The organism is Aeribacillus sp. FSL k6-2211 (genome assembly GCF_037966125.1).
Lineage (GTDB): Bacteria > Bacillota > Bacilli > Bacillales > Aeribacillaceae > Aeribacillus > Aeribacillus composti.
The window spans coordinates 2925549-3040891 of record NZ_CP150190.1; the positions used below are offsets into that span (position 1 = coordinate 2925549).

Genomic DNA, 115343 nt, shown 5'->3' on the forward strand with positions numbered 1-115343 from the left:
AATCGTTTTGAGCGCACGAACGTACGCGCCGCTCGATATAGTTCCTTTTGTTCCGATCACACCAATATGGCCTGAGCGTGTAGCATTTATGGCAGCTCTTGCCCCTGGTTGAATTACACCAATCACAGGGATATCAAGTTGTTCTTGAATTTCTTTTAATACAACTGCTGTTGCAGTATTACAAGCAATGACAAGCATTTTGATATGAAAGTTTGAAATTAAATAGTTGGTCAGCTCCCATGTAAATTGTCGAATTTCCATTTTCGGCCTCGGGCCGTACGGACATCGGGCGGTATCACCCAAATAAATTAATTCTTCTTTTGGAAGCTGCCTCATCAACTCTTTAACAACAGTTAATCCACCAACACCTGAATCAATAACTCCAATTGGTCTATTCAAAAAATCGCCTCTATTCTTTCATTTCTTGTTGCAATTTTGCTAATAGCTTTTCCAATTGAACAATTTCTTGATCCGAGAAGTTTTTCAAAACTTCTCTTAAATATTCTTGCCGCTTCGCTAATGCAGCCTCGATAACGCGTTGTCCATTTTCAAGCAATTGAATCCTGACTAATCGACGATCCTTTTCGTCTTTCACCCTTTTAACAAGGTTGTTTTTTTCCATTCGATCCATTAAATCCGTGATCGTGCTGCATGCAAGATACATTTTATTTGAAAGTTCTCCAATTGTCATGTTTCCTGATTCATTCAATAACAGAAGCGCGTCAAATTGCGGAGGAGTAATCGAGTAGTTGCTTAAAATATCACGGCCCTTCTTTTTTAAAATCGCAGCTATGCAGCGGAGGGATTTTTCTATTTCTTCAACAGTATTGAAAACGTACGTCATAACGGGGAACCCTTTCTTTCAAGATTAACAAATAAGATCAAATCTATTTTCCATTTTTTTATGTAAAATTTCAAGCATAGCTGTATTTTTCCAAAATGTGGAAAGACGAATTTTTTCAAAAAGTCACAAGCCTTTTTAAGAGGCCAATGATTCATAGAAAAAGAGTAAAACAAACTCTTTCCTTATCAATCTAAAAAAGGCAGCCGACGGCGAAGTTCCACTAAGGCTGCCTCTTCTGTTTAAAGCTTTAGTTCTCCCATACGAAGAAGTTCTACGACTGCTTGTGAGCGCCCTTTCACACCTAATTTTTGCATAGCATTTGAAATATGGTTCCGCACCGTCTTTTCGCTTATGAAAAGTTCACTGGCTATTTCTCTTGTAGTCTTATCTTGCACTAATAACTCAAATACTTCTCTCTCTCTCTTTGTTAGCAGCGGCTTTGGCTGAAAATCCTTCTCATTCAAGTATTGTAACCCTCCTTGCAGATGAGAGCCAGTCGACAGGATGGATTTAAAAATTGTCACCATATAGTATGATCGCAAAAAGATGACCGTGACAAGATTCATAAAAGAAAGGTGCATTTTAGGCGAAAAGAAGCTTTTTTACGTTAAAGGGACTCGTTTGAAGGAGGAAATGTTCGAGAAAGATTCAACCGTTTCTAAAATTAGGAACACCTTGACATAGCAAGGTGTTCCTTTTTCACAATATACATCAGCTGTCAATATAGTCGCTTCCGAACATTTTACGAAATGCATGGACAGTTGTTTCTCTATTTAATGCCGCAATCGATGTTGTAAGCGGAATTCCTTTTGGACACGATTGAACGCAGTTTTGGGAATTTCCGCAGTTCGCAAGTCCGCCGTCGCCCATGATGGCTTCCAAGCGTTCTGATTTATGCATCGCGCCTGTCGGATGAGCGTTAAACAAACGCACTTGTGATAATGGCGCTGGACCGATGAAGTTCGATTTGCTGTTTACGTTTGGACAAGCTTCAAGACATACGCCGCACGTCATACATTTTGAAAGCTCATATGCCCATTGGCGTTTTTTCTCAGGCATTCTTGGTCCTGGTCCTAAGTCATACGTACCGTCAATTGGTATCCATGCTTTTACTTTTTTCAAAGAGTCGAACATGCGGCTGCGGTCTACTTGAAGATCGCGAATAACCGGGAATGTGCGCATCGGCTCGAGACGAATAGGCTGTTCCAGCTGATCAATCAGCGCTGTACATGATTGACGCGGTTTCCCGTTAATGACCATTGAACAAGCACCGCATACTTCCTCTAAACAGTTCATATCCCATGTTACTGGCGTTGTTTTTTCTCCTTTGGCATTAACAGGGTTACGGCGAATTTCCATTAAGGCCGAAATAACGTTCATATTCGGACGATATGGCACTTCAAATTCTTCTTGATATGGTTCTGTGTCTGGTCGATCCTGTCTGGTGATAATAAACCGCACTGTTTTTTCACTCATTGTTTACTCCCCCTTTTCTCCCAGCTTTTTTAATGTTTCTTCGTATAGTCACGCACACGAGGCTTAATGAGTGATACATCAACATCTTCATAGTGGAACTTAGGAGCTTCCTTCAGGCCGGCAAACGTTGCCATAGTTGTTTTGAGCCACTCTTCATCATTTCGTTCTGGAAATTCTGGTTTATAGTGAGCACCTCGGCTTTCATTACGGTTATAAGCTCCAAGCGTAATAACCCGAGCCAACACAAGCATGTTTCTCAACTGGCGAGTAAAGCTTGCGCCTTGGTTGCTCCATTTCGCAGTATCGTTAATATTAATTCTTTCCCAACGTTCCATAAGCTCTTGAATTTTTTCATCTGTTTTTAGAAGTTTATCATTGTAGCGCACGACTGTAACATTATCCGTCATCCATTCACCAAGCTCTTTATGAAGAACGTAAGCATTTTCGTTTCCATCCATTTTCAGGATTTCGTCCCATTTGCTTTGTTCTTCTTTTACGCGTGCATCATATAATGTGGATGGTAAATCGTCAGCTGATTTTTCCAATCCATTCATATATTCAACAGCTTTTGGTCCTGCAACCATACCACCGTAAATTGCAGAAAGCAATGAGTTTGCTCCAAGCCGGTTCGCACCATGCTGAGAGTAATCGCATTCACCAGCTGCAAACAAACCAGGGATGTTTGTCATTTGATCGTAATCGATCCATAGACCTCCCATAGAATAATGGACGGCAGGGAAAATTTTCATCGGCACTTTTCTTGGATCTTCACCCATGAATTTTTCATAAATTTCGATAATACCGCCTAGTTTAATATCAAGCTCTTTTGGATCTTTATGAGAAAGATCAAGATATACCATGTTTTCGCCATTAATGCCTAATTTCAAGTCTACACATACATGGAATATTTCTCTCGTTGCAATATCACGAGGAACAAGGTTTCCATATGCCGGATATTTTTCTTCAAGGAAATACCATGGTTTTCCGTCTTTATATGTCCAAATTCTTCCGCCTTCGCCGCGTGCAGACTCGCTCATTAATCGAAGCTTGTCATCTCCAGGGATGGCTGTCGGATGAATTTGTATAAATTCCCCGTTTGCATAATAAGCTCCTTGCTGATAAACGATAGAAGCAGCCGATCCCGTATTAATCACAGAGTTTGTTGATTTACCAAAGATAATTCCAGGTCCTCCTGTCGCCATTATTACGGCATTCGAACGGAAAGCTTGAATCTCCATTGATTTTAAATCTTGAGCAACGATGCCGCGGCAGCGTCCTTCATCATCTTGTATGATTCCTAAAAACTCCCAGCCTTCATATTTCGTCACAAGACCTGCTACTTCGTGACGTCGAACTTGCTCGTCCAATGCATATAAAAGCTGTTGTCCAGTTGTTGCTCCGGCAAACGCTGTCCGGTGATGCTGTGTTCCTCCAAAACGACGGAAATCCAACAATCCTTCTGGTGTACGGTTAAACATAACACCCATGCGATCTAAAAGGTTAATAATTCCCGGTGCTGCTTCACACATCGCTTTAACCGGTGGCTGGTTAGCCAAAAAGTCTCCGCCATAAATCGTATCATCAAAATGGATCCACGGAGAGTCTCCTTCTCCTTTTGTATTTACCGCCCCGTTGATCCCTCCTTGAGCACATACTGAATGGGAACGTTTTACAGGTACTAACGAGAATAAGTCAACAGACACCCCGGCTTCCGCAGCCTTTATAGTTGCCATTAAGCCAGCCAAGCCGCCGCCGACAACAATTAATTTTCCTTTACTCATTTTTTCGCCCACTCCCTTGAACGCAATTTAGTTAGATTAGACAAACGCAAAAATGGCACGAAGACCTACGATTGAAAGCAACACAAAAATACCTATTGTCACATAAGTTGAGACTAGCTGAGATTTTGGAGTAACCGTAATTCCCCAGCTGACTGCAAAAGACCATAGACCGTTGGAAAAATGGAAAATCGCTGAAAGAACGCCTACTATGTAAAGCACTAAACTAACAGGATTGCTTAAAATGGATTCCATCATATCAAAATTAACTTCAGCCCCAAACATCGCGGCAATACGAGTTTCCCATACATGCCATGCAATAAAAACAAGGGTAATAATACCAGTTACACGTTGAAGCAGGAACATCCAATTGCGGAAATAGCCAAAGCGACCTACATTGCTTTTTGCTGTGAAAGCAATATAAATCCCATAAATGGCGTGGTATAACAGAGGAAGGAAAATAACGAAAATTTCCAGAAAATAGCGGAATGGTAAATTTTCCATAAAATGCGCTGCGTTGTTAAATGCTTCTTCGCCCCTTGTGGCGAAATGGTTGACAGTCAGGTGTTGAATTAAAAATACGCCAATCGGTACAACACCTAAAAGTGAATGTAGTCTGCGGTTTGCAAATTCTCTGTTACCAGACATATGCGTTTACCCCCTAATCTTAATAAATTAAAAGATTTCTTAAAATCTCCTGCTCCCCCTGCTTGGCATGTAAAAATCCGCCGACAAAATATGACGAAATCTTAAAATAATAGGACAAATTCATTGTACTCCCATAAAGTAGTACCGTCAAGAAAACGTCTACAAAGTATTATTCAGTAAAATCATTTTTTCTGATCGGAAAATAGAATATTTCCCGTATCCGAAATTGATTTTATAAACTCTTTCATCTTATGTGAAAGCTGATATAATATAATTGTTCGCTAGAAAGAGGGGAAACGATTGAAAGAGCTGTCATATCACGATCAATTAAAAGAATTAGAAGAAATAACCTTACATCCTTTTAGCGTTTTGCTGCTTCGCGACTATTTACTTCCTGAACTTCTAGGAAAAGAGCATCATTCCATTTTGTATTGGGCAGGCAAACAGCTAGCTCGAAAAATTCAATTATCTACGTTAGAAGAACTTATATCTTTTTTTTCATCAGCCGGATGGGGCGATCTTCATATTATTCGACAGAAAAAAAACGAAATGGAATTTGAATTAACAGGCCAATTGATCGAAAAAAGGATGAAGCTTTTCAAAGATTTATCCTTCCAACTAGAAGCAGGATTTATCGCGCAGCAAATCGAATGTATGAACGGTGTCGTCACAGAAGCGTATGAACAGATAAACAAACGCTTAAACAAAGTTATTTTCATTGTAAAATGGGATGAAAAAGATAAAATTTAACAGAATGAAAGGGCAGTAGGAGGATTTAAAAGCTTCCTCCTATTTGTTTTATTACATCGCTATTCGCTGAAATATTGTAAAATGTTTTGTGCTGTTTTTTCAGGCATTCCTGCCTGTTTTAGCTCTTCAAGCGATGCCTTTTTAATATTTTCAACGGAACCGAACGATTTTAACAGTTGTTTTTTACGCTTAGGTCCTATGCCGGGGATTTCATCTAATACAGACTTAAACGTATTCTTTTGGCGGACTTGTCGATGAAACGTAATGGCAAAGCGGTGCACTTCATCTTGAATGCGCTGAAGCAAATAAAATTCTTGGCTGCTTCTTGACAATTGAACAGCAGCTTCCCGGTTGCCGAGAAGCAAATCGCTCGTTTTGTGCTTGTCATCTTTCACAAGCCCGGCAACAGGAACGTCAAGTCCCAGTTCGTTTTCTAATACATCCATAGCTGCTTGTACCTGTCCTTTTCCTCCATCAACAATAATAAGGTCCGGCAACGGCAGCTCCTCCTTCAGCACTCTAGTATATCGCCTGCGAATTACTTCCCTCATCGATTCATAATCATCAGGCCCGCTGACTGTTTTTATTTTAAACTTTCGATACTCTTTTCTCGCAGGTTTTCCATCTATGAAAACAACCATAGCCGAAACAGCGTCCGCGCCTTGAATATTGGAATTGTCAAAAGCTTCAATCCGATGTGGTGTAGGAATATTCAACTGCTTTCCTAAATTTTCAATTGCTTTGATCGTCCTTTCTTCATCTCGTTCAATGAGTGAAAACTTCTCTTTTAACGAAATTTTTGCATTTTGATAAGCTAGCTGTACGAGATCTTTCTTTTTTCCTTTCTTTGGTTTGCTGACCTGTACTTGTACTAAAGCTCGAACCATTTCCTCATTGACATCTTCCGGAATGACTATTTCTTTCGGAAGAAAATGGTCGTTCTTTGCGTAAAATTGACCAATAAATGTTAAAAATTCCTCCTCTGGCTCTTGGTACAGAGGGAAAATGGACACATCCCGTTCTATCAGTTTTCCTTGCCTGATAAAAAATACTTGGACGCACATCCATCCTTTATCGTAATAATAAGCAAATACATCGCGATCAATAAAATCATTGAGAACCATTTTTTGCTTTTCCATTGTTGCTTCGATATGCGCGATTTGGTCCCGATATTCTTTTGCCCTTTCAAATTCAAGATTTTCTGCACATTTCAGCATTTTTTCTGTTAATTCTTTTTTGATCTCCTTATATCCGCCATTTAAAAAACGGATGATGCTTTCCACCATTTGTTTGTTCGTTTCTTCGGAAACTTCGTGAACACAAGGCGCAAGACACTGGCCCATATGATAATAGATGCAAACCCGGTCTGGAAGCGAATTGCATTTTCTCAAAGGATACATGCGGTCAAGCAGCTTTTTTGTCTCTCTCGCAGCTTGGACGTTTGCATACGGTCCAAAGTATTTTCCCTTATCTTTTTTTACTTTTCGTGTGACGATCAGCCGCGGATGGCGCTCGGAAGTAATTTTAATATACGGATAGCTTTTATCATCTTTTAGATTGACATTGTATTTCGGTTCATGTTTTTTAATTAAATTCATTTCTAATAGAAGCGCCTCAATATTCGAGGATGTTACGATATATTCAAAATCGGCAATTTCTTGAACGAGTCTTAACGTTTTTCCGTCATGTGATCCAGTAAAGTAGGAACGAACCCGGTTTTTCAATACTTTTGCCTTTCCAACATAAATGACGGTTCCGTTTTTGTCCTTCATTAAATAACAGCCAGGCTTATTCGGAAGAAGCGAAAGTTTTTCTTTTAAATGCTCATACATCGGTAAAACACTCCAACTTATTCTAATCTGTGCTGGATTTATTCAGCCGTTTTCATTTAAAAGCAAGAAGGCGCTCCAAAAGGTAACTTTCGTGAGCGCCTCTTTTTATATTTTATATTACAAATGTTTGTTAAGCAATTGCGCTAAAGCTTCTTTCGGCTGGTAACCGATCGCTTTATCCACTGCTTCACCATTTTTAAAGACGATTAACGTCGGAATGCTCATGACTCCGTATTGACCGGCAGTTTCTTGATTTTCATCCACGTTAAGCTTAACAATTTTTACTTTGTCACCAAGTTCTTGATCCAATTCTTCAAGGACTGGGGCAATCATTTTACATGGACCGCACCAAGGCGCCCAGAAATCTGCCAATACTACACCCTCGCTTGTTTCTTGGGAAAAATTCTGGTCAGTAACGTTTACAATTGCCATCTTAATTCCTCCTAATTCACTTTTTCTATGTGAAGTATACCATGTTCTTTCGCTTGAAGCGAATGTTTTGATCTGCAACTATTTTTTCATATTTTTTGTATTTTATGTACGTCGTGACCCGTCTCCACTTATACTAGGAGGAATGGATTTGTTCAAAAAAATACGAGTCCATTCAGGACACGTTAAGAGGAATGGATTTTTAATTTTTTAAATTCTTCCGTAAGCATTGGCACAACTTCAAATAAATCTCCGACAATACCGTAGTCTGCGACGTTGAAAATGTTCGCTTCCGGATCTTTATTGATTGCAACAATTACTTTAGAATTCGACATTCCCGCTAAATGCTGAATGGCTCCAGAAATTCCGCAGGCAATATATAAATCCGGTGTAACGACTTTTCCCGTTTGTCCGATTTGCAGCGAGTAGTCACAATAGTTTGCATCACAGGCACCGCGTGACGCCCCTACTGCTCCTCCGAGCACAGATGCCAATTCTTTTAGCGGTTCAAACCCTTCTGCACTTTTTACCCCTCTCCCTCCGGCAACGATCACCTTTGCTTCAGATAAGTCAACGCCTTCCGCTGCATTTTGGACAACCTCACGCACGATCGTGCGCAGATCTTTTATTTCTACCGATATGGAAGCAACTTCTCCGCTCCTTGATTCATTTTTTTCGAGAGGTGGAATATTGTTCGGACGAACGGTCGCAAAAATAATCCCATCCGTAATGATTTTTTTCTCAAAAGCTTTTCCTGAATAGATCGGTCTTGTGAAAACAACGTTACCGCCCACTATTTCTACAGCGGTAGCATCAGAAATAAGACCTGCGTTTAATTTAGCCGCTATTTTTGGAGATAAATCTTTGCCTAATGCCGTATGTCCGAAAATAATAGCGTCAGGCTTTTCACTGTCAATGATCGCCATGACAGCTTGTGAATACCCGTCCGGACTATAATATTTCAATTTTTCATCTTCCACGATGACAACCCTATCCGCTCCATAATAAATCATGTCATTTGCAAGCGTTCTAACGTTCTCTCCAATTAATCCGGCGACCACCTCTCCGCCTTCGGATATTATCTTGCCGGCTGCAAGCGCTTCAAATGATACGTTCCTTAAAAATTGATCCCTTATTTCTCCCAATACGAACACTTTTCGAGCCATTTTTTCATCCCCCTGCTATATTCGTCTCCACTAAATAACTTTTGCTTCTGATCTCAATAAAGAAACAAGTTCCTTCACTTGATCCTGCAGTTCCCCTTGCAATATTTTTCCTGCTTCTTTTTTAGGCGGCAAATAAATTTCTAACGTTTTTGTTTTCGGCATGACATCTTCTTCTTCAAGATCTAAATCATCGAGCTCCAACTCTTCAAGCGGTTTTTTCTTTGCCTTCATAATTCCCGGCAAAGACGGGTATCTCGGTTCGTTTAAACCTTGTTGGGCAGTTACTAAAAGAGGGAGTGTTGTTTCAATGATTTCCGAATCCCCTTCAACATCTCTCACAATTTTCACGTTTTTTCCATCTATTTCAATATTTGTGATCGTTGTGACATACGGAATGTCAAGAAGCTCCGCCAAACGGGGGCCTACTTGGCCAGATCCTCCGTCAATGGCAACGTTTCCAGCTAATATAATGTCCGCTTCTTTATCCTTCAAAAATTCATATAGAATTTTTGCTGTTGTAAATTGATCTCCATCTTCCAAATCTTCCTCAATATTTATTAAGACAGCTTTATCGCATCCCATCGCAAGAGCCGTTCTCAGCTCTTTTTCGCTTTCTTCTGATCCTACTGTAACAACAGTTACTTCTCCGCCATGAGCCTCCTTAAGCTGCAGCGCTTCTTCAATGGCATATTCATCATAAGGGTTTATGATGAATTCTGCATCATCCTCGGAGATTGATCCATTTTCAATTAAAATTTTTTCTTCTGTGTCAAAAGTTCTTTTCATAAGGACAAAAATATTCACCTTTCCCATCCCCTTTTTAAAAATTGATCATTCTCTTTTTATGAATGATTGCTTTTAAATCCGTTGATTAACAGCTCAGGAATTTTTTCTGCAATTGTGAGGAGATCGTATTTTTGATCTTTCATTACCCACGTTGTCGCCGTTTCGTCCATCGTCCCAAAAATCATTTGTCTTGCCAGCCTTAAATCCAAATCTTGTCGAAACTCTCCCGTTTTTTTTCCGAATTCGATCACTTCGTCTATTACTTTCAAATATTCTTTAAAAATTTCATTTATGCGCCGGCGCAATTCTTTGTTTACTTGCCGCAATTCCAATTGAAGAACCACTGCCAAATTCCGATCATGAACTAGCATTTGAAAATGCTTTTCGATCAGCGCAAACAATTTTTCTGCAGCAGTCTGCTTTGCATCAATGCTTTTTTTCACTTCAGCGATATGATTCATCAATCTTTCTCGAAAAAGGGAGATTAAAATATCCTCCTTGTTTTTAAAATACAAATAAATCGTTCCATCTGCTACGCCCGCCTGTTTGGCAATTTTCGAAACCTGAGCGGAATGATAGCCGTTCTCCGCAATGACGACAATAGCTGCATCAATGATTTGTTTATATTTTGCCTTTTTTTCTTTCAACGTGTATCTTCCCTTCAAAATGAATGAATGATCATTCATTTATATGATATTTAGATTAAGCCTTTTTGTCAAGCATTGAGGGAAGTTTTTATTCTCGTTCAAAACCGATAGATGTCCGTTTTATATTTTTCTTTCTTCCTCTACTAGTTTTCTTCTTAAAATTTTTCCTACTGCTGTTTTCGGAAGCTCGTCGCGAAATTCGTATTTTTTCGGCACTTTATACGGGGCAAGATGTTTTCGGGCGAATTGGTCAAGCTCTTGCTCCGTAAGCTGTGCTCCTCCCTTTGGTACAACATAAGCTTTCACGGTCTCGCCTCTGTAAGGATCCGGAACACCTGCAACGACAACCTCTTTAACCTTTTCATTAGCATACAACACTTCTTCTATCTCGCGGGGATAAATATTGTACCCGCCAGCAATAATCATATCTTTTTTACGATCGACAATATAAAAGAATCCGTCTTCATCCATATAGCCGATATCTCCTGTAAAAAGCCATCCGTCTTTGAAAACCGCTTCCGTTTCCTCTCGGTTGTTCCAGTAGCCTTTCATCACCTGCGGTCCTTTTACAATAAGCTCGCCGAATTCGTTGACATCTGCAAATCCTTCTTTTTCAGCCGAATAAATGGCTGCATGCGTATTGGGCCAAGGGATGCCAATGCTTCCCTTTTTCTTGACATCTGAATAAAATAAGTTTGCATGCGTAACGGGAGAAGCTTCCGAGAGTCCATATCCTTCAACAAGCTTCCCGCCTGTTTCTTTTTCAAAGCGCTCCTGAATTTCTACCGGAAGAGGAGCCGAACCGCTGATACAATATTTAACCGAGGACAAGTCGTATTTTCGCAAATCTTTATGATTTAAAAGAGCGACATAAATCGTTGGCACTCCTGGAAAAAGCGTTGGCTTTTCTTTTTCAATCGCTTTCAAAATTTCGGTTGAATCAAATTTGGGGATTAAAATCATTTTAAAACCTTCCATGATCGATAAATTCATTACAGTCGTCATGCCATATACGTGAAAAAAAGGCAAAACTCCTAGTATGGACTCTTCTCCTTTCCTGCATTTATACATCCAGGCAGCACACATTTTCGTATTGGAAATTAAGTTTTCATGCGTCAACATCACCCCTTTAGGCGTCCCTGTCGTCCCTCCTGTATATTGCAAAAGGGCAATATCTTCTTTCGGATCAATATTTACTGTCAATTCTTTAGCAGGCGATGTTTTTAAGATCTCTGTCCATACATGAACACCATTTGCTGCGTTTACCTTTATTAAAAGATTTTGCTCCTTCTTTTGAATGAGCGGGTATAGAAGATTTTTTGGGAAAGGCAAATACTCTTGGATCTTTGTTATTATGATATGTTTGATATTTGTGAGAGATTTCAATTTCGAGGCTTTTGGATAGAAAAGATCTAATGTAATGAGATGTGTAGCACTGCTGTCATTCAACTGGTACTCCAGCTCTGATTCTGTATAAAGAGGGTTCAATTGAACGACTATTCCGCCTGCCTCCAGAACTGCATAATAAGCAATAACTGCCTGTGGACAATTTGGAAGCATAATCGCTGCCCGATCCCCTTTTTCAAACCCTGTTTGCTCCAAATAATTAGCCAATTGAAGCATCTGTTCGTATAGCTTGCGGTACGTAATGTTCTTTCCAAGAAATGAAACGGCTGTATGATTCGGAAACTGATTAGCCGTATCTTGAAAATATTTGGAAAGCGGCTTATTCTCCCAAGAGATATTATGCGGAATTTCCGAGGGATAAAAATTGAGCCAAGGTTTTTGACATTCCATTTATCTCCTCTCCTTTGAAAAATAATGATGATTTTATTTCATTATATCAAAATAAAATTCAGAAATATAATTATTTTTAGAATTTTAAATAGGAAAAAGCGGAGACCTTTTCTTTTCTCCGCTTTTTCAAGCAAAAAACACCATATAAATAATACCGATCGCAATAAACAGACCGCACAAACCAAATAAAATTTTAGCCAGCGTTTCCATGTTCCCCTCTCCTAATTTGTAATTCCTGCTCCGATTACAAAGGACAAGCCTATGGATATGACCATTGAGATAAAGCCAACTGCACGGTTATCCTTTTGAATTTCATCATCAATATTAAATTTAGGAGTCAGAAATTCAAAAATAAAATATCCGATTAAGAGCAAGGCAAATCCGTAAAAGCCCCAGCCAATCATTTCAAAAAGACCGTCATGCTGTTCAATTGAGAATCGGAAAACGTTTGAAATCCCGAAAATTTTGCCGCCTGTTGCCATTGCAACAGCCACATTGCCTTTTTGGATTTCTTCCCAGTTTTTATATTTCGTCACCAATTCAAAAATGACTAAAAATAAAACCCCGCACAATATGACAACACTATAATTAGCAGCAGTTTGAACATATACGTTTTCCCAAAACAGATTCATGTTTACTCTCCTTAAAGAAAAGTTTATTTGAACTCCACAATCGTAACACCTGTTCCGCCTTCATTTGCTTCACCGAAACGGACGTTTTTAACAGCGCGGTGGTTTTGCAAAAATTCCCGCACCCCTTTTCTTAAAGCGCCCGTCCCTTTGCCATGAATAATGTGCGCCCGCGGATATCCTGCGAGAAGACAATCGTCAATATATTTTTCAAGACGGATGAGCGCATCTTCATATCGCTCTCCCCGCAAATCAAGTTCTAATGAAACATGAAAATCCTTCCCTTTTACTGTTGCGAGCGTTTTTTCTCCCTCTTGTTTCGGGCTGCCAATATATTCAAGATCTTCTTCTTTTACTTTCATTTTCAATATTCCAATTTGTACAAGCCATTCACTTTCATTTGCTTTTTCAAGCAGATGTCCTTTTTGATTTAAGTTGATCACTTTTACCTCATCGCCGGGGCGCAGCTGCTTTTTGCTTTTTTGTTTTTCAGATTTTTGTTCAGTATTTATAAATTCAGGCGCTGCATATTCAAGCCGCTTTTTTGCTTCTATTAATTCATGCTCTTTAATAGCTGAACTGTGCTCTTTTTGCATGTTTTTCAATTTTTGAATAATCTGATCTGCTTCTTTTTGCGCTTCTTCCAGCCTTTTTTTCACCATTTCCTCAGCTTCTTGATATAGGCGGTCTTTCTGCTTATTAAATTCAATGATTTGTTCTTGTAGTTCTTTATGAAGTTTTTCTGCTTCTTTCAGCGTTTTTTCAGCTTCCATCCAATCCTCTTCAGCACGTTTTTTGCTTTCCTCAAGGGAGGCAATCATTGCATCCGTTTTGGATCTGTCAGCGCTCATGAACGATTTGGCGCGCTCAATAATTTCTTTGCTCAATCCAAGCCTTTTTGATATTTCAAACGCATTACTTCGGCCAGGTACACCGATCAACAATTTATACGTCGGCGATAATGTGTCGACATCAAACTCAACGCTTGCATTGATCACGCCCTTACGGTTAAATCCGTATGCTTTCAATTCGGGATAGTGGGTGGTTGCAACAACTTGCGCTCCTCTGTTTAAAGCTTCATCCAAAATTGCAATGGCTAGAGCAGCACCTTCTCCAGGATCTGTACCTGCCCCAAGTTCATCAAGTAGTACGAGTGAGCGATCATTAAGTTCCTGTAAAATTTTGACGATGTTCACCATATGAGAAGAAAATGTACTCAAATTTTGTTCAATTGACTGTTCATCCCCAATATCTGCGTAAACTGCCTCAAATACCGGCATTGTAGATCCTTCTTCAGCAGGGATTTGCAGACCTGATTGCGCCATTAGTGCGAGCAGTCCAATTGTCTTCAGCGTCACCGTCTTACCGCCGGTGTTTGGACCGGTAATGACAATCGATTGAAAATCTTCCCCAAGTTCAATTGTATTTGGCACAACGGTTTCAGGGTCAATAAGAGGATGGCGGGCTTTATATAGCTTCATAATGCCACGATCATTTATATTTGGCTTTGTAGCCTTTAATTTTTTAGCATACAATGCCTTGGCAAACATAAAATCGATTTCACCCATTACAGTGATATTATGAATGATTCCCTTGCTTATGTCAGCAACCATTTTCGACAATTCCGTTAAGATCCGTTCAATTTCGCGCCTTTCCTTAATCCGCGCTTCATTTAAAGAGTTGTTCGCTTCTACGATAGCCTGCGGCTCAATAAACAGAGTTGCTCCTGAGGAAGATTGATCATGGACGATTCCTCCGTAAACTCCTCTATATTCTTGTTTGACAGGAATGCAATAGCGGTCATTTCGAATCGTAATAATGGCATCCGAAAGATTTTTTTGTGCAGATGGGGAGCGAATGATCGATTCCAGCTTTTCGCGAATACGAGCCTCCAGTGTACGGATTTGACCTCTTATCGCTTTTAATTTATCGCTCGCATCATCAACAATTTCCCCGTCATCGCGTATGCAACGTTGAATTTCTTTTTCTTCTTTTAAATAAATTCCGATTTCGCTGACCAATTGTTCTAAATGAGGAAGTGAAACCTCCTCTTCTTGAGTCAACTTTTCAATAAATTGCTTCATTTGTCTTGAAGCATATAACACGGCAGAAACAGCCACAAGCTCTTGCGGACCTAAAGTTCCGCCTATTTGCGCACGCTTTACGCTCGGCCGTATGTCGCTTAATCCTCCGAAAGGGGCAGAGCCTTTCAATCGGAGCACTGTTAGTGCTTCATCTGTCTGCTCCTGCCTCTTCAGTACTTCGTTGATGTCTCCTGATGGCATAAGCTTTAACGCTTTCTCTTTTCCTAAAGAAGAAGAAGCATGCTCTTTCAGCTGTTCCCTTATTTTATTAAATTCCAAAACATGTAACACTCGTTCCTGCAACTTCTCAAAACCTCCTGACAGTTGAATGGTCAGTCTTTCCTTTTTAAAAATTGCTTTAATTGTTCTACATCCCACGTATTCACAACGTCATCCGGCTGAATGAAAGCTTTCCGCGCATACGCAACCCCTATCTCCATATGTTCTAGCATGTTTATGCTGTGGGCATCTGTATTAATCACAACCTTTACACCGTATTCCTTCGCTTTCTTCAAATGTTCTACACATAAGTCAAGCCTGTTCGGATTTGCGTTCAATTCTAAAATAGTATCTGTTTCCTTTGCAAGTTCTAAAAGCATTTCTATATCAACATCGTATCCTTCTCTTCGCCCAATTAACCTTCCAGTCGGATGAGCGATAATATCAACATGGTTATTATATAGGGCTGCTTTCAGCCTTTTCATAATTACACTCTGCGGCTGGGAAAAGTTCGAATGGATCGATGCAATAACTATATCTAGCTCTTTTAGACAATCGTCGTCATAATCAAGTGTACCGTCCGGCAAAATATCCATCTCGATTCCTCTGAAAATCGTAAAATCAGAATATTGTTCATTCAACATGTCAATTTCTTCTTTTTGTTCTTTCAGCTGCTCAGGAGTCAAGCCGTTGGCTACTTTTAAAAATTGCGAGTGATCTGTAATCGCGATGTACTTGTAGCCTTTTCTTTTAGCAGCCTCAGCCATTTCCTTGATTGAATGAGCGCCGTCGCTCCATGTTGAATGCATATGGAGATCTCCCTTTATTTCCTCGAGCGAAATAAGATTTCCTTTGTATTTTTCCACTTCCTCCCCATCTTCCCGAACCTCTGGCGGAATGTAGGGAAGCTGAAAGTGTGCATACAGCTCTTTTTCTGACTCAAATGTGAGCACTTCTCCGGTTTCTATTATTTCTACGCCGTATTCGCTTATTTTTTCTCCTCTTTCCTTCGCTAGCTGGCGCATTTTTACATTATGCTCTTTTGAGCCTGTAAAATGGTGCAAAGCCGAAATGAATTCCTTTGGGTGCACGATGCGAAAATCGACCTGAACCTTGACATCAAACTTGAGTTCAATCGATATTTTCGTATCGCCTTTCGCAATGATTTCAGTTATATTCGGCATTGTTAAAATGTAATCTCGCACAGCTTCTTTATTTTCCGCCGCAATAATAAAGTCAAGGTCTTTTATCGTTTCTTTCATTCTTCTTAAGCTTCCTGCGCGAGAAAAGCGAACTATTCCGTTTTTCTGTCCTTTTTCTAAAAATTTCTCTATTTTTTCTGCAATCGGCAGCATATAAGCAAGAGGCAGTCGGCCCGGTTTTTTATTCATTTCATCGATCGCAGCCAATATTTTTTCTTCCGTTACTTTTCCAAAACCTTGTAAACTTTGCACTTTATGTTCTTCACAAGCTTTTTTTAAAGAATCGATGTCCACAACACCTAAATCCTTGTACAATTTTGCAATCTTCTTTCCGCCCAGCCCTGGCAATTGAAGAAGAGGGATTAACCCTTCAGGAACTTCCTTTTGCAAGGTTTGCAGCGTTTTTGACTCGCCGGTTTTTATGAATTCTTCGATGACTGCACTCGTTCCTTTCCCAATCCCACTGATTAAAGTAAAATCGTGGATGTCTGATAGGCTTCTCGCATCCCTTTCAAGGGCATTGGCAGCTTTATAAAACGCGGAGATTTTAAAAGGGTTTTCGCCTTTTAACTCCATATATACCGCAATTTTCTTTAACAGGCTGACAACATCCTTTTTGTGAACCGTCATGTTTTACGTCACCTCTTGAATCTTAAACAATATAAAAATCACCTGCTATTGAACTATTTAATAGAAACAGAGAAGGACGATGGGGGTCTAAATAAAGATGTTTCCATCGTCCCTTTACGTCTAGCTTCCTTTACCGAAATAGCCGATCCAAAGATCGTGAATTTTATCAGATAAGACAGGGGTATGATTGACAATTAAATCAGCCAGCAGCGATTTATCGATAAGATTTTGAATTTGCTCGGCTGGAATGAGCGCTGCCAAAAAAAGCAGAATGAATAAAATGAGGTAAGTTTCCGCAAAACCTAAAACCGCACCCAGCAAGCGGTTGATTTGCTTAAGTATTGGAAGCATCGCAACAAAATCAAACATAGATCCGATGATGTGAAGCGCTATTTTTGATCCGATAAACAAAAGCACGAATGCAACTCCGCGATAGTAAGCTTCCTCCAAATGGCCCCCTGTCAATATAGATAGAGCAGCATTTGAATCTCCTATATTTGGATACGGTACCCATAATTCCAGTTTAGGAGCAAGATCGTCAAAATATGTTCTGGCAATTATGAAAGACACTATAACACTTGATAAATAAACTACTTGGAGAATAAATCCCCTTTTAAGGCCAGTGAGCAATCCGAATACTAAGAAAAATAAAATGATCAAGTCAAGCATTTTAAATTTCAATCCTTTTCTTGAAGTTGCTTTTCTAGTTCTTCAAATTTCTCCTTTAATTTGAGATAATCATGAACAGCATTAACCGCAGTTAGTACTGCCAGCTTGTTTAAATCTAGAGATGGGTTTTTTTGACTGATTTCCCGCATTTTTTCGTCAACAATTGAAGCGACAAGCTTCATATGATTTACGCTCTCATTTCCAACAATCGAATACTGCTGTCCATATATATAAACAGTCGCTTTATTTTTAGGTTGATCAGACAAAGCGAATCCTCCATCCTCTATGAAAAAATATCGCAAAATGATTCAAAATCCTAATCATAATCATAACATGTTTGTCGAAAAGATGGAAAGAAGAACAAAAGAAAGGGTACAATAATATAGCATCCATTTTAGGAAAGCGAGGCGTTTTTTATTGTCCAATATCGTCATAAAAGTTGATCATGGGGGAATTCAAACTTTGAAAGATTTTTATAATCCTTTCATTATAGACAGAACCCCTCCAGGTGCCGTCTTTTCTGCCAAATTGACAAACTGTACGATCACTGCTTACAAGTCGGGAAAAGTGCTTTTTCAAGGATCTGCCGCTCAGCAGGAAGCAAACAGATGGGAAAAAACAGCAAAAACAGCCCCTTCTCAAACAGAGAATGAGCTTCAACAGCTTCAACAGATGTCAGTCATCGGCTCTGATGAAGCAGGAACGGGGGATTATTTTGGACCGATCACGGTTGCTGCAGTATTTGTCCCTAAAGAAAAAAGAAAACTGGTTCAGCAGCTTGGAGTAAAAGATTCAAAGGCTTTGACAGACAAACAAGTTTTTTCAATCGCCAACACTTTAATAGAGAAAGTTCCGTACAGCCTCTTAATTTTGCGCAATGAAAAATACAATCAATTGCAAAAATCTGGAATGAACCAAGGGAAATTGAAAGCTATCCTTCATAATCAAGCGATCCATCATTTACTCAAGAAAATTTCTCCTGATAAACCAGAAGCTGTGTTGATCGATCAGTTTGCAGAGCCGAATGTTTACTTTCAATATCTTAAAGACCGGGATGTTCCGTTTAAAGACATAATCATCTTTAAACCGAAGGCGGAGCATATACACATATCTGTCGCTGCAGCATCCATTATCGCAAGATATGCTTTTTTAAAAGAATTAAACAGCTTATCCAACGCAGCCGGATTTTATTTGCCAAAAGGAGCCAGCCATACTGTTGATGAAGCTGCTGCCAAATTAATAAAGGAAAAAGGGAAAAACACACTTGGCAAAATGGCAAAGCTTCATTTTGCCAACACCGAAAAAGCTTTGAATCTATTGAATTGAAATGACGAATCCGGAAATCTTATTTTCTGAGGTTAGCAGGACCAATTTATGATTTCAATAAAAATGAAGGTGCTATCTGCACCTTCATTTGTTAGCTGGAATTATTTTAGGGATTTATCGTCCTGCGTTAGCTGCGAAGAACTGCTGAAAATTTTTCCTCTACCGCCTTAATTACTTTTTCATGAGCTTTTGCTGCTTCCTCATCCGTCAATGTTCGTTCAGGATCGTAGTAGCGGAGTGAAAATGCGATCGATTTTTTCCCTGCTCCCAAACGTTCTCCTTCATACACATCGAAAATGGAAATCTCTTTTAACAGTTTTCCGCCCGCTTCCCGGATCGTTTCTTGAAGCTCGCCAGCATGCACATGCTGATCAACGACTAAGGCGATATCCCTTGTAATGGATGGGAACCTTGGAATCGGCGTATATATGACTGGCTTAGCTTCATATTGAATGAGATCGGCTAGCTTCAGCTCAAAAACATATGTTTCATCTAAATCATACTCTTTTTCAACTTCCGGATTTAATTCGCCGACAAATCCGATGAATGATCCGTTTAAATAAATATCTGCCGTTCTGCCGGGATGCAGCCCTTCACGTTTTGCCTGTTTATACTCAATTTCATCCAACAGTCCAAGCAGATCAAATAAACCGTCTAAAATTCCTTTCACAACATAAAAATCAACTTTTGTTTTTTCCCCTTGCCATGGGTGATAAACGTAGTGACCCGTCATGACGCCTGATAAACGTTCTTTTTCCAAAGGCTTTTCTAAAGCATCGTCCGAAATGAAAACAGAACCAATTTCATAAAGATGAATATCATCGATTTGCCGCGCTTTATTATATTTTACGGACTCAAGCAAATGAGGAAGCAGGCTTAAACGCAAAACACTCCGCTCTTCACTCATCGGCAATGCTAATTGAGTAAAGCTTGACGTCTCCAGCGTAAATTGTCCCGCCTTTTCTTTGCTCGTTAACGAATATGTGATCGCTTGATAAAGCCCGGCGCCTTCCAAAAATCTTCGCACTTTTCTTCTTTTCAATTGATAGTCTGTTAATGCTCCGGATGTTGAAGATCCTGCAGGCAATGTTGACGGAATATAGTCATATCCGTAAAGGCGGGCTACTTCTTCAATTAAATCTTCTTCAATCGCAATATCGCCTCTTCTTGTCGGAACGGTTACTGTAAAAAGACCGTTTTCTTCAACGGTTTCAAATTGCAAGCGGTCAAAAATTTCTTTTATTTCATCTACTGCAATGTTTGTCCCTAAAACGTTGTTAATTTTCTCAGCGGAAATGGTGATCACTTTTTTCTCGATTGAAAAATCATGAAATTCTGCTTCACCTTCTAAAACAGTTCCGGAGGCGTATTTTGCGATCAATTGTGCTGCCCGCTCTGCTGCAGCTTTTACCCTGTTCGGGTCAACCCCCTTTTCAAATCTCAAGCTCGCTTCACTTCTAAGTCCGAAATCCTTCGACGCTTTTCGGACAACACTGCCTTTAAAATAGGCGGCCTCAAGCAAAACGGTCGTCGTATCGTCTCTTACTTCAGAATCGGCCCCTCCCATTACACCAGCTAATGCAACAGGTACTTTGCCATTTGTGATCACAAGGTGATCGCTTGTAAGCTTTCGTTCTTGATCATCAAGGGTCACGATCGTCTCTCCGTCATGTGCGCGGCGAACGAGTATTTCCTTTGATCCGAACCGGTCATAGTCAAACGCATGAAGCGGCTGGCCGTATTCTAATAAACAATAGTTTGTAATATCGACGACGTTGTTATGCGGTCTGATTCCGGCTTTTATTAAGCGCATTTGCATCCATAAAGGGGAAGGGGCAATTTTGACATTTTTAATAATTTTGGCTACATAGAATGGATTATCTTCTTTTGCTTCAACATTCACAGTAATATAATCAGTTGCTTTTTCTTCGGCAGCCTCATAATGAACTTCCGGCTTTCGAACCTCTTTCTTTAAAATTGCTGCAACTTCATAGGCAACACCGATCATGCTTAAACAGTCAGAACGGTTTGGTGTAAGACCTAATTCAAGTACATAATCGTCCATAAACAGCTGTTCAATCGCATTTTTTCCAACTTCAGCATCACTAGGGAAAACAAAAATGCCGTCAGAAAACTCTTTTGGGACAAGCTTTCCTTCAATGCCCAGCTCTTGCAAAGAACAAATCATACCGTTAGATTCTTCACCGCGCAGCTTTGCCCGTTTAATTTTGAAATTGCCCGGCAAAACCGCACCAACTTTGGCTACCGGCACTTTTTGCCCTTTTTCAACGTTTTGGGCGCCGCATATAATTTGCACTGGTTCTCCTTCTCCGATGTCAACTAAACATTTGCTTAATTTTTCTGCATTTGGATGCTGTTCTTTTTCAAGCACCTGTCCAACTACAACATCTTTTATTCCTTCATTAACAGCTTGAACATTTTCAACTTCAATGCCGCTCTTCGTTATTTTTTCAGCCAGCTCCTCAGGGGAAATGTCTAGATCGACATATTCAGAGAGCCATTTGTATGAAACGAACATGAGAAAACCTCCTTTTAAGCTTGTTTAAACTGTTTCAAAAAACGCACATCGTTTGTATAAAAATGACGAATATCATCAATTCCATATTTCAACATGGCAATCCGTTCCGGTCCCATTCCAAATGCAAAACCACGGTATTTTTTCGAATCGAATCCCGCCATTTCCAAAACGTTTGGATGAACCATCCCTGCTCCTAAAATTTCAATCCAGCCTGTTCCTTTGCATACATGACAGCCTTTCATGGAGCATTTAAAACAGGATACATCGACTTCCACCGACGGTTCAGTAAACGGGAAAAAGCTCGGACGCAGACGAATTTGCCTGTCTTCACCGAACAGTTTTTTCGCAAACACTTCGAGCGTTCCTTTTAAATCGCTCATGCGAATGTTTTCATCCACAACGAGCCCTTCAATTTGCGTAAATTGATGGGAGTGCGTTGCATCATCTGTATCACGTCTGTATACTTTCCCTGGACAAATGATTTTTACAGGACCTTTCCCTTTATATTTTTCTAACGTTCTCGCCTGAACTGGAGATGTGTGTGTGCGCAGCAAAATTTCATCAGTTATGTAAAAGGAATCTTGCATATCCCTTGCCGGATGGCCTTTCGGCAAATTGAGCGCTTCAAAATTGTAATAATCTGTTTCAACTTCTGGACCTTCCTCTACTGTGTATCCCATGCCGATAAACAAATCTTCAATTTCTTCAATGACCGCTTGGAGAGGATGATGGTTTCCTGTTCGAACCGGTCTGCCTGGAAGGGTAACGTCAATCGTTTCTTGCTGTAATTTTTTCTCGATTTCTGCTTTTTCGAGTTGTTCTTGCTTACTTGTTATTTCCCCGGCAATCACTTCCCGAATTTCATTTGCTAACGCACCTATTTTCGGCCGTTCTTCTTTCGAAAGCTTTCCCATTCCGCGAAGAACTTCGGTAATCGGTCCTTTTTTTCCAAGATATTGAACGCGAATATTTTGCAATTGTTTTAAATCCGTTGCTTCCCGTACCTTTTGCAACGCTTCATCGCGAAGCTTTGTTAATTCTTCCTGCATGTAAATTCCTCCTTTTTTAAAATAAATAAAAAAACCCATCCCAAAAAAGGGACGAGTTGAATTTCGCGGTACCACCCTTATTAACAAAGAAAGAATCTTTGTTCACTTCATTATCATAACGGCACAGCCGGAGCGCCTTTACATGCTTCCGCATGGTCCTGGCGTCAACTCTGGAGGTGAATTCGTTTGCCTCTACCATAAAAATGCTTCCAGTCTACGGCATTTTCTCCCTAAATGGCGACCTGCAAACTACTCTTCTCCGTCATCGTTATTCCTTTATTCAATTGCTTTTAATTATAAAAAAAAGAAATTAAAGGCGCAACACTATTTGCGAAGATGGTACATGAAAATAGCTGAAGCAACGGCAACATTTAATGACTCCGCTTTTCCATAAATCGGAATGTGTAAATTTTGATCCGTCATATCCAGCAGCTCTTTTGAGACCCCATTTCCCTCATTTCCTACAAGGAGGGCAAATGTTTCAGATGGAGGGATCTCTTTATAGAAAACAGCATTTTTTGTTGAAGTTCCAAATACAGGAATTTTCTCTTCCTTCAATTTGTTTATAATCTGTTTTAATGACGAATTGACCACAGGCAAATGAAAAATTGATCCTTGTGTCGCCCGGATCGTTTTACTATTGTACAAATCAACCGTCCCGTCACCTAAAATCACAACATCCATTCCAGCCGCATCTGCAGTACGAATGATCGTACCGAGATTTCCTGGGTCTTGAACCGCATCTATTAACAGCCATTTTTTGGCGTTCAAATCGATTTCCCACCTAAGCTGCTTACAAACAGCCATGACACCTTGCGGGGAATCCGTTTCAGACAGAAGCGAAAACACCTCTTTGGAAACAATCGTTGTCGGAATAGTACCTTCGAAAAAATGATTTGGCAGCTTCGCTCCGTCTAAAACAATTAACTCTTGAACAATTGATTTGTATTTGAGAGCTTCCTCGATTAAATGCAAGCCTTCAATTAAAAACAGCCCGCGCTCTTCCCGTTTTTTTCTTGATTGCAGCTTTTTCCATTCTTTTACTCTTTCATTTTTAGTTGACGCAATCCGTTTCAATGATGGTGTCTCCTTCAACTGATAGTTCATTTCATATACATATTATAGAAAACAAAAGAAAAAATAAAGAAGAATGAAGAAAAACGAGGTGAAGGATATGAATTTTGATTTGCGCAATGCAGTCATTGCCAACATATCGCAAAATTCAAAAGACGAGCTGAGAGAAACGATCGTTGATGCCATCAATAGCAAGGAAGAAAAAATGCTTCCAGGGTTAGGCGTGTTATTTGAAATTATCTGGAACCATTCAAGTCAGCGTGATCAGCAGGAAATGGTTGAAACACTTGAACAAGGATTAAAAGAGACTGGAGCTGGGAAATAACCAGCTCCTGCTTTTTAGTTGTACGTAATGTTTTCAACCGTTTTTTTGTCGAGGCGTTTAATGACTTCTGTCAATAATTGAACCGTATGTTCAAAGTCTTCGCGATGAATCATCGCAGCGTGTGTATGAATGTAGCGCGTTGCAATCGTAATGGAAAGCGTTGGAACACCATTTCCTGTTAAATGAATCGATCCGGAGTCTGTACCGCCACCCGGCATAGCATCATACTGATATGGAATGCCGCATTCTTCAGCGACCCCTACGACAAAATCGCGAAGCCCTTTATGGGAGACCATAGAAGCATCATATAAAATAATTTGCGGACCTTTCCCCATTTTTCCCATCGCTTCTTTTTCGGAAATGCCTGGAGTGTCGCCGGCTATTCCGACGTCTACGCCGAAAGCAATATCAGGCTCAATATAATGGGCTGATGTGCGGGCTCCTCTTAATCCTACTTCCTCCTGAACGGTTCCTACACCGTAAACGACGTTCGGATGGTTTACCCCTTTCAGCTTTTTCAAAACTTCGATCGCTATTGCACAACCGATGCGGTTATCCCAAGCTTTCGCCAAAAGGATTTTATCATTTTTCATAACGGTGAACTCAAAATAAGGCACAATTTGGTCGCCGGGACGAACACCAAATTCCATCGCTTCTTCTCGGCTGCTGGCGCCAATATCAATAAACATGTCTTTGATCTCTACAGGCTTTTTTCGTGCTTCTGCCGGCAAAATATGCGGCGGCTTGGAACCGATGATGCCGGTCACATCTCCTTTTTGGGTGACAATCGTCACTCTTTGTGCGAGCATAACTTGATTCCACCAGCCACCAACAGGCTGAAAGCGAATGAACCCTTTATCATCAATTTGCGTAACCATAAAGCCGACCTCATCAAGATGGCCCGCGATCATAATTTTGGGTCCGCCTGATTCTCCTTCTTTTTTGGCAATTAAACTGCCGAGTCCATCCGTTTGGATATCATCCGCATAATCTTTTATGTACCCTCTCATTACTTCTCTGACTTCCCGTTCATTGCCGGCGATGCCTTTCGCGTCTGTTAAATCTTTTAACATTTTCAATGTTTCATCCCATTTCTCCACACTGAAACCTCCTTTAATTTATATTCTTCATTTTTCCCAAACGGAATTGTTAATATCCTTGATTTTGTCTAGCATGATTGACTTCATTTTTCGCCATGTATGCTGAAATAATATCTTCCTCTGAAAAGCCCAGCGCAGAGCCGAGTGTAACATAGTCGTTAAATAAATCGATATACGCTTGGACAGACAAATATTCACTGAATTTTGCCGTTTTTTGATAAACGTTTAAAAAAAGATCGGTCAGGCTTTTATCGATTTTTCTTGCTTTCATTTCCGGCAGTTTTTCAATATACAATTCATGGCCGATCGACAATAAAAAATGAAGGCCGTCTACATACTCTTCCAAAATAACCTCTCTGTCGGAAGGCGGCTTAACGCTCCAAAATTTAAAGCAGCGCGTTTCATTAGCCAATTCGCCAATTTCGACAAGCAAGGCTAAAACTTTTCTCTCGATCAGCCTTTCTTCCTCCAAACCGTGTTTCTTTTCAATTTTTTCATCCAATTCTTTTTGCATTTTATATAACTGTTCAAAATCCATTTTCTCAACCCCTAAAATATATCTAAAAAAATTATAGCAAATGTGATCATTAATGAAACCCCTTCAATTCCTTTTTCGTAATGTATATGTATGAATATGACCTTCGGGGAGGTTTAAAGTAAATGATTGTCATCCTTCTTCGTCTTTTCATAATTGCTGCGATTATTTTCCTAATTTATTCATTCATTAAATATTTATTGAACCCGAAGCGAAAGTTAGAATTGGCTCATGAGCAAAAAAAATTTTTCTTTCTTGATGATAAAGAAAATGTCCACAAAAATTTTTTGTTAACGCATAAAGGAGTTTTATTTGAAGGGGAAAAATATTTAGGCACGACTGAAACTTCTTTTGAAGTTATCTCCGTTTTTATTTGGACATCTACTCCAAATAAGTTAAGGGGGTTTACAAAAGAAGATTTTCAATTTATAGAATCGAAAATAAAAGAAGCATATCCTTACGCCAAAATCGACTGGAAAAGTCCAATTAAAGAGTTTTTGAATCGGAACGAATCGGAATTCCCGACACTATCTTAAGACAGTAAAAAAGAATGAGCAGCTTGACATTCTCGTTCAAAATTGACAGTGTTAAAAGACTATGCGGTCCATGACTGGACGATCATGGTGTCGCTTTTTTGATCAATCTATGCAATATTTCTGATTTAAAAAGAAAATAAGCATTCTGAAGGCAGTTCCCATTGCGGGAGCTGCTGTTAGCTTCCATTTCTATTTTTATCCCATTACCTTTTCTCTTCCTCTATGAAATTTTGTAAAACAGCTCGGTAATTGATTATAATTTTTCGAAGTCTCCTTTTTAATTGGGTTTGGTCACTTTCATTATAAAACAGAGTGCTTCGTAAATGCTTTTTTCATTTTGATGATATTCTTGATCCCAACATTTAGTATAGAACCTAAATTTTTTGCATCGGCCTAAAAAACCCTTGAACTTTTGACTTTTTTCACTGTTGAGAAACGTAAAGCCATAATCGTTTACCTTTTCAGCCATATAAAAATCCCCTCCAAATAGAAGTGCAGCATCCGCGAGTCATTGCGCAGATTTTTTACACGTCTACTTAAAGGGGATCAATAATGTGCTGTTCAATTATGTCCAGCCCAAAGGGCAATGTACGTTTATAGGTGGCTTGCTTTTTCGATTACTTATTTAATTCAGCTTTAGCTGTTTCGGCGAGTTGTGCAAATCCTTTTTCATCATTTACTGCTAAGTCAGCAAGCATTTTTCTGTTTACTTCAATGCCAGCAAGCTTTAAACCGTGCATGAACCGGTTGTAGGAAAGACCGTGAATGCGCGCAGCAGCATTGATTCTCGTAATCCAAAGCTTACGGAAATCGCGTTTTCTTTGGCGACGGTCACGGTATGCATACATTAAAGATTTCATTACTTGCTGGTTAGCAACTTTATATAAACGATGCTTCGAACCGTAATAACCTTTTGCAAGCTTAATAATTTTTTTGCGGCGTCTGCGTGTCACTGTACCGCCTTTAACACGTGCCATAATGCATTCCCTCCTAAAAAATCGAAGTTAAAAATTATTTTATATTGTCAAGCATTTGATGAATACGTTTAAAGTCACCTTTGCTTACTAATGCTGGTTTGCGAAGTTTGCGTTTTTGCTTTTGAGTTTTGTTAGCGAATAAATGACTAGTAAATGCATGAGACCGTTTCAAATTTCCGTTCCCAGTTTTTTTAAATCTTTTCGCAGAGCCGCGATGAGTTTTCATTTTAGGCATAAAAGGATCCTCCTTCTATTTCTTTTCGTTTTTCGGTGCTAGCACTAGAAACATGCTGCGCCCATCCATTTTCGGCTTCGTTTCAACAGAACTGATGTCAGCGCATGCTTCAGAAAATCTTTCTAGAACTCGTTGGCCGATTTCTTTATGGGTAATCGCTCTTCCTTTAAAGCGGATCGATGCTTTCACCTTGTCACCCTTCTCCAAAAATTTCCGAGCATTGCGAAGCTTTGTATTAAAGTCATGCTCTTCAATTGTTGGGCTTAGGCGGACTTCCTTCACATTAATAACTTTCTGCTTTTTACGCGCCTCTTTTTCTTTCTTTTGCTGCTCGAAGCGGTATTTTCCGTAATCCATGATGCGAGCAACCGGCGGTTTTGCATTCGGAGCAACAAGAACGAGATCCAAATTGGCATTTGCGGCAATATCAAGCGCTTCTTGCCGTGATTTAATGCCTAACTGATTACCGTTTTGATCGACCAGTCGAACTTCACGAGCGCGGATGCCCTCGTTTACTAACATGTCTTTGCTAATAATGAGCCACCTCCAAGATTTTATAAACAAAGTGCACGTTCGCCTTGACAGAGCTTATACATTCGTTTATGCAAATAAAAAACGCGTAGACGCACACTGCACCCACACGTTGAATACACGAACTTTTTGTCCAATGTATAAACCTGTCAACAGCAACAATGTGCGTCAATCAGGTGAGAAGCGGGTGCTTCTGCTTGTTCTCCTTGACTATAATATTCTACCATGGCAAAGCAGCTTTGTCAAAACAACATTTCTTCAAAAACGATACCATTTTAAACTATTCAAACAGAAAATGCAAGAGTCTATTTGAATGAACATACATAAATCGGAATGGAGTGGACATGATAATCAATATTTCATATAACTATTGGAGTGATCGAAATGGATGCAAACCGCGTAAAACAAATTTTATCCTCGCCCGCTGATATTGAAGTTCTCTATAACGGAGCTTCCGTTTGGATTGATCAGCTAAATGAAGATGGAAAAACAGCAACCGTTCATGTAAGAGGTCCGTTTAAAGAACGTACGGTTGTAGATATTTCTGAGCTTGAAGAAAAATAATTCCTCCATTGTTTTAAACATTATTGATATAAAATAGCTCCCAATGCTCCGGTAAAAGAACCGTTTGATAAAAATATGCTTTGCAGACCTGTCATGGAATCAAAGCTTTGGATGATTTGTTGTAAAGGAGGGTTTTGCGAAATTGCAGCTCCAACATAGACACACGTGTCCACTTGATGAAGCTCGGCACATTGCTTTGCCAAAAGAACGATCGTTTCACCAATCAATTGAAATAACGTTGCAAAAGCATCTTTTTTCCGGGCTCTCGATAAATCCGGATTGCCAAAATTAGCAGCGGTTACATCTCCTAAAATTGGAGGAGCCTCTTCTCCATACAAATCTTTTACCAACAAATCAACATGGCTTCGATCACCTTTTTTCGCCAAATCAACGATTTGATAAAAATTGCTCTCCTGCAAAATGAGCCGGCTTAAACCGGAAATAACACCGCCGCCGATACCGCTTCCAAGCAAACGCTCATACCGCTCGCCCTTCATAAGGAAAAAAGATGTTCCAGTTCCGATGCTGACGATTAAAAAATCGCTCTTTGGCTCCTTTCCTTCTTCTACTAAAAGCTCTCTTGTTCCTATACAAACTGAATCAAATTCTGGAATAAAGGTCACATCAGCGCCGGTCAATTTTTCTTTTACTTTTGCAGCTCTGCCTCCTGTTATTCTATAGCGGGCAGCCGGCTTCAATCTCTTCATCCAAGAAAGAGCTTGATCCATTTCATCAATTGGAAACCATTTATACCGATATCGCCCATGTTCAACATAAGCAATTTTTAATAAACTTCCCCCTGCATCAATTCCTACTATTTCCATCCGTACACCCCTCGCTTATGTTTCAAAAAAAGGGGCTGTCCGATAAGTCCCTAAAATGAAGCAAGTGGAGAAAAACAATTCGTTTCTCTCCACTTGCTTTTATATTTTTTCGATTTTTATCTGAAAGTAGCTGGCGGATGCCGGCTACTTTCAGGAAGTTGTGGGCTAATGCCACAATCCCAAACTCAACATGTACCTTGTCGAGGCCCCGCAAAGAAAATCTGCGGAACGACCGATTGCCCTTGATGTGACCGAACACACTTTCTGCCTCGACTTTGCGTCGAGCGTAGATAGCGGCTTTCTCTTCACATTCAAGGGCTGTTTTGGCCTTTGCTTTCATTTCTTCGAAGATGGGATTCCAGTGAACTTGTCGGTTGCCTTTCGCTTTTGTGCATTTCGCTTTCAATGGGCAATCGGTACAATCTTCACATTCGTATATTTTGAAGCTTTGTTCATAGCCAGATGGATTCTTTTTGTTTTGGTATTTTTTAAACGTTACTCTCCTTCCATTCGGGCAAATAAAACAATCATCCTCTTCACAATAGGTCCAGTTTTTGGCATTTTTAATGTCTTTTTTGTATGTACGTGTTTGTTCTTTTACATAGCTCCCATAAGGAATTAGAAACTCAAACCGGGGCTCTTTCTCATCACCAACTGCATATACATAGTTTTCTTCACTACCATAGCCTGCATCCGCAATAACTGTTTGGGGCATCGGTAATGAACTGGAGGCTAGCTTCTCCATATGTGGGATAAAGCAACGTGTATCGGAAGATAAACTGATTCTCTGTCCCCATTTGCACGTTGTATCCGGGCTTGAGCTGACCGTTTTTCATATGGTCTTCTTTCATGCGCATGAAGGTTGCGTCTTTGTCTGTTTTCGAGTAGCTGTTACGGTCACCGAACATTTCCTTTTGTTCTTTGTATCTTGCCATTCGGGGCAGGAAATCTTCACGAATTTGTTTCACCGATTTCTTTAATTGACTGCGTTTTTTTCGCTTCTCTTTCCGAATGGATGTATCGGTCTCCTTTTCGATTTCTTCCGTTAGCGTTTCAACTTTTTCTTCTATTTCTTTTGCGATTTCCTCCAGGTTTTGTTCGGTGATCTCTGTATGTTGATCGCTTTCCTTTTGCCCTGTTCCGGCTTCTAATTGGGTTAATTCATGAATGTGCTTTAGTGTTTCTTGGATTTTTTCTTTTAATTTCTCTTCGAATTTCAAAGTGGATTTTTTCCACACAAAAGAATACTTATTGGCATTGGCTTCGATCTTAGTGCCATCCAAAAAGTAGTTTTCCATCGTGATGTAATGTTCTTTTATCAATTTGAGAATCATGACTTCAAAGAGCTCATCCATGAAAGCTTTCATCCGTTCCCCTCGGAACTCATTAATGGTGCGAAAATCTGGTTGTTGCATCGCTGAAAGCCACATGGCAGGAATATTTTCTTTAACGAGTTTTTCGATTCCTCGGCAGGAATAAACCTTTTGAGAATAAGCATACAGAATGATTTTCAGCATCATTTTGGGATGATAGGAACTTCTGCCGCCGCCTTTATAATGAGAAAACAATTGTTTATCTGGTATCGCCTCCACCATTTCGTCCACGACACGTGCCACGTGATGTTCGGGTATAAGAGATTCAATATCATAAATCATTTGAACTTGACGGTTGTCATATGGTTTGAAAGTAGGGGCTAAATTTCTTTTGGCAGGAGTTTTTTCTTCTTTTCCATCTAGAGGAAGTGTCATTTGTGTGTTATAATTTTCACGAGTAATCATTTGATTGCTCATAAAAAATCGTCCTTTCTGTAATGTTGTGTGGTAACTTCATTTTACTAGAAAGGACGATTTTTTTGTGCATTTTTTTTAAAAGTGAAAAATGAGGGGCTCCAAAAAGTCAGTTACCCTGACTTTTTGGACAGCCCCTTATTTTCTCCCTTCTTTTCCAACAGATACAGCAAATGTCTCCAGCGGCATGGATTCTGATTTTTGTTCTCCATACTTTCTGACATTGACCGTCTCATTTTCTGCTTCTTGATCACCGACAACGACCATGTACGGGATTTTTTGCATTTGTGCCTCACGAATTTTATAGCCGATTTTTTCATCCCGAATATCGACTTCAACACGCAAGCCTTCTTGCTGAAGACGCTGTTCTACTGTTTTGGCATAATCAAGATGCACTTCCGGCGAAACAGGGATGACTTTGACTTGCACAGGTGCAAGCCAAGTTGGGAAGGCGCCTTTATATTCCTCAATTAAGAAGGCAACAAACCGTTCCATCGTTGAAACAACTCCGCGGTGAATAACAACTGGCCGATGATGTTTGCCGTCTTCGCCAACATATGTTAAATCAAGCCGTTCCGGAAGGAGAAAATCTAGCTGAACAGTCGATAATGTTTCATCTTTTCCTAAAGCCGTCCGCACTTGTACATCCAATTTCGGTCCGTAAAATGCCGCTTCACCTTCCGCTTCATAATAATCCAGCCCGAGTTCGTCCATTGCGGCTTTCAGCATCGACTGGGCCTTTTCCCACATTTCATCATCATCATAATATTTTTCTTTATCCTCAGGATCGCGGTAAGATAATCGGAACGAATAATCTTTTATACCAAAATCCTCGTATACCTCTTCAATAAGGCGGACAACTCGGATGAATTCGTCTTTAATTTGATCCGGCCGCACGAAAATATGCGCATCGTTCAACGTCATCCCGCGAACACGCTGCAGCCCTGTCAATGCCCCTGACATTTCGTATCTGTGCATTGTTCCAAGTTCTGCAATGCGGATCGGCAATTCCCGATAGCTGTGAATTTCATTTTTGTAAATCATCATATGATGCGGGCAGTTCATCGGACGCAATACAAGCTCTTCGTTATCCATCTTCATTGGCGGAAACATATCATCTTGATAATGGTCCCAATGGCCGGAAGCTTTATAAAGATCGACGCTGCCGAGAACAGGTGTGTATACATGCTGGTATCCGAGTTTAATTTCTTTATCAACAATATAGCGTTCGATAATCCGGCGGATAGTTGCACCTTTTGGCAGCCAAAGCGGCAAGCCTTGTCCAACCTTTTGAGAAGTGGTAAACAGGTTTAATTCTTTTCCAAGCTTGCGATGATCCCGCTCTTTCGCTTCTTCAAGCATGCGGAGATGTTCTTTAAGCTCTTCTTTTGTAAAAAATGCTGTACCGTATATGCGTTGAAGCATTTTGTTTTTGCTGTCTCCACGCCAGTAGGCGCCGGCTACGCTGAGCAATTTAAATTCCTTTATTTTTCCGGTAGAAGGAACGTGGACTCCTCGGCATAGATCGAAAAATTCTCCTTGCTCATATATGGAAATGATTTCGCCTTCCGGAATATCATCGATAAGCTCAAGCTTTAAATGGTCGCCGATTTCCTCATACATTTTTTTTGCTTCATCGCGGCTTACTTCTTTACGAATAACCGGCAAATTTTCGCCGACAATTTTTTTCATTTCTTTTTCGATTTTAGGCAAATCTTCGTGTGAGATCGTTTCATCCATATCGATATCATAATAAAAACCGTTTTCAATGACGGGCCCAACTCCCAATTTTACATTTGGGTAAAGCCGTTTAATCGCTTGCGCCATTAAATGTGCTGTACTATGTCGTAAAATTTCTAACGCTTCTTTTGTATCAGGCGTCAAAATTTCAATCTGGCCGTCTTGTTCAATCGGGGTTTTTAAGTCAATAAGCTTTCCATTTATTTTACCTGCAATGGCTTTTTTCTTTAATCCAGGGCTGATGGATGCAGCGATTTCTTCCGTTGTTGTTCCGTACGGAAATTCTTTTACAGAACCGTCTGGAAAAGTAATTTTAATGGCTTCTTTCATCTTCTTTCCTCCTTTGTTTTTTCTTGCAAAAATAAACACCCGTCCCTAAAAGAAGGGACGAGTGTTGTATGTAAAACCCGTGGTTCCACCCTAGTTCCCGCTCAAAACTTTGCGCGGCTCATTTTGATAACGGAGCAATCCGCCAGCTATTACTTGGCAAAAGCCGTTCACAGCTGAAGTTTAGAGGTGGTAAGAGCATTACACGAGTTAGGAAGGTTTCAGCCTGTGCCTTCCCTCTCTTTGAACTGTGATAATACTCCCGTGTCCTCATCATAACCTTTTCGTGATGAATGATTTCAACCGTATTATAGACTGATTCGCCACCAAAAATCAAGGAGTACTGAAAGAAACTTATCGTTTTTGAAAGCTAGCCCTTGAAAAAAATCGAACCCGTTCCTGAAAGATGTTTTGGATCGTTTGAATCATTGCTTCCTCCTGTTGATCGGAGTATATATAAATTTCTAAAGGAGCAATGGATACAAGCGGGGCCAGCAAATGGGAATCAATATACATCGGGTGGCGATAAATAAATTCCCGATCAATCCACTTTTTCAATTCCAGCTCTTTTATTTCGATGAACTTTTCATTAAACACTTGAAAGGAAGTATCATGCAAAATATGAATCGTTGATAATTTCGGTTTTTTATTGAGAACATATTCCCGCAAGCTTTGAATAAAATTTTGGTATTCCTGCTCCATTTTATACTCTTCAATGGAGAGACCGACATATTCCGAAAGTCTTGATAAATAATCAGACAAGCGGAATTGAATAAATGATTCTATAGAAAAAGATTGGTTTGGCCGAAGGAAATTCGTTAAAGCAGAAATAATTAAGTTTTCTCTCGGCTCAAAATGTTTGATCATTGGAATTTCCGCCCGCTCTCCTTCCAAGATCGATTGAGCAATATGTAAAATTTGCTGTTTTTCATCTTCATCCTCAAAATAAAATTGTTTTTCAATTATAAAAAGAAGGAGACGGGGCTCTTTCACATTTAGAAAAAAGTCAACAAATGATGGTACGAGCACATCAGATATAAATGTTTCCCAATCATCTGTTTCACATGTTAATACTGTGCCGTTCAGCAAGGCTGCTTGGAAATCAAAGTTTTCCTTCTCTGTATTAAGCAATTGATGCAGATAAGAAGCTTCTTTTTCCGTTTGAAAAGTTATTTCCAGCAAAAAAAGATCCCCCCCTTTATATAGCAAGTCCTGTTTCTATATATATGGGGGGATGGCATTATTTAGAAGTGTTTGCTGTCCAGCGGTTATTCTTGTCTGCGATTTTTTCCTTTCAATTCCACGGGAATGGCCAAAAAACGAATCCTTTCCATAATTCTTTTTGCCTTTAGCTGTTCTATTTCGCCTTTTTGTGAATAAGTCAGGTGGTGTTCCAATTCGCTAAAATTAAAGTTGGATGTAAAAAAGGTCGGTAAATTTTCAAGCATGCGGAATTGGAGAATCGAGCCTAAAATGTCGTCTCTCATCCAGCTCGACATCGATTCAGCACCAATATCATCAAGCATTAATACCGGAATTTTTTTAACCGCATCAATCTTTTCATTCAGTGAATGATCTTGAAGAGCGCTTTTTAACTCCCTGACAAACTCCGGAACATATACAAGCATGGAAGGAACGCCTTTTTCCGCCAGCTCATTCGCGATCGCTCCAAGAATAAATGTCTTTCCCACGCCGAAGGAACCGTATAAATACAATCCTTTTAACCGATCATTTTGACCGTATTGCTCAACAAAATCTTGCACGAGAGACACTGCCTTCAGACGGTTTGGTTCGTTTAAATCAATATCCTCTAGGTGTGCATTGAGGATTTCCTTTGGTACATACATGCATTTAATGAGCGATTCTTGTTTTTTTCGAGCATCATATGCTTCTTTTCTCGGGCATTTATCATATTTCAGGTCGATTGTTTTTCTTTCAATAATTAATGTAGGGTGATATCCTTTTAAAATATTTTTGCACTCATCTAAATTTCGGCATTCACGGCAAAACTTGCTCTGCGTTACAAATTCATACAGTTTGCCTAAGCTGCGGTCAATCATATGTTCATCGATTTGATTTTTATGCTTTTCTAAAAATAACCTGACATCTTTGTCCGATTTTATTTGCTGTTTCAAGTTCAAATACGTTTCCCGAAACCCTTTGCTGTTCATGAATTGTTTTAAATGATTTTGCAGGGATTCCATCTTCCTCCCTCCTTTCACCTAGTCCTTCTGTTTATTTTTATATTTTTTAATCCGCTCCTGTAGCTTTTGTTTTTCTTTTTCAAACGCTTCCGGATCGATGTTTTCTACCTGTTGATTTTCGTTTTCCAAAAGCCATGAAGGGAGTTTTTCTTTTCGAACGATTTTTTTGCTGACAGTCTTCTTATCCTTTGTTTCCGCCCAAGTTAAATATTTCTTATGTTCTTTTTTCGCCACATCCACTGCATCCTTCACAGTTTTAATTCCTAATCGAGCCCAGTGGCTGGCAATTTTCTCAACATACGCTCTTGACAATCTCATATTTGTTTTTAGCAGGACATAATAAATTAAAACGTTGACAACTCCGGGAAGCAGCTTTTGCTGAAACATGACATCTTCAATAATTTTCAAATCCGCTGCGGACGGTTCAATACCGCCTGAAATATCTTTTAGAAACTGTCTTGGAGAGATGGATTCAAGCTGTCGAATTAATTCCTTATCTTTTGACTGTTCAATTTCTTCGTCTTTCACCCGCTGATTCAAAGGCTGAAGCCTATCAACAAGCTCTGGAAGACGGTTGCCGTGATTCAGCTTATACCAATCCCTCGCCCATTTTCGCAGCTCGTCTAAATTAATTTGCTCATCATGATCCAAAGAACGGATGACCAGATTTTTCATTTCAATTGGATCAATTCCATAAACATATGCTAATTTCTCAACAGCTTCCTTAACCGCAGGCGTGATCGCTTTTTTGGGCACAATATGCTCTGATAAACCGGCATAAAACAATTGAAAATCAAAGGACTGGTTTTGAATCGAAATCGGTTCTCCAGGCGCATGATCAAAAAGCTCCTGATCGTTTTCCTCGGGTTCCATTGCAATATTGGCTGAAAGCTCAGATGGGTGGATCGATTGGTATACTTCATGAAATGATCTTGTCACATCTTTGGCGTTGCTATCAACCGATTTATCGGAAAAATAGCTTTTCAATCTTTGGTACACCGTTTTTCCAACTCTGTTATATAAATATATGTTCAACATTCCATCATAAAAAAATTGTTTGGGGGAAAGAGGTCGTTGAAGTTCATAAATATATTTTTTCGGTTCGCTTTCATCGACAAGGTATGTTTTTAAAAGACCTATTCCTTCTAATTTCAAACGGTCATGATAAATTTCATTTAATGGGGATTGAGTAACAGCCATTAAAAAATGGTGGGTCGATTCCGTCCCCCAAAGACGGTTTTGTTCAAGCTCGCTCCAAAGCGTCATGTATAAGTTTAACGTTCTTGGCCCGATTAAGGGCTGGTACAGTAATGTAAGAACTTTTCGGTCAAATTCATGAATCAAACTGCTCGTACATTTCACAACGTAGCGATCAACAGGCAGCAGCTCTTTCCAGTGATGATGTCCAATCATTTTTTCAAAACCTTCCCAAATAGCATGTCATAATCTCGCAGCTCTTTTATGAACGTTCTTTTTTGATCAGTTCTTTCAATTCCTCAATAAAGACATTTATATCTTTAAATTGCCTGTAAACAGAAGCAAATCGAACGTATGCGACTTCATCAATTTCGGCTAGTCTGTCCATCACCATTTCGCCGATCGTTTCGCTTGATATTTCCGATGTACCTAGATTTCTTAGTTCTTTTTCAATATCATGCGCAGCATCTTCCAATTTTTTTAAAGAAACCGGTCTTTTCTCACAAGCTTTAATCATCCCGCGCAAAACTTTTTCCCTGCTGAACTCTTCACGTGTTCCTTCCTTTTTCACAACGATGAGCGGAATTTCTTCCACTTTTTCAAACGTTGTGAACCGATATTGACATTCCTCACATTCCCTTCGCCTCCGAATTGATCTCCCTTCATCGACTGGACGCGAATCTAAAACACGTGTTCCAAAATGGTGGCAGGAAGGGCATTTCATATCACCAGCTCCAATCTTTTTAACTAAATCAAAAAAGCTCTACCTACATCTTATTAAATAGCATTGGATCAGACAAGAAACTTTCAAGCTCTTGTATTTTTGTTATAGATAATTCGACTGAATGAAATGGATTTCTGTCAGTCCGGTCCAATCAAATGATGTTCGAACCGCCAAACAGTGATGGCAGCCATGCCAATAAAAGCTTTTTTATTTTTACATCACTACAATGAATGATTTTAAAAACATCAAAGCCTCTTTTTCATAACGGCTTTGAAGGGGGTAGAATAACTCGGTCCTTTGAGGCCACAAATAAGATGCCTCTAAATACCATTCAATATGAAATATTATTCTTTATTATAATATAAAAAGAGGTGCAGTAAAAAGCTGACACCTCTTTGCATTTCCATTCAAATTTTATTCTGTTTTCACTTTAAAGTGCTTTTGCTTGACCCTGTTTGATTTGAACAGGACCCATACCGCGAGGAATTTCAATATTTTCGCGCGTTTGAGCACCTAAAGCTTCAGAAATGTAATCCGCTGCAATATTTGGATTTAAATCACCGCAAGTGTACACATCAATGCTAGCATATCCATGCTCTGGAAAACTATGAATTGTTAGGTGTGACTCTGAAATGATCACAACTCCGCTTACACCCTGAGGCGCAAACTTATGAAACGCAACCTCCCGGATTTCAGCACCTGATTTTAATGCTGCATTTACAAACGTTTTTTCAATAAATTCCAAGTCATTCAACTTATCAAAGTCGCATCCCCACAGCTCAGAGATAACGTGACGTCCCATTGTTTCCATAGCCATGGATCCCCCTTTATAAATTTTTATGAATTCTTCGCACTCTGGTATGTTTAACTACCACGGGGGAAAGTTAGTCCAAAGAGGTCCTAACCCTTTAAGTAGCCACATTACCTTGCGTTTAAGAAGTTCACGAAAAATAGTATATATGGTTTGATTTGTTTTTGCAACATACTTTGTCAAAAATTTTGCGCTGAAAAAAGTATCCAAACAAAAAGAAGAAGAGGGTCAATCTTTGTAAAGATCAACCCTCCCATCATTTTATACAGCTGCGGCCAATTTATTCAATTTGCTTGCTACAAGTTTTGCTAAATCCACAACGCGGCAAGAGTAGCCCCATTCATTATCATACCATGCAAGCACTTTTACCTTTCTTGTTCCCATAACCATTGTCGTTAAACCGTCGACAATAGCAGAGTGCGGGTTTGTGTTGTAGTCAACCGATACGAGCGGTTCTGAAGAAAAATCTAATATCCCCTTCAGCTTTCCTTGAGAAGCTTGGATAAACGCTTCATTTACCTCTTCAACGGTCACATCGCGTTTTAGATCTACAACAAAGTCTACGAGGGAGACGTTTGGTGTAGGCACTCTTAATGCAAGACCGTGCAATTTTCCTTTTAATTGCGGTAAAACTAAGCCGATCGCTTTTGCTGCACCGGTAGTTGTCGGAATGATTGATTGGGCGCACGCTCGCGCTCTTCTTAAATCTTTATGCGGATTATCAATATTTCTTTGATCGTTCGTATATGCGTGGACAGTAGTCATTAAACCATATTCAATGCCAAACTGTTCATCAAGAACTTTTGCAACAGGCGCTAGACAGTTTGTTGTGCAAGAAGCATTCGAAATAATGACATGGTTGTCAGGATCATATTGTTCTTCGTTTACACCGATAACAATCGTTACATCTTCATTTTTTCCAGGTGCTGTTAAAATAACTTTCTTCGCCCCTGCCTCAACATGCATCATCGCTTTTTCACGGGAGTTGAATTTTCCTGTCGCTTCAATCACTATGTCCACATCTAGATCTTTCCAGGGAAGTTCAATAGGATTTCGATTGTTCAAAAGAAGCACTTTATGGCCATTTACAATTAAATGATCTTCTTTTGGAATGACTTCTCCTTCAAATTTCCCATGGTTTGTATCGTATTTAATTAAATGAGCCAATGTTTCTGCTGGATAGCTTGCATTGATTGCTACGATATTCAAATCTCCTTCTAAAATTGCTTTTCTGAATACCATTCGGCCAATTCGGCCGAAACCGTTAATGGCAACCTTAGCACTCATGTGAATATCCCCTTCCGGCATTATGTTACACTTTTTATCTCCTATTCTGTTAATTAGTATATCACATTTATAAAATAACGAAACAATTATTTTAATCGTTTCTTAAAAAATATATACTAAAAATAAAAAAACCGCTCTATTCACGAGCGGATTAACCAATTCCCCAATTCATGAGAATGTTTTCCAATTGCTGTTCCGTTTCTTCTAATGTTCCATCATTATTGATCACTGCATCGGCAAATTTTACTTTTTCTTTCAAAGGCATTTGTGCATTGATGCGTGATAAAGCTTCTTTCTTCGAAAAATTATTCCTTTTCATTAATCGTTCCAGTTGATTTTTTTCTCCCGTATAAACAACAATCACTTTATCCACTAAATGCTTCAAATTGCTTTCAAATAGAAGGGGAATATCAAGAACTACTGCTTTCGCACCTTCTGAGATCAATTGTTCCTGTCGCCTTTTCATTTCCAGCCTGACCTCAGGATGTACAATACTGTTTAGCTTCTCCCGCTTATCTTCGTTTTGAAATACAATGGAGCCTAATCGAGCTCGGTTGATCGTTAAGTCTTCGTTTAATATTTCTTTTCCGAAAGCATTTACGATCTCTGTATATGCTTTTTTGCCGACTTCTACCACTTCTCTTGCAATTAGATCTGCGTCAATAACTGGAATGCCTCTTTTTTTAAGCATTTCAGACACAGTGCTTTTTCCGCTTGCTATGCCTCCAGTTAATCCAATAATCATTGTCATATCATCATTCTCCTTTATCCTTACATGGCCCAAACACCGATCATTATTAATAATAAACCCGGGATAAATGAAAACTTTTCAAAAAACGAATAGGATGAAGCAAATCGGCCGGATTTCATTCCAATATAAACAAACATCGTGCTCATACAAGTGACGAAAATAGCTGTTAAAAAAGGTTCATACCCTGCTAAAGCCGCACCGATTCCTGCTCCGAATGAATCGAGCGAAAGAGCGATCCCAAGCAGCAAAGCTTCCACGCCTGTAATCTCGCCAGATCGATCCATATCAACTGCAGCAGGCTTTTTCAATATATGAATGACAATGCCTAACGATTTTAATTCCATATTTAAAATCGTTTTTTCACTCTTTTCCTCATCTTTCTCATCCTCTGATTCATTGTTGCGGAAAAAGGAATATAACACAAACATGCCAAGCAAAATGAAAATAGCTCCGCCAAGCCTATCCGTAAAATAGGGAGGAAGAACACTTTGAGCTATTTGTCCGGCCATCATCGCAGCGAGCAACACAATCGCCGAACAGCATGAAATAGTGATAATCGATTTAATTGGAATTTTTACTTTACGCAAACCGAACGCTAAGCCAACAGAAAAACTATCAAGACTGACTGCCAACGCCAATATTAAAACCGATCCGATTTCCGTCATTTTATCAAATGCCCCTTCTTTCCTTTTATTGCTAACATAGTAATATGAAAACCGACTAAAATGTGTTCGCTTAAAGAAGGTGGCATAAATCTTTCTACACTTGGCAAGATGAACAAAAATGTGTGCCTCTTCCCCCAATTTTTATTTTTTGGATAGGGCTTCCGCAAATTTTACATTGTTCTTTTTCTCTTGCATAGACAAATAAGTCCAGTTGAAACATCCCGATTTGCCCTTGTGAATTGACGTAGGATCGGACAGTACTTCCTCCTTTTTCAACTGCTTCCTTCAGCGTTTGAATAATTTCCCGATGCAATATTTTCACTTTTTCCGCTGTCAAATCTTTTGCCAGCCGCTCCGGATGAATGCCTGATCGAAACAATACTTCATCAACGTAAATGTTTCCTAATCCCGCCACTATTTTTTGGTCAAGCAAAACCGTCTTGATGTTTCTAGAGGTAGACTGAAGCTTGCTCATAAGTCTTTCAGCAGTAAATTGTTCCGAAAAAGGCTCCATGCCTAACTGGGACAAAGGAGGATGCTTCTCCTCCTCGCCCTTTTGATACAGATGCATAGTGCCAAATTTGCGAACATCCCGATATCTTAATTCCGTTTCATCTTGAAAGCGAAAAATGACATGTGTGTGAGGTTCAATGGGCTTTATTTTTGGATACAGTCCATATCTTCCTTCCATTCGTAAATGTGATACAAGAACATATCGATCTAAATAAAATTTTAAAAATTTCCCTCTTCTTCCGATTTCATTGATTGTTTCCCCTCTCAAAACGCGGCAAAACTGCTCTGCGTCTTCAGGACGTTTGATGATTTTCGGCCATGATACGATAACTTCATCGATGACTTTTCCTATGACAAGCTCCCTTAATGTTTTTCGAATCGTTTCTACTTCAGGAAGCTCAGGCATTATGTTCACCCCTTATCTACACTCGAAAAAGGCGGGGGAGCTTCCCTTTCCGCCTTTTTCAAATTATTTCGCTTCATACCACGTAGAACCGTAAGAATAATCAACCTTTAACGGCACTTTTAGCTGAATGGCATTTTCCATTACTTCCGGAACAAGCTTTTCTAAAATTTCAATTTCATCCTTTGGCGCTTCAAACACCAATTCGTCATGAACTTGAAGCAGCAGCCTCGTTTGCAAATTTCGTTTTTCAATTTCTTGCGCCATATCGATCATCGCTTTTTTGATAATATCCGCTGCACTTCCTTGAATCGGAGTATTCATGGCTGTTCGCTCGGCAAAACTTCTGATATTGAAATTTCTGCTCGTAATTTCCGGAATATATCTCCGACGCTGCATTAGTGTCGTTACATAGCCTTTTTGCTTCGCCTCTTGGATTATGCCATCCATATATTCTTTAACACCTTTATAAATTTCAAAATATTTTTTAATAAATTCACCAGCTTCTTTTCGGGTAATTCCTAAGTTTTGCGACAATCCGTAATCGCTGATTCCGTAAACAATCCCGAAATTAACTGCTTTTGCCTGTCTTCTCATGTTGGAGGTCACTTTATCTTCTTCGACATGGAACACATCGATCGCCGTTTTTGTATGAATATCAAGATCTTGTTTAAACGCTTCAATCAATTTTTCATCTCCAGATATATGCGCAAGCACTCGCAGTTCAATCTGGGAATAGTCCGCTGCAAAAATGACCCAATCTTTTTCAGAAGGGATAAATGCTTGACGAATTTTGCGGCCTTCCTCAAGGCGAATCGGAATGTTTTGCAAATTCGGGTCTGTGGAGCTTAATCTTCCGGTTTGCGTTAATGCTTGATTAAATCGGGTGTGGATTTTATGCGTATCACGATGGACAACCTTCAGCAGCCCTTCAATATACGTCGATTGAAGCTTTCCGAGCTGCCGGTAATGCAAAATTTTCTCCACAATTTCGTGTTGTCCTCTCAATTTTTCTAAAACGTCCGCAGAGGTCGAATACCCCGTTTTGGTCTTTTTCAAAACCGGTAGATTGAGCTTTTCAAATAAAATCGGCCCAAGCTGCTTCGGAGAATTAATGTTAAATGACACTCCAGCTAGACGATGAATATCCTTTTCTAATTGCTTCAGCTGTTCATCAAGCTCTTTTCCCATTTCTTTCAGACGGTTGACGTCTATCTTTACTCCTGTTGTTTCCATGTCAGATAAAATGGCTGACAGCGGAAGCTCCAATTCGCTGAATAAATGAAATTGTTCATTTTCTTCTAATTCTTGTATTAATAATTCTTCCAGCTCATAAATGGCTAACGCTTTTCTGGCAAGATGTTCGCCTAAAATGTCTTCATCAGGGATATGACGTTTAGCGCCTTTTCCGTAAATCACTTCATCCTTTTGAACTAAATGTTTATTTTTTGTCTTGGCAAGCTCGGCTATGTCGTCAATCGATTCAGACGGGTTTAAAATGTATGAGGCAATGAGAACATCAAACTCAATACCTGCTAAATCAATGTTTCGCCAGCGCAGCGCCACAATTGATTTTTTCGCATCATACACCACTTTCCGCTTTGTTTCATCCTTCACCCATTCTATGAACTCTTTTGAATGTAGCGCAATTTCGGCTGGAATATAAAAACATCCATTTTCGTTTGCGATAGAAAACCCGATGATTTCTCCAGTATGATAATTTTCATCAATGATTTCCACTAAAAGAGCTGCCTTCTCTGATAAAACCTTGTCTGACAGCTTTTCAACTTTTTCGAACTTAATCGTCGGCATTTCATCCGCTTCTTCATTCTCATGCTCTCCCATTTTGTCTAGGAGCGATTGGAAGCCTAGTTCCTTAAAAATTTTCACTACTTTTTCTTTGTCATAGCCTTTATACTCAAGGTCTTGAATTTTTATTTCGACAGGAGCTTCACAATTAATTGTCGCAAGCTGTTTGCTCATTAATGCTTGCTCTTTATAGTTTTGTAAGTTTTCCTTTAATTTTTTTCCATTTACTTCTTCAATCGAATTTAAAATATTTTCGACTGTCTCAAACTGTTTCAGCAATTTAATCGCGGTTTTCTCTCCAACGCCGGGCACACCTGGGATATTATCTGATTGATCGCCCATCAATCCTTTCAAATCAATAATTTGTGCCGGGCTTAGCCCATACTTCTCTTGAATCGATTCAGGCGTGTGCGGTTCAACATCCGTAATTCCTTTTTTCGTGATGGAAACGGTCGTTTTTTCAGTTGCCAGCTGTGTTAAATCCTTATCTCCGGAAATAATTTTCACTTCAAAATCTTGCTTCTCAGCTTGTCTCGCAACTGTTCCAATAATATCATCAGCCTCATAATTTTCGAGCTCATATGTTGTAATTTTGTAGGCATCAAGCAAATCCCGTATAAATGGTAGCTGCTCCGACAATTCAGGCGGGGTTTTTTGCCGAGTTCCTTTATATTCTTTAAAAGTTTTATGCCGGAACGTTGTTTTCCCTGCATCAAATGCAACAAGGATATGTGTCGGTTTTTCTTCCTCCAGTACTTTTAACAGCATATTTGTAAAGCCGTAAATTGCATTCGTATAAATCCCCTTATCATTATTTAAAAGCGGCAAAGCGAAAAACGCTCTGTAAGCAATACTGTTTCCATCAATTAAAACTAGCTTCTTTGTCACTACTACTAGCCTCCTTCAACTAAAAAAGCCATGCCTTCCTTCTATTCTACCATTACTTTCAGCAGAAGAAAAAACATGGCTTATCGATTTTATTCTGTTTCTCCCATTAATATTTTGGCGTATGGAGAATCGAACGGGAGAACGATGACTGTTTCACCGTCGATTGTTTTCTTGTAGGATTGAAGTGTTCTATATAATTCATAAAATTTAGGATCTTTTGAATAAGCCTGGTTATAGAGCTTCGCCGCCTCCGCCTCTCCATGACCGCGGATGGTTTCAGCTTGAGCTTCAGCTTTTGCCAGCATTTCTTTTACTTGTCTGTCCGTTTCAGCAACAATTCGATTTTTTTCTGCATCCCCCATCGATAAATATTCTTGGGCTTTTGATTCCCGCTCTGATATCATCCTAGTAAATACCGATTTTTCATTTGCTTCCGGCAAATCCGTCCGTTTAATTCTTACATCAACCACCTTAATGCCGAAATGATTTTGTTCAAGCAGGTTATTAACAATATTTGTGATTTTGTCATTGAGGCTCCCGCGGGAAGACTTTTCATCATTAATAATTTCATCATAATTCAGTTTTCCAAGCTGCGATCTCACAGTGGAAAAGATAAATTCCGACATTTTTGCCTCTGCATTGACAACTGTTCTTGCATTGGCGATCATTTCTTTCGGATCTTCGATTCTCCAAACCGCATAGTTGTCAATTAATATTCGTTTTTTATCCTTTGTATTGATTTCCGCTTCCTCCACATCATACGTTAATTGATGCTTTGGAAGACTTTCAACTGTTTGTATGAAAGGAATTTTTAAATGGAGGCCGGGCTTCTCTATAATTTTTACAACTTCGCCAAATTGACGAACGACTTTATATTCATTTTCTTTCACAACAAAAACGTTGCTGAATAAAAATAGCAAACACGCAAATAAACCGGCTATAACAGACCCTAGGCGTATGTATTTCTTCCATTCAAAATTAATTTTCTTTTCATTCTTGTCCATTGTTTTCACCTCTTTTTTGCGTGTTCTCACTCGATTGATCAGCTTTTTGCTGACTTTGCTGATCATTAGGCAGCACTTGCTGCATAGGCTGAACAGGAAAATACTTCATTGTATTTCCATCATCCTTCATAATGTAAATTTGCGCATTTGGCAGCACGCTGTCTATTGTTTCTAAAATTAGACGTTTTTCTGTGATTTCTTTCGAATTTTTGTATTCATTGTATAAAGAATTAAATAGTGCGACTTCCCCTTTCGCTTGTTCAATTCTGGACGCTCTGTCCCCTTCAGCTTTGGAGATGATTGCATCGCGCTCTCCTTCTGCCTCTTTTGTTCGTTTATTCCTATATTTATTGGCTTCGTTTATTTTCGTATTCATCATTTCTCTTGCATCCGTAACGTTTGTAAACGCCTTTCGAACTTCTTCGTTCGGCAAATCAACATCCTGCAATTTGACCGCAATGATTGAAATGCCAATATCATACTTTTTCATCAACGAGCTTAATAATTCTTGCACTTGAGCTTCAATTTCCACTTTTCCGCTCGTTAAAGCATTGTCAATTTTTGTGCTTCCAATAATGCTTCTTAACGAAGCAGATGTTGCATCCCGCAAAATTTCCTTTGGATTTTCAGCATTGAACAAATATTTTGCCGGATTCGTTATTTTCCATTGAACGACCATATCTGCTAACACAATGTTTTCATCGCCTGTAATCATTTTTGTTTCCTTTGGAAAAGACTCAACTTTTCCATCTTTTTCTTTATATCCAAATTGTAAACTGAATGTTTCTTTGGATAGTTTTTTTACCGATTGAATCGGCCATGGCCATTTAAAATGAAGCCCAGGCTCAGTTATACCCTCTTCCACTTTTCCAAATGTAGTAATAACCGCTTGTTCCGACTCGTCTACAGTATACCAGGAAGTAATCGCAGCAAGACCGAGAATGCTGATCAGAAAAATAAATCCAATAATTGTTAATAATCTTCTTATGCTTACCATTATATCCCCCCATCTCTCTCTATTTATTATTTCATACGAAAAAAGTACGATTTTGTTTCATTTAAAAAACGCAGCCATAAAAAAAAGACGGAAACGTAATTGTTTCCATCTGCAAATGGGCTCCTTGGATGAAGGGGTTTTCGAATGCCATTTTAACAATCAAATGTTAACTTAGCATAAATTGGATGTAAATCTTATGTTAAACTATTCATTGTATCTTTGAAAAGTCACAGTAAAAGTCGTTCCAACACCAACGGTGCTTTTGACTGTCAAATTTGCTTGGTGGGCTTCTACTAAATGTTTTACGATCGCAAGCCCTAAACCAGTTCCACCTGAGTTTCTGCTTCTAGCTTTATCAACTCTATAAAAACGCTCAAAAATTCTAGGAATTTCCTCTTCTCTAATTCCAATTCCGGTGTCTTGAACAGAAATGGCTACTTCATCATGTCCAGCCTTAACAGAAAGGGTCACTTTTCCGCCAGCTGGCGTATACATAATTCCGTTGCTGGCTAAGTTTATAAAAATTTGCTTCAGCCGATGAGGATCGCCTTCAATAAAAACAGGCTCGTCTGGAACATCCAATATAAAATCAATATTTTTTTCTTTCGCTTTTCTATCTAGCAAATGATGAATTTCTTTTAAAAACTCGTTTACATTGCATTTTCTAAGCTCCAGCTGAAAGCCCTGCTGCTCGATTTTTGATAAATCTAATAAATCTTGAATTAAAGATTGCATTCGTTCGCTTTCTTTTAAAATGATGGATAAAAAAAAATGCAATGTTTGTTCATCTTTCATGGCGCCATCCAGCAATGTTTCAGAAAACCCTTTGATGGAGGTGATCGGTGTTTTTAATTCATGAGATACATTTGCTACAAAATCTTTTCGTATTTGTTCAAGCTTTTTCAATTCGGTAATATCGTGAAAAACAAGAACGACGCCTTTCCATACTTCACTTTTTCCAATGATCGGAGCACCGTAAACTTCAAAATGCTTTCTTTCGATGTTAACAGGAAGCATAATATGCTTTCTTATATTTGATTCCGTCAAAAAAATTTCTTCGACCATTTGAATAATTTCTTTATATGCGATCGCTTCTTGGTAAGATTTATATAAATAATCCTCTTGATTAATTTGAAAAATTTCTTTAAAGGCTTTATTCATCAGGCTAATATAGCCACGTTCATCAATGAAAAGAAGACCGCTTCCCATGTTTTCAATCAATGTTTGCAGCCTTTCCTGGTGCAATTCCTGGGTTCTTGTCATGTCTTGAAGGTTGCGTGCCAAAATGTTGATGGATTTGCTCAACATACTCGTTTCGTCGCCTGATGAATTTTCATATGTTCTCGCTTTGTAATTTCCTTTTGCAAGCTCCATCGCCACTTCTGTCGCCGATTCGATCGGTTTCGTATACTGCTTCATAATGCGGGTGCCAAAAATTAAAATGATCGTTAATGCCGCAATAAGACTCCCTATAATGAAAAACCAAATTTCTTTATTCATCGCTTCGAAATATTTGATGGAAGTCCCGAAAACTAAAAATCCCTTTCGTTCATCTTGTTGAAAGATGGGAATACCGTAAAATAACAAATCAGCTTGATCGAGACCTAGGCGAAATCCTTCCTTTGCATTTCGGTGGTTGGTCAAGATCAGTTCTGATAACCTTTCGTCGCTTTGATGAAAGCTAGGACCTGTTTTAAAAACGATGTTTCCGTCCATATCCATAAAAAGAAGGAGTGAGTTTAACTTTTCGCTCATTTCCTCCATTTTATGCTTCATTTCGGTAGAACCGATCTTTTCATTCTCAATGACCAGCTTGATCAACTCGGCTTCTTTTTTAAATTGCTTCTCATAATTGATGAAGTAAAACGATTGAAATAATTGTCCTAAAATAAATCCAAAACCAAGCAGAACAGTAATAATTAATGCTGTAAACGCAAGAAGCAGTTTTGAACGGAACTTACTCATTTAGCTTTGGATCCTCCAGTTTGTAGCCTAGACCTCTGATCGTTTTAATATATTCAGGCTTTTTCGTATTCCGTTCAATTTTTTCTCTTAAATGGCTGATATGAACATCCACTATTCTTGTATCACCGGCAAAATCATAATTCCAAACAGCGCTTAATAACTGATCCCTTGTCAAAACTCGGCCTTTATGTTTCGCAAGATAAAGAAGCAGTTCAAACTCTTTCGGTGTAAAGTCAAGTCTTTCTTGTTCAAAATAAGCTTCATATCGTTCAGGCATAATTTTTAAATCACCGATAATAATGTTGTTTTCTTCCGCTTCTTTTTTTACATGCATGTGAGCATCTTCTGATCTGACACGCCGCAGGATTGCTTTTACCCGAGCGATAATTTCTCTTGGACTGAACGGTTTTGTCATGTAATCGTCCGCACCTAACTCAAGCCCAAGCACCTTATCAAATTCATCATCTTTTGCCGTAAGCATTAAAATGGGCGTCATCACTTTGCGCTGTCTAAGCTGTTTACAAATTTCCATACCATCTATACTCGGGAGCATTAAATCAAGCACAATTAAATCCGGTGCATCTGTAATTGCTTTTTCAAATCCTTCGCTTCCATCCTGAGCAGTAATGACTTCATAGCCTGCTTGTTCAAGATTATACTGAAGAAGAGTGACAATCGATTGTTCATCATCCACTACTAATATTTTTTTACTCATAAAATCCTCCAATAATTTTCTCCTACTGTTCTTATTATTCTTTATTATTATTATAGTCCACGAAGCAGAAAGAACCAATACAAGAAAAGCTGCTTTCAGAAGATTTTAAAGAATCGATAGAAACATGATGGAGCGGTTTTGAAGCGGAAATTGAAAAAGCGGACGAATTTTCTATGCAAACTCTCTTTTTTCTTTTATAAGAAAAAGGAGGAACATAACATGTCCTCCTTTTTCTATCATGCACTATATTAATGCTTTCATAACATTTCTTACAGATTCCGCAGATTTTTCCAAAGCTGCTTTTTCTTCATCCGTCAGTTCAAGCTCAATAATTTGCTCTAAGCCATTGCCTCCAAGAATTGTTGGAACGCCTAAATAAATACCTTCAAAACCGTATTCTCCTTCTAAATATGCAATGGCAGGCAATACGCGGCGCTGATCTTTAACAATCGCTTCCACCATTTCTACAAGAGATGCGGCTGGTGCGTAGTATGCGCTTCCGTTTCCAAGCAGGTTAACAATTTCTCCCCCGCCTTTTCTAGTTCTTTCAACAATCGCATCCAAGCGCTCTTTCGGAATTAATTTTTCTAACGGAATGCCCCCTGCGTATGAATAGCGAACTAATGGCACCATATCATCTCCGTGGCCGCCTAACACAAATCCTGTAATGTCTTTGACTGATAAATTCAATTCTTGAGCAACAAATGTACGGAATCTTGCGGTATCTAAAACTCCAGATTGACCGATGACGCGGTGTTTTGGAAATCCGGATTCTTTATAAACAGTGTAAGTCATTGCATCAACCGGATTTGTCAGCACAATGATAATGGAATTTGGGGAATATTTTACAACTTCTTTTGTGACGCTTTTCATTACTTTTTGGTTGGTCTGCACTAAATCGTCTCGACTCATTCCAGGTTTTCTTGCAATTCCTGCCGTGATCACAACAATATCGGAATCAGCCGTTTCCTCATAGTTTGATGTTCCGATAATGTTCGCATCAAATCCAAGAACAGGGCTTGATTCAAGCATGTCTAACGCTTTCCCTTTTGTCGGATTCTCTGCTTGCGGAATGTCAACGAGCACAACATCTCCCAGCTCTTTTTTTGCTAGCAAAAAAGCTGTTGTCGCACCAGTAAATCCAGCACCAATGACAGAAATTTTCTTTCTTTTAATCGCCATTTCAAGCATCCATCCTCTCTTTTATGTAAGTGATTTTTCAAAAATGAATCTAAATGGAGAGCTACTTCGTAAAGAAGCAGCTCTCAGTTCTTTGTTTAACCCATGTTTTTAATCAATTCATTGCCGAATTCAGAGCATTTTACTTCCGTAGCTCCGTCCATGAGGCGTGCAAAGTCATAGGTGACAACTTTTGAAGCGATCGTTTTTTCCATTGCTTGAATGATTAAATCAGCTGCTTCTTTCCAGCCTAAATGTTCGAGCATAAGCACTCCAGAAAGAATTACGGAAGATGGATTCACTTTATCAAGTCCGGCGTATTTTGGTGCTGTACCGTGTGTTGCTTCAAAAATCGCATGCCCTGTCTCGTAGTTAATGTTTGCTCCTGGAGCAATACCGATTCCACCTACTTGTGCAGCCAAAGCATCCGAAATGTAGTCTCCATTTAAATTCATCGTTGCTACTACATCAAACTCGCGCGGACGAGTAAGAATTTGCTGTAGGAAAATATCTGCAATTGCATCTTTAATAATAATTTTTCCAGCTTTTTCTGCTTCTTCTTGCGCTTTGTTAGCCGCTTCTTTTCCTTCTTTTTCAACAATGCGGTCATACTCAGCCCATGTGAATACTTTATCGCCAAACTCTTGCTCAGCCAATTCATATCCCCAATTTTTAAACGCGCCTTCTGTAAATTTCATAATGTTCCCTTTATGAACAAGGGTGACAGATTTTCTTCCGTGTTCAATTGCATAGTTAATGGCCGCCCGGACAAGCCGTTTCGTTCCTTCTTCAGAAATAGGCTTAATGCCGATTCCAGACGTTTCAGGGAAACGGATTTTGTTTACTCCCAGCTCTTTTTGTAAAAATTCAATGACTTTTTTTACTTCTTCTGTCCCTTTTGCATACTCTATGCCGGCATAGATGTCTTCGGTATTTTCACGGAAAATTACCATGTCTGTATCTTGAGGACGTTTTACAGGGGAAGGAACTCCATTGAAATAACGGACAGGTCTTAAGCACACAAATAAATCCAGCTCTTGGCGAAGAGCAACGTTTAAAGAACGGATTCCTCCACCTACAGGAGTTGTTAACGGACCTTTGATCGCAATCATATACTCGCGTATAACATCAAGCGTTTCTTGAGGAAGCCATTCCCCAGTCTCTTTAAAAGCTTTTTCACCAGCAAGCACTTCTTTCCAAACGATTTTCTTTTCGCCATTGTATGCTTTTTCTACAGCTGCTTCCAGCACTTTTGACGCAGCTCTCCAAATATCAGGACCAGTGCCGTCTCCTTCAATAAACGGAATTATAGGATCATTTGGAACGTTTAAAGTACCATTTGTCATTGTAATTTTTTGACCTTCTGCCACAATCATTACCTCCTAAATATGTATTCTCTATTTGTGTATAAAAGCATGGCCATGCTTAACAGGGAAGAAAAAGGAATCCCTTTTCTATTTTACCTGTTAGCTGCGCTTTTCGATAGGGATAAATACTTGTTTTTCTGGTCCTGTATATTCCGCACGAGGACGAATCAATCGATTGTTTTCATATTGCTCTAAAATATGGGCTAACCATCCAGATGTGCGGCTTATTGCAAAAATCGGCGTAAATAAATCATGATCAATACCTAAGCAATGGTATACAGACGCTGAATAAAAATCAACATTCGGCGGTAAAGATTTTTCAGATGTTACGATTTCCTCAATTTTAGTTGACATTTCATACCATTTCGTTTCACCGGTGATTTCTGTTAGTCTGCGGGACATTTCTTTTAAATGTTTGGCACGAGGATCCCCTTTGCGATAAACTCGATGACCAAATCCCATAATTTTTTCTTTGTTTGCTAATTTTTCGCGAATGTAAGATTCTACATTTTCAGGTTCACCAATTTCTGTTAACATTCGCATAACGCGTTCGTTCGCACCGCCATGCAACGGTCCTTTCAATGCTCCAATTGCCGCAGTAATTCCGGAATAAATGTCCGAAAGCGTTGCCACACATACTCTTGCAGTAAATGTCGAAGCATTCAATTCATGGTCTGCATGAAGGACGAGCGCTTTGTTGAAGGCTTCAATGGAAGTTTGATCAGGTTCTTCACCTTTTAACATATATAAGAAATTAGCGGCAAAGCCTAAATCTGTTCTCGGTTGAACAGGCTCCAATCCTTTGCGGATGCGGGCAAAAGCAGCGACAATTGTAGAAATTTTCGCCTGCAATCGAATTGCTTTTCGATAATTTGCCTCATCAGACATGTTGTCCGCTTCTTCGTCATACAATCCAAGCAAAGATACAGCTGTTCTCAAAGCTGCCATCGGATGTACTTTATCAATCGGATAAGTTTTAAAATGTTCTAATATTTCATTCGGTATCGACGCATTCTCAGCAAGCTGCTTTCTTAATTCCTCTAATTGCTCCTTATTCGGAAGCTTTCGATGCCAAAGCAGGTAAACAACTTCTTCAAAGCTTGCGTTTTGAGCTAAATCGTCAATATTGTAACCAACATATGTCAATGTATCATCAATAATAGAACTTATTGATGAAGTTGTGGCTACCACGCCTTCTAGTCCACGCGTTGCTGTCATGGCTATCTCCCCTTTACATAAAATTTTCAACTGCAATTCAAATAGAAATAAACGAAATTCATAAAACTTTCATTTTTTCACAAAAAGAAAATGCTTTCATTTCTTTTGTGAAATATTTTTTATCAGTGAAATGATCACCAAACATATGAATTAAAAAATACACCTCTATTATAAACAATTATCAGACTTTTGTGAATCAGATAAATAAGATATTTTTTACGGAATTCTTTTTTTTAATAAAAAAATCTTATAGAATTGAATAAGAATTACTTATTTCAGCATAATAAATCTTTTATTGAATTATGGCCGAATAATATGGATCGTATGTTTATCAATCCATTTTTTTATGAATTGAATAAGAAAAGGCTTTATCCAATTTCTTGTGATTGGAAATAAAAGAAACAAACCGACGATATCCGAAATAAATCCCGGCGTCAATAGCATGATTCCTCCGACAAAAATAGCCATTGCATCCAAAATGGCATTGCTTGGAATGCGCCCATATTGAATTTCCTTTTGAAGATTTCGCACAGCCTGAATTCCTTGTTTTTTCGCCAAATAAGCCCCAACAAAGCCTGTTAAGATAATCAATAGCACAGTCGGAAGCACCCCGATCGTCTTTCCAGATAAAAGCAAAACCCCTATTTCACAAGCCGGTGCAACAATAAAAAAAATCAATAATGCTCGCATATGCTATCTCCTCCATATATAAAATACCCGTTCCCTACTCTTTACTATACAAAAGGGAGATGTAAAATGCTCGTTTCTTAATCTTTACTATACAAAAAAAGAGAAGGAACTGAAATCCTTCTCCTTTCAATCAAAATTATAGAACGCTCGCATGTCCTTTATAAATCATCCCTTGGATTGCATCCACAGTGACTTCCATACCATCCTTCAAAATTTCTGTTGCATTTTCTACCCCGACAATGACTGGAATGCCAAGGCTCAAACCGACTACGGCCGCATGGCACGTTAAGCCGCCTTCTTCCGTAACAAGTGCAGCTGCTTTTTCAATCGCTTCCATCATGTCTTTGTCGGTTCCATTCGTAACGAGAATTGAACCTTTCACCATTTTCTCAACAGCTTCTTTACTATTCTTTGCAACGATAACCTTTCCAAACGCCGATGCTCGTCCAATCCCTTGACCTTTTCCTAAAACATCGCCAACAACATGGACTTTCATCAGATTTGTGGAACCTGTTTCTCCTACAGGTACTCCGGCTGTAATAATCACTCGATCTCCATGTGTAATAATTCCAGTGTTTATAGATTCACGCACAGCTATGTCAAGCATTTCATCTGTTGTTGTAGCAATTTGTCCTATTGTTGGATGCACACCCCATACAAGGGCAAGCTTACGGCATACTTTACTGCTGGATGTTACTGCAATAATCGGCGCTTTTGGCCGATATTTCGAAATCATTTTGGCCGTATAGCCGCTGACTGTTGGCGTGATAATGGCCGAAACGTCCAAATTAATCGCCGTATAAGCTACTGATTGTCCAATTGCATTTGTGATCGTTGAATCAGCAACTTTCGTATGTTTCGTTAAGGCTTGGCGATAATCTAAAGCTTGTTCAACGCGGGAAGCAATTTTATGCATCGTCTCCACTGCTTCTACCGGATATAAACCGGCAGCTGTCTCGCCTGAAAGCATAATTGCATCGGTTCCATCAAAAATAGCGTTTGCTACATCGCTGGCTTCCGCCCGGGTAGGTCTTGGGTTTCGCTGCATCGAATCAAGCATTTGAGTAGCAGTGATAACAGGTTTTCCTAATTGATTGCATTTGCGAATCAGTTCCTTTTGGACAAGCGGAACATCTTCAGCGGGAATTTCTACTCCTAAATCTCCTCGAGCAACCATTAGCCCGTCGGAAACTTCCAAAATTTGATCAATATTGTCAACGCCTTCTTGATTTTCTATTTTCGGGATAATTTGAATATCGTCAGCTTGGTGTTCCTCCAACAGTTGACGAATTTCCAATACATCGGAAGCGCGGCGAACAAATGATGCAGCGATAAAATCGACTCCCTGCTCAATGCCAAACAAAATATCTTTTGCATCTTTCTCCGTAATTCCAGGAAGATTGACACTAACTCCAGGAACATTGACTCCTTTTTTATTTTTCAAAATTCCGCTGTTTAATACCTTCGTTTCAATTTCCTGTTTTTCTTTATCAATCTTTGTAACTTCTAAACCAATTAATCCGTCATCAAGCAATATTTTAGAACCAACGGAAACATCATTGATTAATCCTTTATATGTAACCGAAATTTTTTCTTTCGTGCCGACAACCTCTTCCATTGAAATAAGAAGGCGGGATCCTGCTTCTAATTGTATCTCCCCGTTTTCCATTGTATGCGTTCGAATCTCAGGGCCTTTTGTGTCCAATAATATTGCAACACTTTTGCCCAAGCGCTTCGCTGCCTCCCGAATGTTTTGAATTCTCGCTTTATGCTCCTCATGATCTCCATGCGAAAAATTGAGCCGTGCCACATTCATGCCGGCCTTAATTAGTTTTTCCAACATTTCGATGCTCTCGCTTGCAGGACCTATTGTACAAACAATTTTCGTTTTTCGCATAAATTGGCATACCTCCTAAACATTATGAAAACGATCCCATGTTCATACTTTATATAGAAAGTTCTTTTGAAAGCTTGTACATTGACTTATCAACCGTATGAGGCTGATCCAAAATTTCTAAAATGTCATGATCCACAAGCTGATTATTTTGGATGCCTACACATCGTCCGCCTTTACCATTAAGAAGCAGTTCCACCGCATAAGCGCCTAGTCTGCTTGCCAATACTCTATCAAATGCGGTAGGCGATCCGCCGCGTTGAATGTGGCCTAATACAGAAACACGCGTTTCAAAGTTTGTCATCTCTTTGATCTTTTGGCCTATTTCGACGCCGCTTCCCACACCTTCAGCGACAATAATAATACTATGTTTTTTCCCTCTTTCATGGCCTCGTTTTAATCGATCGATGATTTCCTCTATTTTGAAATCTGCTTCCGGAATTAAAATGGTTTCCGCACCTCCGGCAAGCCCGGACCATAAAGCGATGTCACCGGCATCCCGCCCCATTACTTCTATTACGTATGTACGCTCATGGGAGGTAGCTGTATCACGAATTTTATCAATTGCTTGTATCACCGTATTAAGTGCTGTATCAAAACCGATCGTATAGTCAGTTCCAGGTATGTCATTGTCGATGGTGCCCGGCACCCCAACGCATGGATATCCATGTTCAGTCAACTTTTTTGCGCCCATGTAGGAGCCGTTTCCGCCAATAACGACAAGACCTTCAATCCCGAATTTCTTCAATTGTTCAATTCCTTTTTTTTGTCCTTCGATTGTTTTAAATTCTTCGCACCGTGCCGTATAGAGCATCGTTCCACCGCGATGAATGATGTCACCTACTGAACCAAGTTCAAGCTTTTGAATTTTTCCCGAAATAAGACCTGAGTAACCATTATAAATTCCATAAACTTCTAATCCATGAAAAATTCCTTTGCGGACAACGGCACGAATTGCAGCGTTCATACCAGGAGAATCGCCGCCGCTCGTTAAAACGCCGATTTTTTTCATAATTTCACCTCTCTTGGACTGCTCAAACAAAGCTTACATAAAATAATGATCATATTATCTGATAATCGCTGAGCATAGTAAGCTTAGAATAGTTAAATTCTTTATTATTATACACAAAAAGAAGCGATGCGAAAGATAAAAATAAAAAAATAACGTGCGGCTCCATCAAGGAGCGCACGTTACTGCGTATTTGTCACTTGTTCGTCAATAACGGCCCCAATACTTTTAAATTTTTCGTACCGATGCCTGATCAGCTCTTCTCCGCTCATATTGGTCAATTCTTTTAATGATCGTTTTAAAGCCTGTTCAATGTGTTTAGCTTGCAATTGGACATCCCTATGTGCCCCGCCTTTTACTTCCGGAATGATATCATCAATGACACCAAGCTCTTTTAAATCTTGGGCAGTGATCTTCATTGTTTCTGCCGCTTTTTTAGCTAAGCCGGCATCCTTCCATAATAGGGCGGCAGCCCCTTCGGGAGAAATAACTGAATAAGTAGAATTTTCCAACATATATATATGATTTCCTACTCCTAATGCTAATGCGCCGCCGCTTCCCCCTTCTCCAATGACAATACATATAATTGGAACAGAAAAACCGGCCATTTCAAACAAATTTCTGGCAATTGCTTCACTTTGTCCCCGCTCTTCTGCAGCTTTTCCTGGGTAAGCTCCTTTTGTATCGATAAATGTAATAATAGGGCGGTTAAACTTGTTCGCCTGTTTCATAAGGCGCAATGCTTTACGGTAACCTTCAGGATGCGGCATACCAAAATTTCTTCGGATATTGTCTTTCGTATCTTTTCCTCTTTGCTGCCCGATTACCGTTACAGGGATCCCATGAAATTTTGCAACGCCTCCTACAATCGCTTCGTCATCACCAAAATATCTGTCTCCGTGGCATTCGAAAAAATTTTCAAATAACAGCTCAATATAATCAAGCGTTGTAGGGCGATTCGGATGGCGTGCGATTTGGACGCGATTCCACGGGGAGAGGTGATCATATATTTCCTTTTCTAAATTTTTTAGTCTTGTTTCCAGCTTTTCAATTTCAGCCGACAAATCTACATCCGCTGTTTTTGTAAATTCCTTTAATTCATGAATTTTTTTCTTTAATTCTATAATCGGCTTTTCAAATTCCAGTTCTCCTACCAATCTACATCCCCCTTTGCTTGGTGTATATCCAAGAGGTTGATTAACGTATCCCGCAGTTGGTGGCGGTGCAATACAGAATCAAGCTGCCCATGCTTCAGCAGAAATTCAGCAGTTTGGAAATCTTCCGGAAGCTCTTCTCTGATCGTTTGTTCTATGATTCTGCGCCCTGCAAAACCGATTAATGCACCAGGCTCGGCAAAATTGTAGTCACCTAAAGAAGCGAAGCTAGCCGATACTCCCCCTGTAGTCGGATGGGTCATAACCGAAATAATGAGTCCGCCTTCATCGCTGAATAATTTTAAAGCAGCGCTAGTTTTCGCCATCTGCATTAAACTGAGGACGCCTTCTTGCATACGAGCACCGCCTGAAGCTGTGAAAATAATAAAGGGGATGTTTTTTTTCTTCGCTTTTTCAATTGCCCTTGTAATTTTTTCTCCAACTACCGAACCCATGCTCCCCATGCGAAAACTCGCATCCATAACGGCAATCACTACTGGAAATCCGCCGATTGTTCCTTCGCCTGTCACGACAGCTTCATTTAGCTTCGTTTTCTCTTTGTCTTTTTCTAGCTTTTCTAAATACCCTTCAAAATTAAGAGGGTTTTCAGAACGCATATCGCTGTCATATTCTAAAAAGCTGCCATGATCTAAAAGGCTGGCAATTCTTTCTCTCGCTCCCATTTGAAAATGGTAGCCGCAGTTGTTGCACACTTTTAAATTTTTTTCAATTTCTTTTGAGTACATAATCTTTTTACATTTTGGACATTTTGTCATAATACCTTCAGGAACATCATATTTTGCATGTCCGGAAGGGATCGATGCATATTTTTTCTTTTTTGAAAAAATGTTTTTTATCAAAATAGAACCTCCCTTTTTGGCTGAATAATGTCTTCATTGCAAGGGATGACACCTTCAATCAATCTTAAATCTTCCGGATCTTCTTTATATATCTTTTGAGAGGTATTCAAATATTATAAATATATCATATTTTTCTTTCTCCCAACAGCAGAGAAGAGAGGTTTCTCATTCTTTCGCCATTTGTAGCCGCTTTTATTTTCCAATAATAGCAAGCTTTCTTGTTTTTTCCGCAACTTCTTCCGGATCTACTTTTATGCGTGCAACACCTGTTTCCATTGCCGTTTTCGCAACAGCTGCAGCAACACATGGTGCAACCCTCGGATCAAACGGCGCCGGAATAACATAATCAGGACGAAGCTCATCTTCCTTAATAAGAGAAGCAATCGCTTCAGCAGCAGCCATTTTCATCTGTTCATTTATATGTGTTGCTCTTACATCCAATGCTCCACGGAAAATCCCTGGAAATGCTAAAACGTTATTCACCTGGTTAGGGAAATCTGAACGTCCTGTTCCAATGACTTTTGCTCCAGCTTCTTTCGCATCGTCAGGCATAATTTCCGGATCTGGATTGGCCATAGCGAAAATGATCGGATTATCCGCCATTAATTTTACCATTTCTTTTGTTAGTGCTCCTGCGACTGACACACCGATAAAAACATCCGCTCCTTCGATTACATCGGCCAAAGAGCCCTCTAAGCGATCATGATTTGTATATTTAGCCACTTCAGCTTTTATGCTGTTCATTCCGTAAGGGCGTCCATCGAAAATGGCTCCTTTTGAATCGCACAAAATAATGTCACGAACACCATAGCGATATAATAATTTTATAATAGCTATTCCAGCCGCTCCTGCTCCGTTTGCGACAACTTTAATATTTGACATCTCTTTGCCGACCAGCTTCAACGCATTTAATAAACCAGCGACAGTTACAATGGCGGTTCCGTGTTGATCGTCATGGAAAATCGGAATGTTCGTTTCCTTTTTTAAACGCTCTTCAATTTCGAAGCAATTTGGTGCGGCAATATCTTCCAAGTTTATGCCGCCAAAAGTCGGCTCAAGAAGCTTTACTGTCTCAATAATTTTTTCCACATCTGTCGTATCTATACAAATCGGGAACGCATCGACACCTGCAAAGCTTTTAAATAAAACAGCTTTTCCTTCCATGACAGGGAGAGCTGCCTCCGGTCCGATGTTTCCAAGCCCTAAAACGGCTGTTCCATCAGAGACAACCGCCACCATATTCCCCTTCATCGTATACTCATACACTTTGCTTTTATCATCATAAATTGCCTTGCACGGCTCAGCCACTCCAGGAGAGTATGCTAAACTTAAATCTTTTGCATTTCGTACCGGAATTTTTGATTTTGTTTCAAGTTTTCCCTTCTGAACACTATGAATATGTAATGCTTCTTCTCTTAATGACAACCTTTATCACTCCTTAACAACATGGATAATCGTCAAAATGGAAAGACCACTTTTTAGATATTTCTAAAATATTATACATGCAATCCGTTGTAAAGAAAAAGACATGTTTATTCTCTCAAGGCGACATTCCTTTCTCCGAGCAATGCCCGCAATCGATTCAAACATTGTTCAGACGGTTGTACACCAAATGTTTCGGGAAGTTTGACCGCTTTCTTTTTTCGTTCATGGTAAATAAATACAGGTATGCTGCCTGGATAATCCTGCAATACTTTTTTTATTTCGAGAAGCTTTTGTTTCTCTGATGCTTCATCTGCAATTTTTAAAAATAAAGCACGCTGCCGTTTAAATTCCGAGATGTCTTTTACGTCTTGAATTATATATTGAACATGTTCATTTCTAATTTCCGGTTTTCCGGTCAACAAATATACATTCCCTTTCTTTATTTTTCCGCTGAACTTTGCGTATTCATTAGGAAACAAGACCGCTTCTACATCCCCGCTTTGATCGCTTATATTGAGAAAAGCCATCGCCTGGCCGCTTTTTGTGCGAATTGCCTTTACGTTCGTCACATACGCGCCCACATGAACTTTTTTTTCAATCCATTGCGATAAATCCATTAATCGAACTGCCCCCAGCTGCTTCAAAACCGAATCGTAAGGCTGAATCGGATGGCTTGATAAATAAAATCCTAATGTTTCCTTTTCGAATTTTAATTTTTCTTCAATGGTGAACGGTTCCACTTCCACATACTTTGGTTTAATCGCAGCAAGATCGTCAAGCGGAAAAACGATTTGCTCTTTTTCATCCATTTTGAACAATTCTGCATGCTCGAGCGCAACATCAATACTAGCAAGCAACGTTGCCCGATCTTGCCCAAAATCATCCATCGCACCAGAAAAAATGAGCGCTTCTATTGTTCGGCGATTGACTGCCTTTGAAGACATCCTGATACAAAAATCAAACAAATCTTCAAAAGGCTTCTTTTTTCTTTCTTTTGCAATTTCTTTCATGGCGGCAATGCCAACATTTTTAATCGAGGCAAGTCCGAATCGGATAGATCCGTTTTCCACTAAAAAAGAAAAACCGCTTTTATGAATGGACGGCGGCAGGATTGTAATTCCCATTTCTGAAGCTTCTCGAACATATTGCGCTAATTTTTCTTGATTTCCTCCGATGCTCGACATTAACGCAGCCATAAAATATAAAGGATAGTGGGCTTTTAAATAAGCAAGCTGATAGGCAATCATGCTGTAGGCAACAGCGTGGCTGCGGTTAAAACCGTAGTTGGCAAATTTAACAATGAGATCGTATACTTTATTCGCGGTTTTTTCGTCGTATCCTTTTTTTAAACAACCTATAATAAAGCGATTTCTGTTTTCATCCAAAATCGTTTTAATTTTTTTGCCGACGGCCCGTCTCAACAGGTCTGCTTCCCCTAACGAAAAACCGGCCATTTTCGCTGCGATTTCCATTATTTGCTCTTGATACACAATGACTCCGTATGTTTTTTCTAAAATAGGCTGCAAATCTTTATGCAAATATTCTACCGGCATCCGGCCGTGCTTCCGTTCGATATAGACAGGAATGTTTTCCATCGGTCCTGGACGATACAAAGCATTAACCGCAACCAAATCTTCCAAATTAGTAGGTTTTAGCTTTTGTAAAACTTTCCTCATTCCTTCTGACTCAAATTGGAACACACCTGTCGTATTTCCTTCCGATAAAAGGGAAAACGTTTTTTCATCATCATAATTTGTAAAGTGAACAGAGAGCTTTGTTCCCTCGTAACGTTCAATTAAACGTTTGATATCTTCTATTAACGTTAAATTTCGCAGACCTAAAAAATCGATTTTCAACAGCCCGATTTCTTCTAAAAAATCCATTGAATATTGTGTTAAATATATATTGTGATGACCATTTTGAATTGGAATGACTTCAGTCAGCGGATGATCGCTTAGCACCACTCCCGCAGCATGCGTCGATACATGGCGTGGCAAGCCTTCCAGCTTTAAAGCCGTTTCAAAAATTTCCTTTCCTTTTTCCATTGAATGAAGGATGTTTCGAAATGCTGCCGATTGTTCAAATGCTTCTCTTAAAGTAATTCCAAGCTTTGAAGGTATGTGCTTTGCGAGCACATCCACCTCTTTATTCGAAGCTCCAAGCGCTTTTGCCACATCTCGAATAGCAGCTTTGGCCGCAAAAGTACCGAAAGTGATGATTTGAGCCACATGCCCTTTTCCATATTTTCGCGCAACATATTCAATCATTTCATCCCGTCTTGTATCCGGAAAATCAATATCGATATCTGGCATAGAAACACGTTCAGGATTTAAAAAACGCTCAAACAATAGATTATAGCGAATTGGATCTACATTCGTAATATCTAGTACATATGCCACTAAAGAGCCGGCTGCTGAACCGCGGCCTGGACCGGTTACAATACCTTTTTCATGCGCGTATTTCATAAAATCCCAAACGATTAAAAAATAATCGCTAAAATTCATTTTTTTTATAACAGACAGCTCATACGAAAGCCTTTTGACATACTCGTCCGAAGGGGATGTTACTTTTTTTCTTAATCCTTCAAAGCACAGCTGTTCAAGAAAATCATCGCTGCTCAATCCTCCAGAAAAGGGGTATTTGGGCAATTTTGTTTTGCCTAATTCTATTTCAACATGGCATTCGGAGGCGATCCGAACAGTATTCTCAATGGAATCAGGAAAGTTCGCGAAATTGTTTAGCATTTCCGCCGGGGATTTTAAATAATATTCGGAAGCAAACGCTGCGTCTTGTTCTTCTACAGTCGTTCCGTCTTTAATCGCCAGCAAACAGCGGTGTGCAAATGCATCATCCCTTTCAACATATAAAACATCGTTCGTTGCGACAATCGGAACTTTGATCGTTTCTCTCAGCTCCGCAATTTTTTCATTTAATTGCTGCTCTTCCGGCAAGCCGTGATTTTGTACGGATATGTAAAAAGAATTGGGATCGAGCATGCTTTGAAAAAACTCCACCGCTTTTCCTGCCTCTGCAATCTGTCCGTTTATAAGCAGCTGCTCAATCAAGCCTTGTCTGCCAGGTGTGATCACAAAAAGATCCCTGCTGTATTGTTTAAAAAAAGAAAGCGGAAGTCCTTTCGGAAACTTTGTTTGCAGCAAACTGCTTAATTTAAGCAAATTGCGGTATCCGCTGTTATTTTTAGCAAGCAAAACAAAAGGATACGGTTCGTTTTTTATGATAACGGTAGCAGTTAAACCGAAAATCGGTTTAATCCCGTGTTCTTTACAAATTTTATAAAAAGAGATCGCTCCATACATGACATGATGGTCTGTCAAGGCTAGAGCTGTTTGACCAGTTTTTTTCGCATAGCGGACAAGCTTGTCCAATCCAGCAGCACTAGCCAGCAAACTATAGGCGCTCTTCACTTGTAGGTGAACAAAAGGCAATGAAGACCCCACCTTTTTTCAATGATTTCTTAAAACAATTATAGTCATTGTTTTCAATGAAAGACAAACTTCATACTTTCATCTTCCCATCCATATACATATAAAGAAAGAGAATAAACCAAGCCTTTTCACTGCTTGCTGAAACCGGCTATTTAGCAAGTTTATTATAATCATATTTCCCCAATGAACGGAAGAAAGGATGGTGGAAGCTCAATGGAAACAGATACTTTTATTGCAACCTTTATTAAAGTGTATTTTATTGCGTTAGGAGTCATTTTCGGCGGCTCGTTAATCGGCGGTATTGGCGCATATATTACAGGCGATGCTCCTCTCACCTCCATTTTCAGAATGGCAAACAAATTGAAAATTTGGGCTCTTGTTGCAGCTATTGGAGGGACGTTTGATGCGTTTTACAGCTTTGAACGAGGGATTTTTGAAGGAGCGACAAAGGACATTGTGAAACAGATTTTGTTAATCATTTCCGCCATGGGCGGTTCTCAAACAGGCTGGCTCTTAATCTCTTGGTTCACACAGGAGCATGTTTCGCAATGAGAATCCCGCCTTATTATAAAAAGCCTTCATGGCAGCGTTTTTTTGCCGGAGTTGCCGTAGGAGCTCTTATTAGCTGGGGGTTTTTTCTATATTCCTTTGGCTATTACCAAGAAAAACAAGTAAAAATCATTTCAACACAGCAAGAAACGATCGAACAATTAAAAAACGACATTCAAATTTGGCAGAGGGATTACAAAGAGCTAAATAAGAGAAACTTAGAATTATTGACTGTACAGGATGTCAAAATCGAAATTAAAAATGCGGAAAAATATAAGCTGGATGAATTAATGAAATATTCGATTGAAAATACGATCAAAAACGATTTAGCTGATTTAATTGCAAAAGATATTGACAGTGTTGTGAAAACAAGGCATTTAATTGCCAAAACGATTGAAAATAGAAAATATAAAATAGATGACAAAGAATACAACGCTACTGTCGTGGAGCTTGTCATTACACCGACCATTATTGTTGAAGTAGAATTGAAATTGAGCAAATAATAATGCCAACTTTTCTCCTATTATGAGGAGGGAAAAAGCGCCCTCCTTAAGATGTTTTACATAAAGCGACCAGCTCTTGAATGATTTGATCCGCAGTTTCCCAGCTGTCGATCGTAGCTCCGGCCGCAAGCGGATGGCCTCCGCCTTTAAAGCGTTTTGCAAGCTCATTGATCACGATTCCCTTCGAGCGGAATCTGACCCGAATTTCGTTGTTTTCCTCGACAAACAGCACCCACGCCTTGATCCCTTCAATATTTCCTAAAGCACCGACGAGCTGTGAAGCTTCGGAAGGAGTGACGCGGTATTCGTCCAATAGTTCTTTAGGAAGCTTTATATAAGCGGCCCCTGAATCAGTCAAAACGAAATTTTGCAGGACGTAACCGTTCAGCTTCGCCACATTAAGTTTCGTTTTATACATTTCGTCGTATATTTGCGTAAATGAAAACCCATAGTCTATAATCTCGCTTGCATATTGGAACGTTTTTTTCGTCGTATTTGAAAACAAAAATCTTCCTGTATCCCCAACAATTCCGGCATAAATGAGACTGGCTGCTTTTTTCGATAACGTTAAGCCTTGATCTTTGCCAAATAGATAAAATTCATAAATCATTTCGCTGACAGAGCTGGCAGATGTGTCTACCCAGACTATATCTCCATAAGGATCTTCATTTGGATGATGATCGATTTTGATCAATTTTTTCCCTTTATCATATCTTTGATCGCAAATTCGTTCTTGGTTTGCTGTGTCACATACGATGACGAGCGCTTCTTGATAGACGTCATCTTGAATTTCATCCATTTTGTACAAAAACGTTAAAGAAGGCTCATCGTTGCCGACTACATATATGTTTTTTTCAGGAAACGATTCTTTTAACAATTCCGCAAGCCCGCACTGAGAACCGTATGCATCAGGATCCGGCCGGACATGTCTATGTATAATAATCGTATCGAATGCTTTTATTTCATTTAAAATCTGTTGTTTCATTTCAGCTCTCCTTTATCATCATAAATGTTTTATTTCATCATTTACTAATGGTAAAATGATAATCGATACTTAGATGGAGGTTGACATCATGCCTGTTTTAGCTATCCTAACGGTCATTTCTTTATCTTTTTATGTTTTTTACAAAATCAAATATTTTCGCACGAAACGTCCGATGGAAAGAAGCTGGATTTCATCTAAATCTAGCATTTCTCTAGGATTGTTTGTCTTCTTTTTCGGATTAAACCAAATGTTTTTAAACCGATCCACTGTTGCGCTCATCGTCGGTGTTGTTTTTATTATAACAGGTTGTCTGAGCATTTGGGCAGGATATAAAGCTTACAAATATTATTTGCCTTTGGCAATCAAAGAAAGCGAAAATGCCCGCTAAGAAAATTATATGGGAGAGACTGTCCTTATTTTTCAGACAGTCTTTTTTTAATTACGATCCATGATTTGCACCATTAACATAGCTTTGCCGACTAAAGTGTTTTCGTGGAATACTTCCACATCAATTTTCCCGAATTTTCGACCCACGTCTAATATTTTCGGATGAATTTCAATCATGCTTTCCATTTGAACAGGTTTCAAAAAATAAATCGTCATATTCTCAACGACAAGCTCGCCTTTCTTTTTTTGTCTCAAATGATAATTGGCCGCTTCTGTAACTAGAGTTGTGAAGGCACCGTATGAAATGGTACCGAACTGGTTTGTCATTTGCGGTGTTACTTCACATTTAAAAATGTTTGATTCTTTTGCTTCATCAGAAAGATTGATCATCTGCCTCGTGATGATGTCATCAATTTTTTCACCTGTGTGCGGCTGCCGTTCAATTGAATGGAGAGCCTTTAAAACGTCCTGTCTGGAAATCATACCTGATAGGCGGCCGTTTCCGTCCACAACAGGCAATACTTCAATTCCTTCCCAAACCATTATTTGCGCAGCTGAAGCGACAGATGTTTTTCCTGTAACGGTTATCGGACTTTTTGTCATCACTTTTTCAATGGATGTTTTTCGATCTGACGTCATAATATCCTTTGCCGTGACAATTCCAACAACCTTCAAACCTTGATCAATGACCGGGAATCGTCCGTGTCCAGTTTGCCGGTTGTATTCAAACCAGCGTTCAATCGGATCATTCGGGGTTAACGTGACAGTTTTTTCTAACGGGGTCAAAATGTCTTCCACTAACACGATTTCCTTTTTGATCAGCTGGTCATATATCGCTCTGTTTATCATCGTAGCCACTGTAAAAGTATCGTAGCTAGTGGATATTATCGGGAGCTCGAGCTCATCCGCCAGTTTTTTTACATAATCATCTGTGTCAAATCCCCCGGTTATTAAAACGGCGGCTCCTGCTTCCAAAGCCGACTGCTGAGCTTTTGTCCTGTTGCCGACAATGAGCAAGTTTCCAGCACCTGTATATCTCATCATCGCTTCCAATTTCATGGCGCCGATAACGAATTTATTTAATGTTTTATGAAGGCCGGCCCTTCCGCCTAACACTTGTCCGTCGACAATATTGACAACCTCCGCAAATGTCAGCTTTTCAATATTGTCTTTTTTCTTTTTTTCAATTCGAATGGTGCCGACCCTTTCGATTGTGCTGACAAAGCCTTTATTTTCCGCATCTTTAATCGCACGATAGGCAGTTCCTTCACTGACATTCATAACTTTGGCAATTTGTCTGACTGAAATTTTATCTCCGACGGGCAGAGACTCAATATAGTTCAAAATTTGTTCATGCTTTGTCGCCAATTTCTTCCCTCCTTTTAAGTTACAAGATTGGCGAATTCTTCAAACATTTACTTATTTTTTCCTAAAATTTACTGTTTAGCAAACAAATGCTTGGAACTCATAATACGTAAAATGAACGGCTAAAAGCCGTCCATCAAAAATCTCACAGTTCGATTGTTTCTCCTGGTTTCAATAGGAGACCGACACCGTCTGGAAGCTTGGAAACAAAATCTTCAGGGTTTTGCTGGATCACTGGGAACGTGTTGTAATGAATCGGCACGACTTTTTTAGCTCGAATCCATTCTGCTGCTGTAAGAGCATCCTCCGGCCCCATTGTATAATTATCGCCAATCGGCAAAAAGGCTAAATCAATTTCATTGCGTTCTCCAATTAATTTCATATCAGAAAACAATGCTGTATCGCCTGCATGATAAATCGTTTTGTCCTCAGCTGTCAACAAAATTCCTGCTGGCATGCCAGTATACACAATGTTTTGGTTATCTTCCGTATAGCTGGAGCCATGGAAAGCCTGAGTCAGCTTTACTTTTCCAAACTCAAACTCGTATGCTCCCCCGATGCTCATTCCATGGGTTTTAATCCCTTTCCAGCTCAAGTATGTAGCCAGCTCTGCAATCGCCACGACTAACGAATCATTTCTTTTTGCAATCTCAACCGTATCCCCTACATGATCATTATGGCCGTGTGTCAACAAGATGACATCTGCTTTCACATCTTCAACCTTCAAATCGGTTTGCCCGTTCCCATTAATGAACGGATCAATGATAATGTTTTTCCCATTTGTTTCAATTTGAACGATGGAATGACCGTGAAAGGAAACCTTCATAAAAAACCCCTCCTTTTTGAATCTACTTTCATTTTACTGGAAACTTATGCTTTTGAAAACGTTTTATCATTATTGATGAAATCGATGAATGACATTAGCGGCTCCCGTCGCTTCAATTATGGCGCCTGTAATAAAATCTGACTGTTCATCGCACAAAAAGGTTATAATTCTTGCGATATCTTCCCCTGTACCTGATCTTCCAATCGGCGTGTTCACGTCAATATGCTTTCTAGCTTCTTCAATGGTCGCCTCTTTCATTTCCGCCGTAATGTTTCCTGGACAAACCATATTTGCTGTGATGCCGTTTTCCGCCTCTTCAATAGCAATCGTTTTTGTCAAAGAGACTAGTCCGGTCTTAGCCGCGCTGAACGCCGAGCGGTGAAGCCAGCCTGAAGCATCCCCGGCACCTTGGAAGCCGTAGGTAATGATTCGGCCATACTTTTGTTTCCTCATAATCGGGATTGTTCGTTTCACTAAATGAAACACCGAGCTTAAATTTCCTTCAATCATTTCATACCATTCCTGATCAGAATAATCAGCAAGCTTTTTCCTCTCAAATATATACGGACCCGCATTATTAACTAAACAGTCAATACGGCCAAAGCACTGATAAGTTTGATCAATCAGCCGAATTAAATCTTCCTTTTTCGTCACATCACATCGTATAAACAGCAAACGGTCGCGCATAGAAGCATATTTTTCCTGCAGTTGTTCAACTCCTGTTTGATTATTGTGATAACTGACCGTCACGCTGTACCCCTTTTCCAAAAATAATTCGGTCACCTTTCTTCCAAGACCTCTTGAGCCTGCCGTAACAATTGCATGGCGCACCCATCACCCGAGTTCGACAGTTTTGAGGTCATTTTAGGCAAATGGAAATGACCAAAATGCTGTTATATCAAGGGTTTCGTAATGCGGATCCTAGGAAAAAACGCCGAATTTCATAGGCACACGATTTATTAATTTTTCCTTTTAAAAATAAATTTTATACGTTATAATATAGGCATGTACATACGACGAGTCACACGCAAAAACAAGGATGGAACAACCGTTGCTTATCTCCAGCTTGCTCACAATGAATGGGATCCAAAGGCCAAATATGCGAAAGCGAAGGTGATTTATTCATTCGGGCGCGAAGATGAAGTGGATCGCGCCGTCTTGGAACGTCTGGCCAAAAGCATTTCGCGATTCCTTTCTCCTGAGCAGGCTTGGGAAGTCGAAACGTTGACAGGAGAAGCTTCCGATGACTTTCAATTCCAGTCATGCAAACACCTCGGCGGCGTCTGGCTCTTGGATCAGCTCTGGAGACAACTGGGGTTGGGAGAGATTCTCCACTCCTTGTTTACCTCCCGACATCACCAGATTTCGCTGGAACGGCTGATTTTTGCCATGGTGGCGAATCGCGCCCTTCATCCGTCAAGCAAGTTGGCGATGGAGGAGTGGGTGGAGAAAGACGTGTATATCCCTCACCTTTCTCAAGCCGCCAGCCACCAGTTGTACCGGGCGATGGATGAACTGTTGGCCGTGCAGCCGGAATTGGAACGTCAAGTGTTCCATGCTGTGGCCGATTTATTGAATTTGGAAGTCGACTTGATTTACTTCGATACGACTTCGTCGTACTTCGAAGTGGATCCCTCTGAAACACCGGAAGGAGAATCGCTTCGAAAACAAGGATTCTCGAAAGACAAACGCCCAGACTTGGTTCAAATCGTCATTGGGCTGGCTGTCACCCGGGAAGGAATCCCGATTCGCGCTTGGGTATGGCCTGGCAATACGATGGACATGACGGTCATCAAACAGGTGAAACAAGACTTGATTGGCTGGAAGCTTGGACGTGTGATCAGCGTCATGGACCGCGGCTTTTCCTCTGAAGAGAATTTGCGAATCTTGCAACAGGCCGGCGGACACTACATTGTCGGCGAAAAAATGCGATCCGGCAAAGCCGCCGTCGAAGAGGCCTTAAGTCGTCGCGGACGTTATCATGAAGTGGACGAGAATTTGCACATCAAAGAAATCATCGTCGGCGACGGAGAAGCGCGTCAGCGCTATGTTCTCGTGTACAATCCCAGCGAAGCCGAACGCCAACGCAAGGAGCGAGAAAAGCTGCTTGAATCGCTGAAAGAGGAGTTAGAAGGGCTTCGCCAACTCCCAAACGAAGCCCATCATAAGGCGACCTGCCGGTTGCGTTCCCATTCGTCCTACGGAAAATACTTGCGCCAGTTGAAGGACGGAACCCTTCGCATCGACAAGCAAGCGGTTCGTGACGCGGAAAAGTACGACGGCAAATATCTCATCCGGACATCCGATGACACCTTGTCTGCCGAAGATGTCGCCATCGGGTATAAGCAGCTGGTGGATATTGAGCAGGCCTTCCGAACATTGAAGTCTACATTGGAATTGCGGCCTATGTATCATCGCTTGGAAGACCGCATTCGGGCGCATGTGCTGCTCAGTTGGCTTGCTCTCTTGTTAGTTCGGATCGTGGAGATTCGAACCTATGAATCGTGGCCGAACGTAAGGGACGAATGCGAACGTCTCATGCTTGGACATTTTTCTTCAAAAAACGGTGACCTTTATCAACGAACCGAACTGACGGCCAAACAGGCTCAATTCTTTGCGGCTCTAGGGCTGGAGCCTCCTCCGAAGATTCTAGGCATTCATCCTCGCACCTAGATACACGCCCAACGTATGCCCAAATGCCTCTCGTCCCTTTGGTATCAAGGGATGAGAGGCATTTTGTTTGCCTAGTGACTGTCGAACTCGGGCATCAATTCCTCCCTTTATTTACTACAATCATTTTACAATAATTTTTTAAAATGCAAAAACGGAATAGCTTCCACGATTTTTATCAGCAAGAGGTTGGAATGCAAGTGCAAGGCGGCCTTTCCATACAAAAAAGCGGGCACAATGAGTACCCGCCTGTTTCAGCTTATGCGCAGAAGACTGATTTTTCATTGAAGGTCTTTATTCAATTAAAACAAATGGAGTTGGATTTATATAATCGCCTTTGCTTTATTGATTTGCTCCTTTACTTCCTTAAATCCGGTTCCACCTAAGCTGTTTCGTTTGTTGACCGCTTCGTATGGGTTCAGAACTTCATATACATCATTTTCAAACAGAGAGGATGCTTCCTTATACTCTTCTAATGGCAAGTCAAGTAAATAGATTCCTTTTTGAATGCATTTATATACAAGTTTTCCGACTACTTCATGAGCTTCGCGGAAAGGAAGGCCTTTTTTCGCCAAATAGTCAGCGAGTTCAGTAGCGTTTGAAAAATCCTGCTTCACCGATTTTTCCATCTGCTCTTTATTTACTTTCAGCGTTTCGATCATTCCCGTCATAATTTGCAAACAGCCCTCTACTGTTTTTACAGTATCGAACATGCCCTCTTTATCTTCCTGCAGGTCTTTGTTATAGGCAAGAGGGAGACCTTTTAAAACCGTAAGCAAACCGACGAGATTGCCGACGACGCGGCCGCTCTTCCCTCGAATTAATTCCGCCATATCCGGATTTTTCTTTTGTGGCATGATGCTGCTGCCGGTCGAATAAGCGTCATCCATTTCAACGAACTGGAATTCCTGCGAGCACCATAAAATTAATTCTTCGCAAAATCTTGAGAGATGAATCATCAACAGCGAGCTGTTGCTCATAAATTCAACAATAAAATCCCTGTCGCTCACAGCATCCAGGCTGTTTAAATAAACTTCATCGAAGCCTAAAAGCTCAGCCGTATATTTCCGGTCAATCGGAAAGGTTGTCCCAGCTAATGCGGCAGCGCCAAGCGGACTGATATTAATCCGTTTCAAAGATTCTGTAAATCTAGATTTGTCACGCTCAAGCATCCAAAAATAAGCCAATAAATGATGGGCGAATGAAACCGGCTGCGCCCGCTGCAAATGTGTATATCCCGGCAAAATCGTCTCAATATGCTGTTCAGCTTTGTTTACAAGCGCTTTTTGCAATTCTCTGATCAGTTCCACAATGGCTTCAACATGTTTTTTTAAGTATAGATGCATATCGGTCGCCACTTGGTCGTTGCGGCTTCTTGATGTATGCAGCTTTCCGCCGATCGGTCCGATTTCATCTATTAACATTTTTTCAATGTTTAAATGAATATCTTCATATTGAACGGAGTATTCAAGCTCCCCATTTTTTGCTTTTTCCAAAAGACGGTGCAGCCCTTTTTCAATCGCTTCTCCTTCCTCTTTTGTTAAAATGCCGCACTTGGCAAGCATTTTAACATGGACGAGGCTCCCTTGAATGTCTTCCTCTACGAGCTGTTTGTCAAACGTGATCGACGCATTGAATTCGTCGACCCATGCTTCGGGCGTCTTTTGAAAACGGCCGCCCCAAAGTTTTTTCATATTGTCACCTTCTTGTTTTTCACGATGCTGTTCACCGCTGTTGGAAGGCCGAACAGTTTAATAAAGCCGACTGCTGCTTCATGATCAAATGAATCTTCTTGCGTGTAGGTGGCCAGCTTTTCATCATAAAGCGAGTACGGAGATTTTCTTCCTTCAACAATTGCGTGCCCTTTATACAATTTTACGCGCACTGTCCCTGTTACATATTTTTGAGTTTCTTTCAAAAATGCTTCCAATGCGCTTTTCAGCGGAGAGAACCAAAGACCGTTGTAAATAAGCTCGGCAAGCTTTTGTTCGATCAGCGGTTTAAAATGCGCTACTTCTTTAACCTGTGTTAAATCTTCCAATTCTTTATGCGCTTTGATCAATGTCATAGCCGCAGGGCATTCGTACACTTCGCGCGATTTAATGCCGACAAGTCTGTTTTCCACATGATCGATTCTGCCGACGCCATGTTTTCCAGCGAGCGCATTCAGCTTCAAAATTAGTTCATCTAACTGCATTCTTTGACCGTTCACTGCTACCGGTACGCCTTGTTCAAATTCAATTTCGATGATGTCCGCTTCATCCGGTGCATTTTCAATGGAAGAAGTCAGTTCATAGGCATCCTCAGGCGGTGCAGCCCATGGATCTTCTAAAACTCCGCATTCATTGCTTCTTCCCCATAAGTTTTGATCGATGGAATATGGGCTGTCCAGATCAATCGGAATTGGAATGTCATGCTGTTTCGCATATTCAATTTCCTCTTCACGCGACCATTTCCATTCCCGAACAGGTGCCAAAACCTCTAGCTCAGGATTTAACGCTTTTATGGAAACTTCAAAGCGCACTTGGTCGTTTCCTTTTCCGGTACAACCGTGAGCAACTGCGACAGCGCCGGTCTTTTCCGCTATTTCCACTAATTTTTTGGCAATGAGCGGTCTTGAAAGAGCGGAAACAAGAGGATATTTACCTTCATAAAGGGTGTGTGCCTGAAGGGCGATCAACGCATATTCTTCCGCAAACTCTTTTTTCGCATCTATAATATAAGATTGTACAGCACCGACTTTTAGTGCTTTTTCTTTAATAAACTCTAAATCCTTCCCTTCCCCAACGTCCAGACAGCAGGCAACGACGTCGTATCCTTTTTCTTGCAGCCACTTGATGGCGACAGATGTATCTAAACCTCCAGAATAGGCCAATACTACTTTTGGTTTTGACATGTTCATTCTCCTCTCCGATGTATACAAAATGAATAAAAATACTTTTTTATTCATAAAAATGCAATCATTAATTAAAAATGTAACAGTTTTGCTGACTTTTTTCAATAGTTTTTTTAAAAAAGCATTATTTGTTTATGATATAATTTGCATAATAAAAAATGGAGGAATGGAAATGTTTGAATATAACGAAAGATTGGGGATTCCTCTTCCTGCATTCAGCAAGCATTGGGAGGAATATCCAAATGAGGTTCAACAGCAAATTTTATCGGATTGGGAATGTATACGTGGACAAATCCCTGACCGCATTAAACATTTAGAAGCGATAATAAATAAAAAGCAAGAGCAGTTGAATGACGAAGAGGATTTTGAGCTTTCGTGCAGACTAAATGAAGAAATCAGTGAGATTGCTTCCATCATCAATGATTTATGGCTTTGGTACCGGATTGATCCGCATATAACAAAAGCTTGAGAAATTATATTTTCATCTCAAGCTCATGCCTTCATAATGATGTCTATATTGATAAAATTTATGTGCAAACTCAATGGCCACTTTCATAGAACGATAGCGAATGCCGCCTCCGATCATTAAGCTTAAAATCGGTTTTCCCCGAATTGTTTTATATTTGAATGTTTGCACGGCAATGCATTTTAAGATTTGGTTTACAGTTTGATGGTTGACAAATGGTTCGTTCTGCTCATAAAAATAAGCATCATCTCCATTTTGTAATTCCTCTTTTAGTTGATTCCACGCTTCAAATTTTAAATGTTTCGGCATTAAAGAGCTGTGAAAAACCTTTAGAGACAGCATCATTTCATAAGGTGACGAAACTTCATAACCATACGCAAGAGATAATGTTTGCACAGCCCGCATATGAAAAATTATTTGCAGCACAATATCTGCACTTAGCGAAAAAACACCACCGGAAGATGCGATTCCTCCTTGAATAAAGGAATACAGCCGCTGCTTCGCCATTTCCTTCTCAGCCAATTGATAGCATTCTTCTAAAGGGAGCTTTTTTAAATCAGTGATCGTTTGAACTTGATCGGAAATAACACGTGCAAATGAGAGGATCCGCTTCCGTGTTTCTGAATAGAAGATCGAGCTTTGCAAAATCGAATGCATATGAAACAAAACGTAATCGACCTTCTCAAACATTTCTTTTTGAATATGCTCAGGAAGGTCATTCAATCTTGTTTCCAGCCATTTGTCAAATGGAAGCGTGCATTTACATGCACATTTTTCCAACTCTTCCTCCCAGCATTTCATTTGATTTTCCCAGCTTTCTTCCAAAATGGCCCCCAAAAATGCACCGCCTTTCTTTTTAAACAAATGCTCGCAAATATTCAATGATATTATATCACGGAATTGATATAACTCTTAAGAGTCGAGCATTGATAAAATCCAATCCTTTACATCTATCATCCGATTATACTTCGGCAATCGCTCTGTCCCTGAAACGATGATTGCTGCTAAAGAGTCATGCTGGTGTAAACCGCCATGACTCGCACCGCCCACATGCACTGGAGATGACCCGTACTTGAATTCAAAGCCAGGATAAGCGCTAATCATAAGAAATTGTCCTTTATGTGACAAAGCGGCTGCATGTAATCTTGCCAGCGCATCCGGATATTCCCCGTACTTAATTCGGCTTCCTTCCGTGAAAATATCCAACACTTCAATGTCTCCGTTTAAAGTCCACATACTTCCATACGGATCTTCCCATTGACCTCCTTTTTTAAACATCAGCATTCCTTCCCGCCGCCCTGAAACAACTTTTATTTTTTCCTCTTCCCGCCAAGCGATGACATCGATGCGTGCATCTGTTTTCAAAATGTTTGCAATTTCTTCAAGCGAATGGTTCGGCTGTAATAAATATACGAACGCCATGCGTTGATTGACCGCAAGTACGAGATCATCATCCTTCCGTACACCTTTTGACAGCTTGGTAATACGATATGGGCTGAGTAGCTTTTCTAAATGGATCAGAGGATTTTGATTTCTCGGGCGGACAACCGCTTGGCCGTTATCGCCCATAATGATCCAAACATTGTTCTTCAGCGCTTCCTCCCATGAATGAAAACTGTCTAACACTTTTTGCAATTCACGATCTGTTTTTACGATTCCTGACAGATCCTCAACTCCTTTTTTATGTATAATTTGATCCATATCAGGAAAATAGACCATTGTAAAAGGAGGCAAAGAATGATTTTTAATAAGATAAATAAGCTCCTGAGCAGAAAATCGATTATTAAAGCCAAATCTTTGCCAGAAGTGTCCATACTTTGCAAATGGGTTTTGTTTAATGAAGGAGCCGTAAGTTAACAAATCCGGTCCCTTAACAGTAAGGCTTCTATGAAAAGTAGGCAGCAAAGATAATAAAAACGGAAGCTGCATTACTTTTTCCTGACTTCCTCGATAGAGAAGTCCATTAATAGACGCGGAATTTTTCCCCTTTTTGCTCAGTTCTTCAAAAATGGTTGCGGCCTTTTTGTTTAAATGCTCATGATTTATATTGTACAGCGGATCCTTTAATGAAGTTGCGAGCCCCAGCTGTAAAAGCTCAGATGCATTTGTTCCATAATTAATAAGACGCTTTTCTTCATCATGAAACCAGACTAATCCTGGAACGTGATGCACATCTGAGTAATGCCCGGTAAGCAGACTGCTTTCCACATTGACGGACATCGTCGGAAAAGGACTGATAATTTCTGAAGCAGTACCATGCTTCATGAAAAAGGCGAAAGCCGGCGCCATTTTATTGTCTACTGCTTTTTTCAAAAAAGGGAGCATGAGAGTATCGATAATCAACAATATCACATTTTTTTTAGCCATTTTGTTCCATCCTCATCGTTTATTTGCTATTAGAATTTGTCTAGAAGGTGAAAATCATGCAAAAAACTCCGGTTTTTTAAACCGGAGCAATATTCAACGCTATTATCATTCTCATCCCCCCAATCATCACTTAAGAAATGTTGGAGGGAATGAATCATTTTAGTTCCCATGCATCGTTCATCATATAAATAGATTATTTCCACTTTTTATTGGTAAAAAAAACAACCTCCTTTCATATCCATTTCGGAATATGAAAAAAGGTTGCGTTGGTTACGAGTTCAGGTTTTGCTGTTATCCCTCGGCAAAACCTTATAAATTCGCTATTCTCATTACATCTCTTGCAATCATCACTTCTTCATTTGTCGGTATAACTAGAACTTTTACTGGTGAGTGTGGATAGTTAATAAACGCTTCTTTTCCACGTACTTTGTTTAAGGCAGGATCCCAATAAACGCCCATAAATTCCAATCCCCGCAGCACTCGTTCGCGGACAACGTCACTGTTTTCACCAATGCCGGCGGTAAAGATAATCGCATCCACACCGCACATCCGCGCCGCATAAGATCCGATATATTTATGAATGCGGTCAGCAAAAACCGCCAATGCCAATTCGGCGCGAGCATTCCCCTTCGCTGCAGCATCTTCGATATCGCGCAAATCGCTTGAGAAACCGGATATTCCTAAAAGTCCGCTCTTTTTATTTAATACATTAATAACTTCATCAGCGGTTTTACCTGTTTTTTCCATGATATATGGGATAAGCGCTGGATCAATACTTCCGGAACGAGTTCCCATCGCAACACCTTCAAGAGGCGTAAATCCCATCGATGTATCGATTGATTTTCCGCCTTCAACTGCTGCAATGCTGGCACCATTTCCTAGATGGCAGGAAATAAGCCGCAAATGCTTTAAAGGTCTTTCAAGCAATTGAGCTGCCCGTTCCGTTACATATTTATGAGACGTTCCATGGAAGCCGTATTTGCGAATTCCGTATTTTTCATAATAATCATATGGCAAACTGTATAAGTAAGATTGTTCCGGCATCGATTGGTGAAAGGCAGTATCGAACACCGCTACCGCTGGAACGTCCGGAAGCACCTTTTGGAAGGCGCGAATGCCAAGCACATTGACTGGATTATGCAAAGGCGCCAAATGAGAGAGTTCTTCAATTTTCTTTAAAGTTTCTTCCGTAATAAGCGCTGAGTCACTGAAGATCTCTCCTCCATGTACAACCCTATGACCGATTCCGTCAATATCATTTAACGTCCGGATAATTCCATATTCTGTTAATTTATTTAGCACAAGCTGTACCGCTATTGAAAAATCGGTAATTTGACAACTTTCTTTCTTTTCTTCTCCGTTAACATATATCTTAAAAAATGATTGGTCCAAACCAATCCTTTCAACTACCCCTTTTGTTAAAACTTCTTCATTCGGCATTTCAAACAATTTAAACTTTAATGAAGAGCTTCCAGCATTTACAGCTAAAATCTTAGGCATGTATTTTCATTCTCTCCTTCTTTTTGTTGATGAAACTTTTTTAAAAATTCCTGCATGTGACATAGAAATTAGCAAAATATGTGAAACACCAGACTTGTCTAATTTTAAAAAGAGAGATGATCGCTCTATACATTTAAACATTGATAAAGCAACATTTCAAGTGAAAAATAAATGTTTATCTGTATACAAAAATTTCTAAAAATAAAAAGCGCTTCCATCCACTTCCTAAATGAAACGGGAAGCCACTATTCGCTAAAACCGAAGATTTCTTTTCTCTAGTTTAGTTTTTATGAAAAATAGAAGAAATAAACCGAATCCTAAAAAAAAGGCGACATGGCTGTCACCTTTTAGTGTCTTCATCTTTTCATTTATTTGTCCGGAGCCACTCATCAATTTGATCCATAATCGAAGCAAGAGCTTTTTTATTCGAAAATTTCGGTAGATCAACAAGCATAACCCGTTTTGGCGGTACAATTCCTTCTCCCTTTTTTTGCAAAATAAAGATGCTTTTTCGACTATTTTCCGATTTAAACATGGAGCGCGGGAGCTGCAACAGGCCTTGGATCACTGTATTTTCTTTTAGATATCGATTCAATTTTGGAGCTTCAGGCGTCTCAAAAAGATGGTTTGGTATAAGGAAAAACAAATAACCGCCTTCTTTTGTATAGCGGATGCTCTGCTCAATAAAAAGATGATGGGCGTAAGAATGGCCTTCATCAGCCTTCAATTCAAAATGCTTTGCGACGTCATGATCGGGATAATAGCCGACTGGCAGGTCGCACACCACCGCATCCACAGGGTCGATAAAAAGGTTTTTTAGGCTGTCCTGATTATAAAAGTCAATAGAATGCTTCTGCAAATTTGCATTCACATAAGCGATTTTAACTAACAAATCATTTATATCGATTCCAATGCTTTCAACTTGCTTTGCTTCAAGTTGGTTTAAGACAGCCGAGAGTAAATTACCCGAACCTACAGCAGGGTCTAAAATCATTAAATTTTTTTCATCTTGAAAAAATTTTTGCACAAGATAGCCGAGCAATATGCAAACACTGTCAGGAGTCATTTGGTGGATTTGCTGATTATCCTCCTTTAATCCTTTTAAAACAGCGAGCTGAAAAGCTCTCCGAATTTCTTCATTTGAGTAGTGATCCAAATGAAACGTCCGGTATATATTGTTCAGTTTTTTACTTGTAATTTCGCTAATGGAATCTTGAACTGTAGTTCCGTGAAATAGGTTTTCTCCTGTGTTCGCTATCGCTTCAATGTATGTACAATTCATTTCGTTTTTAATGATTTCTGCCGTCTCATTAATGAGTGAAAACAGTTTTTCAACATTTGAAAATCCTTGCATAAAGGCTTCCTCCTTTAAGCTCGTCACATCCTTTCATTTTAGCGTTTCATTGTTTTATAAGCAAGAAAAAAAGGACCTTGCATCAGGTCCTTAATTTGCTGCTTTTGCAGCTTCAATCGCCGCTTCATAGTTTGGATGATTTGTCGCCTCGCTGACATATTCTACATATGTTACATTATCGTTTGAATCAACAACAAAAACAGCGCGAGCAAGCAGACGCAATTCTTTGATTAATACTCCGTACGCCTGTCCGAAAGAAGCGTCGCGATGGTCAGATAACAATTGTACATTTTCAATTCCGTTCGCACCGCACCAACGTTTTTGCGCAAAAGGAAGATCCATGCTGATTGTTAAAATTTTAACATTATCCAGCTTGGAAGCTTCTTCATTAAAGCGGCGTGTTTGTGCATCACATACGCCAGTATCGATCGAAGGAACAACAGAAATGATTCGGACCTGCCCTTTTGTATCAGCTAAAGTAACTTCCGACAAATCATTCGCAAGCACTTTGAAATCAGGCGCTTTATCTCCAACCTTCACTTCATTTCCTAAAAGAGTTACCGGATTTCCTTTAAATGTTACGTTTGCCATTTTATCCCCTCCAAATCTATGTATAGTTTAACTATAGCTTGTTTTTGAAGACTTTTCAAAGAAAAAGTGTTTGAAAATTTCAAAAAGCTGCCAAAGCAGCTTTAAATGTCAAAATCAATTTTTTCTTTTTCATTGTTATCGTCTTGTATATGTTTTTTCTTTCGAAACAGTTCTTGAATTTTTTCTACCGTTTGAGGGGTTGCATCTAAAATTTTTTCATAAAGATGGGTATTTTCATCTAAATGAAGAATTTTGATTCCATTTGTTCCAACAATAAGAAATGCGATTGGCGTAATCGATACACCGCCTCCGCTTCCTCCGCCGAAAGGAAGTTTTCCTTTTTCACCTGTAGTGCTGCTTCCATAAGGACTGCTTGAATGTTTTTCACCTGTCGGTCCGTAAAATTCACTGCCACCTGCCGCAAATCCGAATCCCACTTTTGAAACGGTTAGTATAACACTCCCATCAGGAGTTTCAACTGGATCGCCAATTATGGTATTGACATCGATCATTTGCTGCAAGTTTTCCATTGCCGTTTTCATTAACCCTTGAATCGGATGATCGCTCATACTTTTGCCTCCTCTAAACTATGTTCATTCTTCTTGTTTTTCTTGGCAAACGGTAAGTTTCGCCATAATGCTGTTTTTGATCTCGACCATTTTACGAGACGCAATCCTGCTATGATAGCATTCCCAAGTCGGAATTGCATCATACATACAAATGTCGTTTTCAAAACCATTCGGTTGAAATTAGGAAAGATTGAAACAACTGGATAACCTATTAATGTAAAGTATCGGGAAGCGAAATAAATAATAGAGCTTTTCATCCCCCATAGTGTACCCGCCGACATTCCTGTTGAGGCAGCTTCTCCCGTTCCGATTTCAGTACGCCACTCCCATTTCACAATCCGAACCTTCTTCAAAAATTTCCGAATAATAAAGGAAAAATGGATAACATTTTCCAATATTTCTTTAAAATTTTGCAGCTTCTCAAACAGCTCTTCAGGAGTCACTTTTTCGGACGATTTTTGAGTTGAATGTTTCGTTTCTTTTTCTTGTTTATAAACAATATTTGGACCTTCTTGATCCAGTTTTATAAAAGGGATTTTGATTGTGTAGCGAATAAGGCCAAAAAACAATAGAAATGTCACTCTTAACCGATCGTCATATTTATCATGTTTATATGAAAGTACAATCGTTAATTTTGTCATTGCAACAAGAAGCACAAATATCAAAAATAGGAAAAAGACTATTGCAAGCCAAAATGGCATAATTTCACATCCTTTCAGTGAACCATTATCACCTCTCTATAAAAAAATAAACCTGCCTTTTCGGCAGGTCATCTTGAAAACCGTTCATCATGAATAACTGTTGTATCGCTGAATAAATCGTGCAGTCCTTGTTTCTTTTTTGTAAAAGCAACGATCAAATATCCAATCCACGTAACCTTGGAGATGTACCGTCCGATCCATTCCCTGAAGAAAACATCGGTCCATGTAAGCTTATCATTTTTTAAAGATATAACACGCAGGCCAAAAACCATTTTCCCGAGCGTTTGTCCTAAAAACTTCGTCATAAGAATAAAGTAGGAAAAGAAAAACAAGGCGCTTAAAATTCGATAAGGTGAAAAAATAAAATCGCTTTTTTCCAATCCGATCAGTAAAAAAAGCGGATTGACAACAATTCGGATGACGCTTGAAACAACAATGAGGTCAAGCAAGTATGCCCAAAACCGCATCCAAAATCCCGCAAAGTGATAAGAGATGTCTGTTTGAACCTCACGCTTTTGTTCAATTTGATTTATTTCTTCAAATGTTCCATCCATGTTGGCACCTCCTACTCCGAATATAAATACATCAGGCGGGGAGAATTCGGTTGTGAAAACAATTTGTATAGTCCCTGCATTTCCAGATCTTTAGAGATCACCTTCCCAGCCATCATGGAAAGGAACGATTCAAATCCAAAGCTCGATTTATATTTGAATACATATGGATCTGATAAGTCTAAGTCTTTTTTCATCATTTCCACCGCATCATCAAAATAGCCTAGCTCGTCAACTAAATGGAGCTGCTTCGCCTGCCGGCCGTCATAAATTCGTCCATCGGCAATTTTCCGCACTTCCCCTTCATCCATCTTTCTTCCTTGCGAGATTACGTCTACAAAGCCTTCATAAGCGTTATTCACCATTTTTTGAAGAATTTCTCTTTCTTCTTTTGTCATATCTCTTGTTGAAGAAAAAATGTCTTTATATGGACCGCTTTTGATCGTTTCTACTTTCACCCCAAAGTTTTTTGCCAATTCACTGTAGTTTATTCCTTGCATAATGACCCCTAGCGAGCCTGTCATCGTATCCGGTGCTGCAATAATTTTATCGGCAGGAGTTGAAATATAATATCCTCCTGAAGCTGCCATGGTTCCCATCGAAACATAAATCGGCTTTTTCGCCTTTTCTTTAACTTCCATTAGTTTTTTATGAATTTCTGCACTTTCCACTACTCCCCCGCCAGGAGAGTTGACTCGCAAAATTATTCCTTTTACGCTTTTATCCTCGCCGGCCTTTTCAATCAATTTCAAAAATTCTTTATGATTGTAGCCTTCACTGGCAAAAATCGATGTAACATCTTCTCCCGTATCTTGAATCACTCCATTTACTTCCAGCACCGCAATTTTTTCATCCGGCATTCCTTCTTCAAGGACTTCCTCGGAAAACTGCGATTCAAAAAAATTCTCAGACAATTTTTCTGCATTTGAAACAGCCATAGAAGTAAAGCTAATGATCATCGAAAAAACAAATAATGCTGCGGCAATTCCTAACGCAGCCCACCTTTTTCCACTCAAGATGTTTACCTCCTTGATTCAATTTCACCTTTTTTGACATGTTCCATTATAAAAATGTTAAACTATATATCATAGTGTATTTTAACATTTATTTATATAATTGTGGAGAATCTTCCAAAAAGAGGAGGTTTTTTTGATGGATCCACGCCGAAATATCTACTTCTTTTACAAACATAGCGATCACCTTGAACAGAAAATAGCTTCGTTGATTGACTTGGCGAAGCAGTATGATTTTCGTCCTGTTGAAGATTGGAGACATGCGAACATTATCGTAGCAATCGGAGGGGACGGAACATTTTTGCAAGCGGTTAGAAAAACGCAATTTCGCGACGACTGTCTGTACATAGGCATCGCAACTGAAGGGCATATCAGTTTTTATTGTGATTTCCATATAGATCAAAAAGACAAATTAGTTGAAGCTTTTCAGCTGGAAAAGGTCGAGGTAAGAAGATATCCAACCATCGATGTCACCGTCGACCATGAAGTAAAGATTTCCTGCTTAAATGAATGCAGTGTCAGATCAGCAATTATTAAAACATTTGTTCTGGATGTATTTATTGATGATATGCATTTTGAAACGTTTCGGGGGGACGGAATGATTATTGCCACTCCAACAGGGAGCACAGCCTACAATAAATCTGTGAAGGGAGCTGTCGTCGATCCGCTTATAGACTGTTTTCAAGTAAGTGAGCTTGCATCTTTGAACAATAATCTATATCGGACGTTAGGATCCTCTTTTATTTTAAGCGGAAATCGAAAGCTTACATTAAAAATAGTGCAGGACGGCAACGATTATCCGATTATCGGAATGGACAACGAAGCTCTAAGCATTCGTCATGTCAACCAGCTGGATATTGAATTAGGAAAGAAAAAAATTAAAACTGTTAAATTAAAAGATAATTCTTTCTGGGATAAAGTGAAAAGAACCTTTTTATAAAATGAAAATGAGCGAAAAGGATCACCTTTTCGCTCAAAAGCCAAAATATTCATTTATTGAAATGTTCCGCCACCGCCAGATAGTTGCTGCTGAGCAAAAGATACAAGCCGCTTTGTAATTTCTCCTCCAACGGAGCCGTTCGCGCGAGATGTAGTATCAGGACCTAAGTTTACACCAAATTCTGATGCGATTTCAGTTTTTAATTGCTCAAGTGCTTGTTCAGCACCAGGAACTAAAATTTGGTTAGAGTTGCTAGATCTGTTTTGAGCCATGTGTCATTCACCTCCTTGTGGATATAGAATGTGAAAAAACACATGGCTTCATGCATAAAACGAAATGGTAATTGTTTTGAACTTGAGGAATATTATAGTAAATTTTCAAAATCCTCTTCTATTTTTTCTTGTATATCATGTTTTCTTGGAAATTCAATTGTTACTGTTTCCTCAATCGCCTTCTGAATGAGAGGTTGAAAATCTACATAGCTTTCAAGCTTTAATATTTTCTCCCTTTTCGGCTTCGTTTTCGGTGAAGCTGGTGTAAAAATAGTACAGCAGTCTTCATAAGGTCTGTTTGAAATCTCAAACGTATCAATTTTTTCGGCAATTTCAATGATTTCATTTTTATCCATTGAAATTAAAGGTCTCAGTATAGGAGTTGTCGTCACTTCATTAATAGCATACATGCTCTCAAGCGTTTGGCTTGCTACCTGCCCTAGACTTTCGCCTGTTACAATGGCTAAGGCGCCTCGGTTTTTCCGAATTTCATCGGCAATTTTTAACATCATTCTTCTAGTCGATGTCATTGTATAATTTTCTAATATTTTTTGCTGAATGGTCACTTGAATTTCTGTAAACGGAACGATGTGAAGCACGATTTTGCCGCCAAATTCGGTTAATTTTTCTACGAGATCCATAACCTTTTGCTTCGCTCTTTCATTCGTATATGGAGGGCTGAAGAAATGGATCGCTTCAATCTCCAAGCCTCTTTTCATTGACAAATACCCAGCGACAGGGCTGTCAATTCCTCCAGAAAGCATCAGCATCGCCTTTCCGCTTGAACCAACCGGAAGCCCTCCCGCCCCTTTAAAATCTTTGCACATTATATATGTGGCATGCGGACGGACCTCTACGCGCACGTTTATGTCCGGATGATGAACATCTACTTTCAAACCGTCAGTATGAATAAGTATATGCCGGCCAATTTCATAATTGAGTTGGTCTGAAGTTAACGGAAACGATTTATCTGCTCTTTTGGCCGACACTTTAAAAGTGTCTCCGTTTTTATACAATTGCTTGACTGCCTGTAAAGCCGTGTCCTTTATGGCTTCGATGTCGCTTTTCGTTCTGATTGCCAAACTGAAGGACTGTATGCCAAAAACTGTTTGTAATTTTTCCGCTACCTTTTCCCCGTCTTCTCCATTTAATTTGATGAAAAGACGATCTCTGTTCGCTGTATACTCTAAAGACGAAAAGGAAGACAATGCAAGTTTTATATTGTTCTTTAAATGGTTAATAAAATGTTTGCGATTTTTTCCCTTTAAAGACATTTCACCATATCTGACTAAAATATGATCATATTGCATGTTTATAACCCCATTATATTTTTTAATTTTTGTATAGATGATGGCAGGACGTCAATCAACGGCTTGACATCATCGATCGTCTGCCCAATTGAAAGGCTTATGCGGATGGCGCTTTCGGTGATGCTGCTTTTTTTGCCCATCGCCTTCAATACTTTGCTTTCTCCCTTTTTCCTTGAAGAACAAGCTGAAGTAGTGGAGACATAAATATTCTCCTCTTCAAGCATATGAACTAAAACTTCCGCTTTTATACCAGGTACAGAAAAGTTGATAATATGAGGGGCGGAAGATTCCTTTGGTGTGTTGATAATAATGCCATCTATTTTTTCAAGCTCATTTATAAGATAGTTTTTCGTATTAATCAGACGATCGATCTTCTCTTCATAGTCGTTGAATGCCAGCCTTAAACCTTTCGCTAGGGACACGCTGCCCGCTAAATTTTCGGTGCCTGATCTAATGCTTGCTTCCTGGCCACCCCCTGATAAAAGAGTGAGAATTGGTGTATTTTTTCTAATGTACAACACTCCTGTACCGTTTAGGGCATGAAATTTATGGCCAGATATTGTACATAAATCAATTCCCGCTTTTTTTATATTTAAAGGAACCTTCCCGACTCCTTGCACGTGATCGACATGATAAACGATGTTCGGATAGTTTTTAAGTATTTCGCCAATCTCTTCAATTGGCTGAATCGCTCCGATTTCATTGTTGACATGCATAACGGACACTAAGATTGTATCGTTACGTACAGCCTTTTGTATGTCAGCTGGAGACACAATGCCATTTTCATTTACAGGAATCCACGTCACTTCAAACCCGAATTCTTTTTCAAGCTGTTCAAATGCTTCGCTGACAGAAGGGTGTTCAATTACAGTCGTAATCAAATGCTTTCCTTTATGTCTTTGTGCAAAAGCCGCGCCTTTAATCGCCAAATTATTTCCTTCCGTTGCTCCAGACGTAAATATGATTTCCTGTCCGCTTACACCTAGCAAATCGGCTACTTGTTCTCTTGCTTTTGTTAAAAGTCTTTCCGCTTGAACACCCAAATGATGAAGAGATGATGGGTTCCCGAAAAACTTTTCCGCCACTTGCCGGTACGTATCAAGTACATCAGGGTAAGGCTTTGTAGTTGCACTATTATCCAAGTAAAGCATCGGTTGTATACCCCTTTGAATTATATTTTCTAACACTTTGCAATGCAATATTAACATAAGTAAATTGAAATGAAAAAGAAAAGATCATCACATAAACGGGCTCATTCAGACGAAAGCCTTTGTCCACGCACGTAAGCCGCTTTTTTTGTGAATTCAACAACGTCATCTTCTATCATCGTCGTCTTCCCACATCCGCCGATCCCAAGCAGCGTGTAAAACTTCCCGCGTTCAATCTTAAAAACTGACATCATCAAGCACGACTAACCTATCGTATTCCTTCGTCACTCGCTTCACAAAGCGGATGATTTCTCCATCAATCGTTTCCTACTCCTTGCGCCGAAAATAAAATTTCATTTCTCTCAATCCTCGTATACTAAGTTTCAGAAAGTTTTTTTATCGAATTTCCAGTCCGATACGCTCCTTGACAATCGCATATCTTGGGTGGTTACCTTTGTGGGAGGGGCGCGCCCCTCCCACAAAGGGTTCAGCGTACCGGGGTTGGACTTTTCGCAATGTTCCTGGATAATGGTCTTAGGATCATCGGGGATACTCTTCTCACTCCTGTAGCTTCGACTACTTGTAAAGTCTGTCTCCCCGGCTCCTGTTTGGACGTCTAACCCGCAGGCTGTTCCCGTTGGTTTTCCCCATGCTGGAAGGAGCAGCTTCCAGGGCAGCCCATGGTCCAACGTGAGTTCTCATATGCGAGGGTGACTGGTCAACAGGCGCGATCCGGGGGCATCCCGAAGAGTCCAACCCCTCGATCCTACAACAATAGGAGGTGATCTCATGAAACTCTACGTCGGGATCGACGTGAGCTCACGCGACTTAGCCACCTGCATTATGGATCATGAAGGAAATACGTGCGCACGCTTCAAAGTGGATAATCATCTTCTGGGCGCCACCTTCCTTCGGGATCAAATCCTCCTGTGGGCTAACAAGCGAAAGCCAACCGAAATTCTGATCGGGATGGAAGCCACCTCGGTCTACAGTTGGCATCCAGCTATGTTTTTCCACCAGCAGGAGGCCTTGCAGGCTTGGAACGTCAAGGTGTTTACGATCAATCCAAAGCTCATTCGCAAGTTTAAAGAAGCCTATGTCGACTTGGAGAAAACGGATGACATCGATGCTTGGATCATTGCGGATCGGCTTCGCTTCGGCCGTCTGAAGATGACGGCTGTCCTCAAGGAGCAGTTTCTCGCGCTTCAGCGACTGACACGCATGCGATATCATCTCGTCCACCAGTTAACCCGTGAGAAACAGTATTTTCTCCAGCACTTGTTTTACAAATGCAGTTCCTTTACCCAAGAGGTGGACAGTTCGATCTTCGGACATGCCATTCTCGAACTGCTGCTTGAGTCGTGGAGCCTCGATGACATCTGCCAAATGGATGTCAAGCAGTTGGCCGACTTCCTGCGCCAAAAAGGGCGCAATCGCTTTGCCGATCCGGAATGCATCGCCAAGTCGATTCAAAAGGCGGCCCGTTCGTCGTATCGGTTGTCCAAGTGTGTCGAGGATTCCATCGACTTGCTGTTAGGGCTGTCGATTCAATCAATCCGCAGCCTGCAATCGCAGCTCAAAGAGCTCGATAAAGCCATTACCCGCCATCTTGAAGGCATTCCGAACACACTGCAAACCATCCCAGGCATCGGACCGGTTTATACCGCAGGCATCCTGGCCGAAATCGGGCAAATCGAGCGGTTTCACAATCAGGCCGCCTTGGCAAAATATGCCGGCTTGACATGGTCCAAGCACCAATCGGGCCGTTTTCAAGCCGAGGACACCTCCCTCATTCGTTCCGGCAATCGCTATCTCCGTTACTACCTAGTGGAGGCTGCCAACTCGGTACAACGGCATGATGCGACGTTTCGTGCGTACTACCGGAAGAAGTATGAGGAAGTGCCCAAACACCAACATAAACGAGCCCTCGTCCTCACCGCTAGAAAACTCGTGCGTGTGATCGATGCGCTGCTACGCAACGGTCAAATCTACACGCCAAGAAAGGGGGAAGATCGATAAGAGGATCGATCTGGTATACCAATATCAACCTTTAGACCCAGTTTATTACATGTACTAATACTGGGTTTCTTCAGTATTGCCTTTTTTCGGATCATCGGACAAGGGAATTTCCAATTTCTATGATTTTTCACCTTGACATATTACCGCAGGACTTTACTAGTGAGATCAAACTCTTCCTTATTCCTATCAATGACGCTTAGAACATGCACACAATAAAAAACTCGTTTCTCACTAGCATTACGCTAGAGAGAAACGAGAAAAAGCTGATTTTCGCCGCTGTTCATTATGCCATAAAAAGAGACATCGGCTCTATTTTTCAAAGAAGAACTAAAAATAAGCCACTCATTAGACGCCTATAGATCAAAAAGTTACGTTGTTCAAGAAAAGACTGCCGGAATCCTGCCACAGCTGCCAGCAGGTGCAATAGTTTAAGCTGCTGATGATTCGTTTCTTGAATCCGTTCATCATCATGTCCTTTAGCTGCCCTTTTTTCTTGCTCCTTGCCTGCCAGACTCGGGAAACGTCAATCCTTGAAAAAAAGTTTTCATGACGACCTTCGTTTCTATTTCCTTTTAATGAAGGGGCTGTCTAATAAGTCGTTTTTTCGGGTTATTGACCCCTTTAATGTTTTAGAAACTTTGATATATCGGTGTTTATGATTTTTTGTTTTCGATGGGAGCTTGACTTTCTGGACAACTCCAGCGTATTACCGAATATTGCTTCAGCAACATGTTAAATGATATCCAAAGGCACTTTTTTACGAGGTTTTGGAAATGCCTCATCAAGTCGGTTCAAGTCTTCTTGGGTTAATTCAATCGCAGCAGCTTCAGCATTCTCCAGCACATGCTGCTCTTGCCCAGCTTTTGGAATAGCAATGACATCATTCGTGCGTATCGTCCAAGCAAGTGCAATTTGTAATGGTTTTACATTGTATTTTTTGGCAATTTCATTAACAGTTGGATCCGTCAACAACTGCTTTCTTAATGTACCTCCTTGGGCAAGGGGGCTGTACGCCATAATCGGTATATGATGTTCCCGGTGCCAAGGCAGCAGATCAAAATCAATTCCTCTCGAACCTATATGGTATAACACTTGGTTTGTCGCACAGTTTGATCCGTTGAGCGTGTTCCATAGCTCTTCCATATCGTCTGTGTCAAAATTGGAGACTCCCCATCTTAATATTTTTCCTTCTTTTCGCAGATTTTCCATACCTTCGATTGTTTCTTCTAAAGGAATGCGGCCTCGCCAATGTAAAAGATATAAATCTAAATAGTCCGTCCCCAGCCGTTTTAAGCTGTTTTCACATGCAACGGAAATCTTGTCTAGTCCTGCATTATGCGGATACACTTTAGAGACTAAAAACACATCATCTCTGCGCCCTTTGATTGCTTCGCCGACTAAGCGTTCAGAAGCGCCATTTCCGTACATCTCAGCAGTGTCAATTACTTTCATGCCCAATTCTATTCCAAGTTGTAAGGCTTTTATTTCTTTAGCTTTCTCCTGTGGCTTATCTCCCATGTACCATGTTCCTTGACCTATGCATGGAACAGTCGTACCATCAGGCAGCTTCACTACTCGTTTTTCAACATGACTTCTTATTTCCATGATTTTATTACTGTCCAATAATCCCATCCACTCTCGACCCTTTCCGTTATATTGTGAATTTCCCATTCTATAAAATTCCGCTTTCATACCTTTTCGACTTCAAAAATATGTACGTGCTTTCGAAACTTGTTTTTAGTGTTTGTTTAATTGCTATTGTTTCCCTTTTACACCTTTATAACAAATGTGGCAATGAATTACAATAAAAAAGCCCTTCACAGCGGCAAGCGCCTAGAAGGGACAAATAAAAATAAGGAAAGGGCGATTCACAAAATCATCCGGCTGTGAAATTTCATTATCTTATAGATAACAAGCTCTGCAATTGCTCGTGTTTGTACGAGTGGAGTTTCAATTTCTTATAGGTTTTCTCATGTTAAGTGAAAAAATATACTCTCCAAACCGACATTTCGCACAGCATTATTGCTTCAACTCCTCATAGTTAAATAAAAATGCTTACTGACTATAGTCCATATGGGAGCATGGGCAATAAAAATGCCCGTCTTTCAAACGAAGACAGGCATAAATCATAGATCTTTCAATTCATTTTCAACAAGCTTCTGTATTCTTTCCATCGCTTCCGAATCGATTTCCTCTATGGCAGCAGCCGCTTGCTCCAAAGATTTGCTGTATTCATAATTTCTGAACAACTGTTCAGCTTCTTTTAATTTTTTATCAAGGCCCGAATACGTGCTGCGGTATCGATTACCGTATTGTATTAATCTTTCGACTAAACAAACTTGGGCAATGATCTCATCTGTGTTTTCTTTTAATTGTTCGATGATGCTCACAGCATCGTTTAAATACGTCTGGACTCGATCCATATCGAGCGGAATTTCTTCAAGCGCATTGCTGACCTTTTCAAACGATTGCTGAGCAGTTTGTAATTGCTCCACGAAGCTTTCCGGAAGGCCGGGAATGTTGTTTTTTCGAATCGCCCGTTTGATCTCAGCCATCATTCGCTTTAGTTCTGCTAATTTGTCGCGCGCGTTTAATTCATCCTTTCTCAATGCCTGAAGCATCGAATGCCATTCGTTGTATTTTTCCTTTGCTTGATCAATTTGCTTATTAAAACTTTCCAGTTCCTCCTGTAAAACGGAATACGCAATATTGGAGTTCTCTATGCTTGCCAAAATATGCTTGTAATGATTTTTCAGTTGGTTCATCAGTTTATCCAACTCTTTTAGCTTGTCGACATCATCATTTGACAACTGGTAGCTCTGCTGTACAAGACTGACTTGTTCTTTTAAATCATTTTTTTCCTCTAATAAAGATTGCAGCTTTTCCCCGGTTTTTTCCGCTTCTTGTCTTACATATTGGCTCGCATACACTTCCTTCTCAAGCATTTCGTAAATGTTATCAATCGTTTCTTTTATGGAATCAAGCCCCATTTTCACGTCTTCTGTCTCTGCTTCACTTAGCTTCTTTTTCAAGCCCTGCATTTTTTCCTCAATATGCGAAATTTCTTTTTCCACTTCCAAATGCTCAAGCTTGTAGCCATCCTCGAGCAGTTTTTTATACCCTTCTTTCAATTCGGAAATCTCGTTTGGCACAATCATTTGACATTCAGTTAAAAGCTTTGGAATCTCCTCTACTTTTAATTGGAGTGCTTCAAGCTTCTGTTTTTGTTCATCCAAAATTTCCTTCGCTGTTACGTAATTTCCTGAGTTCATTTCCTCATCAAATTTTTCCATTGTATGTAACATTTCATATAACTCTTTTTCCAGCCGTTCATACGCAGTTCCAAATGTATGGCGATGGGAGAGCAGTGTTTTTTTCAACTCTTTTAGCTGTTGTTTGACTGCTTCACCTTCTGTCTTATTATTGCTTTCTGTTGCAACAAGATCGTTAATGTGCTGAACAATGCCGGCTATTTGTTCTTCTATTTCTTTTAAAACCGATTCAATATGTAATAAAACTTCTTTTGACTTTTTAAAGCGGTATTTTTCAGCATATTCCTCCGCTTCAAACAGAAGCTCTTCCACCTTCGGAAGCCTGCTAGTGACGATATCGTCCCAATCTTTTCGCCAGCGTTCAAACAATTCTTCTGTTTCTCCACTCATTATTAATTCTTTTACTTTGGACAGTTCATCTGTTATGGACTGATTCATAATGTCTATTTTCCAAGCTTCAAGACGGTCTACTTCTTTATAAATATTTTTTCGAAATCCATAACCGATTCCAAATAGAAGGAAAATCAATAAAATTAATACGATCACAACTTCCATTATGAGCCCCCTCGGTCCGTTTCACTTTCTTAAAGGGTATGTATATTTTAAACGACGTTGTCGAAAAAACTTTCAAAAGAAAATAATGTGTTCTCAATGTATTTATGATACCATGATAACGACATTTTTTGAGCAAAATTTTTAATTTTTTCACATAAATCTCGACAAACTTGAGGTGATTTCTATGAAAAAAGATGGACATGTTCACACCCCTTTTTGCCCCCACGGTACGGACGATTCATTTGAATTGTATATTGAAACTGCCATAAAAAAAGGATTTTCTGCTATAACCTTTACAGAACATGCTCCATTGCCGGAAGGGTTTGTTGATCCAACTCCCGATAAGGACAGCGCAATGCCCTTCAGTGATATCGACCGCTACTTGTCTACTTTGCTAGACTTAAAAAAACAATATAAACGCGATATCGATATTCATATCGGTTTAGAAGTAGACTATATTAACGGTTTTGAAAGAGAAACAGCGCAATTTTTGGACAAATACGGTCCTTTTCTTGATGACAGCATTTTGTCCGTACATTTTTTAAAATTAAATGGACAATATTATTGTGTAGATTTTGATGAACATACGTTTCAAAAAATGGCGGAGCTTTCAGGCGGCATCAATCATTTATACGAATTATATTATTCGACAGTATTAAAAGGGGTTGTTTCAGATCTTGGAAAGTATAAGCCGAAGCGGCTTGGACATATTACGCTAATACACAAATTTCAAAAGCTTTTCCAAGCCACATTTGATGAAAAGCCTTATATTGAACAGATTTTTGCTGAAATGAACAAAAGGGGGATGGAACTGGACGTCAACACTTCCGGTTTACGAAAAGCCTTTTGCGGAGAAATTTACCCGCCAGAGGATATTATACAAGCGGCCAAAAAACAAAGCATCCCTCTCGTTTATGGTTCTGATGCCCATAGCGCGAAGGATGTAGGCAGCGATTTTTCACTTTTTGAAAAAATGGTTTAGTCATTTGATTGTTTTTCGTTTTTCTGAAAAAGTATTTGTTCCAGCCATGAAACCAGCTGTTTACTATATTGCTTGACAAAATATTCTTCGTACGGATTAATATGTAAAACTTCATACATGTATTGAGGCTGTAAAAACGGCATATTTATTAAGCTTTTGAATTGTACTAAAAAATGGGGAATGTCTACTTGTTTAAATTGGTTCGCTCGCATCCCTCGTTCAAGCAGGTTAAGCAAATAATATTTTTCTTTCGCTAAATAAGTCATCATCACCTGGCGAATGAGAGTCGAATCAAGCGTTACTTCTCGGTGGACAAAACGGGCAAGCCGGCGGTTTTCATATTGATAGCGGAGAAGTTCTTCAACGATTGCCATAAGAGAGAGTTTTGGAGATTCTGTACATTTTTGATAGCATTGATCGATTACGTCTAAATAACCTTCATAAAACTTGGACACTAAATGTTCCAATAATCCGTTTTTTCCTTTAAAATAGTAAGAAATATGGGCGATATTTGCATTGGCCCGTTTGGCAATTTCCCTAACCGATGTTCCGGTGTAACCTTTTGTATTAAAAAGGAAAATTGCTGCATCAACGATATTTTCTTTCGTAACAGTGTTCGTTTTCGTTTGCAAGTGGATCACTCCTTTTGTTGATGGCTGTTAGAAGTTTTCTACCCGCAACGATATTTTCCTGCTATAATTTCTCGACAAAGTTCGTACTTACTTGTCATTTTGAAAAAGAAAGTGAGGAATTTCCATGTTTGTCGTCGAAAGCTATAATGGAACAAAAGAAGAAAATTATGAGCTTGTGTTAAAACAGCTTACAGCATTGATTGAAGGGGAAAAAAATGTCATAGCGAATTTAGCTAATGCATCCGCCTTGTTGAATCAATTTTTGTCAGAAATCAATTGGGTTGGTTTTTATGTAAAAGACGGAAATGAGCTTGTTCTCGGACCTTTTCAGGGGCTGCCGGCATGCGTTCGAATTCCTATTGGCAAAGGTGTATGCGGAACAGCTGCTTTCGAAAAAAGAACGGTGAGAGTGGCTGATGTAAATGAGTTCCCTGGACACATCGCCTGCGACGCGCGATCACAATCGGAAATCGTTGTCCCGCTTATTAAGAACGATGAGGTAATCGGTGTGTTAGATATTGACAGCCCGATTAAAAACCGATTTGATGAAATAGACCAAAGATATTTAGAAAAATTCACGAATATTCTTACAGAATACCTTTAATAGCCTTGTTTTTCAAACGCCGGAAGTCGTGAACAGGTGGAAATGAGCATTCAACTTTTGAACCCTTTCAAATGATTTAAAAAAGGGTCCCTAGTTACGATCTGTCAAACGATTTTAACAAATCAGAGCAATACCTAGGAACCCTTTATGCTCTTTCTTGGTCTAAAACCGATACTTGATTTTTTCCATTGCGCTTTGCCTGATACAAGGCATCATCTGCTCTTTTAAAAAGAAGGGCAGGCGAATCATTTTTATGGGCTGCATCCCAACAGGAAACACCGCATGAAACTGTTACAGGCGGTTTCGTTGATTTCCGCACAGCTGAAACAATTCTGTTTGCCACTTCACATCCGATTTTTAAACCCACTTTAGGAAGATAAATGGCCAGCTCTTCTCCGCCCCATCTAGCTCCTACATCTTCCTCCCGTATGTTGTTCCTTATAGTTTTAGCAATTTGAATAAGCACTTTATCGCCTACTTGGTGGCCATACGTATCATTGATTTGTTTAAAATTGTCTACGTCTATTAAAATTAATGTGCCTCTTTGGTCTTCTTTAAACGATTGATGAACAACCTCGTCAAAATATTTTCTATTAAAAAGATTTGTAAGCGGATCTGTGATCACGAGCAATTCCAGCTTTTCCCGAAGCATGGAGTTCGTAAAGGCGAGTGTAGAATGAGACACAAGCGATTCCATTAATTTGTACATATCAAACGTGAAGGAATACGGTTCTTTACGCAGCACAACAGCAAATCCGATGATTTTTTCACTGTCGATCATCGGAACAGCCATTATTGATTTATAAACGGCTTCCCCGAGAATGGAATTGGAAATATCGCCAGTGAATACACTATTTTGCTCCAATATATTTTGTGCAACCCAATCAACGTAAGCCTTCGATTCATCTGAATGGAAAAACGATGTACTTTCTGAAAGCATGTTCCATTTTTTATTTTCATCAAAAATAAAAAAAGCGGCCTCATCTGCAGAAAATGAACGAAGCATTCTTTTAACCATGTATTTCATCGTATCTGAAATCCGCAAGTTTTTATTAATTTTTCGAGCCGTATCATTAATGAGCTGCAAATCGTTTACATGCTGCTTCGACTGTTCATACAGCTTGGCATTTTCCAGCGCTTTGCCGCCGGCCTTTGCCACTTTTTCGATCATATCGATTACGTCATCGATTTGTTCAATATGAAGTGGGATATGTACATCAATTAATCCATAAACACCCTGTCTACCTGCAATCGGGACATAAATATAGAGCCCGTTTGACGAGCTTCTTACGACCATATCGCCTTTCAAAAAGGCTGTCATAGCTTCCTCATACTGATCTATTTCCTTCTCCAAATTTTTCACAGGAATTTCATGTCCTAATGAATAATCCATTGGCAAAATGAAATGGCATAATAGGTCGGGATACATTTGCCTCAAAGTGTTATAAAGCTTGTTTAACACTTCTTCTTCTTTCATAATGGAATAAAGTTCATCAGTTAATAAAAACAATTGATAATATTTTTCTTTAAGCGTTTTTTGCAAATATAATTTTTTTCCGTGAAAAAACATGGCAAAACATATTTTAGAAATTTTTTCTAGTTGTTGATTAGAAAGTTTGTGAAGTACACGGCCTCCTCTGAATTCCAACAGCATTTTTGGAGAGGATTCTGTCGAATACTGCAAAAACAAGCGTCCTTTTTCTTTGTAAACTACAAATTGTTCATCGTCTTTGAAGCTAAATGATTTCGAAACACCTTTTACATCGTCATTGCTCGAGTATTGGCATAAAAAAAGATTCGAACCGATCTCTTTCCAAATCGACACATTTTGAAGATTAAATGCTTTGATTAAAATTGCAAACATTTCATTAATAAATTCATCGAAATGCTGTCTGTCCGAATCATTCATAAGTAATCGGAAAAATAAGTTTTCAAAATGATCCCAATCCATACTCCACCACCTATAACCGGGAAAATAGACCTTATGACTTTAATAGTATTATAACATGAAGCACATTTTTTTTTGTGAAAAAATTGGTATTTTTTTCACAAAAAATAGAAATGAATGTGTGAAGTTCGTCGGATTAAATATTCCTTTTCGCTGACAGCAAAGGAAATAATCTTGACACCGCTCATTTAAAATCATATAATGATCGTTGTGTAAAATATAGCAGCCTAAGGATTCGACAATTATGATGTCATTTTGTTCCTCAAATCTGAGGTGTACCGTGTAACTCTCTGCTGCTGGAGCGAAGGTACATGAAAACAAAATGTGCATAATTGAGAGAATCAGTCTGTTTGTATTTTACAATCGAAAATACAAAAGGAGGAGCAATATGTCTCGTTATACAGGTCCTACATGGAAAATTTCCCGCCGTTTAGGCATTTCTTTGAGCGGCACAGGCAAAGAGCTTGAAAAACGCCCGTATGCACCTGGTCAGCATGGTCCAGGCCAACGGAAAAAACTTTCTGAATACGGCTTACAATTGCAAGAAAAACAAAAGCTTCGCCATATGTACGGAGTTAACGAACGTCAATTCCGCAATACTTTCGTAAAGGCGGGCAAAATGCCGGGTATTCACGGTGAAAACTTCATGATCCTTTTAGAGTCTCGTTTAGATAACATTGTTTATCGTCTTGGCTTGGCTCGCACTCGCCGTCAAGCACGCCAATTGGTTAACCACGGCCATATTTTAGTGGATGGAAGCCGCGTGGACATTCCGTCTTACCAAGTAAAACCAGGCCAAACGATTTCTGTCCGTGAAAAATCCCGCAACCTTCAAATCATTAAAGAAGCGGTTGAATTAAACAACTTTGTTCCTGAATATTTAACATTTGATCCGGAAAAGCTTGAAGGAACATACACTCGTCTGCCTGAACGCTCTGAATTGCCTGCGGAAATTAACGAATCGCTCATCGTTGAGTTCTACTCTCGTTAATAAAATTAGATTGTATAATTCAGTATTTAAAAACCCTGAAACCCTTGAGAAGAAAGGATTTCAGGGTTTTTTTGTTTCAATTTAGGTTTGATCACAATTTGATCATAATGTATTATTTTGGGGCAAGTGGGGCTGCTTTTGGAGCTACTTTTTATAAAAATGCGGACAGATGCTGAATTATTTTTATATACATGAACACTAGCATTGCAGTAATTAAATCTGATGATTCAAAATACTAAGAATGTTCAATTTTTTATTGATTTCGAAACAAAAAAATCCTTTACAATGGAAGTACAGGTGGTTCCTGTCCAAATCCAATCGTAAAGGATAACTGTTATGGACAAGAATACACTAATTTCATCATTTGGTAAATGGGTTTCACCCATAAATATTCAAAAACTTAGCGAACAAGTCAAAGAATTGAAACAGGACTATTACACAAAAAAGCTGACAACAGAAGCCTATATTAAACTTTTATTGGTAGCCCAGCTGCTCGAATTTAAGAGCTTAGAGGAAATGAGTGATGCACTTGTAGACGAAGATCTTCAAAAAGCACTCGGATTTGAATCGATAAGTGCCTCTCAGCTATCCCGAAAAAACAATCAGATCCACCCACTAATTCTTGCAAATTTGTTCTTGGATCTTGTTTGGAAAATTCAACGGTACCATTATAAAAACGGAAAGAATATGCCACTGAAAATCATTGATTCAAGTACACTCCCGTTGAATTTGACCAATTATAAATGGGCAAAATTCCGGAAAACAAAAGCTGGTGTAAAGCTACACTTACGGCTCGTTTTCATGGATAAAGACACCGTCTATCCTGAAAAAGCAGTGATTACGACAGCAAAAGAACATGACCGAAATCAACTCGAAGTCCTAGTGGATGATCAAGAAGCCATGTATGTGTTTGACCGCGGTTATGTGGACTATGAACGTTTTGATCGGATGACAGATGATGGCTATTTCTTCGTTTCAAGACTGAAGAAAAACGCAGTCATTCGTGAAGTCTATACATTTTCACTTCCTGATGATTGTCACGTTCTATCCGATAAAATGGTCTACATTGGTACCACACAAAATCGTACTGAAAATGTCTTTCGTCTACTAGAAGTTATGGACACAAAAGGGAACTTACTTCGTTTCATCACCAACCGATTTGATTTAAAACCAGAAGAGATAAGTGATATTTACCGATCTCGCTGGGCTATTGAACTCTTTTTCAAATGGCTCAAGCAACACGTAGAAATTAAGCACTTTTATGGAATGAGTGAAACAGCTATTCAAAATCAAATTTTCTTAGCCCTGATCACGTATTGCTTACATGTTCTCATTCAATTGGAGATGAAAAGTAAGAAATCCCTACTTCGAATTACTCGTTGGTTAAAGAGAGCTCTGTGGAAACCAGCTTATGTTTGGTTGCGAAAATTTGATGGGCGAGCCAGTCCATAATCTCCCTTTTGTCGTTGTCGCTCTGGTTTAACTGTATATATTTACCAAATGGGCAGTGCCACCTTTCTTTAGGTTTTGTCTTTTTGGCACAAATTCACAAAAAATAATTAACAGAAAATTCTAACTATATTTATGCAATGCTAATGATACATGAAAGTACCAAAATGAGATTTAGAGCCTGTGGAAATCCTTGAAATCGTATCAGTAAATTCAGATCTATCACGATTCATAAAATGTATGTGCATAGTAAAACGGTTTTATAACTGAAAATTTTCCCTATTTTTAACCAATTCTTTTTACTCACATAAAATACACGGGACATTTGCTCTATTGAATTTAAATTGTTTAGTTTTGTGCCTGCATGCCATATCGTTGCAGAAAAAAGCTTGAAGACTCACTTCTTAAAACAAAAAAAGGAATTGAGTGCATAATGAAGAATATTTATATACGGCAATATTCTATTAGATTTATTTGTAAAATCCCAATAACGAATGCTTTCACAGCTGGTGAAATAATATCGATTAACGATCTTCTAATGAAATAGATGCTGATACATCGGATGACGAAGCAAAATTTGAGGTAGGAATTTAGTTCTTTACTCAAATTTAAAATTAAAAGTTGATGATGAGTAAGAAATCAATTTTTTAAAGGGGCTGCCTGATGAGTCCCTAAAATGAAGGATTTGGGAGAAATACTACTGTGAAGGACAAAAATAATTGAATAAAATTTGTAAATGTCCTTCATAGAGGCAATGAAGCCCAACAAGAAGCAATTATATGTGCTGAATGTCCGTCAGAAAACTTTTGAAGAACCAATTCAGAAAGAGGGAGCATAAGAAAAGTCCTTCATAAGACTTCTGAAGGATATAAAAAGATAGAAAAAATGGTCTGCCCGATAAGTCCCTAAAATGAAGGGGCTCGAAAAAGTCAGTTAACCCTGACTTTTTGGACAGCTCCTAGTTTCTTTAAATATTACAGTATTTCACGCAGGGGGTGGACGATATATTGGATGATTTTAATTTGATTATATTCTTATGGAGAACTTCATTTGTTATTTCAATACTTACATTTATAATTGGTTTACTCCATCGTTCTTGGCTGTTTATGCTTATTAGTACTGTAACATTTTTACCAGTTGCATATTATTTTCTCGGTGCGTTAAACGCATGGCGGTTAGTTGGATATATACCAATTTTATTATTTTCACTTACAGTCCTGTTCTGGTTTCTTAAAAAAAAAGAAATAAGAGCGGAGAGAAAATAAAACGACAAGATCTTCCTCTTCAACAAAAGTATTTGAATAGACAAATGAAAAGATTGACCATAAAATTTGGCCAATCTTTTTTGCATAACCGTGTTATGAAAAAACAAGTAGAATATTGAAAAATCCAAGATTTAACATTCAATTGTTTTTCCTTTTCCCAAAGCCTACCGCAAGTCCTAGAAAAATATACGCATAGGACAGGATGATTAATTCCAAAAAGCCAAATTTATGAAAAACAAGCGCATCAGGTGCCTCCTCATCGATATAATATCCTGTTCCTACCATATAAGCTCCGACCAATAAATAAATTACAATGGATATTACCAAAAAAATTTTACCGGAAATCTTAAATTGATATTTAGAAATAGCTAATCCTATTAAAAATAAATAACCTAAACCGAGTAAGATCAACAAGATGGATATATATGTAGGTTCATAAACACTTGGTTCCATAACATTCATAATCATCTACACTCCTTCTCACAAACAAAAGTGTTCCATCATTCTCTAAGTTTGGGGCATCGACAGAAACCGATAGCTCCGAGCCCGCTTCTTGATCGTCTATGTCAATTTTCACTTCAAATCCATCTTGCCGAGAGATCACCTCTTCCCCCTTCTCCGCAGTCGGAACTGTTTCTAAATCTTCAATTAAATCACAGGGCAATTCGTCATATATACAGGCGATGATAATTGTCTGAAGATTACTTTGTGCATTTACTGGAAAACTCGTATAAAAATAAGGGCAAAAAAGTGCAATGAAACCAAACAAATATTTTTAATTTTCATATAATTACCTGAATCCGTGACAAAACATCTTTACAATGGTCGCAAACCGTTGATACGATAAGGGAAAACGACGTTGACGATTCTTCATCAAGTAGGTGATGTGATGAAAGATTTCCCGATTCGGTTTGTATTGACAGATGAAGCGATTACCCCAAGTGCTGGGCTTGCTCTCGTTGGCTACTTACTCCATCGAACGAAACTGGATAAACGGGTAAACGCACTTCGGCTTCCAACGGTTCGTCGAGAAGTGCACATTTCCCATAGCGATGTCATTCGCTCGATGATTGGCTTGCTTGCCACAGGAAAAACGGATTTCGATCATATCGAAGCGTATCGTCAGGACGATATCTTTTCGGCATCGATGGGGATTCAGCACGTGCCTTCCTCTCCAACCTTGCGACAACGACTCGATCAGCTCGCTTGTCTTCCGATGACCGAAACGATTCTTTGGGAGGAGTCCATACGTCTGTTGATTCAACGACATGCCACTTTGTCCCCTTGTTGGACCAAAGGAAAGACGACATGGCTTCCCCTTGATATAGATGGTTCCCCATTTGACAACTCCGATACGAAAAAAGAAGGAGTCAGTCGAACGTATAAAGGATTTGACGGTTTTACACCGTTGTTTGCGTATGCAGGGAAGGAAGGGTATCTCGTTCATGCCGAGTTGCGTCCAGGGAAACAACATGTGCAAGACAACATGCCCTCGTTTTTAGTCACCGCTATCCGTCGAGCTCGTCAACTGACTTCATCTCGTCTGCTTGTTCGCATGGATGCAGGAAACGATGCAGAAGCGAATGTGCACGTATGCCTAAAGGAAGACGTGGACTTTGTCATCAAGCGAAACTTACGCCGAGAATCGACAGCGCTTTGGTTCCAGATCGCTTCGCAAAAGGGCAAACGTGTCGATGATGGACAAAGCGAAGGAGTACAAACCTATGAGCTATGCCTTCCACAGAAGGCAGCGATCGATGGAAACACGTATACGTACGTTCAAGTCACCCAAGTGACGGAACGGACGATGGAACGCAATGGACAGCTGATGCTCGTTCCTGATTATGAAGTGGAAAGCTATTGGGTGCGGCTCAAAGGATACGAGCATGTTCGAATGAGCGATGTGCTCGCGTTGTATCATGACCATGCGACATGCGAACAGTTTCATAGCGAACTGAAGAGCGACTTAGATTTAGAGCGGCTTCCATCTGGGAAGATGAAAACGAATGCGCTCGTGTTGGTCATGGGAGCCTTCGTTTACAATCTTCTTCGTCTGATTGGACAAGATCTATTAAGCGATCCGAGACATCCGTTGCACCACAAAGTGAAACGCCGCCGCATCAAGACGATTATTCAGACGGTGATCACGATGGCAGGGCGACTCGTCCGTCGATCACGACAGATCTGGATGAAACTGACGCGAAGGAGTGGCTATAGCGAGCCCCTACTGAACGTCTATCAGAAATGGAGAGAGGCAAGATAACGAACGAATGTTCGGGCACTGATGTCCAACGTCACTCCCTGTGCTTTTTTGTCTATTTTTTTGGTTCGTATACCTAAAAAAGAGATTTGTTCCATTTTCGGAAATAGAGATGACATAGGTCATAAGCATAAAAGGGGTTTTATGGATTATCAATCCATCAAAATTACAACAAAATCAAAGTCGATTTCAATTCATCACGGATTCAGGATAATTACCTATATAACTAGTATTTTACAATTAAAATAAAATTTGACAAGCTTTTCTTTATTGATAAAGGGTGGTTGCCGATTGATCAATCGATTATATCGCTAAATACTGAAACGATTCAAAAGTCCATTGTAAAAACAAGTATACGCTCTTGGATTGAACAAGAAATAGAACTTTTATTAGAGGAATATCCAGATAAAACAATCATTTTATTACTAGATTCTGTATTTCGTTATAATCAGAAATGGGCCGAGCTTCGAAACGAAAATGTAAGCCTTTATGAACTTCCTTTCCAAAGTGATCTATTAAAGTACAATAATCGGATAAAAGTAATCCGGATTAATACTACAGAGGAAGTCCCTTACTATGATATTACAGACGATAAGAAGGAATTTACGAAAAAATCGGGTCTTTTTCGAGATGAAAAAGGAGTTTACTACAGTATTGGAATAAGACCGGAATCTTTACAGTCAAAAAATGACGCTGTAAAAGTTGATATCCCACATCAATTAATCGGAAAGCAAAAAAATGTAGAATTGATTATAAGCGGGGGGCATTCACAGGAAGAAAGGGATCGCTTAGCTCTTATGTGCCATAATTTAAGAAGAGCTAATTTAACCTATGACGCTTCAACAAAATTACCGCTACCAATGCATTGTTTAGAGACTTTAAAGGATTATATTGAAATTTTTTTAAAACTAACATGAATAGTGTAGGGCATTATAGCTGAGCTTATAAATCATTTCGTTGGACCAGAGAAAAAAGATGATGGTGAGTTTACGTTAATGATGTTGAGTTGATGAAGAATGTTTACCACAGAAGCTGTTTGGGCTTCTGCTTTTTGTTTTTGTGACATGATTCGACAATTCATTCCTTTCTCAAACATTTCTTTGATCACAAAAAATTCCCCCGCGCTATCACGAACCATAGCTCCTCTTATGGACACTATGGTTCTATTGTAAGTGGGGAATTTTATCACAGCTATATTGGCGATTTTATCATCAGCTTTAACAACCTAACTGATAAAAACGTATCATTATATTTTTACCTGTTGGTTTACGTTCCACAGAGATACATCCTCTCGATTTTATTGTAGAGACTTAACTAAGATGTGTCCTGGAAAACTATATTAACTCCATTGATTGTTATTTTACTTTTTAATTTTTAAATAATTCTTTGATAAAAGTCGTATTTTGTCTTTTAATGTAAAATACTGAAGGTTATAATGAAAAATAGATTTTTAAGTATAAAAATGATGCTTTTCAATATAAATAGTTAAGAAAATTTATCAAAGGTGATCGTATGAAACAAAAGCTTATACATTTGAAAGATCGACTTAACGATCTAAGTAGACGGAACCGATCTATACGAATGTTGAAACTTTACGATAAATGGGCTTTTGATATCAGTTCTATTAATAAACTTAATCAGATTAATCCGGAAACGATTTTGGAAAAGATTGTTGATCAGAAAGGTAATGTAACTTTATTAAAACAAGATGTAAATAATGAAGATAGTTTAATTTTATCTAATAAATTAACAACTCTTTACCGCAATATTAAAGGAATTGAAGAAGAAACAGGGCTTTATGATTTGTATGTAGGGTATCCTTACATAACTGGTTATATGTTAGACGGAACTTTTATTCGAGCGCCTTTATTTTTATACCCAGTAAAATTAGAAAAAACAAAAGCAAGCGGTATTCAATGGAAATTATTTTTGGAAGAAGGGGATCCACAACTAAATCGAACATTATTCTTAGCATTTAAAAAATTTAACGGGATTAATGTAACAGAAGATATTTTTGATGAAGCTGAAGAACAGGCAAAAACGGTAAATTTCTTAAAGTGGATTTCTTGGTTAAAAAATCATTCATTAAACATTCTTTGGTCAAATCAAACCACTTTACAGTCTTTCAAAAATTATACGAAAGATACAATACCTCAATATAAAAAAGGCGAATTTGAACTCGAAAATATAGCAATATTAGGTAATTTTCCTCAAGGTAACTCTGCGCTCCTAAAAGATTATGATGAATTAATAGCACTCGCAGAAAATTATAATACTGATTTTGGAATATTAGGAGAGCTTTTGGGGGTTGGTGAGAATTTTTATGAAGAATCCATGGAAAACGACGAATTGGAAATAAATAAAAAACAAGAAAAAAGAGAAAATGAAAAGTTTTATGTCTTAGATTCTGATGCATCCCAAGAAGAAATTATTGAAGAAATTGATTATCAGAAGGGACTAGTTGTTCATGGTCCACCAGGAACCGGTAAATCTCAAGTAATCGTTAACTTAATCGCAAACTCCATAGCACAAAATAAAAGAGTTTTGTTAGTTTGTCAAAAAAGAGCGGCATTAGATGTCGTTTACCAGCGTCTAGATTTGTTAGGATTATCTTCTCATGTAGCCCTTTTACATGATGAGAAAAATGATCGAAAAACTTTATATCGCAAATTGTTTACTTTACTTGAAGAGAATAAATCGATTGAGGAATATGAAGAAGAGCTAAAACAAGTTTCCGCCAAAATTGAAAAATATGAATCCGAACTGAATGCTATCGCAAAAGGGTTATATGAAGTTCAAGATCACGGGTTTAAGGCATATGATTTATACGGACTTGGAAAGCCAATATCAGAAATTGATACAATTTTAGAGCTAGAAAGTGTTTTATCTTCTTTAAATAAAGATAATCTTGAAGATGTATTAATGAAAATATTTTCATATGGAAGTTATTATGCACGGTTTGGATCGAACAGCTATCCTCTAAAAAATAGAAAATCTTTCGCACATTTAGATTTAAAAGATCGGTTAACAATTGTTGAAATATTAAAAAATGTGATTGAAAAAGCAGAAAAAAGCATTGAGTATTTGGATTCCTTTGATCAAAAAGACATTACTCCAGAATATAGCTGGCTTGTTAGTGATAAATTAGAAAAAATTTACGATGACTTAAATCCGAATGAAAAGAAAACCTTGCAAAAACTAAGACTTTGGTGGTGGACATCTTTTACAGGAAGAACCATCGTTGAAGAACTTTTAAACGGTGAAAAATTCAAAGGGATTTCATCAAAAGAGTGGCCAAAATTAAGAGAAAGTCTGCGTATCCTTTATGAACTTTCAATGGTTTCAGAAAAAATGTCTAAAGAAGTGGAAACACTTAAAACCTATTTTTCAAAAGAAGCAATTGATCAATTTAATGCCAGAATTACAAAAGGTGATATACCATTAAAAGAATTTCAACAACAACAAGAATTTGTTATACAAGATTTTGAAGAACTTAGAAATATGGATCGGATTTATGAAGAAAGTTTACCTTTCATTAAAACCATCATAGAGATGCTGAAAGAAAAGACCGGAGATAATATTCATAAACAGATTGCTGATGAATGGGTTGATATTGTAAGGCAATCAGCTTATATTCACTGGATCGATCAAATTGAAAAAAAACATCCTATTCTAACAAAAATCGGGACAGATGAGTTTGAAAAAATACGTAAGGATTTTAAAGAACTATTAATCCAAAAAAGGGATCTAACAATAAAGGTCCTTATGCATCGATTGTTAAAGAGGATGCAAAATGTTAAACAAATGAATAGTAAAGCGATGAAAGAATTAAAACATCAAGTTGGAAAGAAAAGAATGATCTGGCCAGTACGAAAATTGGTTAGACAGTTCTCTTTAAATGGTTTACTTGACGTAATTCCTATTTGGCTTACATCACCAGAAACGGCTTCAGCCATTTTTCCATTAGAAAAAGATTTATTTGATGTCGTCATTTTTGATGAAGCTTCACAATGTACGGTGGAAAACGGTTTACCTTCAATTTATCGTGGAGCGAAAATCGTGGTTGCTGGAGATGAAAAACAGCTTCCACCTTCCAACTTATTTAAAGGTGAAGTTCAAAGTGATGAAGATGATGAAGAGCATATGGAGTTTGATGAATCAGAAAGCCTTTTGAATTTAGCAAAAAGAATATTACCTGAAAAAATGTTACAATGGCATTACCGTTCAAAATCTGAAGAGCTGATAAACTTTTCAAACCATGCTTTTTATAATGGCAACATACAAATAGCACCGAATGTAGAACCATTAAAAAAACCTGCTGCTATTCAGTGGCATAAAGTCGATGGCAGATGGATCAATCAGTGTAATGAAGTTGAAGCAATTGCTGTAGTTGAATTACTAAAGAATTTGTTTAAGTCTGACCCATCAAAATCCGTAGGGATTATCACATTCAATGCAAAACAACAAGATAAAATACTTGATATTATTGATCGCAACATTGAAGAAGACAAAGAATTCGCTGTTTTATATCAACAAAACATGGCTAAAGAATTAGATGAGAGACTATTTGTAAAAAATATTGAAAACGTCCAAGGGGACGAGCGGGATATTATTATCTTTTCAATCGCTTATGCCAAAAATGAGGAAGGAAGAGTATATAATCGATTTGGAACTCTTGGTCAACAAGGTGGAGAAAATCGTCTAAATGTTGCCATTACACGTGCCAAAGAACAAATCCATGTAGTATCTAGTATTGAGCCTAATGAATTAAATGTTTCTAATACAAAGCACGATGGCCCTAAGTTGCTGAAAAGTTATCTAGAATATGCAAAGGCAGTTTCTTTATTAAATAGGGAAGAAATCGAAAGAATTCTAATGGAGTTAAACGAAAACAAAAATACAAAGAAGCAAAATACAAATATAGTGTTTGATTCTCCTTTTGAAGAACAAGTATACAATCAACTAACGAAAATAGGATATAAAGTAGACACTCAAGTAGGGATGTCAGGATATCGGATTGACCTAGCAGTTGTCCATCCTAACAACCCGCAAAAATATATTTTGGGTATTGAATGTGACGGCGCAATGTATCATAGTTCCGCTTCAGCAAAAGAAAGAGATGTTTACAGACAACGCTTCTTGGAATCTAAAGGTTGGACAATCACAAGAATTTGGAGCCGAAACTGGTGGAAAAATTCTACTGCCGAAATAGAACGGATCGATCAGATGATTAAACAGATAATAAAAGAAGAGAATTTGAAAAAGCAATTGCAATATAGCTCTTCATAAAGAAGGTGTACCCTATATGGTACGCCTTTTTTGATTGGATAATTTTAAAAAATATAACAGTTACAAAATTAACACCTACAATAAATTCATTTATAAGTGCCTATGCATTGCGCTCCCAAAAGTAGACAGTATAAAATCGGCTAGAGTAGAAGGAATCAAGGTTAGTAAGCGTAAAGTAATCCCCACCTGTATTCAGATGGGGATTTCATGTATGCTTTATTTAGATTTTTTAGGAACACGGCATTCCTGCGGAAGCGTCGGTGACCATGGCAGGAATTCAGCTAATTTTGTTTTATCTGTCGTATCTATATTGGGAAGCTCTTGAAACAGATAGCTAAGGTAGTTGAATGGATCCAACTCGTTTTCCTTGGCTGTCTCCACAACACTATAGATGATCGCACTAGACCTTGCTCCTTTTGATGTATTACTGAAGAGCCAGTTTTTGCGACCGATCACAAAAGGTTTAATTGACCGTTCCCCGCGATTATTATCGATCTCCAAACGGCCGTCCTCTAAAAATGCCTCCAACCGCTCCCATTGGTTACGACAATACTTGATCGCTTTGCCAAGTGCGCTTTTTGGCAGTACGCGCGGCATTTGCTCTTTAAGCCATGACAAAAAAGCCTCAAGCACGGGTTTGCTGTGCTCCAGCCGTGCTTGATAGCGCTCCTCTGGACTTGCATCTTTAAGCTTGCGCTCAATTTCAAAAAGTTTATTGCAATAGGCCAGACCTTCCTTTGCTTTGACGGTGGAAGTGCTCGCCGATTCAGGCAGTGCCTGCAGGGCTTCTGTGAATTTGCGGCGGGCATGGGCCCAGCACCCGACCAATTTCACATCGGGGAGGACGTTATAACCCGCATACCCGTCCACATGCAAATATCCCCGGAAGCCGTCCAAAAAACGGCGTGGGTGCTTGCCTGCACGGGTTTGCTGGTAATCGTATAAGACGATTGGTGTATCCCCGCGACCGGTACGATAAAGCCATATGTAGGAAGTCGATGTCGCTGGCCGGTCCGGTTCAGACAGGACCTGCAAGGTTGTCTCATCCGCATGCAGACGATCCTTCTGTAGGAGGTGCTCATGCATCTCATCGTAAATGAGGCTAAGCCAAGTTTGAGCCCCATAAATTGTCCAATTGGCCAGCGTTTGCCGAGGTATGGACACGCCAAAGCGTTCCAGTTGTTTCTCCTGGCGATACAGGGGCATACCTTCTATGTATTTTTGTGTCATGGTATAAGCCATTGACGACGGAGACGCTAGGCTTCCAGGGAAAACAGGTTCCGGCATCTTCGCTGTCACAATAGGTGTGTTCAGTTCATGACGCTCACAGTGACGGCAGCTATATACATGACGCACATGTTCGACTACTTTCACTTGGGCAGGAATGACTTTCAATTCCTTGCGTACTTCTGTGCTCATTTCATGCATGGCACCGCCACAGCACGAACAGACCTGTTCCTCATCAGACAAACGGTATTCGATCGTCTCTGTAGGCAGGTTTTCAAGCATGCGTTTGCGTTGGCCGTGTTGTTTCTTGCGTCTATATGTCATCGTCTCAACGGTAGGCTCTTCCATAGCTGGATCAGCCGTGGACTCGGCTTCGTTGAAAAGGGAGAGCTGGTCCGGATGGGTCTTCTCGCTGGAAGCTCCGAATAGGCGTTGCTGGCTGAGGCGGAATTGTTCCTCATACCATTTTAATTTCGCTTCCAACTCTTCCTTTTCCATTTGGAGCTTTTCGTTGAGCGCTTTGTAATATTCAATTGTGCCTTTTGAAGTCTGCGCTGATTTTTCCATATGTCCAGTATACGGAAAAGAATCCAACTTGCCTAGTATCGAATTCTTTTTTTATTTATTTGTTTTATAGAAGGATGCGTGCCTTCACTTCCTGATGCGCTTGTTTTTGTTCGATTGGCAAGCCGTCCAGCAGCCAGCGCAGCTGGCGTGAACTGATAGACATGGGCGCTGTATCATTCTCCGACGGCCAGTGGAACGTCCCTTTTTCCAGACGGCGATAATGAAGCCAGAAGCCGTTATGTTCCCATTGAAGAATCTTTAACTTGTCCCGTTTCCGGTTACAAAACACGAATAAGCACGGAGAGAAGGGATCGAGTTCAAAGCATTCCTGTACAATAGCGGCCAGTCCGTCAATCGATTTGCGAAGATCCGTACTGCCACGCGCCAGATAGACACGTTCAAACGGGGAATTCATCAACATTGGTGTTGCAGCACCCGAATCACATCGGTTAATAGATCCAGATTGGCACCGGGCCGTACTTCAACGGAGATCGCATCAACGTGTAAAAAGATCGGACCTTGACCTGAAGAGGGCAAGGATTCTTCTACCTGAACAGCCAGCCACTGCGTCTGGACAGGCGTTTCAGTGCAACTGCCACCGCGGGAGAACTGCCTCACCCAATAGTACATTTGGTGAGTTTTGATTCCTTGATCCCGGCACCACTCCGCTATACTCTGTCCACTCTCTTTCCAGGCATCATATCGTGCTTTCCATTCTATTCTTTTTTCTTTTAGGGTCATGGCAAAACCTCCCGAATCATTCTAAGAAGATTATCACACGGATGACCTATGATCGGAATGTGGGTTTTATTTGACGCTTACCAAGGTTAAACCGCCCTGGTTCCTTTTCTCTTCTTATCTTTTTGTGAATGGTGATCAAGATAAGAAGGAGAAAACATAGCCCTCCTGTGCTCGTTATTTAACTTGCTTTTGCCTATTGAACCGGTGTTTGATAACTTAAAGCCCCTTGTATACGTTTGTGATTATAATACCAAATGTAATCATGATCTATACTTTTCACTGTTTGTTGGTATCTTTCTTCTTCTGTATCTCATTAATTTTTAACAAGTCTTAACTTCTATTAAGAAAATATGTAAAATAATGTTGGTATAGGTGCCTGGCACCACCTGAATATTTAGTATAATATTGGTGTTATGTCAAGAAAACGGACACGTTAAACAGAGAGAAATAGCTGAACCTATGCAGCTACTTTTCTCTGATTAGCGTAGTATGTTTCTTCAAATTCACATGGCGATACATAGCCAAGAGCGGAATGACTTCTTTTTCGGTTGTAGAAGGATTCGATGTACTCAAAAATGGCTTGTTTCGCTTCTTTCCGCGTATGGAATCGATTCGGATAGATACACTCTTTTTTGATTAAGCTATGAAACGACTCCATACAAGCGTTGTCGTAACAGTTCCCACGTCTCGACATGCTCACTTGAAAATGATGTTCCTGTAAAAGCTGCTGATAGTTATTCGAAGCATATTGGCTCCCACGATCCGGGTGATGAATCACTCGTTCCATTGGTTTTTCGCTGTTTAAAGCCCGTTGTAACGCTTTAATGACTAACTCTTTGGTCATTCGTGTATCGATATACCAACCTACGATTTTTCGTGTATACAAATCCATGATACTCGCTAAATATAACCATCCTTCATCAGTAGGAATATACGTGATATCGGCCATCCATACTTCATTCGGAGCAGTTGCTTGAAAGTTTTGTTCCAATAGATTGACATATACGTTGTAAGGATGATTACTATTAGTCGTTGCTTTGTATTTACGCACAGTAATCGATCTCAATCCTTCTTCACTCATGATTCGGGCTACTGTCTTTTGGGACACACGAATCCCTTGTTTACGTAGTTCTTGCATAATTTTCGGACTTCCATAAATCTTACGGGACTTTAGATACTCATTTCGAATCTGTTGAGTGAGTTGTTCTTTTTGTTCTTTCTGTTTACTTTTCGCCCGCTTAAGCCAGGCGTAATCCTCACTTCTTGAAACACCGAGCACTTGACACATCTTCACAACAAGAAATTCATTTCGGTGTTGAAAAATGAAGGCGTAAATGACTTCTGGTTTCTGGTGAAGATGCCTAACGCCTTTTTTAGGATGGCTAATTCCTCCTCCAACTCTTGATTGCGACGGCGTAATTCGATGATTTCTTGATTTTGTGGTTTGATGTTGCCTGAACCTACAAAACTCGTTCCATTGCTTTCTTTGTATTCTTTAACCCAACGGTGAAGAGTGTTGTAAGCCAACCCCAACTCTTTTGCCACTTGGGCGATGGACTTATCTGATGTTAGACTAAAAAGTAGACACAGATTATTATAGTAATAATAGACTGAAAAATGAGGTGTCTACATGACAAAAAAACAAAGGCGGTACGAGGAAGACTTTAAGCGTCAAACTGTTCGTTATATTTTGGAGGAAGCGAAATCCGTTGCACAAGTGGCTCGTGAGCTCAAAATTAACGAAAATACTCTTCACGGCTGGATGAAAAAATATAAGCAAGAACCTGAAATAACAGAAACCCAAACGTTTCGATCCGAAGACCACGAAGTTCGTGAACTGAAGAAACGTATTCGGGATCTGGAGGAGGAAAACTCCATCTTAAAAAAGGCGATGCACTTCTTCGCGAAAGACCATCGGTAAAATATTCATTTATCCATGAGCATCGCTTCGATTACCGATTGGAGAAGATGTGCGAAGTATTGAAAGTTTCTCGAAGCGGTTATTATAAATGGCGTGATCGTCCCAAAAGTGCTAGACAAGAGCGTCGAGAAGAATTGACGCAGGAAGTGCGTCGTGTGTATATCGAATCTCGCCAACTGTATGGGAGTCCAAAGGTTGCCAAAAAGCTTAATCATGAAGGCATTAAGGTTTCACAGAAGACGGTTTCTCGCATAATGAACAAAGAGGGAATGAAGTCTCGTACCGTGAAAAAGCATAAGGCTACCACTAACTCAAAACATAACCATCCGGTCCACGAAAATGTCTTAAACCAACATTTTACTGTTACGAAACCAAATGAAGTATGGGTAGCTGATATCACATACATTCCAACGGATGAAGGTTGGCTTTATCTAGCTAGTATGATGGATTTGTATTCAAGCTCAAGTTTGACAGAGTACACTAAAGAAAAGCCCGAAAATACTGGTGTTTTGGACTTTACCCACAACACGTACCACTACACTTGTTAGTGGCACGTGTTTTTTTCTAATACTCTAGGAGGCGCTTGTGTGACAAGTGCTTCAAATGCTAGATTTGCTTGACCTTGTAATTCTGTACGAACGATTTGCTCTTCACCATTCACGCGTATTTTCGAGGCCTTCACCTGGCTTACATCATGCAAAATATCCTTTACACTTGTTTGGCATCCTATTTCTTTTAGCTTATAGGCCAAAAAGGATTCCATGACAAGCGCAAGGAAACAAACCATGATATGGCCTCGAATACGAGATTCCACTCGATGGTACATCGGGCGAAGTTCTAGATTCGACTTCAGGTTACGAAAGGCTTGTTCCACTCTCCACAACTCTTTATAGGCAAGTGCTGCCTCTTCATCCGTTAATGACGAGTTGGTACGAATGGCGTACTTTCCGTCAAACTTTTCGTCATTGGATACCTTCTCTTCATCAATTTTGGCCGATGCTTTTTCTATCGTTAAAAACTTGGAATACGCACGGTTTTTGACGAGTCCAGATGGACCGAGTTCATCAAGCTTCGATTGAAGGTTTTCTAACACGACTTGACGACTCGCTCGATCACGTTCTTCAGCGTCCGGATTGTAACAGAGTACATACGTTTCGCCATCGATTTTCTTTGACTTCACTTTTAGATTCGGGAGAACCTTCTTATATGGCCCACGGATGGATAATAGCTCTTGGGCTTTCTTCGACTTTCGTAATTTGACACCCACTATATATTCCATGCCCAGTTCACGAATTTGATCTAAGTTGGCTTCACTAACCATTCCGCGGTCTCCCACTAGAATGACTTTCTGAATAGGATAGCGCTTCTTCAGGTCTTCAACCACCATGCCAAATGTCTTCGTATCATGCATGTTTCCAGGGAAGACTTGATGTCCAATCGGAATCCCTGTTTTGGTCATTAATAAGCCAATCACGACTTGTTTTCGATCTCCACGATGATCTTTGGAGTAACCATAGTGAGCCAGCAGTTCGTCTGCTTCCTCTCCTTCGAAATAGGTGCTTGTCGTGTCGTAAAACACGATATCTACTTCTAATGAGGTTAAATCGGTTAAATGTCCATAAAGTTGTTCCTCAATTTTTTCTTTTTGTTCACTTAAGAAGTCTAATGCACGATAGTAGTGATGGAGTTGAATGTCTGAAAGACCTTCTGCATAAATCGTGTCGATCCATTGTTTGAAGATATCATGCTTACTATTGGGATCCATGAGACGGTTTAACACCATGGCAAAAATGGCTTCGTCATACTGAGAAGCAGCCTCGGAATCATCCATGATTTTACGTAATAGCCGACCAAGCCCTAACTTTTCCCATACCTTTCGGAACAGATAAACCGGCCCAAACTCTTTTGTCCAAAGCACGGAGACAGAAGAGGAAGAGCCTTGCCCGTGAATTCGGTCAAAGTAACGCTCTGAAAATTTGGCTAATCCCTCGATTATGTTATCGACAGAGCCATTCTCTAATAAATGTTCTAACCTCCCTAGATTACAAAGCGTTTGTTGCCGAACTTTATTGTCTACACGAAATGTACGACATATTTGTAGATATTGACGAACAGAACCATTTTTATTTTTTTGCTTATTAATTCGAATATACATAGCACTAATAGTATAACATATATTACATATTATTGGATATACAAAAGTTATCCACATAACACTACATAATGATTATATTTTCGATAAAAAAAGTGGATAACTATTGGTATAATCACCTTTAGTTATCCACATGTAGTGAAATGGTGTCAAACTTGAGTCAAGGAAAATAGTCGGCTGGCATATAGACTGTTCCATGAAAAAGGAGCTAGTGTTAAGTGCTTTAAAGCAAGCCTATCAGCGTCAACAACCACAGGGTTCTATCCTCCATCATTCTGATCGAGGGAGTCAATATGCTTCAAATGACTATCAAGCTAAGCTAATGGAATACGGAATGAAATGTAGCATGAGCCGCAAAGGAAATTGTTATGACAACGCTTGTATTGAATCATTTCATGGGGTTATAAAAAAAGAACTAATCTATCAGACTCGTTATAAAACAAGGGAGGAAGCAAAAAAGAGCATATTTGAGTATATAGAAATATTTTACAATAATAAACGTATTCACTCCGCAACAGAGTATTTTTCGCCATCTGAATACGAACGTATGTACTATAAAAAGGGAGCTTAATGAACATATTAATAGAATAGTTAGACCCGAAAATTTACCTTTTAAAAATAATTAGGACAACGTCGTAATTATTTTTAAAAGGCCACCAAGCGATAGCGCGGTAGCTGCGAAAAAAATCTATAAATTTTTGTGTCTACTTTATTGACCTAATATCAGTACTTCTCGGCACGCCAAGGACCGTACACATGGTTTTAAGGTCATAATGGTGTTTGGCTCTTATCTCGTCAATCATGGATATAACAGTGGTTTGATCTACTTCTTTGCGAATATGGCCATAGCTTTTTTTAAGATTTCGTTTTCCTCTTTCAGCCGGTGCAATTCTTTTTGCAGGTTCAGAAATTCTTCCGGGGTAAAAGAGCCCCCGTCATCCAGCTTAACCGGTTTTTGTTTTCTGATCCATTTGTAGATTGTCGTTTCAGACAGGCCATATTCGCTGCAGATCTGTTTTACTGGTGTTCCAGTTTGATAAAGCTCAACCACCATTTCCTTAAATTCAGCATGATAACTTTTACGTTTTTCGCTTGTGTTACCCATATCAGGACACATCCCTTCGTTAATATTATATTTCACTAAAGGGTGTCCATGAAACTATACTAGCATCAAAAAGGACAAAAAATGAAGAAGCACAATTAACTGATGAATTTGTTCAATTTCAGAATTATTATGGCTTTGATGTGCAGGTATGCAATCCAAGAAGTGGCCATG

Annotated in this window: 108 protein-coding genes, 1 pseudogene and 2 other annotated features (2 of these 111 cut by a window edge); of the genes and pseudogenes, 23 read left to right on the top strand and 86 right to left on the bottom strand. The window is 39.4% G+C overall.

Features of this window, described 5'->3' with window-relative positions:
• The 6 genes from racE to NSU19_RS14165 form a co-directional block, all read right to left on the bottom strand.
• Positions 1-399: the 5' end (the start) of a glutamate racemase gene (racE, locus tag NSU19_RS14140; protein WP_339196991.1), read on the bottom strand. It extends 420 nt beyond the left edge of the window; 399 of the gene's 819 nt are visible here — the first part of the coding sequence; the start codon lies at positions 397-399; its stop codon lies beyond the left edge, outside the window.
• 10 nt (positions 400-409) lie between these two features.
• Positions 410-844 (bottom strand): MarR family transcriptional regulator, encoded by a 435-nt coding sequence (locus NSU19_RS14145; RefSeq protein WP_339193195.1) that lies wholly within the window; start codon positions 842-844, stop codon positions 410-412.
• Between the two features lie 239 nt (positions 845-1083).
• A complete protein-coding gene (locus NSU19_RS14150) occupies positions 1084-1308 on the bottom strand; it encodes a response regulator transcription factor (protein WP_063387446.1) in 225 nt (74 codons plus the stop codon).
• Positions 1309-1555: 247 nt separating this feature from the next.
• Positions 1556-2320 carry a succinate dehydrogenase iron-sulfur subunit gene (gene sdhB / locus NSU19_RS14155; protein ID WP_339196994.1) on the bottom strand — a complete coding sequence of 255 codons (765 nt, stop codon included), beginning with the start codon at positions 2318-2320 and terminating at the stop codon, positions 1556-1558.
• Positions 2321-2349: 29 nt separating this feature from the next.
• Complete coding sequence (sdhA, locus tag NSU19_RS14160) at positions 2350-4101, bottom strand: succinate dehydrogenase flavoprotein subunit (RefSeq protein WP_066247775.1); 1752 nt, start codon at positions 4099-4101, stop codon at positions 2350-2352.
• 36 nt (positions 4102-4137) lie between these two features.
• A complete protein-coding gene (locus NSU19_RS14165) occupies positions 4138-4746 on the bottom strand; it encodes a succinate dehydrogenase cytochrome b558 subunit (RefSeq protein WP_339196997.1) in 609 nt (202 codons plus the stop codon).
• A 300-nt stretch (positions 4747-5046) separates the two neighbouring features.
• Here NSU19_RS14165 and NSU19_RS14170 point away from each other — a divergent pair, with 300 nt between their 5' ends.
• Positions 5047-5496: a YslB family protein gene (locus NSU19_RS14170; RefSeq protein ID WP_232515579.1), complete on the top strand. Its 450-nt coding sequence runs from the start codon at positions 5047-5049 to the stop codon at positions 5494-5496.
• A 59-nt stretch (positions 5497-5555) separates the two neighbouring features.
• On the opposite strand, the gene uvrC is transcribed toward NSU19_RS14170, so the two are convergent.
• The 11 genes from uvrC to zapA form a co-directional block, all read right to left on the bottom strand.
• A complete protein-coding gene (gene uvrC, locus NSU19_RS14175) occupies positions 5556-7328 on the bottom strand; it encodes an excinuclease ABC subunit UvrC (protein WP_094246311.1) in 1773 nt (590 codons plus the stop codon).
• Between the two features lie 117 nt (positions 7329-7445).
• Positions 7446-7760, bottom strand: a complete 315-nt coding sequence (trxA, locus tag NSU19_RS14180) for a thioredoxin (protein WP_063387440.1) — start codon at positions 7758-7760, stop codon at positions 7446-7448.
• A 182-nt stretch (positions 7761-7942) separates the two neighbouring features.
• The gene (locus tag NSU19_RS14185; protein WP_063387439.1) at positions 7943-8923 is read right to left on the bottom strand and encodes an electron transfer flavoprotein subunit alpha/FixB family protein; all 981 of its coding nucleotides are present in this window, start codon (positions 8921-8923) and stop codon (positions 7943-7945) included.
• A 30-nt stretch (positions 8924-8953) separates the two neighbouring features.
• Positions 8954-9727 (bottom strand): electron transfer flavoprotein subunit beta/FixA family protein, encoded by a 774-nt coding sequence (locus tag NSU19_RS14190; protein WP_063387438.1) that lies wholly within the window; start codon positions 9725-9727, stop codon positions 8954-8956.
• Positions 9728-9765: 38 nt separating this feature from the next.
• The gene (locus NSU19_RS14195) at positions 9766-10356 is read right to left on the bottom strand and encodes a TetR/AcrR family transcriptional regulator (protein ID WP_339197000.1); all 591 of its coding nucleotides are present in this window, start codon (positions 10354-10356) and stop codon (positions 9766-9768) included.
• Between the two features lie 120 nt (positions 10357-10476).
• A complete protein-coding gene (locus tag NSU19_RS14200) occupies positions 10477-12153 on the bottom strand; it encodes a long-chain-fatty-acid--CoA ligase (protein WP_094246314.1) in 1677 nt (558 codons plus the stop codon).
• Between the two features lie 221 nt (positions 12154-12374).
• Positions 12375-12785: a DUF350 domain-containing protein gene (locus tag NSU19_RS14205; RefSeq protein WP_063387435.1), complete on the bottom strand. Its 411-nt coding sequence runs from the start codon at positions 12783-12785 to the stop codon at positions 12375-12377.
• 23 nt (positions 12786-12808) lie between these two features.
• On the bottom strand, positions 12809-15169 hold the full coding sequence (locus tag NSU19_RS14210) for an endonuclease MutS2 (RefSeq protein WP_339197003.1): 2361 nt from the start codon (positions 15167-15169) through the stop codon (positions 12809-12811).
• 29 nt (positions 15170-15198) lie between these two features.
• Positions 15199-16917 carry a DNA polymerase/3'-5' exonuclease PolX gene (gene polX, locus NSU19_RS14215; protein ID WP_339197005.1) on the bottom strand — a complete coding sequence of 573 codons (1719 nt, stop codon included), beginning with the start codon at positions 16915-16917 and terminating at the stop codon, positions 15199-15201.
• Between the two features lie 120 nt (positions 16918-17037).
• On the bottom strand, positions 17038-17586 hold the full coding sequence (locus NSU19_RS14220) for a CvpA family protein (RefSeq protein WP_063387432.1): 549 nt from the start codon (positions 17584-17586) through the stop codon (positions 17038-17040).
• Positions 17587-17594: 8 nt separating this feature from the next.
• Positions 17595-17852 carry a cell division protein ZapA gene (gene zapA, locus NSU19_RS14225; RefSeq protein WP_063387431.1) on the bottom strand — a complete coding sequence of 86 codons (258 nt, stop codon included), beginning with the start codon at positions 17850-17852 and terminating at the stop codon, positions 17595-17597.
• Between the two features lie 196 nt (positions 17853-18048).
• Here zapA and rnhC point away from each other — a divergent pair, with 196 nt between their 5' ends.
• Positions 18049-18912, top strand: a complete 864-nt coding sequence (gene rnhC / locus NSU19_RS14230) for a ribonuclease HIII (RefSeq protein WP_339197008.1) — start codon at positions 18049-18051, stop codon at positions 18910-18912.
• Between the two features lie 127 nt (positions 18913-19039).
• Here the strand turns inward: rnhC and pheT are convergent, their stop codons facing one another.
• The 3 genes from pheT to NSU19_RS14245 form a co-directional block, all read right to left on the bottom strand.
• On the bottom strand, positions 19040-21451 hold the full coding sequence (gene pheT / locus NSU19_RS14235; protein WP_339197011.1) for a phenylalanine--tRNA ligase subunit beta: 2412 nt from the start codon (positions 21449-21451) through the stop codon (positions 19040-19042).
• A 14-nt stretch (positions 21452-21465) separates the two neighbouring features.
• Positions 21466-22500 carry a phenylalanine--tRNA ligase subunit alpha gene (gene pheS, locus NSU19_RS14240; RefSeq protein ID WP_063387428.1) on the bottom strand — a complete coding sequence of 345 codons (1035 nt, stop codon included), beginning with the start codon at positions 22498-22500 and terminating at the stop codon, positions 21466-21468.
• Positions 22501-22544: 44 nt separating this feature from the next.
• Positions 22545-22775: a binding site (T-box leader), on the bottom strand.
• Positions 22776-22824: 49 nt separating this feature from the next.
• A complete protein-coding gene (locus NSU19_RS14245) occupies positions 22825-23577 on the bottom strand; it encodes an RNA methyltransferase (protein ID WP_144597654.1) in 753 nt (250 codons plus the stop codon).
• A 97-nt stretch (positions 23578-23674) separates the two neighbouring features.
• On the opposite strand from NSU19_RS14245, the gene sspI reads away from it, so the two are divergent.
• On the top strand, positions 23675-23899 hold the full coding sequence (gene sspI / locus NSU19_RS14250; RefSeq protein WP_063387425.1) for a small acid-soluble spore protein SspI: 225 nt from the start codon (positions 23675-23677) through the stop codon (positions 23897-23899).
• Between the two features lie 14 nt (positions 23900-23913).
• On the opposite strand, the gene NSU19_RS14255 is transcribed toward sspI, so the two are convergent.
• The gene (locus NSU19_RS14255) at positions 23914-24999 is read right to left on the bottom strand and encodes a M42 family metallopeptidase (RefSeq protein ID WP_063387424.1); all 1086 of its coding nucleotides are present in this window, start codon (positions 24997-24999) and stop codon (positions 23914-23916) included.
• A gap of 49 nt (positions 25000-25048) precedes the next feature.
• Entirely contained in the window at positions 25049-25537 is a 489-nt protein-coding gene (locus NSU19_RS14260; RefSeq protein ID WP_063387423.1) for a dUTP diphosphatase, read from the bottom strand.
• A 122-nt stretch (positions 25538-25659) separates the two neighbouring features.
• Here NSU19_RS14260 and NSU19_RS14265 point away from each other — a divergent pair, with 122 nt between their 5' ends.
• Positions 25660-26070, top strand: coding sequence for a hypothetical protein (locus NSU19_RS14265; RefSeq protein ID WP_063387422.1), 411 nt, complete (start codon positions 25660-25662; stop codon positions 26068-26070).
• Between the two features lie 277 nt (positions 26071-26347).
• Here NSU19_RS14265 and NSU19_RS14270 read toward each other — a convergent pair whose 3' ends face one another.
• The 4 genes from NSU19_RS14270 to infC form a co-directional block, all read right to left on the bottom strand.
• Complete coding sequence (locus NSU19_RS14270) at positions 26348-26539, bottom strand: hypothetical protein (RefSeq protein WP_130156128.1); 192 nt, start codon at positions 26537-26539, stop codon at positions 26348-26350.
• A gap of 148 nt (positions 26540-26687) precedes the next feature.
• Entirely contained in the window at positions 26688-27047 is a 360-nt protein-coding gene (gene rplT, locus NSU19_RS14275) for a 50S ribosomal protein L20 (RefSeq protein WP_063387420.1), read from the bottom strand.
• A 34-nt stretch (positions 27048-27081) separates the two neighbouring features.
• Positions 27082-27282, bottom strand: coding sequence for a 50S ribosomal protein L35 (gene rpmI, locus NSU19_RS14280; RefSeq protein ID WP_063387419.1), 201 nt, complete (start codon positions 27280-27282; stop codon positions 27082-27084).
• Between the two features lie 15 nt (positions 27283-27297).
• Complete coding sequence (gene infC, locus NSU19_RS14285; RefSeq protein ID WP_222422773.1) at positions 27298-27819, bottom strand: translation initiation factor IF-3; 522 nt, start codon at positions 27817-27819, stop codon at positions 27298-27300.
• Positions 27820-27887: 68 nt separating this feature from the next.
• Positions 27888-28018, bottom strand: a sequence feature (ribosomal protein L20 leader region).
• A 179-nt stretch (positions 28019-28197) separates the two neighbouring features.
• On the opposite strand from infC, the gene NSU19_RS14290 reads away from it, so the two are divergent.
• Entirely contained in the window at positions 28198-28377 is a 180-nt protein-coding gene (locus NSU19_RS14290; protein ID WP_063387416.1) for an H-type small acid-soluble spore protein, read from the top strand.
• 20 nt (positions 28378-28397) lie between these two features.
• Here the strand turns inward: NSU19_RS14290 and coaW are convergent, their stop codons facing one another.
• From coaW to dnaE, 28 genes are all read right to left on the bottom strand, one after another.
• Positions 28398-29201: a type II pantothenate kinase gene (gene coaW, locus NSU19_RS14295; RefSeq protein ID WP_339197016.1), complete on the bottom strand. Its 804-nt coding sequence runs from the start codon at positions 29199-29201 to the stop codon at positions 28398-28400.
• Between the two features lie 22 nt (positions 29202-29223).
• Complete coding sequence (locus tag NSU19_RS14300; RefSeq protein ID WP_339197019.1) at positions 29224-29916, bottom strand: transposase; 693 nt, start codon at positions 29914-29916, stop codon at positions 29224-29226.
• On the bottom strand, positions 29879-30991 hold the full coding sequence (locus tag NSU19_RS14305) for a transposase (RefSeq protein WP_339197022.1): 1113 nt from the start codon (positions 30989-30991) through the stop codon (positions 29879-29881). Before NSU19_RS14305 ends, NSU19_RS14300 begins: the two co-directional genes overlap by 38 nt.
• Before the next feature lie 135 nt (positions 30992-31126).
• A complete protein-coding gene (gene thrS / locus NSU19_RS14310) occupies positions 31127-33058 on the bottom strand; it encodes a threonine--tRNA ligase (protein WP_066247800.1) in 1932 nt (643 codons plus the stop codon).
• A gap of 351 nt (positions 33059-33409) precedes the next feature.
• Positions 33410-34237, bottom strand: coding sequence for a putative sporulation protein YtxC (gene ytxC / locus NSU19_RS14315; protein WP_063387414.1), 828 nt, complete (start codon positions 34235-34237; stop codon positions 33410-33412).
• A gap of 86 nt (positions 34238-34323) precedes the next feature.
• Positions 34324-35259: a primosomal protein DnaI gene (dnaI, locus tag NSU19_RS14320; RefSeq protein ID WP_063387413.1), complete on the bottom strand. Its 936-nt coding sequence runs from the start codon at positions 35257-35259 to the stop codon at positions 34324-34326.
• A gap of 18 nt (positions 35260-35277) precedes the next feature.
• Positions 35278-36672 (bottom strand): replication initiation and membrane attachment family protein, encoded by a 1395-nt coding sequence (locus NSU19_RS14325; protein ID WP_094246325.1) that lies wholly within the window; start codon positions 36670-36672, stop codon positions 35278-35280.
• A 46-nt stretch (positions 36673-36718) separates the two neighbouring features.
• On the bottom strand, positions 36719-37180 hold the full coding sequence (gene nrdR, locus NSU19_RS14330) for a transcriptional regulator NrdR (RefSeq protein WP_063387411.1): 462 nt from the start codon (positions 37178-37180) through the stop codon (positions 36719-36721).
• A 430-nt stretch (positions 37181-37610) separates the two neighbouring features.
• Positions 37611-37991 (bottom strand): adenosylmethionine decarboxylase, encoded by a 381-nt coding sequence (gene speD / locus NSU19_RS14335; protein ID WP_063387410.1) that lies wholly within the window; start codon positions 37989-37991, stop codon positions 37611-37613.
• A 261-nt stretch (positions 37992-38252) separates the two neighbouring features.
• Entirely contained in the window at positions 38253-39278 is a 1026-nt protein-coding gene (locus NSU19_RS14340; RefSeq protein WP_063387490.1) for a glyceraldehyde-3-phosphate dehydrogenase, read from the bottom strand.
• A gap of 151 nt (positions 39279-39429) precedes the next feature.
• On the bottom strand, positions 39430-40029 hold the full coding sequence (gene coaE / locus NSU19_RS14345) for a dephospho-CoA kinase (RefSeq protein ID WP_063387409.1): 600 nt from the start codon (positions 40027-40029) through the stop codon (positions 39430-39432).
• Between the two features lie 20 nt (positions 40030-40049).
• Positions 40050-40694: a sporulation membrane protein YtaF gene (gene ytaF, locus NSU19_RS14350; protein WP_063387408.1), complete on the bottom strand. Its 645-nt coding sequence runs from the start codon at positions 40692-40694 to the stop codon at positions 40050-40052.
• 94 nt (positions 40695-40788) lie between these two features.
• The gene (gene mutM, locus NSU19_RS14355; RefSeq protein WP_130156137.1) at positions 40789-41613 is read right to left on the bottom strand and encodes a DNA-formamidopyrimidine glycosylase; all 825 of its coding nucleotides are present in this window, start codon (positions 41611-41613) and stop codon (positions 40789-40791) included.
• Between the two features lie 63 nt (positions 41614-41676).
• Positions 41677-44307, bottom strand: coding sequence for a DNA polymerase I (polA, locus tag NSU19_RS14360; protein WP_327862618.1), 2631 nt, complete (start codon positions 44305-44307; stop codon positions 41677-41679).
• 89 nt (positions 44308-44396) lie between these two features.
• On the bottom strand, positions 44397-45311 hold the full coding sequence (locus tag NSU19_RS14365; RefSeq protein ID WP_339197026.1) for a protease modulator HflC: 915 nt from the start codon (positions 45309-45311) through the stop codon (positions 44397-44399).
• The gene (hflK, locus tag NSU19_RS14370; protein ID WP_066247808.1) at positions 45298-46308 is read right to left on the bottom strand and encodes an FtsH protease activity modulator HflK; all 1011 of its coding nucleotides are present in this window, start codon (positions 46306-46308) and stop codon (positions 45298-45300) included. The genes NSU19_RS14365 and hflK overlap by 14 nt, the downstream gene beginning before the upstream one ends.
• Positions 46309-46512: 204 nt before the next feature.
• Positions 46513-48273, bottom strand: a complete 1761-nt coding sequence (locus tag NSU19_RS14375; RefSeq protein ID WP_339197028.1) for an ATP-binding protein — start codon at positions 48271-48273, stop codon at positions 46513-46515.
• Positions 48266-48988, bottom strand: a complete 723-nt coding sequence (locus NSU19_RS14380) for a response regulator transcription factor (RefSeq protein WP_063387489.1) — start codon at positions 48986-48988, stop codon at positions 48266-48268. The genes NSU19_RS14375 and NSU19_RS14380 overlap by 8 nt, the downstream gene beginning before the upstream one ends.
• A 243-nt stretch (positions 48989-49231) precedes the next feature.
• Positions 49232-50170 (bottom strand): malate dehydrogenase, encoded by a 939-nt coding sequence (gene mdh, locus NSU19_RS14385; protein ID WP_063387488.1) that lies wholly within the window; start codon positions 50168-50170, stop codon positions 49232-49234.
• A 95-nt stretch (positions 50171-50265) separates the two neighbouring features.
• A complete protein-coding gene (icd, locus tag NSU19_RS14390; protein WP_066247811.1) occupies positions 50266-51537 on the bottom strand; it encodes an NADP-dependent isocitrate dehydrogenase in 1272 nt (423 codons plus the stop codon).
• A 96-nt stretch (positions 51538-51633) separates the two neighbouring features.
• Positions 51634-52752, bottom strand: coding sequence for a citrate synthase (gene citZ / locus NSU19_RS14395; RefSeq protein WP_063387400.1), 1119 nt, complete (start codon positions 52750-52752; stop codon positions 51634-51636).
• Positions 52753-53052: 300 nt separating this feature from the next.
• Positions 53053-53442 (bottom strand): FxsA family protein, encoded by a 390-nt coding sequence (locus tag NSU19_RS14400; protein WP_339197032.1) that lies wholly within the window; start codon positions 53440-53442, stop codon positions 53053-53055.
• 136 nt (positions 53443-53578) lie between these two features.
• Positions 53579-55339, bottom strand: a complete 1761-nt coding sequence (pyk, locus tag NSU19_RS14405) for a pyruvate kinase (protein ID WP_130156149.1) — start codon at positions 55337-55339, stop codon at positions 53579-53581.
• A gap of 49 nt (positions 55340-55388) precedes the next feature.
• Positions 55389-56348: a 6-phosphofructokinase gene (pfkA, locus tag NSU19_RS14410; RefSeq protein ID WP_063387397.1), complete on the bottom strand. Its 960-nt coding sequence runs from the start codon at positions 56346-56348 to the stop codon at positions 55389-55391.
• A 179-nt stretch (positions 56349-56527) separates the two neighbouring features.
• Positions 56528-57502 carry an acetyl-CoA carboxylase carboxyl transferase subunit alpha gene (gene accA, locus NSU19_RS14415; protein WP_063387396.1) on the bottom strand — a complete coding sequence of 325 codons (975 nt, stop codon included), beginning with the start codon at positions 57500-57502 and terminating at the stop codon, positions 56528-56530.
• Positions 57496-58359 (bottom strand): acetyl-CoA carboxylase, carboxyltransferase subunit beta, encoded by an 864-nt coding sequence (gene accD / locus NSU19_RS14420; protein WP_066247816.1) that lies wholly within the window; start codon positions 58357-58359, stop codon positions 57496-57498. The genes accA and accD overlap by 7 nt, the downstream gene beginning before the upstream one ends.
• A 192-nt stretch (positions 58360-58551) precedes the next feature.
• Positions 58552-59784, bottom strand: a complete 1233-nt coding sequence (locus NSU19_RS14425; protein ID WP_066247817.1) for a malic enzyme-like NAD(P)-binding protein — start codon at positions 59782-59784, stop codon at positions 58552-58554.
• A 107-nt stretch (positions 59785-59891) separates the two neighbouring features.
• Positions 59892-63230, bottom strand: a complete 3339-nt coding sequence (gene dnaE, locus NSU19_RS14430; protein WP_339197035.1) for a DNA polymerase III subunit alpha — start codon at positions 63228-63230, stop codon at positions 59892-59894.
• A gap of 213 nt (positions 63231-63443) precedes the next feature.
• Between dnaE and NSU19_RS14435 the strand changes: the two genes are divergently transcribed.
• Both NSU19_RS14435 and ytrI read left to right on the top strand, forming a co-directional pair.
• The gene (locus NSU19_RS14435; protein ID WP_063387392.1) at positions 63444-63782 is read left to right on the top strand and encodes a YtrH family sporulation protein; all 339 of its coding nucleotides are present in this window, start codon (positions 63444-63446) and stop codon (positions 63780-63782) included.
• The gene (gene ytrI, locus NSU19_RS14440) at positions 63779-64282 is read left to right on the top strand and encodes a sporulation membrane protein YtrI (RefSeq protein ID WP_066247820.1); all 504 of its coding nucleotides are present in this window, start codon (positions 63779-63781) and stop codon (positions 64280-64282) included. The genes NSU19_RS14435 and ytrI overlap by 4 nt, the downstream gene beginning before the upstream one ends.
• Positions 64283-64328: 46 nt before the next feature.
• Here ytrI and NSU19_RS14445 read toward each other — a convergent pair whose 3' ends face one another.
• Positions 64329-65267, bottom strand: coding sequence for a bifunctional oligoribonuclease/PAP phosphatase NrnA (locus tag NSU19_RS14445; protein WP_130156151.1), 939 nt, complete (start codon positions 65265-65267; stop codon positions 64329-64331).
• An 88-nt stretch (positions 65268-65355) separates the two neighbouring features.
• Here NSU19_RS14445 and NSU19_RS14450 point away from each other — a divergent pair, with 88 nt between their 5' ends.
• Entirely contained in the window at positions 65356-65655 is a 300-nt protein-coding gene (locus tag NSU19_RS14450) for a YtpI family protein (RefSeq protein ID WP_063387389.1), read from the top strand.
• A 47-nt stretch (positions 65656-65702) separates the two neighbouring features.
• Here NSU19_RS14450 and NSU19_RS14455 read toward each other — a convergent pair whose 3' ends face one another.
• The 3 genes from NSU19_RS14455 to NSU19_RS14465 all read right to left on the bottom strand — a co-directional run bounded on the left by NSU19_RS14455 (position 65703) and on the right by NSU19_RS14465 (position 68676).
• Complete coding sequence (locus NSU19_RS14455; protein ID WP_066247825.1) at positions 65703-67022, bottom strand: CBS domain-containing protein; 1320 nt, start codon at positions 67020-67022, stop codon at positions 65703-65705.
• Between the two features lie 142 nt (positions 67023-67164).
• On the bottom strand, positions 67165-67845 hold the full coding sequence (locus NSU19_RS14460; RefSeq protein ID WP_063387387.1) for a metal-dependent hydrolase: 681 nt from the start codon (positions 67843-67845) through the stop codon (positions 67165-67167).
• 69 nt (positions 67846-67914) lie between these two features.
• Positions 67915-68676, bottom strand: a complete 762-nt coding sequence (locus NSU19_RS14465) for an SDR family oxidoreductase (protein ID WP_063387386.1) — start codon at positions 68674-68676, stop codon at positions 67915-67917.
• Between the two features lie 174 nt (positions 68677-68850).
• Between NSU19_RS14465 and NSU19_RS14470 the strand changes: the two genes are divergently transcribed.
• Complete coding sequence (locus tag NSU19_RS14470) at positions 68851-70518, top strand: IS1634 family transposase (RefSeq protein WP_044899596.1); 1668 nt, start codon at positions 68851-68853, stop codon at positions 70516-70518.
• Between the two features lie 320 nt (positions 70519-70838).
• Here NSU19_RS14470 and argH read toward each other — a convergent pair whose 3' ends face one another.
• Complete coding sequence (gene argH / locus NSU19_RS14475; RefSeq protein ID WP_339197038.1) at positions 70839-72209, bottom strand: argininosuccinate lyase; 1371 nt, start codon at positions 72207-72209, stop codon at positions 70839-70841.
• Complete coding sequence (locus NSU19_RS14480) at positions 72206-73411, bottom strand: argininosuccinate synthase (RefSeq protein WP_063387384.1); 1206 nt, start codon at positions 73409-73411, stop codon at positions 72206-72208. Before NSU19_RS14480 ends, argH begins: the two co-directional genes overlap by 4 nt.
• A 166-nt stretch (positions 73412-73577) precedes the next feature.
• Between NSU19_RS14480 and NSU19_RS14485 the strand changes: the two genes are divergently transcribed.
• Positions 73578-73880 (top strand): hypothetical protein, encoded by a 303-nt coding sequence (locus NSU19_RS14485; RefSeq protein ID WP_117017227.1) that lies wholly within the window; start codon positions 73578-73580, stop codon positions 73878-73880.
• 12 nt (positions 73881-73892) lie between these two features.
• Here the strand turns inward: NSU19_RS14485 and NSU19_RS14490 are convergent, their stop codons facing one another.
• From NSU19_RS14490 to sppA, 9 genes are all read right to left on the bottom strand, one after another.
• Complete coding sequence (locus NSU19_RS14490) at positions 73893-74714, bottom strand: EcsC family protein (RefSeq protein WP_117017226.1); 822 nt, start codon at positions 74712-74714, stop codon at positions 73893-73895.
• 75 nt (positions 74715-74789) lie between these two features.
• Positions 74790-76244, bottom strand: a complete 1455-nt coding sequence (locus tag NSU19_RS14495) for an alkaline phosphatase family protein (RefSeq protein ID WP_339197041.1) — start codon at positions 76242-76244, stop codon at positions 74790-74792.
• A gap of 309 nt (positions 76245-76553) precedes the next feature.
• Positions 76554-77744, bottom strand: coding sequence for an acetate kinase (locus NSU19_RS14500; protein ID WP_094246339.1), 1191 nt, complete (start codon positions 77742-77744; stop codon positions 76554-76556).
• 364 nt (positions 77745-78108) lie between these two features.
• Complete coding sequence (locus tag NSU19_RS14505; RefSeq protein ID WP_339197043.1) at positions 78109-79098, bottom strand: class I SAM-dependent methyltransferase; 990 nt, start codon at positions 79096-79098, stop codon at positions 78109-78111.
• Between the two features lie 90 nt (positions 79099-79188).
• A complete protein-coding gene (gene tpx / locus NSU19_RS14510) occupies positions 79189-79689 on the bottom strand; it encodes a thiol peroxidase (protein ID WP_063387376.1) in 501 nt (166 codons plus the stop codon).
• A 101-nt stretch (positions 79690-79790) separates the two neighbouring features.
• Positions 79791-80258: a GerW family sporulation protein gene (gene ytfJ / locus NSU19_RS14515; RefSeq protein ID WP_066247839.1), complete on the bottom strand. Its 468-nt coding sequence runs from the start codon at positions 80256-80258 to the stop codon at positions 79791-79793.
• A complete protein-coding gene (locus tag NSU19_RS14520; protein WP_063387374.1) occupies positions 80255-80959 on the bottom strand; it encodes a DUF2953 domain-containing protein in 705 nt (234 codons plus the stop codon). The genes ytfJ and NSU19_RS14520 overlap by 4 nt, the downstream gene beginning before the upstream one ends.
• Positions 80960-81027: 68 nt before the next feature.
• Positions 81028-81513 carry an RDD family protein gene (locus NSU19_RS14525; RefSeq protein WP_066247840.1) on the bottom strand — a complete coding sequence of 162 codons (486 nt, stop codon included), beginning with the start codon at positions 81511-81513 and terminating at the stop codon, positions 81028-81030.
• Between the two features lie 11 nt (positions 81514-81524).
• Positions 81525-82526: a signal peptide peptidase SppA gene (sppA, locus tag NSU19_RS14530; protein ID WP_063387372.1), complete on the bottom strand. Its 1002-nt coding sequence runs from the start codon at positions 82524-82526 to the stop codon at positions 81525-81527.
• Between the two features lie 136 nt (positions 82527-82662).
• Between sppA and NSU19_RS14535 the strand changes: the two genes are divergently transcribed.
• Positions 82663-83463, top strand: coding sequence for an NAD kinase (locus NSU19_RS14535; protein ID WP_339197046.1), 801 nt, complete (start codon positions 82663-82665; stop codon positions 83461-83463).
• A 53-nt stretch (positions 83464-83516) separates the two neighbouring features.
• Here NSU19_RS14535 and NSU19_RS14540 read toward each other — a convergent pair whose 3' ends face one another.
• The 4 genes and pseudogenes from NSU19_RS14540 to NSU19_RS14555 all read right to left on the bottom strand — a co-directional run.
• Positions 83517-83735 (bottom strand): alpha/beta-type small acid-soluble spore protein, encoded by a 219-nt coding sequence (locus NSU19_RS14540; RefSeq protein WP_063387370.1) that lies wholly within the window; start codon positions 83733-83735, stop codon positions 83517-83519.
• 92 nt (positions 83736-83827) lie between these two features.
• Positions 83828-85045 carry a tRNA uracil 4-sulfurtransferase ThiI gene (thiI, locus tag NSU19_RS14545; RefSeq protein ID WP_066247844.1) on the bottom strand — a complete coding sequence of 406 codons (1218 nt, stop codon included), beginning with the start codon at positions 85043-85045 and terminating at the stop codon, positions 83828-83830.
• A gap of 2 nt (positions 85046-85047) precedes the next feature.
• Positions 85048-86196: a cysteine desulfurase family protein gene (locus NSU19_RS14550; RefSeq protein ID WP_117017221.1), complete on the bottom strand. Its 1149-nt coding sequence runs from the start codon at positions 86194-86196 to the stop codon at positions 85048-85050.
• Positions 86197-86366: 170 nt separating this feature from the next.
• Positions 86367-86514, bottom strand: a pseudogene (locus NSU19_RS14555) (ATP-binding cassette domain-containing protein); the annotation flags it as partial.
• 468 nt (positions 86515-86982) lie between these two features.
• Here NSU19_RS14555 and NSU19_RS14560 point away from each other — a divergent pair.
• Complete coding sequence (locus NSU19_RS14560) at positions 86983-88212, top strand: IS110 family transposase (protein ID WP_027725928.1); 1230 nt, start codon at positions 86983-86985, stop codon at positions 88210-88212.
• 732 nt (positions 88213-88944) lie between these two features.
• On the opposite strand, the gene NSU19_RS14565 is transcribed toward NSU19_RS14560, so the two are convergent.
• Positions 88945-89844: an aldo/keto reductase gene (locus tag NSU19_RS14565; protein ID WP_066247863.1), complete on the bottom strand. Its 900-nt coding sequence runs from the start codon at positions 89842-89844 to the stop codon at positions 88945-88947.
• Positions 89845-90338: 494 nt separating this feature from the next.
• Positions 90339-92039: a septation ring formation regulator EzrA gene (ezrA, locus tag NSU19_RS14570; protein ID WP_063387366.1), complete on the bottom strand. Its 1701-nt coding sequence runs from the start codon at positions 92037-92039 to the stop codon at positions 90339-90341.
• A gap of 184 nt (positions 92040-92223) precedes the next feature.
• Here ezrA and hisJ point away from each other — a divergent pair, with 184 nt between their 5' ends.
• The gene (gene hisJ / locus NSU19_RS14575; protein ID WP_339197049.1) at positions 92224-93021 is read left to right on the top strand and encodes a histidinol-phosphatase HisJ; all 798 of its coding nucleotides are present in this window, start codon (positions 92224-92226) and stop codon (positions 93019-93021) included.
• On the opposite strand, the gene refZ is transcribed toward hisJ, so the two are convergent.
• Entirely contained in the window at positions 93018-93653 is a 636-nt protein-coding gene (gene refZ / locus NSU19_RS14580; protein ID WP_063387364.1) for a forespore capture DNA-binding protein RefZ, read from the bottom strand. The two genes, hisJ and refZ, sit on opposite strands and share 4 nt — an antisense overlap.
• A gap of 124 nt (positions 93654-93777) precedes the next feature.
• Between refZ and NSU19_RS14585 the strand changes: the two genes are divergently transcribed.
• Entirely contained in the window at positions 93778-94257 is a 480-nt protein-coding gene (locus NSU19_RS14585; RefSeq protein WP_339197051.1) for a GAF domain-containing protein, read from the top strand.
• Between the two features lie 145 nt (positions 94258-94402).
• Here the strand turns inward: NSU19_RS14585 and NSU19_RS14590 are convergent, their stop codons facing one another.
• A complete protein-coding gene (locus NSU19_RS14590) occupies positions 94403-96208 on the bottom strand; it encodes a sensor domain-containing diguanylate cyclase (RefSeq protein WP_339197054.1) in 1806 nt (601 codons plus the stop codon).
• Positions 96209-96593: 385 nt separating this feature from the next.
• On the opposite strand from NSU19_RS14590, the gene rpsD reads away from it, so the two are divergent.
• A complete protein-coding gene (rpsD, locus tag NSU19_RS14595; protein WP_063387361.1) occupies positions 96594-97196 on the top strand; it encodes a 30S ribosomal protein S4 in 603 nt (200 codons plus the stop codon).
• A gap of 336 nt (positions 97197-97532) precedes the next feature.
• The gene (locus NSU19_RS14600; RefSeq protein WP_339196354.1) at positions 97533-98648 is read left to right on the top strand and encodes an IS4 family transposase; all 1116 of its coding nucleotides are present in this window, start codon (positions 97533-97535) and stop codon (positions 98646-98648) included.
• Between the two features lie 1400 nt (positions 98649-100048).
• On the opposite strand, the gene NSU19_RS14605 is transcribed toward NSU19_RS14600, so the two are convergent.
• Positions 100049-100372 (bottom strand): hypothetical protein, encoded by a 324-nt coding sequence (locus tag NSU19_RS14605; protein ID WP_339197057.1) that lies wholly within the window; start codon positions 100370-100372, stop codon positions 100049-100051.
• Positions 100344-100514 carry a hypothetical protein gene (locus NSU19_RS14610; RefSeq protein ID WP_339193219.1) on the bottom strand — a complete coding sequence of 57 codons (171 nt, stop codon included), beginning with the start codon at positions 100512-100514 and terminating at the stop codon, positions 100344-100346. The genes NSU19_RS14605 and NSU19_RS14610 overlap by 29 nt, the downstream gene beginning before the upstream one ends.
• Before the next feature lie 285 nt (positions 100515-100799).
• Between NSU19_RS14610 and NSU19_RS14615 the strand changes: the two genes are divergently transcribed.
• Both NSU19_RS14615 and NSU19_RS14620 read left to right on the top strand, forming a co-directional pair.
• Positions 100800-102173: an IS1380-like element ISGsp2 family transposase gene (locus NSU19_RS14615; protein WP_327847978.1), complete on the top strand. Its 1374-nt coding sequence runs from the start codon at positions 100800-100802 to the stop codon at positions 102171-102173.
• A 281-nt stretch (positions 102174-102454) separates the two neighbouring features.
• Complete coding sequence (locus NSU19_RS14620; protein WP_339193220.1) at positions 102455-103087, top strand: RNaseH domain-containing protein; 633 nt, start codon at positions 102455-102457, stop codon at positions 103085-103087.
• A 32-nt stretch (positions 103088-103119) separates the two neighbouring features.
• Here the strand turns inward: NSU19_RS14620 and NSU19_RS14625 are convergent, their stop codons facing one another.
• The gene (locus tag NSU19_RS14625) at positions 103120-103278 is read right to left on the bottom strand and encodes a hypothetical protein (protein ID WP_339197060.1); all 159 of its coding nucleotides are present in this window, start codon (positions 103276-103278) and stop codon (positions 103120-103122) included.
• A gap of 404 nt (positions 103279-103682) precedes the next feature.
• Between NSU19_RS14625 and NSU19_RS14630 the strand changes: the two genes are divergently transcribed.
• Positions 103683-107459: an AAA domain-containing protein gene (locus NSU19_RS14630; RefSeq protein ID WP_339197063.1), complete on the top strand. Its 3777-nt coding sequence runs from the start codon at positions 103683-103685 to the stop codon at positions 107457-107459.
• Positions 107460-107675: 216 nt separating this feature from the next.
• Here NSU19_RS14630 and NSU19_RS14635 read toward each other — a convergent pair whose 3' ends face one another.
• From NSU19_RS14635 to NSU19_RS14650, 4 genes are all read right to left on the bottom strand, one after another.
• Positions 107676-109184 (bottom strand): IS66 family transposase, encoded by a 1509-nt coding sequence (locus NSU19_RS14635; RefSeq protein ID WP_339200010.1) that lies wholly within the window; start codon positions 109182-109184, stop codon positions 107676-107678.
• 133 nt (positions 109185-109317) lie between these two features.
• A complete protein-coding gene (gene tnpB / locus NSU19_RS14640; protein ID WP_048622526.1) occupies positions 109318-109674 on the bottom strand; it encodes an IS66 family insertion sequence element accessory protein TnpB in 357 nt (118 codons plus the stop codon).
• On the bottom strand, positions 109668-109994 hold the full coding sequence (locus NSU19_RS14645; protein ID WP_327848417.1) for a transposase: 327 nt from the start codon (positions 109992-109994) through the stop codon (positions 109668-109670). The genes tnpB and NSU19_RS14645 overlap by 7 nt, the downstream gene beginning before the upstream one ends.
• 457 nt (positions 109995-110451) lie before the next feature.
• A protein-coding gene (locus tag NSU19_RS14650; protein ID WP_339200028.1) for an IS3 family transposase occupies positions 110452-111584 on the bottom strand; the annotation gives its coding sequence in 2 pieces (ribosomal slippage) (positions 110452-111353 and positions 111353-111584; 1134 coding nt in all).
• A 40-nt stretch (positions 111585-111624) separates the two neighbouring features.
• Here NSU19_RS14650 and NSU19_RS14655 point away from each other — a divergent pair.
• Positions 111625-111915 carry a transposase gene (locus NSU19_RS14655; RefSeq protein WP_063388766.1) on the top strand — a complete coding sequence of 97 codons (291 nt, stop codon included), beginning with the start codon at positions 111625-111627 and terminating at the stop codon, positions 111913-111915.
• 11 nt (positions 111916-111926) lie between these two features.
• Complete coding sequence (locus NSU19_RS14660) at positions 111927-112463, top strand: IS3 family transposase (RefSeq protein WP_339200029.1); 537 nt, start codon at positions 111927-111929, stop codon at positions 112461-112463.
• On the opposite strand, the gene NSU19_RS14665 is transcribed toward NSU19_RS14660, so the two are convergent.
• Positions 112460-114070 (bottom strand): IS1634 family transposase, encoded by a 1611-nt coding sequence (locus NSU19_RS14665; RefSeq protein ID WP_339197067.1) that lies wholly within the window; start codon positions 114068-114070, stop codon positions 112460-112462. The two genes, NSU19_RS14660 and NSU19_RS14665, sit on opposite strands and share 4 nt — an antisense overlap.
• A gap of 208 nt (positions 114071-114278) precedes the next feature.
• Here NSU19_RS14665 and NSU19_RS14670 point away from each other — a divergent pair, with 208 nt between their 5' ends.
• Positions 114279-114638 carry an IS3 family transposase gene (locus NSU19_RS14670; protein ID WP_339197069.1) on the top strand — a complete coding sequence of 120 codons (360 nt, stop codon included), beginning with the start codon at positions 114279-114281 and terminating at the stop codon, positions 114636-114638.
• A gap of 252 nt (positions 114639-114890) precedes the next feature.
• Here the strand turns inward: NSU19_RS14670 and NSU19_RS14675 are convergent, their stop codons facing one another.
• The gene (locus NSU19_RS14675; RefSeq protein ID WP_339193224.1) at positions 114891-115172 is read right to left on the bottom strand and encodes a transposase; all 282 of its coding nucleotides are present in this window, start codon (positions 115170-115172) and stop codon (positions 114891-114893) included.
• Between the two features lie 140 nt (positions 115173-115312).
• On the opposite strand from NSU19_RS14675, the gene NSU19_RS14680 reads away from it, so the two are divergent.
• On the top strand, positions 115313-115343 hold the start of the coding sequence (locus NSU19_RS14680) for a hypothetical protein (RefSeq protein WP_339197072.1). The gene runs 710 nt beyond the window's last position; 31 of the gene's 741 nt are visible here — the first part of the coding sequence; its start codon is at positions 115313-115315; the stop codon falls past the right edge of the window.

Excerpts from the sequence above, each read along its gene's own strand:
- NSU19_RS14145 (WP_339193195.1), bottom strand. The coding sequence starts at position 844 with ATGACGTACGTTTTCAATACTGTTGAAGAAATAGAAAAATCCCTCCGC.
- sdhB (WP_339196994.1), bottom strand. The coding sequence starts at position 2,320 with ATGAGTGAAAAAACAGTGCGGTTTATTATCACCAGACAGGATCGACCA.
- sdhA (WP_066247775.1), bottom strand. The coding sequence starts at position 4,101 with ATGAGTAAAGGAAAATTAATTGTTGTCGGCGGCGGCTTGGCTGGCTTA.
- NSU19_RS14165 (WP_339196997.1), bottom strand. The coding sequence starts at position 4,746 with ATGTCTGGTAACAGAGAATTTGCAAACCGCAGACTACATTCACTTTTA.
- uvrC (WP_094246311.1), bottom strand. The coding sequence starts at position 7,328 with ATGTATGAGCATTTAAAAGAAAAACTTTCGCTTCTTCCGAATAAGCCT.
- trxA (WP_063387440.1), bottom strand. The coding sequence starts at position 7,760 with ATGGCAATTGTAAACGTTACTGACCAGAATTTTTCCCAAGAAACAAGC.
- NSU19_RS14185 (WP_063387439.1), bottom strand. The coding sequence starts at position 8,923 with ATGGCTCGAAAAGTGTTCGTATTGGGAGAAATAAGGGATCAATTTTTA.
- NSU19_RS14200 (WP_094246314.1), bottom strand. The coding sequence starts at position 12,153 with ATGGAATGTCAAAAACCTTGGCTCAATTTTTATCCCTCGGAAATTCCG.
- NSU19_RS14205 (WP_063387435.1), bottom strand. The coding sequence starts at position 12,785 with ATGAATCTGTTTTGGGAAAACGTATATGTTCAAACTGCTGCTAATTAT.
- polX (WP_339197005.1), bottom strand. The coding sequence starts at position 16,917 with ATGACGGTTCACAAAAAGGATGTTGTCAGCCTGTTAAAGAAAATTGCG.
- NSU19_RS14220 (WP_063387432.1), bottom strand. The coding sequence starts at position 17,586 with ATGCTTGACTTGATCATTTTATTTTTCTTAGTATTCGGATTGCTCACT.
- pheT (WP_339197011.1), bottom strand. The coding sequence starts at position 21,451 with ATGTTCGTTTCATACAAATGGCTCTCTGAATATGTCGATCTAGACATT.
- pheS (WP_063387428.1), bottom strand. The coding sequence starts at position 22,500 with ATGCAGGAAGAATTAACAAAGCTTCGCGATGAAGCGTTGCAAAAGGTA.
- sspI (WP_063387425.1), top strand. The coding sequence starts at position 23,675 with ATGAATTTTGATTTGCGCAATGCAGTCATTGCCAACATATCGCAAAAT.
- NSU19_RS14260 (WP_063387423.1), bottom strand. The coding sequence starts at position 25,537 with ATGGATTTTGAACAGTTATATAAAATGCAAAAAGAATTGGATGAAAAA.
- NSU19_RS14265 (WP_063387422.1), top strand. The coding sequence starts at position 25,660 with ATGATTGTCATCCTTCTTCGTCTTTTCATAATTGCTGCGATTATTTTC.
- NSU19_RS14270 (WP_130156128.1), bottom strand. The coding sequence starts at position 26,539 with ATGGCTGAAAAGGTAAACGATTATGGCTTTACGTTTCTCAACAGTGAA.
- rplT (WP_063387420.1), bottom strand. The coding sequence starts at position 27,047 with ATGGCACGTGTTAAAGGCGGTACAGTGACACGCAGACGCCGCAAAAAA.
- rpmI (WP_063387419.1), bottom strand. The coding sequence starts at position 27,282 with ATGCCTAAAATGAAAACTCATCGCGGCTCTGCGAAAAGATTTAAAAAA.
- NSU19_RS14290 (WP_063387416.1), top strand. The coding sequence starts at position 28,198 with ATGGATGCAAACCGCGTAAAACAAATTTTATCCTCGCCCGCTGATATT.
- coaW (WP_339197016.1), bottom strand. The coding sequence starts at position 29,201 with ATGGAAATAGTAGGAATTGATGCAGGGGGAAGTTTATTAAAAATTGCT.
- NSU19_RS14300 (WP_339197019.1), bottom strand. The coding sequence starts at position 29,916 with ATGCCCCAAACAGTTATTGCGGATGCAGGCTATGGTAGTGAAGAAAAC.
- NSU19_RS14305 (WP_339197022.1), bottom strand. The coding sequence starts at position 30,991 with ATGAGCAATCAAATGATTACTCGTGAAAATTATAACACACAAATGACA.
- thrS (WP_066247800.1), bottom strand. The coding sequence starts at position 33,058 with ATGAAAGAAGCCATTAAAATTACTTTTCCAGACGGTTCTGTAAAAGAA.
- dnaI (WP_063387413.1), bottom strand. The coding sequence starts at position 35,259 with ATGGAATCCCTGCAAAATCATTTAAAACAATTCATGAACAGCAAAGGG.
- NSU19_RS14325 (WP_094246325.1), bottom strand. The coding sequence starts at position 36,672 with ATGATTGGACATCATCACTGGAAAGAGCTGCTGCCTGTTGATCGCTAC.
- nrdR (WP_063387411.1), bottom strand. The coding sequence starts at position 37,180 with ATGAAATGCCCTTCCTGCCACCATTTTGGAACACGTGTTTTAGATTCG.
- speD (WP_063387410.1), bottom strand. The coding sequence starts at position 37,991 with ATGGAAACAATGGGACGTCACGTTATCTCTGAGCTGTGGGGATGCGAC.
- NSU19_RS14340 (WP_063387490.1), bottom strand. The coding sequence starts at position 39,278 with ATGAGTGCTAAGGTTGCCATTAACGGTTTCGGCCGAATTGGCCGAATG.
- coaE (WP_063387409.1), bottom strand. The coding sequence starts at position 40,029 with ATGACAATGATTATTGGATTAACTGGAGGCATAGCAAGCGGAAAAAGC.
- ytaF (WP_063387408.1), bottom strand. The coding sequence starts at position 40,694 with ATGACGGAAATCGGATCGGTTTTAATATTGGCGTTGGCAGTCAGTCTT.
- mutM (WP_130156137.1), bottom strand. The coding sequence starts at position 41,613 with ATGCCTGAGCTTCCTGAAGTAGAAACGATTCGAAAAACATTAAGGGAG.
- NSU19_RS14365 (WP_339197026.1), bottom strand. The coding sequence starts at position 45,311 with ATGGACAAGAATGAAAAGAAAATTAATTTTGAATGGAAGAAATACATA.
- hflK (WP_066247808.1), bottom strand. The coding sequence starts at position 46,308 with ATGGTAAGCATAAGAAGATTATTAACAATTATTGGATTTATTTTTCTG.
- NSU19_RS14375 (WP_339197028.1), bottom strand. The coding sequence starts at position 48,273 with ATGAGTAAGTTCCGTTCAAAACTGCTTCTTGCGTTTACAGCATTAATT.
- NSU19_RS14380 (WP_063387489.1), bottom strand. The coding sequence starts at position 48,988 with ATGAGTAAAAAAATATTAGTAGTGGATGATGAACAATCGATTGTCACT.
- mdh (WP_063387488.1), bottom strand. The coding sequence starts at position 50,170 with ATGGCGATTAAAAGAAAGAAAATTTCTGTCATTGGTGCTGGATTTACT.
- citZ (WP_063387400.1), bottom strand. The coding sequence starts at position 52,752 with ATGACAGCAACGCGTGGACTAGAAGGCGTGGTAGCCACAACTTCATCA.
- NSU19_RS14400 (WP_339197032.1), bottom strand. The coding sequence starts at position 53,442 with ATGCGAGCATTATTGATTTTTTTTATTGTTGCACCGGCTTGTGAAATA.
- pyk (WP_130156149.1), bottom strand. The coding sequence starts at position 55,339 with ATGCGAAAAACGAAAATTGTTTGTACAATAGGTCCTGCAAGCGAGAGC.
- pfkA (WP_063387397.1), bottom strand. The coding sequence starts at position 56,348 with ATGAAAAAAATCGGCGTTTTAACGAGCGGCGGCGATTCTCCTGGTATG.
- NSU19_RS14435 (WP_063387392.1), top strand. The coding sequence starts at position 63,444 with ATGGAAACAGATACTTTTATTGCAACCTTTATTAAAGTGTATTTTATT.
- ytrI (WP_066247820.1), top strand. The coding sequence starts at position 63,779 with ATGAGAATCCCGCCTTATTATAAAAAGCCTTCATGGCAGCGTTTTTTT.
- NSU19_RS14445 (WP_130156151.1), bottom strand. The coding sequence starts at position 65,267 with ATGAAACAACAGATTTTAAATGAAATAAAAGCATTCGATACGATTATT.
- NSU19_RS14450 (WP_063387389.1), top strand. The coding sequence starts at position 65,356 with ATGCCTGTTTTAGCTATCCTAACGGTCATTTCTTTATCTTTTTATGTT.
- NSU19_RS14460 (WP_063387387.1), bottom strand. The coding sequence starts at position 67,845 with ATGAAGGTTTCCTTTCACGGTCATTCCATCGTTCAAATTGAAACAAAT.
- NSU19_RS14470 (WP_044899596.1), top strand. The coding sequence starts at position 68,851 with ATGTACATACGACGAGTCACACGCAAAAACAAGGATGGAACAACCGTT.
- argH (WP_339197038.1), bottom strand. The coding sequence starts at position 72,209 with ATGAAAAAACTTTGGGGCGGCCGTTTTCAAAAGACGCCCGAAGCATGG.
- NSU19_RS14480 (WP_063387384.1), bottom strand. The coding sequence starts at position 73,411 with ATGTCAAAACCAAAAGTAGTATTGGCCTATTCTGGAGGTTTAGATACA.
- NSU19_RS14485 (WP_117017227.1), top strand. The coding sequence starts at position 73,578 with ATGGAAATGTTTGAATATAACGAAAGATTGGGGATTCCTCTTCCTGCA.
- NSU19_RS14495 (WP_339197041.1), bottom strand. The coding sequence starts at position 76,244 with ATGGCTAAAAAAAATGTGATATTGTTGATTATCGATACTCTCATGCTC.
- NSU19_RS14500 (WP_094246339.1), bottom strand. The coding sequence starts at position 77,744 with ATGCCTAAGATTTTAGCTGTAAATGCTGGAAGCTCTTCATTAAAGTTT.
- NSU19_RS14505 (WP_339197043.1), bottom strand. The coding sequence starts at position 79,098 with ATGCAAGGATTTTCAAATGTTGAAAAACTGTTTTCACTCATTAATGAG.
- tpx (WP_063387376.1), bottom strand. The coding sequence starts at position 79,689 with ATGGCAAACGTAACATTTAAAGGAAATCCGGTAACTCTTTTAGGAAAT.
- ytfJ (WP_066247839.1), bottom strand. The coding sequence starts at position 80,258 with ATGAGCGATCATCCGATTCAAGGGTTAATGAAAACGGCAATGGAAAAC.
- NSU19_RS14520 (WP_063387374.1), bottom strand. The coding sequence starts at position 80,959 with ATGCCATTTTGGCTTGCAATAGTCTTTTTCCTATTTTTGATATTTGTG.
- NSU19_RS14525 (WP_066247840.1), bottom strand. The coding sequence starts at position 81,513 with ATGGATGGAACATTTGAAGAAATAAATCAAATTGAACAAAAGCGTGAG.
- NSU19_RS14535 (WP_339197046.1), top strand. The coding sequence starts at position 82,663 with ATGGATCCACGCCGAAATATCTACTTCTTTTACAAACATAGCGATCAC.
- NSU19_RS14540 (WP_063387370.1), bottom strand. The coding sequence starts at position 83,735 with ATGGCTCAAAACAGATCTAGCAACTCTAACCAAATTTTAGTTCCTGGT.
- thiI (WP_066247844.1), bottom strand. The coding sequence starts at position 85,045 with ATGCAATATGATCATATTTTAGTCAGATATGGTGAAATGTCTTTAAAG.
- NSU19_RS14550 (WP_117017221.1), bottom strand. The coding sequence starts at position 86,196 with ATGCTTTACTTGGATAATAGTGCAACTACAAAGCCTTACCCTGATGTA.
- NSU19_RS14560 (WP_027725928.1), top strand. The coding sequence starts at position 86,983 with ATGAAACTCTACGTCGGGATCGACGTGAGCTCACGCGACTTAGCCACC.
- NSU19_RS14565 (WP_066247863.1), bottom strand. The coding sequence starts at position 89,844 with ATGGGATTATTGGACAGTAATAAAATCATGGAAATAAGAAGTCATGTT.
- ezrA (WP_063387366.1), bottom strand. The coding sequence starts at position 92,039 with ATGGAAGTTGTGATCGTATTAATTTTATTGATTTTCCTTCTATTTGGA.
- hisJ (WP_339197049.1), top strand. The coding sequence starts at position 92,224 with ATGAAAAAAGATGGACATGTTCACACCCCTTTTTGCCCCCACGGTACG.
- NSU19_RS14585 (WP_339197051.1), top strand. The coding sequence starts at position 93,778 with ATGTTTGTCGTCGAAAGCTATAATGGAACAAAAGAAGAAAATTATGAG.
- NSU19_RS14590 (WP_339197054.1), bottom strand. The coding sequence starts at position 96,208 with ATGGATTGGGATCATTTTGAAAACTTATTTTTCCGATTACTTATGAAT.
- rpsD (WP_063387361.1), top strand. The coding sequence starts at position 96,594 with ATGTCTCGTTATACAGGTCCTACATGGAAAATTTCCCGCCGTTTAGGC.
- NSU19_RS14600 (WP_339196354.1), top strand. The coding sequence starts at position 97,533 with ATGGACAAGAATACACTAATTTCATCATTTGGTAAATGGGTTTCACCC.
- NSU19_RS14605 (WP_339197057.1), bottom strand. The coding sequence starts at position 100,372 with ATGAATGTTATGGAACCAAGTGTTTATGAACCTACATATATATCCATC.
- NSU19_RS14615 (WP_327847978.1), top strand. The coding sequence starts at position 100,800 with ATGAAAGATTTCCCGATTCGGTTTGTATTGACAGATGAAGCGATTACC.
- NSU19_RS14630 (WP_339197063.1), top strand. The coding sequence starts at position 103,683 with ATGAAACAAAAGCTTATACATTTGAAAGATCGACTTAACGATCTAAGT.
- NSU19_RS14635 (WP_339200010.1), bottom strand. The coding sequence starts at position 109,184 with ATGGAAAAGGAAGAGTTGGAAGCGAAATTAAAATGGTATGAGGAACAA.
- tnpB (WP_048622526.1), bottom strand. The coding sequence starts at position 109,674 with ATGTTGATGAATTCCCCGTTTGAACGTGTCTATCTGGCGCGTGGCAGT.
- NSU19_RS14645 (WP_327848417.1), bottom strand. The coding sequence starts at position 109,994 with ATGACCCTAAAAGAAAAAAGAATAGAATGGAAAGCACGATATGATGCC.
- NSU19_RS14655 (WP_063388766.1), top strand. The coding sequence starts at position 111,625 with ATGACAAAAAAACAAAGGCGGTACGAGGAAGACTTTAAGCGTCAAACT.
- NSU19_RS14665 (WP_339197067.1), bottom strand. The coding sequence starts at position 114,070 with ATGTATATTCGAATTAATAAGCAAAAAAATAAAAATGGTTCTGTTCGT.
- NSU19_RS14675 (WP_339193224.1), bottom strand. The coding sequence starts at position 115,172 with ATGGGTAACACAAGCGAAAAACGTAAAAGTTATCATGCTGAATTTAAG.